This is a genomic window from Ralstonia psammae, from assembly GCF_958405935.1.
Lineage (GTDB): Bacteria > Pseudomonadota > Gammaproteobacteria > Burkholderiales > Burkholderiaceae > Ralstonia > Ralstonia psammae.
Window position 1 is genome coordinate 224,850 of sequence record NZ_CATZBU010000005.1, and the last position, 115,343, is coordinate 340,192.

The window sequence follows — 115,343 nt, forward strand, 5'->3', positions numbered from 1 at the left end:
AGGATGTAGTTGTAGTCGACATAACCGATGGCGCCGGGCGTGGCCTGCACCGCTTTGACCACTTCGCCGCTGCCCTTGGCGGCTGTGAAGCCGGCGGGCCAGTTGATGGTCGACTTGGTGCCGTAAGCGCTTTTCCAGTCGGCACTGATGGCGCTCAGGTAGTCGGTGAAGTGGTACGTCGTGCCTGAGCTGTCGGAGCGTACGACAGGATGGATCTTGAGCTTGGGCAACGTCATGCCCGGGTTCAGCGCGCGCAGCTCGGGCGCATCCCAACTCTCGACCTTGCCGAGGAAGATCTGGGCCAGTAGCTCGCCCGTCAGCTTGAGTTGACCGCGCGGCACACCCGGCACGTTCACAAACGGCACCGCACCCGTTACCACCGACGGCACGCAGACGAGGCCCGCCTTGGCTGCCTCCGCGCTGGAGAGCGGCACGTCGGACGCGCCAAAATCCACCGCGCCCGCGCGAATGCGCTTCAGGCCTTCCCCCGAACCCACCGCGTCATAGTTGAGCGCCACGCCCGACGACGCGGCGTACCCCGCTGACCAGACGCGATAGACCGGCGCAGCGGCGGTTGACCCTGCGCCGCGCACCTCCGCGCGAGCGAGAACCGGCAAGCCCGCGGCCGCAACGGCCAGGGCGAGAACAACGTGCTTGAACATGGGGAGACCTGCGGACTGCAGAAGACGCAAAGGGTGCGATTGTAGCGATGCGCCTATGACAGGACGGCGTGCGGCCCGGATTGAGCCCATCCACAACATGGGGATCTGTTGTAAGACGTTCCGCAAACGTTGGGCGGAGTAGGGGGTGGGATCGGCGGTTTTGTTTAGTGCCCGCCGATCCTTGAACACCGATCAGGCGACGGTGCTGGCCGCGTCGGCCTTGATCAACCCCTCCGCCATCAAAGCCGCCTGGACCTGCGGTCGCGCACCCACCCGTGCCATATACGCCTGCACATGCGAGTACGCCCCCATCGGCAGCGCCAGGAAGTTCGTCCAGTTCAGCACCGCAAAGGCATAGGCGTCGGCCACGCTGTAGGTGTCGGCCAGGTGCGGCTGTTTGGCGAGGCGGGCATCGAGTTCGGCAAAGCGCTTGGCGAGCTTGTCCTTGGCACCCTGGCGTGTGGCTTCGGGCGTTTCCTTGTACCAGAGCGGGCCGAAGCCCTTGTGCAGCTCGGTGCTGACGAAGGTGAGCCATTCGATCACGGCCATGCGGTGCGCGCTGCCGGGCTTGCCGATCAGCGCTTGCGTCGGGTCGAGGTCGGCCACGTATTGCAGCAGCGCGGCGGCTTCGGTGTGGCGCGAGCCGTCGGCCAGTTCCAGCAGCGGCACGTAACCGCGCGGCGAGATCGTGTAGAAATCCGTGCCGTCGGCGGTGATGTGCTTGGCAAGGTCGACGGCGGTCAGGTCAAACTGCGCACCCACCTCGCGCAAGGCGATATGCACGGCCAGCGAGCAGGCGCCGGCGGAGTAGTAGAGCTTCATGGTCGTAGTCTCGTGAACGGGTTGGGAAGCCGCCAACGGCGGCGGTGATGACACTGTAGGATTGCGTCAGTGCCAATGAAATAGGCAGGACAGCAAATCATGATTGCGCAGACGCAATACAAATTGAGCGCAGCAGACCTCGAGATCGTGCTGGCGATGGTGCGCACGGGCACGCTGGCGGCAGCGGGCGAACGGCTTGGCGTGGATGCCTCCACCGTGTTCCGGTCGTTGCAGCGCATCGAGCGGGGGCTCGGGGCAACCCTGTTTGCGCGCTCGCGTACAGGCTATCTGGCAGGGGACCTGGCGCAGGCCCTGGCGGAACAGGCCGAGCAGGTGGAGTCGGCGCTAGAGGCCGCGCGATCGGCGGTGCATGCGGCGCCGGATCAGGTGTCGGGCACGGTGCGCATCACGACCACCGACACAATTCTCGTCGGCCTGGTCGCGCCCGCGTTGAAGGTGCTGCACGCTCAGCATCCGAACCTGGACTACGACCTCCGTGTGAGCAACGAGCTGGCCAGCCTGACCCGGCGCGATGCCGACATTGCCGTGCGGGCCACGCGTCGTCCGCCGCAGCATCTGGTGGGCAAGCACATCGGGTCGATTCGCGTGGGGCTGTATGCCGGGCGCACGAGCGGCATCACCTACGCCGATGTCGAAGCCGGCCGCACGCCGTGGCTCGCAATTGATGATGCGATTCCGGAGCATCCGTCGGTCAGCTGGCGCAAACGGCATTTCCCCAAGGTCATGCCGACCTACTTCGTCAACAGCCTGCAGATCGCGGCCGAAATGGTGGGGATGGGCATGGGCGTCGGGATTCTGCCCGTGGTGATGGCGCAGGCGCGCAGCGATCTGGTGGCGCTGCGCGATCTGCAGGATGCCAATCCATCGGAGCTATGGTTGCTGACGCATCCGGAATCGCGCCATCTGCGGCGGATCGCGGTGGTGTATGGGCACTTGGCGCAGACGCTGCGTTTGCCGTAGTTTCAATGGGCAGCGACGGCCGGGGCGACCGGTTGCTTGTCGGGAATGAGCGCAGCACGGCGGCGCAAATCTTCGGTCGTTTCGCCATTGCCATCGGGCCGCCAGCCTGGCGGGCAGAACAGGTAACCCAAAACTTCGCCGGCCGAGCGGGCGGTCTTCAGGTCTTGCCACAGCCCGCGCCAATGCGCGAATTCAATCACCAGCAGGTTGTACGTGCGCATCGGGTGCACGAGGCCGTAGCGGCAGGGCACGTCTTTGCGTTCGGGGATGTAGGTGCCGAACAGCCGGTCGAACACGATCAGCACGCCGCCGTAGTTGCCGTCGAGGTATTCGAGGTTGGATGCGTGATGCACGCGGTGTGCCGAGGGCGTGTTCAGTACCCATTCCAGCGGGCCGAGGCGCGGGATCCACGTGGCGTGAATCCAGAACTGGTAGAGCAGATTGAGCGACAGCAGCATCAACACGATGCGCGGCGGCATGCCCAGCAGCGGCGCGAGGGCAAAGAAGGCGAGCGTGCCGGTCAACCGGCCCGTCCAGCCGAAGCGGTAGGCGGCCGAGAGGTTCAGGTCATTCGGGGAGTGATGGATGGCGTGCGTGCACCAGAACCAGCGTACGCGGTGCGCGGCGCGGTGGTACCAGTAATAGCAGAGCTCCTGACCCAGAAAGCACGCGGCCCAGCCCGTCCAGTGGTCCATCGGCAGGGTCCAGAGACGATGCTGGTAGACCCATTCGAGGCCCTGCGTCCAGAACGCCAGCGGCAGCAGCCAGCGTAGTGGGTACTCGCGTACCAGGAAATCCACCACCGACACGCCGGCGGCCTTCCAGTCGTAGTTGGCCCAACCGTGTCTTAGTGACAGCACGATCGCCTCGGCCAGTGACGACACCAGCACGAGCACGACCGCAATCTTCAGGATGGTGAACAGCACGGCCATGGCGCAGGGCTCCCGGCTCCGTAGGGAATGCCAGCGACGGTACTGCAAAGGGTGCCAGGGCGGCAATCGGGACCGACGCCGGGGCGTCTTACAACATGTTCAACGGCCCCAGGTGTTGTTGCGGTTGTGCAGAAAAATGTGCACGCCGCCGCTCTTGTCTTGCGCCACACCGGCACTGCCCCAGGGATAGCGCGTCAGGCCGCCCGGGTCTTTGCCAAGTTTGCTCGCCATCCAGCGGCGGTGATGCTGTTCCACGACATCGATGTCGTCGTACGAAACCGGCTGCGCCAGCTCGACGAATACGCTGACGAGCGCGTCGGCTTCAAACCGCAGGCTGACGGTCACGGGCGTGGTGCCGTCCAACGCAGCCACCGTTGCAAATTGGCAGGGGACGTCTTTGCCCTCGACGCTCACGGACCGCACAGGCCCGACTGCAAAGCGTGCCGGCAGCGCATCGGCTCTTGTTTGCGGCGTGATGCGGATGCCGGCGAACTGGATGTCGCCGGTAGCCGGGTCGATGTGAAGGGCGTCGCGCATGGGCTTGGGTTTCAAGGGAATGAATTGCCTGGGCAATCATATGAGGCATTTCCTTTTATATCAGCCATTCCTTCGTGGGGACGGGTTTTGCCGGCTCAAGTTCGTCCGTGAGGTGCCGTAGCTGCTTGGGTGGCCCCGACAGCCAGCGGTCGGTTCTGGAGGGCGCTGCGGCAAGCACTGTACGCAGTCAGATCCATGCAAAACGTTGGACCCAGAAGAATCATGATCTCCTCTCTCCGCACCCGAATTCTCCTCATCTCATCGGCCACCGTGATCGGTGCCCTGGCGCTGTCCGGCGCCGCCACGTATTCCATCGTCCGTTCCAACACGATGGAATCGATCGACCAGAACCTCGCCGCCGTTGCCAGCGGCAACACGCTCGCCATCGACAAGTGGGTCGCGGCCAAGGCACAGGCCGTGAAGGCCACCGCCGGCGTGATCGAGCACGGTGACCCGCAAGGCTTCGGCAAGCACATGGGCGACGCGAACGGCTTCCCCATCATCACGATCGGCTGGACAGACAAGAGCTTCATCTCGACCAGCGCCACCACGCCCAAGGATTACGACCCGACCGCGCGCCCCTGGTACAAGCAGGCCCTCGCCGCAGGCCAACTGCTCGTCACCAAGCCTTACGGCGATGTGTCGACCGGCGTGCCCTACGTGTCGTTTGCCGCGCCGCTCGTCAAGAACGGTGAAACCACCGGTGCGCTGTCCGGCGCCGTGCCGCTCGATGGCGTGCGCGAGGTGGTGGCAGCGGTCCACCCGACGCCGTCCAGCCTCGCCTTCGTGGTCGCCAAAGATGGCCAGGTGATTGCCCACCCGGACGCAAAACTGATGCTCAAGCCGGCCACCGACGTTGCGCCGTCGCTCACCGTCGATACGCTCGCCAATTTGGCCAAGGCCACGTCACCGCTGGAGGTCGAACTGGCCGGCGCGCCGAAGCTGCTCAAGGCGCAGGCCGTGCAGGGCACCGACTGGTATCTCGTCATCGCGCTGGACAAGGCCGAGGCAACCGCCGGTTTGCGCAACGTCGTGCGTGCGCTGGCCGTGGCCATGGTGCTGCTGACGCTGGCTGCCGTGGGCATCGCCGCGTTCTTCACCTCGCAATCGTTCCGCCGCCTGTCGCAGGTGCGCGATGCGATGGACACCATCGGCTCCGGCGGTGGTGACCTGACGCATCGTCTGCCCGTGGTCGGTAACGATGAAGTCGCGCAGATCAGCGCGTCGTTCAACACGTTCATCGACAAGATTGGCGAAGTGCTGCTGGAAGTGCGCGCCAGCGTCGACAGCATGAAGTCCGCCACCGGCGAGATCGAAGCGGGCAACCGCGATCTTTCCAACCGCACCGAGGTCTCGGCAAGCAACCTGCAGGAAACCTCCGCCGCGTTGACCGAGCTGACGACCAGCGTCAAGAATTCCGCCGATGCGGCGGTGCAGGCCACGCGCCTGGCCAGCGACGCCAGCAATGCCGCCACGCGCGGCGGCGAGGTGGTCTCGAGCGCTGTCAGCACGATGGACGAGATCGCCAAGTCGTCGGCGCGCATTACCGAGATCATCGGCGTGATCGACAGCATTGCGTTCCAGACCAACATCCTTGCGCTGAATGCAGCGGTGGAGGCCGCCCGCGCCGGCGAGAACGGCCGCGGCTTTGCCGTGGTGGCCGGCGAGGTGCGCACGTTGGCGCAACGCAGCGCCACGGCCGCGCGCGAGATCAAAGATCTGATCCAGGCATCGGAAGCCAGCGTGAAGACCGGCGCGCAGCGCGTGCAGGCTGCCGGCGCAACGATGCAGGAGATCGTGCAGGGCATCGAGCGTGTCGCGCGCATCATCGGCGAGATCGACGGCGCGATGCACGAGCAGAGCACCGGTATCAGCCAGATCGATCGCAGCGTCGCCGAGATGGACCAAGCCACGCAGCAGAACGCGGCGCTGGTGGAGCAGTCGACGGCCGCATCGTCGATGCTCAACGAGCAAGCGCACGGCCTGGCACGCACGGTTGGGCTGTTCAAGCTGCGCAACGTCTGACGCGCCGTACCCCTCTTCAACGCGCCCGGGCCGGGTGCTCCTTTGCCTAGAATGGAGCCCCGGCAACGTTCCCTGCGCCTCTCGCCTTCGGCGGACGTTGCCTGACCTCAACGCTCCGCCTGTATGCCCAATGTGCTGATCCTCGGTGGCCGCGCGCCGGTGGCGCTCGACCACGCCCGCCGCTTTGCCCACCAGGGGTGGACGGTCTGCATTGCCGACAGCATTCCGTGCCAGATCAGCGGCGCCTCCAAGGCGGTTGCGGCCACCTTTCGCATGGCATCGCCCCGCCATGCCCCGGCGCAGTTCGCGGCGGGGCTCGCACGCATCGTGCGTGAGCAGGCCATCGATCTGGTGGTGCCGACGTGCGAGGAAGTCTTCTTCGTATCGCGCTATCGGCATCATTTGCCGAGTCACGTGCGCGTACTGGCCGAAGACTTCGACAAGCTGCGCGCCGTGCACAGCAAATGGCAGTTCCTTGAACTTGCGCAGGCGTGCGGCGCCGATGTGCCGGTCTCTGCGCGGGTGCGCACCTTGGATGAAGCGCGCGCCTGGGCAGCAGGGCGGCCGGTGGTGCTCAAGCCGGAGTTCTCGCGCTTTGGCGTGCATGTGCGCCTGTATCGCAACGGCATCCCCGGCAATGCGCCGCCGCTGGCTGATCTGGGCATGTGGGTGGTACAGACCTGGGTGGCGGGGCAGGAGTTCTGCTCGTACAGCGTGGCCGATCGCGGCAGGCTTGTGGCGCACGCGCTGTATCGCCCGGACTGGCGCATGTCGACCAGCGCGAGCTTCTACTTCGCGCCCGCGCGCATCGATGCCGTGCGCAACTTCGTCGCCAACTTCGCGCGCAAGCTCGACTTTACGGGGCAGCTCTCGTTCGACTGGATCCAGCAGGCCGATGGCCGCGTGAGCCCGCTCGAATGCAACCCGCGCGCGACCAGCGGCTGCCACCTGTTTGGCCTCGACGATGCATTGCCCGCCGCCCTGGCCGGTACGCTCGACGGCTGCATCGAACCGTCGCCGGGTGTGCCGCGCATGGCGGCTGCGGTAATGGCATCGGCGGGGCTGTTCGATGCGGTGCGCCACGGCACGCTGCGCCAATGGCGCCAAGACTGGCGCGCCGCCACCGACGTCATCGCCACGCCGGGCGACCGCGGTCCGCTGTGGGGCGGCGTGCGCGATCTCGCGGCCTATGCGCGCATGGCGATCGCCCAGCGTTGCAACATGCGCGAAGCTGCCACGCAAGACATCGAGTGGGACGGCCAGGAGCTGCCCGAGGCATGAATGCCCCCGGCACGGTGCCGCGTGCGTGCTTTGCCGACAAGGCGAGCGCCTTCCTGCACGTGCATCGCGGGCAGGCGTCGCAGCCGTTCGTCGCCAATCTGGTGACGCAGGTCGACGTGGTGGAGGCCGGCGGTTTGCCGCTGCCGGTGACCATCAACGGCAGTGAGGATGGCGCCGGTCATGACGGGAACGCCTGGGTCTGCTCGCCCATCACCACGTATGGCCGCTATGCGGCGGAAGAATCCGAACGCCTGATGCCGCGCGTGCTGCGGCCGCTCCTGCGCGGCGCAATCGGCGTGGCCGATGCGTGGATGCGGCATGCGCAACTGGATCGCGCGGTGGCCGTCAACAACTGGCTGGTCAGTACGAACCTGTATCCGTCGGCAGCGGAGGTTGATCTTGATGCGCTGGTGCGCACGTGCCGCGAGCGTTGGCCTGATCGCGCGATCTGGCTGCGCTCGCTCAACACGACGCAGCACGCCGCGTGGTTGCGTGCGGCGCACGGCGCCGGCTTCGACCTGATTCCCACGCGGCAGGTGTATCTGTTCCAGCACCTGCAGCGTGCGTCGCGCATGTCGGAGCTGCGTCGTGATCTGCGGCGGGACCTCAAGCTGCTCGAAGCGACCCCGCTGACGTTCGTGCCGCACGACGCCTTTACCGATGCCGACTTTGCCCAGGCCGAGCGGCTGTATGCGCAGCTTTATCTCGACAAGTATTCCGCGCTGAACCCGCGCTATACGGCAGCGTTTGTTCGCGCGTGGCATGCGGCAGGGCTGCTCGAATGCGCGGGCTTTCGGGATGCGCAGGGCGTGCTGCGCGCGGTGGTCGGCGTGTTTGGGCAGGGGCCGTTGTTGACCGCGCCCCTCGTCGGATACGACACGACGTGGCCGCAGCAGGCGGCGCTGTATCGCCTGCTGATGGCGCACGTGTTGCGCCTGACGATCACGCGCGACGCCGAGCTGAACCTGAGCGCTGGCGCGGCACATTTCAAGCGCTTGCGCGGCGGCGTGCCCGCCATCGAGATGAGCGCCGTGTACTGCGGACATCTGCCGACCGCCACGCGCCGCGCCATGGCCGTGCTGCGCACCCTCACCACCCGGATCGGCGTGCCGATCATGCAACGCTTTCAGTTATGACTGCCTGGAACTCCACGCTGCTGCGCGGTTGGTACCCCGTCGCCGAGGCGCATCGCCTGTGCGACAAGCCGATGCGCGTGACCGTCTTTGGCCGCGCGGTGGTGCTGGCGCGCTTGCCCTCGGGCGGCCTGCTTGCGCTTGATGATCGCTGCCCGCATCGGCATGTGCCGTTGTCCGACGGCCAGCTTGTGGGCGAGACACTGCGGTGCAGGTACCACGGCTGGACGTTCGGCGCCGACGGCCGCTGCACTGCCATGCCGGGCATGTGCCCGAGCGCCGCTGTGCCCGCGGTGCAAGCGAACGTGTGGCAGGTCTTCGAACACGACGGGCTGATCTGGATGAGCGCACGGCCGCCAGGGGAAGCTGCCCCTGCCGCATTGCCCGAATTCCTGAATCGCTTGCCGGCCGGCAGCCGCCGTTTTCTGTGGAGCACGTTGTGGCAGGCCCGCCCGGCCGACGCGCTGGAGAATTTTCTCGACCCGCTGCACACGCATCTCGTCCACCCAGGCCTCGTGCGCAGCCATGGCGCACGCCAGCCGATGACGGTGATCGTCACCCAATCGGCAGATGGCTTGCAGGTGGACTACACCGGTCAGGCGCAGCAAAGCGGTTTGCTGTACCGCCTGTTCGAGTCGCCACGCACGATGGAGCGTGCGCATTTCGGTATCGCCACACCCGCGACCGCGCAGCTTGAATACCGCTACGCCAATGGCAGCGCGCTGTACTTCACGTTGCATTTCACGCCCGAAAACGACCTGCGCACGCGTCTGTTTGCGACGCTGCATGTGGAAAACCGCTGGGCGCCGGCCTGGGCTGTGCGGTGGTTCGTGTGGCCGTTCCTGCACCGCGTGGCAGAGCAGGACCGCCGCGTGGTTGAAGCGCAGGCCGCCAACAGCGCGCGCTTTGGCCGGCACGATGGCATTTCTACCGAACTCGATCTCGTGCGGCCGATGCTGGACGCGGTGTGGATGCCGAACGGAACGCCCGTGGAGCCAGGTGAGTGGGTGATGCAGATGTGGGTGTAGCGCTGCCCGCCGCCTGCGCCGTTACATCGACCGCCCGTCGAAGTGAGTGACCGGTACACCGGCCAGATCGATGTCTTCAAGGCAGCGGACGTTGACGGCAATCATCGGCGTGCCGTCGGGCATGACGCCCTCGGCATACGGGTGGATGCCGCAGGTCGGGCAGAAGCGGTGTTTGATCACATGCTTGCGGAAGAGATAGGTGCTGGCGTTGTCTTCCGGCGTGAGCAGCCGCACCTTGTCGCGCGCCACGAACCACAGCAGCGACCCCTTGCGTTGGCAGATCGAGCAGTTGCATGCCATCGCGCTTTCCGGATCGCCTTCGACTTCGAACGCGACCTTCCCGCAGTGGCAGCTTCCCTTGTGTGTCATGCCGGTCTCCTTGTGGCTTGTGTTGGTGGTGGGCTTGGCGCCGTCCACTATAGGCGAGCAGGTTCGCGCACGATGTCTCCTTTCTCAGCAATCGCCCTAGGTCTCCGCGTCCGCGCACCGATGCGACAATCGCCGCGAGTTCGCCAAACGCAAGGGATCAACGAACGCGCCACGGATCGCCGCACCTTGACGGCGGCCGCGTCATGAGGAGCCATCATGCATTGCCATCGTCCTGCTGCTGTGATCCGGGCGGTTTCTGCCGCCGCCATCCTTGCCGGCAGTGCCGGTGCATTTGCGCAAACGCCGGAACCGCCGGCTGCTCCGGCTTCGGCGCCGGCGCTCGCGGCGCAGATCATCAACATGGGCGGCATGACGCCGGACGAGATCGGCCCCGTGATCGCTGAGATGGGTACGCTGCGCACCAAGACCCTGGTGACGGCGGCCAACGGCACGGTGGGCGTCCAGGTGGGCACCGTGGCCAAGCACACGCATACCTACTCGGACGAGATCCAGTACGTGATGTCGGGCACGGCCACCGTTTGGCTCGACAACGCGTCGCGCGAGGTCAGGGCGGGCGATCTGATCGTGATTCCGCGTGGCGTGGTGCACGGAACGCTGACCACCAGCACGGATTTCAAGTCGATGGCGATCAAGCTGCCGCCGCAGCGCGCGGGCGATACGCACAAGGTGCCGTGATATCTGCGCCGTGATCTGCGGCATGTTGGCCTGGGTCAGGTCGGGATAAAAACACCATCCCTTACAATGGCGCCCTCCTAAAGAGTCCATCGCCATGTCCGCACCGCTCGCCAACGACACCTTCCTGCGCGCCCTGCGCCGCCAGCCCACCGACTACACGCCGCTGTGGCTGATGCGCCAGGCGGGCCGCTATCTGCCCGAGTACAACGCCACGCGCGCGCGGGCCGGCAGCTTTCTCGGCCTGGCCAAGTCGCCGGCATACGCGACGGAAGTGACGCTGCAGCCGCTGGACCGCTATCCGCTGGACGCGGCGATCCTGTTCTCCGACATCCTGACCGTGCCCGATGCCATGGGCCTGGGCCTGTCGTTCGCGCAGGGCGAGGGCCCGCGTTTTGCCAAGCCGGTGCGCACGGAAGCCGATGTGGCGGCGCTGTCGGTGCCGGACATGTCGTCGCTGCAATACGTGTTCGATGCCGTGGCGGAAATCCGCCGTGCGCTCGTGCAGGACGGCCGCCAGCGTGTGCCGCTCATCGGCTTCTCAGGCAGCCCCTGGACCCTGGCCTGCTACATGGTCGAAGGCAGCGGCTCGGACGACTTCCGCACCGTCAAGTCGATGCTCTACGCGCGCCCGGACCTGATGCACCGCATCCTGGAGATCAACGCGCAGGCCGTGATCGACTACCTGAATGCACAGATCGAGGCGGGCGCGCAGGCCGTGATGGTGTTCGACACCTGGGGCGGTGCACTGGCCGACGGCATTTACCACGCGTTCTCGCTGGCCTACATGGCACGTGTGGTGAAAGGCATTCGTGCCGGGGCCGATGGCCAGCGCGTGCCCGTCATCCTGTTCACCAAGGGCGGCGGCCTGTGGCTCGAAGCCATGGCCGAGACCGGTGCCGACGCGCTGGGCGTGGACTGGACCGTCAACTTGCAGCAGGCCCGTCTGCGAACGGCAGGCCGCGTTGCCCTGCAGGGCAACTTGGACCCGGCGGTGCTGTTTGCCGAACCCGATGCGATTCGCGCCCAGGTGCGCCGCGTGCTGGAAGATTACGCAGCCAGCGGCGATAGCGACGGCCACATCTTCAACCTTGGCCACGGCATCTCGCAATTCACGCCGCCCGAAGCCGTGTCGGTGCTGGTGGACGAGGTGCACAGCTTTAGCCGCGCGCTGCGCACGAAAGCGAAGTAAGGCGTACGAGATCAATGCTGCGGTGCGATAGCGTTTGAATCGGGCCGCAGTTGTGCGTGAAGCCGGGGGCACGGGTGGAATCTTCGCCGCTTTGGTGCAGTGGGGGTGAGTGACTACTCGCGTGCCGGTGGCCCCATCTGGCCCGAAAGAGGTGTCAAGCGATTTATTTCGCGTTTTCTGGTGCGTAAGTGGGCTGTCAAGACTTGACTTATGCACAAAGCTGTCACGGCTGGGTCTTTCCGCGGCGCAACAGGAAAAGCGGTGTGCATCCAACGCATAAGTGTTTGATTTTTCTGAAAGAAAGCCGCATGCGCCTAAATCGTGCAAGCTAGAAAAACGGCAGATCCATTGGCCTTCGCCGGCACGGCAGGCGACTTTTCAACAAAGTTATCCACAGGCTGTGTGGACAGCCCGGAAAACGGTCGCCGATCAGGGCGCCAAGGCACAAACCTCAAGTAATACTTGAACATTGAGCCGGCCACGGCAATGGCTGTGAAGGCAAGGTGAGATGGGCAAGACGCATTTCCCAGGTGCAGGATCCGCCGCTGCATCGCAACATTCCCTTTGCAATTCAACCGTTTGCGCTCCGCATGACCACCGCCCACGTCGACGCCGCGTTTTCTGATGCCCAGGTGTCGGGTGCCATTGTTCGCGTAGTGATCGATACGCCGCTCGATGCGGTGTTCGATTACCGGTGTGCGCAGCCCGTGCTGCCGGGGCAACTGGTGATCGTGCCGTTTGGCAACCGGCGCGTGGTGGCGTGGGCGATCGAAACCGCCGCGACCACCGATGTGCCGTACGAGAAGCTGCGCGATGTGGAGCGGGTGCTCGACTGGGTGCCGCCGCTCGACGTCGAATGGCGGGCGCTTGCCGAATTTGCTGCCGGTTATTACCACCGTGCGCTGGGCGAGGTGACGTTGCCGGCCCTGCCGCCGTTGTGGCGCACGCCCGGCAGCTGGGACAACCTCGCGCGCCAGGCCAACGAAACCGTCTACGTGATGTTTGAACCGGCACGGGCTGCGTTGCTGGAGAGCATTCCCAAACGTGCCTCTGGGGCCATGCGCCTGGCCGAAGCGCTGACCGGCGATGGCGAACTGTCCACCAGTGCTGCCGTCGAGCTGCACGGACAAGCCGTCGCCAAGCTGCGGGATTGGGCCGCCGTCGGCTGGCTGCGCGCAGAATTGCGGCCGAAGGCGCTGCTGCCGCAACCGCTCGAATTGCCGGCGCCTTCCGTTGCGCCCGCCCTGAACGACGAACAGGCCACTGCCGTGGCCGCCATTGCTCAAGCCGGGGCGGCCCGCACGTTCAGCCCGTTCCTGCTGTATGGCGTCACCGGCAGCGGCAAGACCGAGGTCTACCTGCACGCCATCGCCGATGCCCTGGCGCGCGACCCTGCCGCGCAGGTGCTGATGCTGGTGCCCGAGATCAACCTGACGCCGCAACTGGAAGCGCGCATCGCGGCGCGTTTTCCCGGCGTGCCCATGGCCGCGCTGCATAGCGGCCTGGCTGAACAGCCGCGTGCGCTGAACTGGTTGGCCGCGCATCGCGGCGAGGCGCGCATCGTGCTCGGCACGCGGCTGGCGATGCTGGCGTCGCTGCCCAACCTGGCGCTCATCCTCGTCGACGAGGAACACGACACCTCGTACAAGCAGCAGGAGGGGCTGCGCTATTCCGCACGCGACTTGGCCCTATGGCGTGCCAAGCAGCGCAACATCCCCGTCGTGCTGGGTTCGGCCACGCCGTCGCTGGAAACCTGGTGGCGCGCGGAGCACGGCGCCACGACACGCCTGACGCTCTCGCAACGCGCGCAGGCGGAAGCGGTGCTGCCGCGCGTGTCGCTCATCGACCTGAATCTGGAGCGCCGCGCCGGGCGCGAGATTCGCGATGGTCTGTCCAAACCGCTCGTCGATGCGATGGCCGATCGCCTGGCGCGTGGCGAACAGAGCCTGCTGTTCCTCAACCGCCGCGGCTACGCGCCGGTATTGTCATGCGATGCGTGCGGGTGGCTGTCGGGGTGCCCGCGGTGCTCGGCGTATCTGGTGCTGCACAAGCCCGAGCGGCGCCTGCGCTGCCACCACTGTGGGTACGAATCCCGCATCCCGCATCACTGCCCCGACTGCGGCAACGTCGACATCGCGCCGCTCGGGCGCGGCACACAGCGCATCGAAGAGACACTCGGCGAGCTGTTTCCGCAGGCGCGCGTGGCCCGCATCGACGCCGATTCCACCCGCCGCAAGGGCAGCGCCGAAGCGCTGTTCGACACCGTGCACGAAGGCAGCGTCGACATCCTGATCGGCACGCAGATGGTCGCCAAGGGGCATGACTTCCAGCGGGTGACGCTGGTGGGCGTGGTCGCGCCCGACCCCTCGCTGTTCTCACATGACTTCCGCGCTGGGGAGCATCTCTTTGCCTCGCTGATGCAGGTGGCGGGCCGCGCGGGCCGGGCCGGGTTGGCGGGAGAGGTGCTGATCCAGACGCGGTATCCAGACGCACCGGCGTTGCAGGCGCTGGTTCGGCACGACTACGACGGTTTTGCGCGCCAACTGCTGCGGGAGCGCAAGCAAGCGGGGCTGCCGCCGTTTGCCTATCAGGCGTTGTTGACCACCGAGCACAAGGAGGTGGCGCGGGCGCTGGAATTCCTCGCGGCTGCGCGGGCGTTGGGCGAGACGCTTGTCGCTGAATTGGGTGCGCCGGTCTTCCTGCACGATCCGGTGCCGATGACCATGGTGCGGCTGGCCAACCGCGAGCGCGCCCAACTGCTGGTGGAATCGGCTTCCCGCGCGGCGCTCCAAAAGCTGCTATCGGCCTGGACGGAGCGTTTTGCCGAGATTGGCAAGGCGGTGAAAGGCGTGCGGTGGCAACTGGAGATTGATCCGCTGCGGATTTGAGGTTTCGGGTTTTACTGGTTTGGCCCGACCGCCTGGGCCACGAGGCCCCAAAAGGCGATCCTCCATCACGTGCGGTTGCACCAAAATTACGCCCTTTGAACCAAGGGGTTTTACTAGGTTGCACCTCGATTCCCGCCAGGCGTATGATCCGCTCAATTTGCCGGCCACAAGCCAGGCAATGGCAGCTTTGGATAGGAACCCACATGGCTACAACCACCCTCGGGGTCAAGCTGGACGATGCTTCGCGTGAACGCCTCAAGCGCGTTGCGCAGTCTATTGACCGCACGCCGCACTGGCTGATCAAGCAGGCGATCTTCACGTATCTGGACCAAGTGGAGCGGGGGCAGCTGCCAAATGACGCAAACGGCACGGCGGCGGATGGCCTCCCGTCCGCCGCCGCAGCCGTCTCGGATGTGCACGAGGGAGACGAACCCGCGGTGCAACCGTTTCTCGAATTCGCACAGAGCGTGCAACCGCAATCGGTCTTGCGCGCCGCCATCACCGCCGCATACCGCCGGCCGGAAACCGAAGCCATTCCGATGTTGCTGGAGCAGGCCCGCTTGCCGGGCGCGCTCGCCTCGGAGGCCAAGCAACTCGCGCGGGACCTGGCCGGCAAGCTGCGCACGCAAAAGGTCGGTACCGGCCGTGAAGGCCTGGTGCAGGGCCTGATCCAGGAATTCTCCCTGTCGAGCCAGGAAGGCGTGGCGCTGATGTGCCTGGCCGAAGCGCTGCTGCGCATTCCCGACAAGGCCACGCGCGACGCGCTCATCCGCGACAAGATCAGCAACGGCAACTGGCATTCCCACCTGGGCCAGAGCCCGTCGCTGTTCGTGAATGCCGCCACCTGGGGCCTGCTGCTCACGGGCAAGCTGGTCGCCACGCACAACGAAGCCGGCCTGTCGAAAGCCCTCACGCGCATCATCGGCAAGAGCGGCGAACCGCTGATCCGCAAGGGCGTGGACATGGCGATGCGCCTGATGGGCGAGCAGTTCGTCACCGGCGAAACCATTTCCGAAGCGCTGGCCAACGCGCGCAAGTTCGAAGCCGAGGGCTTCCGTTATTCCTACGACATGCTCGGCGAGGCCGCCATGACGGAGGAAGACGCCCAGCGCTACCTCGCGTCGTACGAACAAGCCATCCGCGCGATCGGGCAGGCCTCGGGCGGGCGCGGCATCTACGAAGGGCCGGGCATCTCGATCAAGCTGTCGGCGCTGCACCCGCGCTACAGCCGCGCGCAATACGACCGCACCATCAACGAGCTGTACCCGCGCGTGAAGGCGCTGGCGATGCTGGCCCGCGAATACGACATCGGCATCAACATCGATGCGGAAGAAGCGGACCGCCTGGAGCTGTCGCTCGACCTGCTGGAGCGCCTGTGCTTCGCGCCCGAGCTTGCCGGCTGGAACGGCATCGGCTTCGTGGTGCAGGGCTACCAGAAGCGCTGCCCGTTCGTGCTGGACTACATCATCGATCTGGCGCGCCGCAGCAAGCACCGCCTGATGATCCGCCTGGTGAAGGGCGCTTACTGGGACAGCGAGGTCAAGCGCGCCCAGGTCGACGGCCTGGAGGGCTATCCGGTCTATACGCGCAAGGTCTACACGGATGTGTCGTACCTGGCCTGCGCACGCAAGCTGCTGGCTGCGCCGGAAGCAATCTTCCCGCAGTTCGCCACGCACAACGCCCACACGCTCGCCGCGATCTACCAGATGGCCGGCCAGAACTATTACCCCGGCCAGTACGAATTCCAGTGTCTGCATGGCATGGGCGAGCCGCTGTACGAGCAGGTCGTGGGCAACAAGCCGGGCAAGCTGAACCGTCCGTGCCGCATCTACGCGCCGGTCGGTACGCATGAAACGCTGCTGGCCTACCTCGTGCGCCGTCTGCTGGAAAACGGCGCCAACACCTCGTTCGTGAACCGCATTGCGGACGAGTCGATTCCTCTGGACGACCTCGTCGCCGATCCGGTGGCGGTGGTGGAGAAGATGCACGCCGATGAAGGGACGCTCGGCCTGCCGCATCCGAAGATTCCTCTGCCACGTCATCTCTACGGCGATGTGCGTGCCAATTCGTCGGGCATTGACCTGGCGAACGAGCAGCGCCTGGCGTCGTTGTCGTCCGCCCTTCTTGCCGGCACGAGCACCGTCTGGAACGCCGAGCCGACCATCGGCGATGCGCCCTACACGGGCGCCACGCCCCAGCCCGTGCGCAACCCGGCCGACCTGCGCGACGTGGTCGGCCACGTGACGGAAGCCACCGAAGCCGACGTCGATGCCGCGCTGACAGCCGCCGCCGCGGCCGCCCCGATCTGGCAAGCCACGCCGCCCGAGGCGCGCGCCGCGCTGCTCGATCGCGCCGCCGACCTGATGGAAGGCGAGATGCAGCACCTGATGGGGCTGATCATCCGCGAGGCGGGCAAGACGCTGTCCAACGCGATTGCCGAAGTGCGCGAGGCGGTCGATTTTCTGCGCTACTACGCGGCGCAGGTGCGTGGCGGGTTCTCCAACGACACGCACCGCCCGCTGGGCCCGGTGGTGTGTATCAGCCCGTGGAACTTCCCGCTGGCGATTTTCACCGGCCAGGTGAGCGCCGCGCTGGCCGCCGGCAACCCGGTGCTGGCCAAGCCCGCGGAACAGACCCCGCTGATCGCCGCCCAGGCCGTGCGCATCCTGCGCGAAGCCGGTGTGCCGGCCGGCGCCGTGCAACTGCTGCCGGGCCGCGGCGAGATCGTCGGCGCCGCGCTGGTGAAGGACACGCGTACCAAGGGCGTCATGTTTACCGGCTCGACCGAAGTCGCGCGCATTCTGCAGCGCACGCTGGCCGGCCGCCTGGATGCCAACGGCGCGCCGATCCCGCTGATCGCCGAAACCGGCGGCCAGAACGCGATGATCGTCGATTCGTCTGCGCTGGCCGAGCAGGTGGTGGCCGATGTGTTGTCGTCTGCGTTTGATTCGGCAGGCCAGCGTTGCTCGGCGCTGCGCGTGCTGTGCCTGCAGGACGACGTGGCTGACCGCGTGCTCGCGATGCTCAAGGGCGGCATGGCTGAACTGGCAATGGGCAATCCGGACCGCCTTGCCACGGATGTTGGCCCGGTGATCGACGCCGAGGCACGCAACAACATCGTCGGCCATATCGAAGGCATGCGCGCCAAGGGCCGCCGCGTGCATCAGGCGCCGGTGCCCGCAGCCTGCGCGCACGGCACGTTCGTACCACCGACGGTGATCGAACTCGACAGCCTGTCGGACCTGACGCGCGAGATCTTCGGTCCGGTGCTGCACGTGGTGCGTTGGAAGCGTACGGCCGACAACTCGGGCCTGACCAAGCTGATCGAGCAGATCAACGGCACGGGCTACGGCCTGACGCTGGGCATCCACACGCGCATCGACGAGACCATCGCGCACGTGGTCGACCGCGCGCACGTCGGCAACCTGTATGTGAACCGCAATATCGTCGGCGCCGTGGTGGGCGTGCAGCCGTTCGGCGGCGAAGGCCTGTCGGGCACCGGCCCGAAGGCGGGCGGCCCGCTGTATCTGCTGCGTTTGCTGTCGACGTGTCCGCAGGACGGCATGCGCACCGCGCTGCAGTTGACCGCAGGTGCCGGCACGGAAATCGACACCGATGCGCGTCGCGCGCTGCTGGCGCCGTTCGATGCGCTGACGGACTGGGCACGCAAGCAGGCGCCTGAACTGGCCGCGCTGTGCGAACGCCTGGCCGCGGCCTCGGCCACCGGCGCTACAGCCACGCTGCCGGGCCCGACGGGCGAGCGCAATACCTACACGCTGTTGCCGCGCGAAGCGGTGCTGTGCGTGGCGGCCGATCCGGCGGACTGGTTGCGGCAGTTGGCAGCTGTGCTGGCCGTCGGAAGCGTGGCCGTCGTGCAGGAAAACCCTGCCATCGAAGCGGTACTTCGGGGCTTGCCGGCGGCAGTACAATCGCGCGTCCGTGTGGTCGGGTCGACCGACGAAGCGGTTTTTGATGCGGTGCTGCACCACGGCGATTCGGACCATCTGCGCGCCATCAGTGAAGGATTGGCACGACGTGCCGGCCCCATCGTGGGCGTGCAAGGCCTGCCGCATGGCGGGGAAGGGCTGGCGCTGGAGCGCCTGCTGATCGAGCGTTCGCTGTCGGTCAATACGGCCGCGGCGGGTGGCAACGCCAGCCTGATGACCATCGGCTGACGGGGAGCACGAGCAGGATTCGCGGTTCCATTCGCACGACGGGTGCGGATGGAATGCGAAGCGGGAGGAGGGCGACGGTGATCCCGTCGCGCTATTGATCCAAATTGCGTTTGAACTAGGAGACGCACAAATGAAATTGAAGCAACTGTGGGTGGCCGCAGCACTGTGCGCGCTGGGTAGCGCCGCATCGGCCCAGGAAGTCATCAAGCTGGGCTTTGCTGCCCCGATGTCGGGTCCGCAAGCGCAATACGGCACGGACATGAAGAACGGCGCGACCCTGGCCATTGAAGAGTTCAATGCCACCAAGCCGAAGATCGCCGGCAAGGACGTCAAGTTCCAGCTCATGGCGGAAGATGACCAGGCTGACCCGAAGACCGGTACGGCAGTCGCGCAGAAGCTGGTGGACAGCGGCATCAAGGGCATGCTCGGCCACTTCAATTCGGGGACCAGCATCCCGGCGTCGCGCGTGTACAACCAGGCCGGCATCGCGCAGATCGCCATGGCGACCGCGCCGGAATACACCAAGCAAGGCTACAAGACGACGTTCCGCATGATGACGTCCGACACCCAGCAGGGTTCGGTGGTCGGCACGTTCGCCGTCAAGAAGCTGGGCTACAAGAACATCGCCATCGTGGATGACCGCACGGCCTATGGCCAAGGTCTGGCCGACGAGTTCGAGAAGGCTGCCAAGGCCGCCGGCGCCACCATCGTGCGTCGCGAATTCACCAACGACAAGGCCAGCGACTTCAAGGCCATCCTCACGCAGATCAAGAGCAAGAACCCGGACGCCGTGTTCTACGGTGGCGCCGAAGGCCAATCGGCGCCGCTGCTCAAGCAGATGCGCGAGCTGGGCATGAAGTCCACGCTGATGTCGGGCGAAATGTCCAAGACCGACGACTTCATCAAGCTGGCCGGCCCGCAAGCGGCGGAAGGCATGGTGGCATCGCTGGCCGGTCTGCCGCTGGAGCAGATGCCGGGCGGCGCTGGCTACAAGGCCCGCTATGAGAAGCGTTTCGGCACGCCGGTGCAGACGTACTCGCCGTACGCCTACGACGGTGCGATGGCCCTGATGAAGGCGATGGTGGCTGCGGGTTCGTCCGACCCGGCCAAGTATCTGCCGATCCTGGCTGCCACCAACACGCAAGGCGTGACCGCCAAGCACTACGCCTATGACGACAAGGGCGACCTGAAGGACGGCGGTATCACCGTCTACAAGGTCACCGGCGGCAAGTGGACGCCGCTGGAGAGCGTGGGCGGCAAGTAATCCGACCGGCTCTCAGCCATTTGCAGTATGAAAACCGCCCTCCGGGGCGGTTTTTCTTTGCCCGCGGCCGGCAACTCCAAACGCAGAGTTGTCGCCTTCTGCATCGAAAATCATCGATCTATTATTAAATATCGTGTAACGCGACTCTAACGCGTGTCAGTGCTTGGCTGACTTTCCCAAATGGGGGCTTCGGGTACCATGTCGCCCATGACAGGACTTCACGATCTCTTCCCTTCGTGGCCGCCCGCACCCGGCGGCCTTTTCTGGATCGGGCTGGCGCTGGTTGGCGCGGCGTTGTGCGGCGAGTTTGCGCGCGCGGCGCTCAAGCTGCCGCGCATCGTCGGCTATGCGGTAGCGGGGCTGGTGGCCGGCGTGCTTGGCCGCCCGCTCATCGACGCCGACATGCTCGAGCAGACCCACATCCTGATCGAGATGGCGCTGGCGTTGGCACTGTTCGAACTGGGGCATCGGCTCTCGTTCGAGTGGCTGCGTGCCAATCGTTGGCTGCTGCTCACAAGCGGCTTCGAGAGCCTGCTGACCTGGGGCTTGGTCACCTGGGTGTTGCAGCTGTTTGGCGTGGCGACGCCGGTGGCGGTGGCCGCAGGCGCCATCGCAGTGGCCACGTCCCCCACGGTGCTCCTGCAACTCAAGAACGAACTGCGCGCCGAAGGCCAGGTGACCGAACGGTTGCTATCGCTGGGCGCGCTCAACAGCATCTACGCAAGCGTACTGGTGCCGCTGACCGCTGGCTGGCTGCATAGCGAATACGGTCACTGGGCGGCGGCGCTGATCCACCCGCTGTATCTGCTGGCAGGCTCCGTGCTTCTGGCCTGGGTGGTCGGTAAGGTGGGCCATGCGCTGTATCACCGCATGGCGGGTGACGATCACTACGCGTTCCTGGTGCTGGTGGGCCTGGTGCTGTTCGCACTGGCGATGGCCAAGCTGCTCAAGCTGTCGGTGCCGCTCACGCTGCTGCTGGCAGGGGTGGTGTTCAAGCACCAGGACGATCATCCGCGTGTGTGGCCGTCGCACTTCGGCAGCGCGGGCAGCATCTTGATCGTGGTGATGATCGTATCGCTCGGCTTGCCGCTCAAGGCGTCGGACTGGGCGATCGGCGGTGTGGCGGCGGTGGCGCTGGTGCTGTCGCGCTTCATTGCCAAACTGGCGGCCACGACGGCGCTGGGTTCGTTCTCGGGCCTGTCGATGCGGCAGAGCATCGCGCTGGGCCTGGCGCTTGGGCCCATGTCCGGACTGTCATGGTTGCTGATGCACGATACGGCGGCGTTGTATCCGCAAACCGGCGGCCCGCTGGCGGCCATCATTTTATGCACGCTGGCGATCCAGCAGATTGCCGCTCCGATCCTGACCGCGCGCTCACTGCGCTGGGCAGGTGAGGTGCGACAAGACGAAGGGAGGCACTGAGCCCCATGTCCCTCGAACCATTCTCGAAATCCGAAGCCCTCACGTTTGGCGTCGAGCTGGAATTGCAGCTCGTCAATCGCCATGACTACGACCTTGCCTCGGCGTCGCCCGACTTGCTGCGTATGCTCAAGGGCAAGGAATACCCCGGCGACATCAAGCCGGAGATCACCGATTCGATGATCGAGATTTCCACCGGCATCTGCCACAGCCACGATGAAGCGCTCTGGCAGTTGCGCGAAATGCGCGACCGCATGGCTGACGCTGCCACGGCGCTGAACATCGGCATCTGCGGCGGCGGCACGCATCCGTTCCAGCAGTGGAGCCAGCGCCAGATTTCGCAATCGCCGCGCTATCAGTACATCTCGGATCTGTACGGTTACCTCGCCAAGCAGTTCACGGTATTCGGCCAACATGTGCACCTGGGCTGCCCGAATCCGGACGATGCGCTGTACCTGCTGCACGCCATGTCGCGCTACGTGCCGCACTTCATAGCGCTGGCCGCGTCATCGCCGTTTGTGCAGGGCGTGGATACGGGGTTTGCTTCCGCACGCATGAATTCGGTCAGCGCCTTCCCGCTGTCGGGCCGCGCGCCTTTCGTGCTCACGTGGGATGCCTTCATCGCGTATTTCAACAAGATGCACGCCACGGGCGTGATCGAAAGCATGAAGGACTTCTACTGGGACATCCGCCCCAAGCCCGAGTACGGCACGATCGAAGTCCGCGTGATGGACACCCCGCTGAGCGTCGAACGCGCGGCCGCCATCGCCGCTTATATCCAGGCGCTGGGACGCTGGCTGCTCCTCGATCGCCCGTTCGTCCCCGTGGAAGACGACTACCTCGTCTACACCTTCAATCGCTTCCAGGCATGCCGCTTCGGGCTGGCTGGCGAATACGTCGACCCGGCCACGGGCAACCGTGGTGCGCTGGTCGATCACATCCTGGAGACAACCAAAGTGCTGTCGGCACATGCCGACGCGCTGTCGTCCGAAGGCGCGCTCGAAATGGTGCGGGAAATGGTGCAAGCGCGCGACTCGGATGCCGAATGGATCCGCGCGGCACAACGTGAAACCCGCAACCTGCACGAAACGGTGCGACGCGGTTGCGGGCGCTGGACGCAGGCCGCAACGCAGCCTGCATAATCGACGGCCGCCGGGGAACGGTCAGTCTTTGCGTGCCGCTTCCGGTGCTTCCAGCCGGCGCTGCATGAACACGAGGTCGAGCCACTGGCCGTGCTTGATGGCGGCCTCGGGCATGCGGCCCACTTCCTTGAAGCCCAGCTTTTCGTGCATGCGGATCGAACCCGCATTGGCGCCGTCGATGGCGCCCACCATCAGATGCTTGCCCAGCGCTGCAGCACGCTCGCACAGCGCTTCGACCAGCGTGCTTCCCAGCCCCTTGCCGCGCCAGTCGCGGTGAATGTGTACCGAGTGCTCGACGGTGGTGCGGAAGCCCGGGTACGGCCGGAAATCCCCAAATGATGCGACGCCTGCGACTTGCCCGTCATCATCGGCCACCAGCACCGGATACCCCTGCGTGGCGCGCAACGCCAGCCACGCGGTGCGGTCTTCCAGCGTGACCGGTGTTTCGGTGTAGATCGCGTTGGAGGTGGCGATCACATCGTTGTAGATGGCGAGGATGGCCGGCAGGTCGGCTTGCGTTGCGTCGCGCAGCAGCATGGTCGGGCGTGGTTATCGAGCGTCAGTGAGTCGGGCGCACCGCCAGCACGCGGCGCGCAAACGCCCAGCATACCAAGGCGAATACGATTAGCCCAAGCCATTGCGCCGTGCCTTCAAACGAAGCGCCCACGATCGCCAGCGGGGCATCCTTGCCCGTGGCCCCGATGACGGCCGCCATCAGCACACCCACCAGGCTTTCGCCCACGATCAGGCCCGACGCCAACAGGACGCCGTGGCGGTTCGGCACCTCTGCATAGCGCTCGTACGGCACGCCGGCAGCCTGCGCACGCCTGGCGAGAATCTTCTCGATGATCCACGCCAGCACTGCACCGGTCACCAGTACCGTACTGATGGTCGGCGGCAGGTAGATGCCGATGCCCACCGCCAGCACCGGCAGCCGGGCGACGCCACCACGCTGCTTGAGCGCCCAGTCGACAGCGATCAGCAGCACGCCGATGACGACGCCGGCAATCACCATGTTCCATTCCAGCTGGTGCGTGAAGATGCCGGTGGCGATGGCCGTCATGAGCGTCGCCTGTGGCGCGGAAAGCGCCTGCGCTGCATCCATGCCGGCACGCGGCAGGGCGCCCGGAAAGCCATATGCGTTGTACAGCAGCTCCAGCACCGGCGAGATGACCGCGGCACCCGCCACGCAGCCGATCAGCAGCGCCACCTGCTGGCGCCACGGCGTGGCTCCGACCAGCCAGCCGGTCTTCAGATCCTGCAGGTTGTCGTTGGAGATGGTCGCCACGGCCACCACGGCCGACGTTGTGAAGATCGCCAGCGCAATGCCCAGCTTGCTCGCTTCCGGCGAACCGACGATGCCGTTGTCCGCGCCGATGGCCAACAGCAGCAGCGACACCAAGGTGATGGCGATGATGCCGATGCCCGAAATCGGACTCGACGACGAGCCGATCAGCCCGGCCATGTAGCCGCACGCCGCCGCCACCAGAAAGCCGAACACCACCGCAAAGATCACCGCGCAGGTGATCAACGTCCAGCGCGAGCCGGCCGACAGCATGGTCGGCGCCAGGAATGCAGCAAAGGTGATCACCAGCACCACGACCATAGCCAGCGTGACCAGCAGAATCCAGTGCGGCGCCATGTCTTGCTCAGTGCGCTGCGCGCCGTCGGCCTTCGGGCGCAGGCTGCCGAACGAGCGTTTCACGCCGTGCACCACCGGGCCGATCAGCGTGCCCAGCGTCCACACGGCCGCCACCGCAATGACGCCTGCACCGATAAAGCGCACCTGCGTGCGCCACACATCCGTGCCGAACGCCGAGAGTGCCTTGCCCGCCGGCATCGGCGTGATGGAGGTCAGATACGGCACGGCGATGCCCCAGGCGATGACCAGGCCCACCAGCATGGCCAGACCAGCCACCAGGCCGATCAGATAGCCCGCGCCCAGCAGTGCCGTTGAGAAGCCCAGAGGCAGGCGCACCACTGCGACACCCGCTGCGAACCACCAGCTCGCCCCTTCCCCCAGCAGGCGCAGGCCGCTGGTTGCAGACGCCACGATGGCCGCAACGATGCCGCCCGCGGTCAGATCGCGCATGCCGGTAGCAGCAGGCACCGCGTCGCCATCGGCGGCGGCTTCACCGTCCGCAGACTGGCCACTGCCCACGCGCAGGATTTCCGCCGCCGCCACGCCTTCGGGATAAGGCAGGTCACTCTGCACCACCATCGCGTGACGCAGCGGAATCGTGAACACCACGCCCAGCATGCCGCCCGCCATGCAGACACCAAACGTTTGCCAAAACGGGAAACCTTGCCAGTGTCCGATCATCACCAGGCCGGGCAGGATGAAGATGATGGACGACAGCGTCCCGGCCGCAGACGCCTGCGTCTGCACCATGTTGTTCTCGAGGATGTTCGTGCCACCGAGCATGCGCAGCACCGCCATCGAAATGACCGCTGCCGGAATCGCCGAAGAAAAGGTCAGGCCGACTTTCAGGCCGAGGTACACGTTTGAAGCGGTAAAGATCACGGTGATGAGGGCACCGAGGACCATGCCGCGTAGCGTTAACTCCGGCAGGTTGGCTGCCCGAATGTGCTTGGAAGGATGAGGGGATTGCATCCAGCGGGTCTCCAAAGAGGGTTCCTGTGGCGCGGATTATAGGAGTGGACGGGGGCGGGGGCTTGTGCGTTTTCTTTGGTGCGGCCTCTAGATTTGTTGTTTGTGGTGCATCCCTTGTTTCATCCCCGGCAGGGTACGAAAGGGGGGTGCCCCCCCCCCAACGCAAAAACCAAAAATCAGCACTCCACAATATTCACCGCCAACCCACCCCGCGCCGTTTCCTTGTACTTGGTCTTCATATCCGCCCCCGTCTCTCGCATCGTCTTGATGACGGAATCCAGCGAAACATAGTGCGTGCCGTCCCCACGCAACGCCATACGCGCCGCATTCACCGCCTTCACAGACGCCATCGCATTGCGCTCAATGCACGGAATCTGCACGAGCCCGCCAACCGGGTCGCACGTCAGGCCAAGGTTGTGCTCCATGCCGATTTCGGCGGCGTTCTCCACCTGCGCTGGGGTGCCACCCTGCACCGCTGCCAGTGCACCCGCTGCCATCGAACACGCCACGCCCACTTCTCCCTGGCAGCCGACTTCCGCACCCGAGATCGATGCATTCATCTTGTAGAGCATGCCGATTGCGCCGGCGGTCAGCAGGAAGTCCACCACGCCGTTGTCGTTCGCGCCGGGCACGAAGCGGTCGTAGTAATGCAGCACGGCCGGGATGATGCCCGCTGCGCCGTTGGTCGGGGCCGTGACGACGCGCCCGCCCGCAGCGTTTTCTTCGTTCACGGCAATCGCATACAGGTTCACCCAGTCGATCACCGACAGCGGATCGGACAGCGTGCGTTCGGCCTGCACCGTGAGCCGTGAATGCAACTCGGCCGCGCGGCGGCGCACGTGGAACGGGCCCGGCAGTTCGCCTTCGGTGCGGCAGCCGCGCGTCACGCACGCCTGCATCACGTGCCAGATGTTGAGCAGGCCGGCGCGCACCTCGGCTTCGGTACGCCACGTCAGTTCGTTTTCCAGCATCAACCGGGCGATGGATTTGCCCGTCGATGTGCACATCGCCAGCAGTTCCTTGCCGCTGCGGAACGGGTGCGGCAACTGATCATGCGCGGCGAGCACCTGCGTGTTGGGTGCACCGGCCGTGACGACAAAGCCGCCGCCCACCGACAGGTAGCGCGCCTCGCGCAGCCGTTCGCCGGCGGCGTCGAAGGCGTGGAACTTCATGCCGTTCGGGTGCTCGGCCATCGCCTCGCGGCGGTAGAAGGCGATGTGCTCCTTCTCGGTAAAGCGCACCGCGTGACGGCCCAGCAGCGACAGCGATTGCGATGCGCGCAACTCAGCGAGCTTGGCATCGATGGTGTCGGGGTCGATGGTGTCCGGCGCCTCGCCCATCAGGCCGAGGATGACGCCGCGGTCTGTGCCGTGGCCCTTGCCGGTGGCGCCAAGCGAGCCATACAGCTCGACGCGCACGCTGGCGACTTGCGGCATCAGCCCATCGGCTTCGAGGCCGGAGGCGAACATCAGCGCGGCGCGCATTGGCCCGACAGTGTGCGAGCTGGATGGACCGATGCCGATCTTGAAGAGGTCGAAAACAGAAACAGCCATGAGGTAAGGCTCCGGGGGCGTTTTGCAAAAGGAGGCGGGTCGGCTTGTGGCCGCCCGCGCACGGGGTGTTCAGATGCAAACGGCCGCCCCGTGGTGCGAGGCGGCCGCCTGAGGTGCAGCGCGACGGCAATCGCGCTTGGGTCGCCGGTTTTAGTCCTGCGCGTACTCGCTCATCGGCACGCAGGCGCAGAACAGGTTGCGGTCGCCGTAGACATTGTCGGCGCGGCCAACCGGAGGCCAGTACTTGCGCGCGCGCAGCGATGCGACGGGGTAGGCGGCCTGCTCACGCGTGTACTTGTGCGACCAGTCATCGGCCATCACCACAGCAGCGGTGTGCGGGGCGTGCTTGAGCGGGTTGTCCTCGCGGTCGAATTCGCCCGAGATCACCTTGTCGACTTCTGCGCGGATGGCGATCATCGCGTCGATGAAGCGGTCGAGTTCAACCTTCGGCTCGCTCTCGGTCGGCTCGATCATCAGCGTGCCCGGCACCGGGAAGCTCATCGTCGGTGCGTGGAAGCCGAAGTCCATCAGGCGCTTGGCGATGTCTTCGTTGCTGATGCCCGATTCCTTCTGCAGCGGACGGATGTCGAGAATGCACTCGTGTGCCACGAGGTCGTGCGCGCCCGTGTACAGCACCGGGTAGTACGGCGCAAGCCGCTTGGCCACGTAGTTGGCCGACAGGATGGCCGTCTCGGTGGCGGCGGTCAGGCCGGCCGCGCCCATCATGGCGATGTACATCCACGAAATCGGCAGGATCGACGCCGAGCCGAACGCCGCTGCGGAGACGTTGCCGATGTTCTGGCTGGCATCTTCACCCGAAGCCGCGCGGCCGGGCAGGAACGGTGCGAGGTGCGCACCCACGGCCACCGGACCGACGCCCGGGCCACCGCCGCCGTGCGGGATGCAGAACGTCTTGTGCAGGTTCAGGTGCGAGACGTCGCCGCCGAAGTGGCCCGGCGCGGCGGTGCCGACCATGGCGTTCATGTTCGCGCCATCCACGTACACCTGGCCGCCGTGGCTATGCACGATTTCGCAGACACGCTTGACGCCTTCCTCGAACACGCCATGCGTGGACGGGTAGGTGATCATGATGGCCGCGAGGTTCTTGCTGTGCTCGGCGGCCTTCTTTTCCAGGTCGGCCAGATCCACGTTGCCACGCTCATCGCAGGCCACGACGACGACCTGCATGCCGGCCATCTGTGCCGACGCGGGGTTCGTACCGTGCGCCGACGATGGGATCAGGCACACGTTGCGGTGCGCTTCGCCACGGCTGGCGTGGTACGCGTGGATGATCAGCAGGCCGGCGTATTCACCTTGCGAGCCGGCGTTCGGCTGCAGGCTGATGGCGGCGTAGCCGGTGGCTGCGCACAGCATCTGTTCGAGCTGGTCGATCATTTCGCGGTAGCCGACGGTCTGGTCGGCGGGGGCGAACGGGTGGATGTTCGCGAACTCGGGCCACGTCACCGGCAGCATTTCGGCGGTGGCGTTGAGCTTCATCGTGCACGAGCCCAGCGGGATCATCGTGCGGTCCAGCGCGAGGTCCTTGTCGGCGAGGCTGCGCAGGTAGCGCAGCATTTCGTGCTCGGAGTGGTGCGCGTTGAACACCGGGTGCGTCAGGTACGCGCTCTGGCGCACGAGCGAGGCCGGATACGCGTCGGCAACGCCCGCTTCGGTCTTGTCGAAGTCCGGTGCGGCAGCGTGGGCGGCGTGCGCGAAGACTTCCCACAGCGCAACGACATCCGCGCGCGTGACCGTCTCGTCCAGCGAGATGCCCAGGCGAGTCTCGTCGATCTGGCGCAGGTTGATGCCGTGCGCCTGCGCAGCGATGTGCAGGTTGGCGGTGCGCGGGCCGGTGGCGACCGTGAGCGTGTCGAAGAAGGCGTCGGCTTCCAACGTGTAGCCGATCGCGCGCAGGCCGGCGGCCAGCGTGGCGGTCAGGCGGTGTACGCGCTGGGCGATGCGCTTGAGGCCTTGCGGGCCGTGGTAGACGGCGTACATCGACGCCATCACGCCCAGCAGCACCTGCGCGGTACAGATGTTCGAGGTGGCCTTCTCGCGGCGGATGTGCTGCTCGCGCGTTTGCAGCGCGAGGCGGTAGGCGGGGTTGCCCTGCGCATCGACCGTCACGCCGACGAGGCGGCCCGGCATGGAACGCTTGAACGCATCGCGCACGGCCATGTAGCCGGCGTGCGGGCCGCCGAAACCGAAAGGCACGCCAAAGCGCTGCGTGTTGCCGATCACGACGTCGGCACCCCATTCGCCCGGCGCGGCCAGCAGCGTGAGCGCCAGCAGGTCAGCCGCCGCAACGACCAGACCGCCGGCAGCGTGCACGGCGTCGGTCAGCGCCTGGTACGTCGACAGATCACCCAGCAGTGCACCGTTGGCGCCCGGGTATTGCAGCAGCACACCGAACGCGTCGTGCTTGGCAGCGTCGGCCGCCGGCCCCGTCACCACTTGCACGCCGATCGGCTCAGCGCGCGTGCGCACGACTTCCAGCGTTTGCGGCAGCACGTCGTCCGCCACGAAAAACACGGTCGACTTCGACTTGCCAATGCGCTGCAGCAGCGTCATCGCTTCAGCGGCGGCGGTCGCTTCATCCAGCATCGATGCATTGGCGATGTCCATTGCCGTCAGGTCGATCACCATCTGCTGGAAATTCAGCATCGCTTCCAGGCGGCCCTGCGAGATCTCCGGCTGATACGGCGTGTAAGCCGTGTACCAGGCGGGATTTTCGAGGATGTTGCGCAGGATGACGCCCGGCGTGTGCGTGCCGTAGTAGCCCTGGCCGATCAGGCTCTTGGCCACGCGGTTCTGCCCCGCGATGCCGCGCAGCTTGGCGAGCGCCGCTTCTTCGGTCAGAGGCTGCGTGAATTCGCCCAGCGGCATGCCGTCCTGGCGGCGGATGGCCGGCGGGATCACGGCGTCGATCAGCGCGGCGCGGCTGGCGTAGCCGAGCGCGGCCAGCATCTGGGCCTGCTCGTCGGCCGATGGACCGATGTGGCGGTGCGCGAAGGCGTCGCGCGCCTCCAGGTCAGCCAGGGTGGGGCGTTCGGCGGCAAGCGCCGAGGAAGCGGGGTGCGGAGCGTTCATGGCAAGGGCTCGAAATTCAGGCAAAAGCCGATGCGCGGCGCAGGTCAGGGCACGCGCATCGGCCGGAGGACCGGCTTAGCCGATCTTGGCTTCGTAATCAGCGGCCGACATCAGGGCGTTCACGTCGTCGGCGTTGGTCGGCTTGATCTTGAACAGCCAAGCCTCGTAGGCGCCTTCGTTCACGGATTCCGGTGCGCCGGCGGCATCGGCGTTGTTGGCGACAATCTCGCCAGCCACCGGGGCGAAGATATCGGAAGCGGCTTTGACCGATTCCACCACTGCAATCGCTTCGTCCTTGGCGACGGCGCGGCCGGCTTCCGGCAGCTCCAGGAAGACGATGTCGCCGAGCTGCTCCTGTGCGAAGTCGGTAATGCCGATGGTCAGCGTGCCGTCGGCTTCAACGCGGATCCACTCGTCGTGTTCGGTGTACTTCAGATCGGCGGGGACGTTGCTCATGAAAGGTTTCTCCGGAAGATTGGTATTGGGGGATGCAGAATCGGGGTTCAGCTGACCAGCGCCTTGCCATTGCGCACGAACGGCAGTTTAACCACAGTCGCGGTCAACTTGCGGTCGCGAATTTCGACCTGTACGTCAGTGCCGATGGCCACGTCCTTGGGCAGGCGCGCAAGGGCAATGGAGAGCGACAGGCTTGGGCTGAAGGTGCCGCTGGTGATCTCGCCGTCACCGGCGGCAGTGATGACCTTCTGGTGGGCGCGCAGCACGCCGCCCTTGTCGCGCAGGATCAGGCCGACGAACTGGTCGCGCTGGCCGCCGGCTTGCAGCGCGGCCTTGCCGGTGAAGTCGCGTTCGCTTTGCAGGTCGACGGTCCAGGCGAGCCCGGCATCCAGCGGCGAAACGTGTTCGTCCATGTCCTGGCCGTAGAGGTTCATGCCGGCTTCCAGGCGCAGCGTGTCACGCGCGCCGAGGCCCGCCGGGCGCACGCCGGCGTGCAGCAGGCGCTCCCACACACCGGCAATCTGCGCGGCCGGCACGACCAGCTCGAAGCCGTCTTCACCGGTATAGCCGGTACGGGCCACCATGATCTCGCCCACGTTTTCCACGGCGACGAAGCCGGCGTTGAACGGCTTGAGCGCCTCGCCCACAGCCTGCGTGCCGGGCAGTGCGGCGTAGGTCTTGGCGCGCGCGTTCGGGCCTTGCACGGCCAGGATGCCCAGCGGCTCGGCGCCCGCGTTGTTGTCTGAGCGGCGCGGCGTGATGGTCACGTCGGTGCCGGCGGCTGCGTTCTGCGCGACGATCCATTCCAGGTCCGTCGGTGCGGTGCCGGCGTTGACCACCAGGCGGAACCAGTCTTCGCGGAAGAAATAGACGATCAGGTCGTCGATCACGCCGCCCTTGGGGTTGAGCATGCAGGTGTAGAGCGCCTTGCCCGGCGTCTGCAGCTTGTCGACGTTGTTGGCGATCAGCCCGCGCAGGAAGTCGCGCACGCGTGCACCGGTGAGGTCCACCACGCACATGTGCGAGACGTCGAAGACGCCGGCGTCTTGCCGCACGGCATGGTGTTCTTCGATCTGGGAGCCGTAGTTGACGGGCATGTCCCAGCCGCCAAAGTCGACCATGCGGGCGCCCAGCGAGCGGTGGATGGCATTGAGCGGCGTGTGTTGGAGCGTCATGGAATCTCTCGGCTGATGGCGCCGCCGTGGCCAGGCGCAGCGCATTGAACGGGGACCAGAAAAGCAAAAAGGCCACCCGCGCAGCCTGATCCCTCATGGTGACGCCATGAAGATCATCAGCTGCGCAGATGGCCCCTCTGTCCTTGGTACCTGAGAGATTGCGAAGCGGGGCGCATAGCGGTGCGCGCCGTTCGTGAGCCCCTTCGGTGGGCGCCCGCAGTGGTCGTGCGGCGCCAGCTCTCCAGAGTGCGGTCGGACGCATGTCCGCCGATCCGCCCGGTCCTGGATGCCTGAGAGTTTTCGGGTGCTACCCCTTCGGCGGTGCCTGGCCGTGTACGGCGGGCACGCTCTCCCGGATGGATGGGCGGAATTTACGGAAGGGGGGCTGGATTGTCAATTGGGGCCGGCCGGTGCGCCCCGCCGGGCGCAAAAGACGACGGCCACACCTCATGCCGGTGTGGCCGATGCGCGGGTTGCCGGAAAGCCGGTGCTTACTTGCCGATCTGGCGGCTCACCTGGTTTTCCTGCTGGTTCAGTGTGCGCTGTTCCTGCTTGGTGATGTGCCCACCGTTTTGTGAAGCCATGTCGCGCTCTTCCTGGCGAATCTGACGGTCTTCCTTGTGCAGCTGGCGGGCCTGGCCCTTGGTGATCTCGCCTTCCTTCACTTCATTGTGGATGCGCTTGTTCTGGTTGGCGAGGCGGTGGTTGACCTCGGCGCGGCGCGGGTGGTCCTTCTGCCATTGCGTCTGGGCAAAGGCGCCGGTGGTAGCAGACAGGGCGACGGCGCTGATGGCCAGGGCTTTGACGATGCGGTTCATGGTGCGTTCTCCGGTGGGCGGCCGACCGATTCAGCCGCTGTCCTGTCCATAACGGCCTGCCGCGCATGGTCGCTTACGGCGGTCGTGTAACGGCGCGTAAGCGGTGTAACGGCCCGGGGTAAAGCGAGGGGCGCAAACGAGTGCGCGTGACGCAACGAGTCTGGCGTGCCACGCGCAGTGGCACAGGACACGAGATCCAGGTGCTGTATCGACCACAAACAAGAAGGGGGCCTCGGCCAACCAAGCCCATGCGCCCTCAAGGCAACGCGAGGAACTAGCCGCTTACCAACCGTAGCCCGCTGCCACACCCACGTTGTATTCCGTGCCGCCGGCAGTGGAGCCGCCAATCGTCACGTTTGCGCGCGAGCCGATCTTGCGCTGGTAACCGATGGCCAGCGCGGTCTGGCCGCGATACAGCCCGGTGCCGATGGCCATACGGTTCTCAGTCTGCAGGCCGGCCACGCTGGCCACCATGGTCGACATGGCGGCGTTCATGGCACCCAGGCGGTTCATGCGGCTGTCCATCTGGTCGAAGCGCTGGTTGACCTGGCTTTGCAGGGTGTCGATCTGCCCCTGCACGCCCGCGACCTTGTCGTTCATCTGCTTGACGTTGACCGCGTCGGTGTCCTGCACGCCAGCCATGACGTTGGTGATCTGGCGCTCGCTGCCCTGCGAGCCGACCGACACCGTGTTGTCACGATCGGCCACCGAGTTGTTGCCCAGCGACACGCTGTTCGTGGCGTTGGCCTGCGCGTTCGCGCCCACCGCCGTGCTATTGGTGCCGCTGGCCACCGAGTTGCTGCCCGTGGCGGCGGCTTCGGTCTTCGTATCGGTGTCGTTTCCGTTGCCGTCGAGCATGTTCGCGCTCTGGTCGCCTTGCTCCAGGGTGTTCACGCGGGTGTCGAGGTTGGCCAGTGCGTCGCCCACGTTGTTGTACTGCTGGCCTCCGATGAAGTGGTACGACGGTGCGGTCCATACGCCATTGGTGAGGCTGGCGCCACCGCCCAGCGCGCCTGCCACGCGCTGGTAGCTGGCGTTGAGCTGGCTGCCCGTCACGGCGTCCTTGCTGCCGTCGGCGATGCTGCCGTCCGTCAGATTGGTCAGCTTGGTGCCGTTTGCGCCGCCCAGCGTGGCGGATTCCTTCGAGGCGTCGTCGTAGGTCACCACGCTGGCCACCGTGCCATCGGGGTTGACCATGCCGGCCTTCATCAGTTGGCGCAGATTGACGGCGTCGGTGTCGTCCGTGCCGTCGGCCACGTTCTTGATCTGCGTGGCGCTGCCGCCCTTGTTCAGCGTCAGCGTGCCCTTGGAGGCGTCGTCGTACTGAACGGCGCTGGATTGCAGTGCCGCCACCTTGTTGTCCACGCTCTTGAGCTGGCCAACGTTGGCCGCGTCCGTGTCGGCCGTGCCAGCCGTCACGTTGGTCAGCTTGCGGGTGATAGCGTTGCCGGAGGCATCCTTGCCGCCCAGGCTGATCTGCGTGCCGGCGCCGTCCCCGTCGATGGTCAGGTCGCCCGTTTCCGCATCCTTTTGCACCAGGCCCACCGAGCCGGAGTTCATCTGACCGGTCAGATTGCTGATGCTGTTCGCGTTGGCGACGGTGCGGGTGTCGAGGTTGCCCAGCGCGTCGCCCACGCTGTTGACGGTGGTCGCGCCGTTGTTGAGCGTGTAGGTGGGCGCGGTGATCTTGCCGTCGCTGCCCACGGTGGCGCCGCCACCCAGGGCATTGACCGTGGCGGTGGCATTGGCGCTGGCGATGGCGCTCAGCGTGTTGACGTCAGTCTGCACCGCCTTGACCTGGCCGACGTTGGCCGCATCGGTATCCGCCGCGCCAGCCTTCACCCCCGAGATCGTGCGATCGCCATCCGTGCCGGCCACATTGATGCTGGTGCCGCCCGTGCTGCCGGCCACGCTGATGGCCTTGGTGTCGGCATCCTGCTTGACCAGACCCACCGAGCCGGAGTTGATTTGGCCCGACAGCGTACTGATGTCGTTGGTGTTTTGCGTGACACGTGTGTCGATGCTGCTGACGGTGTTGGTCAGGTTGGTGACGTTGGTGTTAGTCGTACCGATGTCCGTCTTGGCCTGGGCGATGTCGGACGTGTTCTGTGTCACCCGCGTGTCGATGCCGCTGACGGTCGTCGAGAGGTTGTTGACGTTGGTTTGCACCGCGTTGACGGCGGTGTTCATTTGGCCGACGTTGGCCGCATCGGTATCCGCCGCGCCAGCCTTCACGCCCGAGATCGTGCGATCGCCATCCGTGCCGGCCACGTTGATGCTGGTGCCGCCCGTGCTGCCGGCCACGCTGATGGCCTTGGTGTCGGCATCCTGCCTGACCGGGCCCACCGTGCCGTCCTTCAGGCCGGCAATGTCGGTCGTGTTGGTCGTGGTGCGCGCGTCGAGGTTGTTCAATGCCGTGCCCACGCTGGTGAACGTCTTGCCGTTGTCCAGCGTGTAGGTCGGGCCGGTCAGCTTGCCGGTGGCGTCCACCGCCGCGTCGCCGCCCAGGGCGTCGGCGGATGCTTGGGCGTTATCGACGACCGTTTGTTTGACGGTGTTCAGCTGGCCCAGGTTGACCGCGTCAGTGGTCTGCTGGCCGTTGGCGACATTCACCAGGCGGCGGTTGTTGCCGTCCTTGTTGGCGAAGGAGATGTCCGCGCCGTCGGCATCCTTGCCGATGGTGACGGTCCGGGTGCTGGCGTTCTGCTGCACGATACCGAGCGAACCGCTGGCGAGCTGGTCGACGCGGTTGTTGGTGGTGAACAGTTGCTTGCCCGTGACGGCTTCGGTGCTGGTGTTGCTCAGGGTGCCGTCCTTCACGCCGGAGAGGGTGCGCGCGCCGGCCGTGCCCGCCACGCTGACGCTGGTGCCAGCGATGTCCTTGCCGATGGTCAGGTTGTTGGAGGCGTCCTTTTGCACCAAGCCGGCCGTGCCGTCGGTCAGGTTGGTGATGTGGGTGGTGTTGGCGTCGGTTGCCGTCTTGTTGGCCGTGACGCGCGTGTCGAGGTTGGTCAGCGCCGCGCCGACGGTGTTGACCGTCGTCTTGTTGCTGTCGAGTGCGTAGCTTGGCGCCGTGATCGTGCCGTCGGCATTGAGTTGGGCGCCGCCGCCCAATGCAGTGAACACACCCTTCAACTGCGAGACGTTCACGGCGTCGGTGTCTGCTGTACCTACGCCCAGATTCTTGATTTGCTGACCGGAAAACGAGGCATTGGAGTTAAACGTGGCGGCGCCCAGCAGAGAAATACCGGCGTCACCCTTCAGTTCGAGCAGCCCAGTTCGATAGCCGGTTACCCGGGCGGTAGAGGCGGAAAAGCCGGCGAGCCCGTTGGTATCCCCGTAGTTGTTGAGGCTGAATGAGGCGGAGGTTGAAGTGCAGCTGAGCTTCCCCGAGCCATTCGAGCCATAGCCTGTCGAGTTGGCAGGTGTGGTCGCGTCACACAGTTGCAGGCCGCCATTCGCAGTTTGGGCGTGGACGCTTGGAGCGGACATAAACCCGCCACCAAGAAGCGAGGCGGCCAACAGCATCGAGGCTGTACGCCCTTTTCCTCGACCGCAAGCGATCTCCGACGCCACCATCCACAGTCCCGTGGATTTATTCCGAATAACGCGATAAGTCTTGTTCATTTAACAACCCTCAAATGATCTTGAATTCGGCGCCGATTTAAACGATGTGTCGGCGGCCCGGCCGTTTGGTGGTAACGGAAAATGGTTTCTGATGCGTTTCGTTAAAAGAGTAATTTCTCGTTGTGCGCTGCAAAATGAGAAAACTCCGAAAGGCGGTGGATGGAATAAAGCCGTCCAGACGGCTCGGTGCGCCCACGAATACAGGCAGGAAGAAGGGAAGCGGGCGCGTCGGGTGCGCCCGGGAAGCCCCCGGCCGTGGCGGGCGCCTGCACGAAGAACGGGGAGTCCGTCGACACAACAAGTTACGTCTTCGTATGGCTTGATTCTGGGGATGCCGCTTGTACGAATGAATCAGAAAACTCCTATTCCGCTCCCTGTGGCCAGCGCGCCCGCAACCATCGGCCGATGGCACGCCCTCGCGGGGCCGGGCCCCCGGGGAGGGCGCCCGCGCGTGCTACCATCGCCCTCCGCTGTACGTTCCCGCCTGCTTTTTTCTTCCGCCGCTCCCCCATGTCTTCCGGTCTCGCCCACGGGCTCAACGCTGCCCAATCTGAAGGTGTGCATTACCTCGACGGCCCGTGTCTGGTGCTGGCCGGGGCCGGCTCCGGCAAGACGCGGGTGATCACGCAGAAGATCGCGCACCTGATCCTGGACAAGGGGTTCGAGCCGAAGCACATCGCTGCGGTGACCTTCACCAACAAGGCGGCCAAGGAAATGCAGGAGCGCGTCGCCAAGCTGATGGACGGCAAGACACGCGAAGACGGCAAGCGCATCCCCATCAAGCAGTTGACGGTGTGCACGTTCCACTCGCTGGGGGTGCAGATTCTGCGGGCCGAAGCCGAGCACGTCGGCCTGAAGCCACGCTTCTCGATCATGGATTCGGACGATTGCTTCGGGATGATCCAAGAGCAACTGGCGACCACCGACAAGCAGTTGATCCGCCGCGTGCAGAGCACGATCTCGCTGTGGAAGAACGGCCTCGTCGACCCGGACACCGCGATTGCCGAGGCGCTCGCCAACAACAACGTTGATGACCACCAGGCCGCGCTGGTCTACCGCAATTACGTCGCGACGCTGCACGCGTATCAGGCGGTGGACTTTGACGATCTGATCCGTATTCCCGCCGAGCTGTTCGCTCGCAATGAAGAGGTGCGCCTGAAGTGGCAGAACCGCCTGCGCTACTTCCTCGTCGATGAATACCAGGACACCAACGCCTGCCAGTACCAGCTGCTGAAGCTGCTGGCGGGCGGCTCGCACCTGCGTGCGCCGGCCTTCACGGCGGTGGGCGACGATGACCAAGCCATCTACGGCTGGCGCGGTGCCACGCTCGACAACCTCAAGCTGCTGCAAACGGATTTTCCGAACCTGAAGGTCATCAAGCTGGAGCAGAACTACCGCTCCACGGTGCGCATCCTGAACGCTGCCAACGCGGTCATCGCGCAGAACCCGAAGCTGTTCGAGAAGACGCTGTGGAGCGAACACGGCATGGGCGACGCCATCAACGTGACGAGCGCAAATGACGAAGAGCACGAAGCCGAGAGCGTGGTCTTCAAGCTTTCCGCCCACAAGTTCGAGCGTCGCGCACAGTTTCGGGATTACGCGATCCTGTATCGGGGCAACTTCCAGGCGCGCCTGTTTGAGCAGATCCTGCGCCGCGAGCGCATTCCGTATGTGCTCTCGGGCGGGCAGAGCTTTTTCGACAAGGCCGAGATCAAGGACCTGTGCGCCTATCTGCGGCTGATTGCCAATGCGGATGACGACCCTGCGTTCATTCGCGCCATCACCACGCCCAAGCGCGGCGTGGGCAACGCGACGCTGGAAGTGCTGGGTTCGTTCGCGGGGCAGGCCAAGGTGTCGCTGTTCGAGGCGGCGATGATGGGCGGCATCGAAGCGCAACTCGCGCCGCGTCAGCTGGAGCCGCTGCGGGTGTTCTGCGAATTCATCGTGAGGCTTTCAGACCGCGCCGCCAAGGAGCCCGCCGCCACGCTGCTCGACGAGATGATGGAGGGCATCCACTACGAGGCCTACCTGTACGACACCTACGACGAGCGCCAGGCCCAGAACAAATGGACCAACGTGCTGGAGTTCCTCGACTGGCTCAAGCGCAAGGGCACCAAGCCCGAAAAAGAAGACGGCGAAGAGGCCACCGGCTTCGACAATGCCGATGGCCTGGCGGACACCGGCAAGAACCTGCTGGAGCTGACGCAGACCATCGCGCTGATCAGCATGCTCGAAGGCAAGGAAGAAGACCCGGATGCGGTGCGCCTGTCCACGCTGCATGCGAGCAAGGGGCTGGAGTATCCGCACGTGTTTCTGGTGGGCGTGGAAGAGGGCATCCTGCCGCATTGCCGTGAAGATGACGATCTGACCGACGAGAAGATCGAAGAAGAGCGGCGTCTGATGTATGTGGGGATCACGCGGGCGCAGCGCAGCTTGCATATCAGTTGGTGCAAGAAGCGCAAGCGTGCGCGGGAGACGGTGGTGTGTGAGCCGTCGCGCTATATCGCGGAGATGAAGCTCGGGGAGGATGCCGGCCCGACGCCGGAGGACACGATGCCGGCGATGTCGCCGAAGGATCGGTTGGGGGCGTTGAAGGGGTTGTTGGCGGCTAAGAAACCAGTGGCTTCGTGATTGGGTTTTTGGTTTTGCCTTGGTGGTCCATCTCCTTTTCGTTCCCTGCCGGGACCGACTTACTTTTCTTTGTCTTGCCAAAGAAAAGTAAGCAAAAGAAAGGCGCGCCCGAGATGGCGACTTCCCCTTGGATTTGTGTCGCGGGGAGGGAGGGGAGGCAAACTCGCTGCGCTCAGACAGCCTCCCCTCTTTATCCTCCCCGCAACAAAAATCCAAGGCGCCATCTAGGGCTCAACGTCAAAAGAAAAAGGCCAACCCATCGCGCGGTTGGCCTTGTCGTTTGGGCGGGCGCCCCGAGGGTTCGGGTTTGGTTTTTGTCCTTTGACTTTCCTGCCCTAGATGGCGCCTTGAATTTCCGTAAGCGGGCGGAAACAAGACGGGAAACTGTTTGAGCGCAGCGAGTTTTTCCCGTCTCCGCCCGGTTATGGAAATTCAAGGAATCTTTCGCCATCTCGGGCGCGCCTTTCTTTGCTTACTTTCTTTGGGCAAGACCAAAGAAAGTGAGTCAGCCCCGGCAGGGGATGAAACAAGGGATGCACCAACAACCCAAAACCCCGAAAAGACCCGTCGAAGACCTGCACTGTTGTGCCGTTGTGCCAGCCCGCGTGCAGCTAGCAACGCTTTGGTCCAGGCATCGACCGACGTTGACACACATCAACGCGACGCCGGCACCGCAGTTTTAGGATGAACCATCGCCCCCACAACAATCGCCCCATGTTTCCGTTCGCCAAACGGGCCGACGCTCCGTCTGCCGCAAATGACACCGCCTTCCGCTGGTCGGCGCCGCAGGTGCGCGCGCTCGCACAGCGCTTTGATACGCACGGCCCGCGCTACACCTCGTATCCGACGGCCGACCGCTTTCACAACGGGTTCGGCAACACCCACTATCTCGACGCCTTGCACCGCCGCGCCGCGATCGCGCCGGCGCTGCATGCGCCGCTGTCGCTGTACATGCACCTGCCGTTCTGCGCGAACCTTTGCTATTACTGCGGGTGCAACAAGGTCATCACAAAGGATCGCTCGCGCAGCGCACGCTACGTTGAAACCCTTGCGCGCGAGATGGCGATGGTGGCCAACCAGATTGGCCCTCTGCGCCGCGTGACGCAGTTGCATTGGGGCGGTGGCACGCCCACGTTCCTTGCGCACGACGAGATGCGCGCCGTGATGGCCGCCACGCGGGAGCATTTCGATCTGGCCAGCGATGCCGAGATCTCCGTCGAACTCGATCCGCGCCATGCCGACGACGCCACGCTTGAAGTCCTGGCCGACATCGGCTTCAACCGCGCAAGCCTTGGCATTCAAGACTTTGACCCCGACGTCCAGCGCGCCGTCCACCGCATCCAAAGTGTGGAAGAGACGCGCCGCGTGGTCGACACCGCGCGCCGGCTTGGCTTCGAGTCGATCAGCTTCGACCTGATCTACGGCCTGCCGCATCAGCGCACGGACACCTTCAATGCCACGCTCGACCGCGTGCTGGAGATGGCGCCCGATCGGCTGTCCGTCTACAGCTATGCGCACCTGCCGCACCTGTTCAAGGCGCAGCGCCGGATCGACATGCTCGCGCTCCCCACCGCTGACGAAAAGCTCGACTTGCTCGCCATGACGGTGGAGCGCCTTGTCGCCGAGGGCTATGTCTACATCGGTATGGACCACTTTGCGCGGCCCGACGATGCACTCGCCATCGCGCAGCGTGAAGGCCGGCTGCAGCGCAATTTCCAGGGCTATTCCACCTACGCCGATTGCGACATGCTGGCATTTGGTGTGTCCGCCATCAGCCGCGTGGGCGATGTGTATGCGCAGAACGAAAAGGACCTCGACGCGTACTACGCGCGCGTCGACGCAGGGGAGCTGGCCGTGCTGCGCGGCATGTCGCTCACGCCCGACGACCACGTGCGCCGGGCGTTGATCGGCGAGCTGATGTGCGGGTTTGAATTGGACATGCGCGCATTCGGCGCACGCCACGGGCTGGACTTCAAGCGCAGCTTTGCGGACGAGCTTGCCGCGCTGGCGCCGCTGGAAGACGCCGGCCTGCTGAAAGTCGGCGACGAACGCATCGTCATCACGCCGCAAGGGCGGCTGCTGGTGCGGCGCATCGCCATGGTGTTCGATGCGCACCTGCGCGAGGCAGGCACGGAGCGCGCGGTAGAAGCCGAGGGCAAGCCCGTCACCTTCGTCCCGCGCTACTCCAAGGTGGTCTGATCGACCGACTGGCCCGAAGGCACGTTAGACCGTTGCCGGCTCGGGCTGCAGTGCAGTGGTTTCGGTTTGTGCGGTGACCAGCGTCTGCGGCCAGATCTCCGCCAGGCGCAGCAGGTTGGTCGAACCGGCCTGACCGAACGGCATGCCCGCCGTGATGGCGATCTGGTCGCCAGACACGGCAAAACCTTCGCGCGCGGCGGCACGGCAGGCTGCATCCACCATTTCATCGACGTTGTTCACGTCTGGGCTGACGGTGCTGTGCACACCCCAGGCAATCGCCAGCCGGCGCGCGGTGTCCAGCCGCGGCGTGATGCTCACGATGGGCGCAAGCGGCCGCTCGCGTGCGGCGCGCAGGCTGGTCTTGCCGCTGGACGTGTAGGTGACGGTGGCCACCGCGCCCAGGATGTGCGTGACGTCGCGCAGGGCCGCGCAGATGGCATCCTGGCGCGTGGGCAGGGGGGCCTGGTGCTGCGCATCGATCAGGTTGCGGTACAGCGGATCGCGCTCGGTCTCGGCAATGATGCGGTTCATGATGCTGACCGCCGCCACCGGGTGCTTGCCGCTGGCCGATTCGGCCGACAGCATCACGGCATCGGTACCGTCATACACGGCGCTGGCAACGTCGGAGGCTTCGGCGCGCGTCGGCACCGGCGCTTCGATCATCGATTCCAGCATCTGCGTGGCCACAACCACCGGCTTGCCGTGCTGGCGCGCCATGCGCAGGATGCGCTTCTGCACGCCGGGCACGCGCTCGGGCGGCAGTTCCACGCCCAGGTCGCCACGCGCCACCATCAGCGCATCGGAGGCCTGCACGATGTCTTCCAGATGCAGCAGCGCGGCGGGCTTCTCGATCTTGGAGAGCAGGCCGGCGCGGTCGCCGATGATCTCGCGCGCGGCGATCACGTCTTCGGCGCGCTGCACGAACGACAACGCAATCCAGTCCACCCCCAGCGAGAGCGCGAAGTCCAGATCGCGCAGGTCTTTCTCGGTGAGCGCGGGGATGGGGATCACGGCGTCGGGCACGTTCACGCCCTTGCGGTCCGACAGCGGGCCGCCATCGACCACGCGCGTGATGATGGCCGTCGGGTCGGCGGCTTCCACAGCCAGGCGGATCTTGCCGTCATCGAGCAACAGCGATTGCCCCGGCGCGGCAGCCGCGTACAGCTCCGGATGCGGCAGATGCACACGCGTGACATCGCCTGGCGTCGGATCGCGGTCGAGCACAAAGCGATCACCGTTCTTGAGCACGACGCGGCCTTCGGCGAACGTACCGATGCGCAGCTTCGGGCCTTGCATGTCAGCGAGGATGCCGATGGGGCGGCCGGTCTCAGCCTCCACCGCGCGTACGGTGTCGTAGCGCTTGCGGTGGTCTTCGTGCGAACCATGGCTGAAGTTCAGGCGGAAGACGTCCGCGCCCGCGTCGAAGAGCGCGCGGATGGTGTCTTTGTCGCTGCTGGCGGGGCCGAGGGTGGCTAGGATTTTGGTGTTGCGGAAGCGGCGCATCTTTGATGGCTCCGGTGGGCTGGCTATTGCTTGCTGCGTTTGCGGACCTTGGTGGTCCATCTCCCTTTCACCCCCTGCCGGGGGCGACTCACTTTCTTTGTCTTGCCAAAGAAAGTAAGCAAAGAAAGGCGCGCCGGAGATGGCGACCCCTTCCTTGAATTTGTGTAACCGGGCGGAGACGGGGAAAACTCGCTGCGCTCAAACAGTTCCCCGTCTTTGTTCCGCCCGCTTACACAAATTCAAGGCGCCATCTAGGGCAGGGTACGGCCACACAATCTGTGTGCTGTCCTAGTTGGCTCCGTTTGTTGCTGTGTTGCTCGCATTGCTTCGCGTTGTGTTGCTGGTTCCTGCTGCAGTCGTGGTCGATGGTTTGGCCGTTGACTTTGTTGCCCTAGATGGCGCCTTGAATTTCTGTTGCAGAGAGGAAAAAGAGTGCAGGCCTGTTTGAGCGAAGCGAGTTGCCTGCACTCCCTCTCTGCGACATAAATTCAAGGAGTGGGTCGCCATCTCGGGCGCGCCTTTCTTTGCTTACTTTCTTTGGCAAGACAAAGAAAGTGAGTCGCCCCCGGCAGGGGGTGAAACAAGGGATGAACCAAAAACATCAATCCATCCCCGCATCCAAATCACTCACCCGGTAATCAAGATCGCCCGAAAATCATTCACATTAGTCCGCGTAGGCCCAGTCACAATCAAATCGCCCAGCGCATCAAAAAAACCATACCCGTCGTTGTTGTCGAGCATCTGCTTGGGCCTCAACCCAGCCGCTTCGGCACGCACAAGGCTATCTGGCGTCAGCATCGCGCCCGCGTTGTCTTCCGACCCATCGATGCCGTCGGTGTCGCAAGCAATCGCATGCACACCCGGCAGACCCTCCAACGCCACGCCCAGCGCGAGCAGGAACTCGGCATTGCGGCCACCGCGGCCGTTACCGCGCACCGTCACCGTCGTCTCGCCACCCGACAGAATCACGCACGGCTTGGTGAACGGCTGATTGCGGGCCACGATCTGCCGCACGATGCCGGCGTGCACTTCCGCCACATCGCGCGCCTCGCCTTCAATGCTGTCCGACAGGATGTGCGCCTCATAACCGAGTGCGCGCGCCTGTGCGGCCGCCGCTTCCAGCGCGTGCTGGGCCGTCGCGATGACGTGGCTGCGATGGCCATCGAAACGTGCATCGCCGGGCTTGGGGGTTTCGCCCGCGCCGGTTTCCAGATGCCGGCGCACCGCTTCAGGCACGTCGATGCCGTATTTGCTGATCACGGCCAGCGCGTCCGCGCAGGTGGTGGCGTCGGGCAGCGTCGGACCGCTGGCGATGAGCGTCGGGTCATCGCCAGGAATATCGGAGATGAGCAGTGTCTCGACGCGCGCCGGTGCGCACGCCAGCGCCAGGCGCCCGCCCTTGATTGACGACAGGTGCTTGCGCACGCAGTTCATCTCGCCGATGCTCGCGCCGCTCTTGAGCAGCGCACGGTTGACGGTCTGCTTGTCGCCCAGCGTCAGGCCTTCGGCCGGGGCGGCCAGCAAAGCCGAGCCCCCGCCCGAGATCAGGCAGAGGACAAGGTCGTCTTCCGTCAAACCGTCGAGCAGGCCGACCATGCGTTGCGCTGCACGTTGGCCCGCCGCATCGGGCACGGGGTGCGACGCCTCGACGATTTCGATGCGACCGTTCGTGCCGGGCGCACGGCCGTGCCCGTAACGCGTGACGACCAGCCCAGACAGCTCACCCTTCCAGTGTTGCTCCACCGCCTCGGCCATCGCCGCTGCACCCTTGCCCGCGCCGATGACGATCGTGCGGCCACGCGGCGGTTCGGGCAGGAATGCCGGCAAGCATTGCGCCGCGCTGACCGCAGCCACTGCGGTATCAAACAGACCGTGCAGCAACGCGCGCGGCGACGGATTGGGCAAGGCAGCGCGCAAGGCGGCCTGGGCAGACTGGTCGTGGTGCATGGCAGAAGGCGTGGAGGCAACAAAAAGAACTGCCGCCGCCCGAAGGCTGCGACAGTGCACACAACTTAGACGCGCATTTAGGCAATATCGTGGTTGGACATGATCTCGATCGCGCGGCACAGCGCCGAGTGGTCTTGCTTGCCCATGCCGTTGGCGGCGCAGGTGTTGAACAGCTCCTGTGCGGTGGCCGTGTTCGGCAGGGCCACGCCCAGCACCTTGGCGCCTTGCAGTGCCAGGTTCAGATCCTTCTGGTGCAGTTCGATGCGGAAGCCCGGCTCGAACGTACGCTTGACCATGCGCTCGCCGTGCACTTCGAGAATGCGCGAGGCGGCAAAGCCGCCCATCAGCGCCTGGCGCACCTTTGCGGGGTCAGCACCTGCCTTCGACGCAAACAGAAGCGCTTCCGACACGGCCTGAATGTTCAGCGCCACGATGATCTGATTCGCCACCTTGGTGGTCTGGCCATCGCCGTTGCCGCCCACCAGCGTGATGTTCTTGCCCATCAGTTGGAACAGCGGGGCCACGCGATCGAATGCGACTTGCTCACCGCCCACCATGATCGTCAGCGATGCAGCCTTCGCACCCACTTCGCCACCCGACACCGGAGCGTCCAGGTATTGCGCGCCGGTCTTGTTGATGCGGGCAGCAAAGTCCTTCGTCGCGATCGGCGAGATCGAACTCATATCGACGACGATCTTGCCGGCAGCAGCGTCCTTGCCTGCGTCCTTCAGCGCCCTGGCCACGCCCTTCTCGCTGAACAGCACAGCCTCGACGTGCGGGGTGTCCGGCACCATGATGAAGATGATGTCGGCACGTTTGGCGACTTCTTCCGCGCTCGTGCAGACCGTCACGCCGGCTTCCACCAGCGCTGCCGGTGCCGGGTTCACGTCGTGCACGAACAGCGTGTGGCCGGCAGCGCGCAGGTGGCCAGCCATGGGGGCGCCCATGATGCCGAGGCCGATGAAACCGAGATTGAGCGTGGTTGCCATGGTGAGGGATCTCCTTGGTTTGAATGTTGGTGGTTTGCTTGTTTGAACCTTGGTGGTTCATCCCGCTTTTCGTCCCCTGCCGGGGCCGACTGGCTTTCTTTGTCTTGCCAAAGAAAGTCAGCAAAGAAAGGTGCGCCCGAGATGGCGACACCCTCCTTGAATTTGTGTAACCGGGCGGAGAAGGAGGCAAACTCGCTGCGCTCAAACAGCCTCCTTCCGTTTTCCGCCCGCTTACACAAATTCAAGGCGCCATCTAGGGCAGAAACTTCCACACAATCTGTGTGCTGCCCAAGGTGGCTCTTGTTTGTTGCTGCTGTTGCTGCTGTAAAAGTGAGTCAGCCCCGGCAGGGGATGAAACAAAGGATGAAACCTTCCCGCCGGAACAAGGCAAAAAAGCAAATCAAGCCACCTTGTGATCAGCCCGCCAGCCCAGACCTTCCACAGTCCCAGCCTTAGGCTTGTACTCACACCCAACCCAGCCGTTGTAGCCAATCTCATCCAGCCAACGGAACAAGAACTGGTAGTTGATCTCGCCCGTACCCGGCTCATTGCGCCCGGGGTTGTCAGCCAGCTGCACATGCTTGATCTTGTCCAGGTGGCGTCGCAGCGTGTTCGCCACTTCGCCCTCCATCCGTTGCATGTGATAGATGTCGTACTGCACGTACAGGTTGGACGCGTCCACGTCGGCAATCAGGTCCAGCGCCTGCTGCGTACGGTTCAGGTAGAAGCCCGGAATGTCGAACGTATTGATCGGCTCGATCAGCAGATCGATCTTCTCTGCGGCCAACGCCTTCGCTGCAAACTTCAGGTTGTCCACCAGCGTCTTGCGCGCAACGTCTTCGCTCAGGCCTTCGGGGCGAATGCCCACCAGACAGTTAAGCTGGCGCGCGCCGAGCACCTTGGCGTACTTGATGGCTTCGCCCACGCCTTCCTGGAACTCACCCACGCGATCCGGCAGGATGGCGATGCCGCGCTCACCGCCGTCCCAGTTGCCGGCCGGCAGGTTGTGCAGGACCAGGTCGAGCTGGAAGCGGTTCAGACGATCGGCAATCTGGTCGGCGTGGAACGCGTACGGGAACAGGAACTCCACACCGCGGAATCCCGCACGTGCGGCGGCTTCGAAGCGGTCAAGGAAGGCCTGCTCGTTGAAGAGCATGGTCAGGTTGGCTGCCAGCTTTGTCATGTTTTCTCCTTATCGGACGGTGAGGGGCGAGGCGCGTCGTCTTTACGCGGTGGCGCCTTCGGCTTCGGTGAGGGTGTCTTCCAGATCAAGCACCTCTTCAAACTCGACCACGTTGTCGATTTCCGTGCCCATCGCGATGTTGGTCACGCGCTCGAGAATCACTTCCACCATCACCGGCACCGAGAACTCGGCCATCAGCAGGCGGGCCTGCGCGAAGGCCGGTTCGATGTCTTCCGGCTTGAACACGCGGATCGCCTTGCAGCCCAGGCCTTCCACCACCTTCACGTGGTCGACGCCGTAGCCGTTCAGCTCCGGCGCGTTGACGTTGTCGAAGGCGAGCTGGACGCAGTAGTCCATGTCGAAGTTGCGCTGTGCCTGGCGGATCAGGCCCAGGTACGAGTTGTTCACCACCACGTGGATGTACGGCACCTTGAACTGCGCGGCCACCGCCATCTCTTCGATCATGAACTGGAAGTCGTAGTCACCCGAGATGGCCACCACGTCGCTGTTGGGCGAGGCCACCTTCACGCCGATCGCGGCGGGAATCGTCCAGCCCAGCGGGCCGGCCTGGCCGCAGTTGACCCAGTGGCGCGGCTGGTTGACCGACAGGAACTGCGCAGCGGCAATCTGCGACAGGCCGATCGTGCTCACGTAACGCACGTCGCGCGGGAAGTACTGGTTCATCTCGCGGTACACGCGCTGCGGCTTGATGGGCACGTTGTCGAAGTCCGAGCGGCGCTGCATCGTGCGCTTGCGCTTCTGCACGTCGGCGTTCCAGCTCTTGCGGCACGGCAGCCTGCCGGCGGCCTTCAGCTCGCGGGCCACTTCAATGAACTTCTCCAGTGCCGCCTTGGCGTCCGACACGATGCCCAGGTCCGGACCGAACACCCGGCCGATCTGCGTCGGTTCGATATCGACGTGCACGAACTTGCGGCCCTTCGTGTAGACGTCGACGCTGCCCGTGTGACGGTTGGCCCAGCGGTTGCCGATGCCGAACACGAAGTCCGAAGCCAGCAGCGTGGCGTTGCCGTAGCGGTGCGACGTTTGCAGACCGACCATGCCGGCGTTGAGCGGGTGGTCATCGGCCAGGACGCCCCAGCCCATCAGGGTCGGGACCACGGGCACGTTCACCAGCTCGGCAAACTCGACCATCAGCTTGGCGGCATCGGCGTTGATGACACCGCCGCCGCACACCAGCAGCGGGCGCTCGGCTTGACACAGCATCTCGATGGCGCGCTCGGCCTGGGCACGCGTTGCCGCGGGCTTGTAGACCGGCAGCGGGCTGTACGTGTCTGGGTCGAATTCGATTTCCGCGACCTGCACGTCGAACGGCAGGTCGATCAGCACCGGACCCGGGCGGCCCGAGCGCATCAGGTGGAACGCCTGCTGGAACACGCGCGGCACCAGCGCCGGCTCACGCACGGTGACGGCCCATTTCGTGACCGGCTTGGCGATCGACTCGATGTCGACGGCTTGGAAGTCTTCCTTGTACAGACGGGCGCGGGGCGCTTGGCCCGTGATGCAGAGGATGGGAATCGAGTCTGCCCAGGCCGAGTACAGGCCGGTGATCATGTCCGTGCCTGCAGGGCCCGACGTGCCGATACACACACCGATGTTGCCGGCTTCGGCGCGGGTGTAGCCTTCGGCCATGTGCGAGGCGCCTTCAACGTGGCGGGCCAGCACGTGATCAATGTTGCCGGCCTTACGCAGGGCCGAGTACAACGGGTTGATGGCGGCACCAGGCACGCCGAAGGCCGTAGTGATGCCTTCTTTTTCCATCACCGCAACTGCGGCATCAATCGCTCTCATCTTCGGCATGGGGTGTCTCCAGGAAGGGGAAGGTGGGAATCAGTTGGAGTTGATCCTATTCCCGCATGCCGATATGGATAAACGCAGCTTTCGTCAGTTGATTGCTAACTCCAGATATCGATTTATTTTGCGTGCCGCACCAATCCTAGGTCAGGCAAGGTGCTGAAAAGCCTTGCGGTAAAGCCATTTGGCTCTTTTTTGTGCGATGCAAAAAATCGGCCTGGCGCGAACGCATCGATCACATCGTCCGTCGTCATTTTGTCCATTCGTCACAGGTGATATGCGTCAGAAAGTGGCAATCCAGGTACGGAATGCTCCATAAAATGGTCAGACATTGCGAACTGGGATGATGGAATGGACAAGCTCAAGCAGATCGAAGCGTTCATCGCCGTGGTGGAACACGGCAGCATGGCCGCCGCCGCACTCACGCAGGACGTGACGCCCGTCATGATCGGCCGCCGCATCAACGCGCTGGAAGCCCGCCTGGGCGTGAAGCTGCTGCACCGGTCCACCCGCCGCATTGCGGTCACGGAGCAGGGCGCGGTGTTCATGGAACAGTGCAAGAAGGCGCTGGGTGAGCTGGACCGCGCGGAGCTGCTCGTTGCCGAAGGCCGCCACAAGGCCACCGGGCACCTGATCGTCTCGGCGCCCGCCGCCTTCGGTCGCAAGCACGTCGCGCCGCATGCGCCGGACTTCCTGCGTGCCAACCCGGACGTGCGCATCTCGTTCAACCTGACCGACCGCGTGGTCGACCTCGTACGCGAAGGCTACGACGTGGGCATCCGCATTGGCGGCGCCATCGACCCGAACTTCGTGGCGATCCGCCTGGCGTCGAACAAGCGCGTGGTGTGCGGCACGCCGGCGTACTTCGCCAAGCACGGTGTGCCCCGCACGCTGGATGATCTCGAGCGCCACAACTGCCTCGCCTTCAACCTGCAGGGCGGTCAGCAGCGCGGCTGGTATTTCCAGCAGAACGGCAAGGCCGTCACCGTGAAGGTGAACGGCAACCTCGACTGCAACGACGGTGAGCTGCTGCACCGCTGGATGGGCGAAGGCCTCGGCCTCGGCTGGCGCTCAACGTGGGAGATCCAGCCCGAGCTGGAATCCGGCGCGCTGATGACGGTGCTGGACGACTACGCGCTGCCCGACTACGACATCCTCGCCGTGTACCCGCAGCAGCGGCCGGTGCCGGCGAAGATCCGCTTCTTCATCGAACACCTGAAGTCGGTGTATGGGCAGGCGGGGTACTGGTCGCGCGGCAAATAACGCGCCGATCAATCCGAGATGACGACGCGTCCTTGCGTTAAATCCCGCAAGGCGTCTCTGGCCGAGGCTTCCGCCGAGACCGGCAGGCGCACCGCCAGCTTGACACCCGCATCGTAGCCAGCATCGACGAGCACGTAACCGCCTTCGTCGATCCAACGACGGATGCGCGCCTCATCGGCGTAATCGGTGGCGAGGGTGAGGGTGGTGCTTGCGATGCGCTCGACGCGTTCGGCCTGCATGAGGGCGGTGGCGATGGCATCCGTGTAGGCGCGCACGAGCCCGCCGGCGCCGAGTTTCACGCCCCCGAAGTAACGCACCACGGCGCCCAGCGTGCCGTCCAGGTCGTGATGGCGCAGCACTTCCAGGATGGGGCGACCCGCCGTGCCGGAGGGCTCTCCGTCATCGGACATGCCGGACTGGCCGCCCGCCAGGAGCGCCCAGCAGACGTGGGTGGCAGCGGGGTGCTCTGCGCGCAGGCGTGCGATCACGTCCATGGCGGCAGCCCGGTCTTCAACCGGCACGGCCAACCCGATAAAGCGGCTCTTCTTGATTTCCAGCTCGGCAGAAACCGGCGCGCGCAGCGTGTAGGTCGGCACGCGCGGTCAGGCGAGGAGGGCGGCTACGAGATCCGTCGCCCGGCCACCCGGCGATTCGAACTTGAGCGACGCCTCGGTGTGCGCCATGTGCTCTTCCATCAGGGCGATGGCGCCTTCCACATCGCCGCGCTTGGCGGCGTCCAGGAAGGCCGTGTGCTCGTCGGAAGAGCGCACGGCATCGTAGGTGGACTGATACAGCATCGTAATGACCGAGCTGCGCGCGGACAGCTCGCGCAGCATTTCCTTCAGCACGCTGTTGCCGACCACATCCGCCATCAGCAGGTGGAAGTCGGCCATCAGGCGGTTGCGGCGCGGCACGTCCGTACTGGCCGCAACACGATGCTCCTCGGCCAGGTGCTTCTCCAGCCGCTTGTAGTCGGCGGGCGTGGCTTTCGCGATGAATTCGCGCGCCAGCGCCACCTCGAGTACGCGGCGCACCGCGAAAACTTCGCGCGCCTCGGTCTCGTCCGGCTTTGCGACGAACGCACCGCGATCCGGCTCCATGCGGATCAGCTTGTCCTTGGCGAGCATCAACAGCGCTGCGCGAATCTTCGTGCGGCTGACGTGGTAGACCCGCGCCAGTGCCTCTTCGCGCAGCTTGGTGCCTGGCGGCAGCCGATGCGCGACGATCGCCTGGGCGATGTCGTCGGCAATGCCTTCGGAAGAGATGTCGGCGGCGGTGGTTTCAGTCATGGGGCCGATTTTACCGCCGTCCGACAGGAGGGCCGCTTCAGGCATGCGGCAGCGTGTGCACCGCAGCGGCCGGCGCGCCATGGCCGTGCGGAATCGCCTCACCCTCCTCGGTGATGTCGATCTTGCCGTCCAGCACTGCGTTGGCCCGCACGCGGTCGATGTCTTTCTCCCACGCGGCGATGACGACCGTGGCGACGCAGTTGCCGATCAGGTTGCCCAGCGCGCGGGCAATCCCGATGAACCAGTCGACGGAGAGCACCAGCACCAGGCCAATCGCCGGAATGGCGGGAATGACCGATAGCGTGGCTGCCAGAATCACGATGGCCGAACCCGGAATGCCGTGTGCGCCCTTGGAGGTGACGAGCGCCACGCCCAAAATCAGCAGCAGATCTTGCAGTGCCAGCGGCGTGTTGGTCGCCTGTGCGATGAACACGGCGGCCAGCGTCAGGTAGATCGAAAACGCATCGAGGTTGAACGAGTAGCCGGTCGGGATGACCAGACCCACCACCGAGCGCTTGATGCCCATCTTCTCCAGCTTGTTCATGATGGACGGCAGCACCGCGTCGGACGACGCCGTGCCCAGCACCACCAGCAGTTCAGCGCGCAGGAATCGGATCAGCTTGAAGATGTTGAAGCCTGCCAGACGCAGGATGCCGCCAAGCACCACCACCACGAAGATCGTCACCGCTGCGTAGAACAGCAGCACCAGGAAGCCGAGCTGCTTGAGCGAGCCCGCACCGTACTTGCCGACAGTAAAGGCCACCGCGCCCAGCACGCCCAGCGGTGCCAGACGGATGATCACGGCCATCATGCGGAACAGCACATGTGAGAGCTGATCGATCAGGTTGACCAGCGGCTTGGTCCGCTCACCCAGCAGCGACAGCGAGCAGCCGAACAGGATCGACACCAGCAGCACCTGCAGGATGTCGCCCTTTACAAAGCCGCTGACAAACGTATCGGGAATCAGCTTGAGGAAGAACGCGGCCACGCCGGTCGATTCCACCTGCTTGGCGGTCGTCATGTACGACGCCATGGCCGCCGGATCGAGCGATTTCGGATCCACATTCATGCCGTGGCCCGGCCCGAACAGATAGGCCAGCGCGATGCCCAGCGCCAGTGCAATCGTCGTGACGATCTCGAAGTAGATGATCGCCTTGCCGCCCACGCGCCCAACCTTCTTCAGCTCGCCGGCACCGCAGATCCCCACCACCACGACAGAGAACACGATCGGCGCGATCAGCATCTTGATCAGCTTCAGAAAGCCATCACCGAGGGGCTGCAGTTTCTGCGCAAATTCCGGCGCCCAGATGCCTAGCGCGATGCCTACCGCCAAGGCAATCAAAACCTGCCCGAACAACGGGCGCGTAAAGCGTTGCATGGTGAATCCTCCTTTGGATTACTGGTGTCTCAAGCCCCGCGCAATCGTCTAGTTCGGTCTGCTGCGATTGTCGTCACGGCTTTGTTTCGCTCAGTGCATTGCAACAAATTGTTGCCTCGAATTGTTGAGCGTTGACGGCATCATAGGCGATCCAATTTTTGTATGCAATTTTTGAATTCACATGCTAGGATCGGCTCACGCAGTCCCGCGAAGCCTTGTGGTTCCGCCATCTACGCTGCACTTCCGGCGTTCCCATCGCCACAGTTTCGAGTGTTTTTACTCGCCGTTTTAGTTCGATGGGCCGGCCGTATAACATCCAGAGACAAACACCAAGGAGTTCCATATGGCGATGCCTACGCTCGATCCGAACGCGCCGGATTTCACGCGCCGATATCCCAACCTGGCGGACCCCCGCCTTGGCGCAGAGGCCACGTTCGCGACCGACGAATTTTTTGCGCCGAAAGACCGCATGCTCAACCCCGAGCCGGCGGTTTTCATTCCCGGCAAGTACGACGACCACGGCAAGTGGATGGATGGCTGGGAAACGCGCCGTCGCCGCAATGGGGGTTATGACCACTGCATCGTCCGCCTGGCGCGCCCGGGCGTCGTGAAGGGTGTGGATATCGACACCAGCCACTTCACCGGCAACTTTCCGCCGGCCGCTTCCATTGAAGCCGCCTATCTGCCGGAGGGCGAGCCGACCGAGGCCACGCAGTGGACTGAAATCGTTCCGTCGACCACGCTGCAAGGCAACAGCCACGCCTACGTGGCCGTGACCAGCACGCAAGCCTTCACGCACCTGCGCGTGAACATCTTCCCGGACGGCGGCATCGCGCGCTTGCGCGTGTACGGCCAGCCGCAAGTCGACTGGAAGGGCGCCGACCGCACCCAACTGTTCGACCTGGCCGCCATGGAAAACGGTGCCTATGTGGTCGAAGCCAACAACGAACACTTCGGGCCGGCTTCGCGCATGCTGATGCCGGGCCGTGGCGTGAACATGGGTGACGGCTGGGAAACGCGCCGCCGCCGCGAGCCCGGCAACGACTGGTGCGTGATCGCCCTGGCCAACCCGGGCCGCATCCGCAAAATCGAAGTCGACACCGCGCACTTCAAGGGCAACTTCGCTGATCGCGTGTCCATCCAGGCCGCACGTGTGGTGGGCGGCACAGACAGCTCGCTCAAGACGCAGGCGATGTTCTGGCAAACGCTGCTGCCCGAGCAGAAGCTGCAGATGGATCTACAGCACTACTACGAAGCGGAAATCGCGGATCTGGGCATCGTGACGCACGTGCGCTTCAACATGTTCCCGGATGGCGGCGTGTCGCGCCTGCGCCTGTGGGGGGTGCTCGAATGAGTCAAGAGACCGCCGCACGCATTGAGCTGACCATCGAGCCGCTGACGCGCGAAGCCTTCGCGCCGTTTGGCGACGTGATCGAGCTGGAAGGGGCCAAGCAATTCCCCATCAACCAGGGCACGACCATCCGCTTTCATGACCTCGCCAACGTGGACGTGGGCGAGGGCGGCCGCGCGCTGATCAGCCTGTTCCGTGGCCAGCCGCGTACGCTGCCGTTCGAGGTCAAGATGCTGGAGCGCCACCCGCGCGGCAGCCAGGCCTTCATCCCGCAGAACGACAAGCCGTATCTGGTGGTTGTCGCTCCGGCGGGCGAGCTGGATCCGTCCAAGTTGCGCGCGTTCGTCTCGCGCGGCTGGCAAGGCGTGAACTACGCGCGCGGCGTGTGGCATCACCCGTTGCTGGCCCTGGGCGAGGTGAGCGATTTCCTCGTCGTCGACCGTGGCGGCGAAGGTCACAACTGCGACGAGCAAGACCTGGCCGAATCGGTGTGGTTGACCGCCGAAGCCATGCAGGCCGCGCAGTAAGCATCGCGCCATCGGTGCCAATCCTGAGCCCCCGCACGACGGGGGCTCAGTCACTTTGAATCCCCGTCCCACCCCAATCACGGAGACATCGACATGACCCAGGCTCAACTCGCCACCCCCGGCATCGATGCGGACATCCGCGCGTTTGTCGAGGCCGCGCACGCGCAGCAGATCGACTTCCTGCGCGAGCTGGTGAAGGTGCCGTCGGACAATCCGTCCGGGGACTGCGCCCCGCACGCGGCGCGCGCCAAGGCGCTGCTGGAAGCGCTGGGCTTGACGGTCGAGGCACATGCCGTGCCGCAGGCGCAGGTGCGCGCCGCCGGCATGGTCAGCGCCACCAACCTGATCGTGCGCCACACGTTCGGCAGCGGCGGCCCCACCGTTGCCATGAACGCACACGGCGACGTCGTCCCGCCCGGTCTGGGCTGGACGCACGACCCGTACGGCGGCGAGATCGTCGAGACCGAACACGGCCCCACCATGTTCGGCCGCGGCGTGGCGGTGTCCAAATCGGACTTCGCCACGTACACGTGGGCGCTGCTCGCGCTGATCGAGGCTGAAAAGCGCGGCGCAAAGCTCAACGGCACGGTCGAACTGCATTTCACGTACGACGAAGAAACTGGCGGCGACATCGGCCCGAAGTGGCTGCTGGACCAAGGCCTGAGCAAGCCCGACTACGCGATCTCGGCCGGCTTTGCGTATGGCATCACCTCGGCGCACAACGGCTGCCTGCACGTGCAGGTGACCGTGCGCGGCAAGCAGGCGCACGCTGCCATGCCGCAGACGGGCATCGATGCCATCGAAGCGGCCACGCACATCCTGCACGCCGTGTATGGCTATCGCGCAGAACTCGCAACGCGCCAATCCGCCGTGCCGGGTATCGATCACGCAACGCTCAACGTCGGGTTGATCCAGGGGGGCATCAACACCAACGTGGTGCCCGATCTGGTGACGTTCCGCGTTGACCGCCGGATGATTCCCGAAGAAGCCGGGCGCGATGCAGAAGGCGAACTGCGTGCCGTGATCGAGCGTGCTGCAGCGGAACGGCCAGGGATCGAGGTTTCAGTCGAACGCATTCTGCTGGCGGAGCCTCTTGCTGAGCTGCCGGGCGTGGAAGCGCTGATTGGCGCGCTGCGGCGTAATGCGTTGGTCGTGTTCGGTGGTGATGTGCCGGTGCATGGCGTGCCGCTGTATACCGATGCCCGGCATTACACGGCGCATGGCGTGCCCACGGTGCTCTATGGCGCGGGCCCACGTACGTTGATGGAGGCGCGAGGGCACAACACGGATGAGAATCTGCGGTTGAATGATCTGCGGGGCGCGACTGTGGTGGTTGGTTGCGCAGTGGCGGAGTTGTTGGGCGGGTGATTGCTGCTGCTTGATGGTCTTCGTTTAGGGTCGACTTGTGTCGGCCCTTTTTGCTTGTGCCGTTTGGATTTTGGGTTGCGGTTGGAAAATCCACGAATCCCCCCACAACCAACCACGAAACCATCCAGCATCGCGGCTGCGCTTAAGATGGCGGCACGTTTCATCAAGCCAACGCCAGAGCCCATGCAGATCTACCACAACCCCCGCTGCTCCAAATCCCGCACCGCTCTCGAACAAGCCCAATCCTTCGCAGAAAAAAAAGGCGAGCAACTCGACGTCATCGAGTACCTGGTCACCCCGCCCACACTGGCGGACCTCAAAAAGCTCGCGGCGCAACTCGACACCCCGCTGCGCACCCTCGTCCGCGAGAACGAAGACGAATACGCCCAACTCAATCTGGCCGATGCATCGGATGACGCGCTGCTCAAAGCCATCGCGGCACACCCGAAGCTGCTGCAGCGCCCGGTGCTCGTTCGCAACGGCCGCGCCACCATCGGCCGCACGCCCGAAGCGCTCGACGCGTTCCTGAAGTAATTCGCCATGCCCCACAAAGTTGAACGGCCTGCCGATTTCCATCGGACAGGCCGTTCAGGGGTGGCCGTATCTCGCCTTGCGCGAGGGCCGGGGCTGCGTCCGTCAAGACGCGCAAGGGCACCGGTTTATTCCAGGCCCATCCATCGGGCCATTTCTGACCCGAAACCAACTGCCAGCAGGGCAGCAAGCACCACTGCCAGCGCCGCCGCGGTCGACACCATGGCGACTTTCATGACTTCTGCGTCGTGGTGCACGTTGCTGCGCGTGTGATGCAGATGCTCCGCACGCATGCTCAACGGGACCGCCTTCGCAGATGATTTGCGATGCCAATGCAAGCGCTCCGTCATCGCTCGCAAGTGTTGCGTGTCAAACGCGTCACGGGAAAATCGCATCGCGGCACCTCCCGTTGTTGACTGATAGCCGACGCCGGCACGCACCGGCGTCGGGGGTACGTGCGGCCCGAAAACGATACGGCAAGCAAATGGCGTATGCGAGTGGCTTTGCTTGTCGGCGCCGGGTGGCGCAGTCGTCTGGTCGCCTCGCACAAGCCCAGCGTAGACGGGGGTTTGCAAGGCCGCAAGTTGCGTTGCGGCATGGTGTGCGCGTCACGCGGGCAAGAGGCAAACCGTGTGCGGGTTTTCGCGAAATGCGTGATGCGGCCGGCGCTCAATCCTGAGCAGATGGGTGGGTCACTTGTGCGGCGGCGCGCTCGGCCTCTCGCTTGCGCAGTTCGGCGAGCATGTTGCAGAAGAGCGCGCCTTGCTCTTTTGCGTCATCCAGCGCGATATGCGTGTGCGGCAGTGGGTCGTGCCAGTGCTCGGGAAAGGCCGCTTTGACGTTGCGCCGATACGGCATGCCGGTGAGCGCAAAGGCCAGCGTCTTGATGTCGAGGGCCGCCCAGCCAAACGGCGAGCGCCCGGCAAAACGCATCATGTACCAGAACATGTACGTGAAATCGAAGCCCGCCGGAAACGCCACGAACACGGGCTTGCCGGGCAGGCTCTCCACCCATTCCACGTAGCGCGGCAGCGCCACCTCGGGCGCTTCGAGGTTGGCGCGGCATGCAGCCCACGCCTCAGGCTGCGTTTGCCACCATTGCATCTGGATCGGGTGGCCTTCTGCGCCGGGCAGCGTTTCCAGGTTTGCTTCAAACGTGCCGACGAGTGTCTTGTCGGCCAGGTACGCCGCGCTGGCAAAGCTCAGCATCGAATGCGGGCCAGGGATGGGGCCATCGGCTTCGATGTCGGTGCTGACGTAGATTTCAGGCCGCGTGTCGGGGGGCTGGTTGCCCCGCTTGCGGCGGGGTTTGTCGGCAGGCGCAGCGGGCGCGGTGTCGGCGAACGGGTCGTCGCTCTCGTTGGTGTTTTCGGTGGCGTTCTCGCTCATGCTGAGCCTTCGTTGGCAAACAGGCGATCAGCGACGTACGGGTTGCTGGCGCGCTCATCGCCAAAGGTCGAGACCGGCCCATGGCCCGGCACAAAGGTCACGTCGTCGCCGAGCGGCCAGAGCTTGGTGCGGATCGCGTGGATCAGGTCGGCATGGTTGCCGCGCGGGAAATCCGTGCGGCCGATCGACCCCGCGAACAGCACGTCCCCGACGATGGCGATGCGGTCTTCCGCGCTGAAGAACACCACGTGACCGGGTGTGTGGCCCGGACAGTGGAAGACCTGCAGCGTGCGGCCGGCGGCTTCCACGGTGTCGCCGTCTTCCAGCCAGCGGTCGGGCACGAATGCCTTGGCGGGCGGAAAACCGAAGCGCTGGCTTTGCGCTGGCAGTTGATCGATCCAGAACGCTTCATCCTTCTGCGGCCCTTCGATGGGCACGCCAAGCTGGGTGCGCAGGGCATCGGCGGCGGCGCAGTGGTCGACATGGCCGTGCGTGAGCAGGATTTTTTCGATGCGCGCGCCGTGTTGCTTGGCGGCGGCCAGGATGCGCTCGATATCGCCGCCCGGGTCGGTGACCGCAGCAGCACCATCGTCGCCAATCAGCAGCGTGCAGTTCTGTTCAAACGGCGTAACGGGGACGACAACGACTTTCATGTGATCTTGTGTGCGCATTCGCACGTGGGAGGGATAACCCGATTGTATCGGGCCGAGCCCGCGCCAGCACTGGGCTCGCGGGGTGCGCTGTTACATCAGAAAGAAAAAATTACAAAATTGATGTGAGATGACAGCATGATGCGAGCCTTTTAATAGGAAATGTAAATAATCGATCAAGGCATGCATGTTAGACTCGCGCCCATGCTCAAGTTGACCCTCCCGACTTCCAGCCTTTCGGCGGGCCGCACGCTGCGTGCCTGGCTGACGCATGGCACCGCGCTGCTGGTGCTGGCGGGCTGCGCTGCCGTTCCTGGCGAACCGCCCACGGGTGGGCAATCCGCTCTTCAGGCCAGCAAGCCCGCTGCGCCCGCATTGAAGCTGGCCGACCCGCGCGACAACCCCGATGCCTGGGGCACGCTGTCGTTCCGTGGCGTGCCGGATTCGAGCAGCCTCAAGCTCGACGAGAACACCGATACGAGCCCCGGCCTGCGCGCCGACCTTGGTACGTTCGAACAGCGCGGCCTGGCCTCGTGGTACGGCCGCGGCTTCCACGGCCGCCGCACCGCCAGTGGCGAGCGTTTCGATATGAACGCCTTCACGGTGGCGCATCCGTCGCTGCCCCTGCAGAGCTGGGTGCTGGTGCGCAACCTCGCCAACGACCGCGTGGTCGTGGCCAAGGTGACGGATCGCGGCCCGTACTACGGCAAGCGCATCCTCGACATGTCGTATGCCGCTGCCAAGCGGCTGGACTTCGTCAAGCGCGGTTCGACGCAGGTGGAAATCCGCCGCCTGTCGCGCGCTGAAGTCGAAGCGCTGCGCCCCGAGCTGACGCAGACCGACGTCGCCAGCAACGATGGCGATGCCGATGTGGGCGGTGACGAATCCGCACCCGTGAAGAAGAAGGCGATCAAGCGTCGCGCCAAGCGCCGCTGAGCCACTGAGCCGCTGAGCCACGGGTTCAGCCGCCCTCCTGCCTCATCAGTCCTTTCCCTCGTTTTTCAACGCCAGCGCGCTCTGATACAGCGTGTCTACCGGCGCCCCCGTGATCGCTCCGGCCAGCTTGGCTGCGCGCTTGGCCGGAAGTTCGGCCAATAGCAGACGCAAGACCTGATCGGCTGCCATCGCGGTCGGTGCCGCGTCCTGCGCGCCTGCGCCTTCCACCACCACGACGAATTCGCCCTTGCCGTGCGAGGCATCGGCGGCAAGCCATGCGGGTGCGTCCGCAGCGGGCAGCACGACGATCTGCTCGAACAGCTTGGTCAGCTCGCGGCCGATGAGGATGCGTCGTGCGGGCACGTGTTCTGCCAGCGCGGCGAGCGTAGCTTCGATGCGATGCGGCGCCTCATACAGAACCCATGCCGGCCCGTGCGCCGCCCATTGGCGGATGGCGGCCTCGCGCTGCCCGGCCTTGGGCGGCAGGAAGCCGACGAAGGTGAATTGCCCATTCGACGTGTCGAGCAATTCCCCTGCGGCGGAAAGCGCCGTCACCACTGCGCTGGCGCCCGGCAGCGGAATCACGCGCTGGCCCGCCGCGCGCACCGCCTCGACAATGCGCGAGCCCGGGTCCGACACGCCCGGCGTGCCCGCATCGGACACATAAGCGACGCGTTCACCCTGCGCCAGCCGCGCGACGATGCGCGCAGCGGCTTCGCGCTCGTTGTGCTCGTGTGCCGCAAGCATCGGTCGCGACAGGCCCAGCCGATTGAGCAATTGCCCGGTGTTGCGCGTGTCTTCGCAGGCCACCGCGTCGACGAGGCCGAGCACGTAGCGCGCCCGCAGCGACACGTCGGCAGCGTTCCCGATGGGGGTGGCCACCACATATAATGCGCCGGCGGGATAGTGCTGGTCGTGCGCCAGCAGGGTCCAGTCAGGATCACTCACGAGAACTTCTCTCAGTCACTTGGTTCAAACCGCAAATGCATGCGCCGCAGTCCATCACAGCCGCCACCGGTGAAGCCGGTGAGGACCGCGCGCTGCGCTACTTGCAGGCGCGCGGGTTGGCGGTGGTCACCCGCAATTATCGCTGCAAGGGCGGCGAGATCGATCTGGTGATGCGCGATGCAGCTGGCGCCCTGGTGTTCGTTGAGGTGCGCGCCCGCGTGGCGCGCTCCACGCAGCGCTTTGGCGGGGCGGCCGCGAGTGTCACGCCCGCCAAGCAGCGTCGCCTGATTGCCGCGGCCGAAGATTTTCTTGCGCGGTGCGCTGAAGAGGTGCCCGCCTGCCGTTTTGACGTCATCGCCATTGATGGCGCGCGTATCGAATGGATGCGCGATGCCTTCGCTGCTGATGCGTAAGCCACGCATGAACCTCGCTCATCTTTCTTCCGGACTTCATTCAAGGACAGCATGAAACTCTCGTCGCCTACGTTTGCCCGCTTCCGTCGCACGGTCAAGCGCACCGCCGTGCTGGCCGCTCTGGCCGGCATTACCGCAACGCAGTTGACCGCCTGCTTCCCGCTGTTCGCCGGCGCCGTGGCCGGCGGCGTGGCGCTCGCCACTGACCGTCGCCCGACTGCCACCCAGACCATCGACCGTGGCCTGCAGATGGAAGCCGAGAACACACTGATCTCGCGCTACGACAGCCGTGCCCACGTGAACGTGACGGTCTACAACCGCAAGGTCCTGCTGACCGGAGAAGCCGGCACCGAGCAGACCAAGCAGGAGATCGGCCAATACGCGCAGAAGCTGCAGAACGCACGCGAGGTCGTCAACGAGATCGTGGTGACGCCGGTGTCGAGCACGTTCGGCTCGCGCACCAACGATACGTACATCACCACCAAGGTGAAGAGCGTGCTGGCCGGCACGGAAGGCGTGCCCTGGAACTCCATCAAGGTGACGACCGAAGCGCAGACCGTCTTCCTGCTGGGTGTCGTCACCGAGGCCGAAGGCAACCGGGCCACAGAAGCCGTGCGCACCGTGGGCGGCGTCAACAAGGTCGTGAAGGTGTTCGACTACGTGAGCGAAGAGGAGCGCAAGCGCCTGGACACCAATGCCACGTCGACCAACCCGTCGACGGCGCCCGATGCGTCGCAAGGCACGCCGGCGCCCGCGCAAGGTACGCCGACGGCCACGCAGGCACCGGCACCGGTGATATCGGCCGCGCCGGGCGTGACCGTGTCGCCGACCAGCTCGCCGACGCTGCCGCCGGGCAAGCAATTGCCGTAAGCAACATCGGCCACATCGCTTCGCAAGGAACGCAGCCACCGCGCTGCGTTTTTTGTTGGCTGCGCGCATCACAGGGCACATGGCCGGCCGTGCGTGTTAGCGTATGACGCTTCCGCGACTTCGCAGCCCCCCGATGCCCGTCGTCCACCGCCTTGCCGCCGCAGCGTTGCTTGCGGTGCTGTCCACGGCCCATGCGGCCGATCGTCCGCCAACCAATCTGCAGGCCCGCACCTGGGCCGCCACGTGCGCAAGCTGCCATCACGCCGATACCGCGCCCGGTGCCAAAGCCCCTGCGCAGACGCTGCTGCCACTGGCGGGCCGCTCCCAAGCCGAGTTGATCGACGCCATGCAGGCGTTCCGCAACGGCACGCGCCCGTCCACGGTGATGGGCCAGATTGCGCGCGGTTATGACGATGCGCAGATCGCCGCCATTGCCGGCTGGCTGTCGCGCCAATCGCAGGAGGCGCCATGAGTGACATGCGTGAATCGCTGCGCAAGGATCGACGCGCACTGTTGCGCGCGCTTGGGGCAACCGCACTCGCCGGGCCGCTGGCCGCATGCGCATCGCTGTCGGGCGTGCGCAATGCGCGCGTGGTGGTGGTTGGCGGCGGGTATGGCGGCGCGACGGCGGCCAAGTATGTGCGCGTGTTCTCCGGGGGCCATGTCGACGTGACGCTGGTTGAGCCCAACGCCGCGTTTGTCTCGTGCCCGCTGTCGAATCTCGTGCTGTCGGGCGACCGCGACATAGCGTCGATCACGGTGCCGTATGACGCGCTGGTCGAGCGCCATGGTGTGCGCTGGGTGCGCGACCGCGCATCGGCCCTCGACCTTGACGCAAGGCAGGTGCGGCTGGCCGGCGGCGGCACGCTCGATTACGACCGGCTGATCCTCTCGCCTGGCATCGATTTCGTGCCGGGGGCCATTCCCGGTTTGGCCAATGCGGCCACCGCGGCACAGGCCCCGCATGCATGGAAGGCCGGCATGCAGACGCTGGCGTTGCGCCATCGGCTCGAAGCCATGCCCAACGGCGGCACGGTGGCGATCAGCATTCCGCTGGCGCCGTACCGTTGCCCGCCCGCGCCGTACGAGCGCGCCTGCCTGATCGCCCATTGGCTGCAGCGCGCCAAGCCGGAATCGCGCGTGCTCATCCTCGATGCCAATGATGACGTGACCTCCAAGGGCGCGCTGTTCAAGCGGGTCTGGGCGGAGCGCTACCCACAGCACATTGAATATCGCCCGCAATACAACGCCGTTGACATCGATGCCAAGGGCCGCGTGCTCAAGTTTGATGTGCAGGACGACGTGCAGGCGGATGTCGTCAACCTGATCCCGCCGCAGCGCGCCGGGGCGATTGCCGTGTCGGCTGGGTTGGCGACGGCCAACGGGCGCTGGTGCGAGGTGGATTTCCTCTCGTTCGAATCGAAGGTGGCGCCTGGCGTGCATGTGATTGGGGATGCCATCCAGACCGCGCCGCTGATGCCCAAGTCGGGCCACATGGCCAATCAGCACGGCAAGGTGGCCGCCGCGGCCGTGGTGGCGATGCTCGCCGGGCATGCGCCCGATGCGTCGCCGCTGTACACCAACACCTGCTACAGCTTTGCCACGCCGGACGAGGCGATGCACGTGGCGACCGTGCACCGCTACGACGCGGCCGAGCACACCATGGTGACGGTGCCCGGCGCGGGCGGGCTCTCCGATGTGCCTTCCGCAACCGAGGGCAAGCTGGCGCAGGGCTGGAGCCGCGCCATCTGGTCGGACATGCTGAGTTAGGGCTGGGGCGCCGGGCACAAACAATGCGCAAGATTGTGCAAGTCGTGTAAGCGGCCCATGCCTACAGTGCGTCATGTGGCCGCGCGGGCGGCCGTCTGAACCTTCCGATCATCATGTCTCCCAAGGATCTGCTGCTGGCCCTGACTGTTGTGCTCGTGTGGGGCGTCAACTTCGTCGTCATCAAGGTGGGCCTGCACGGCGTGCCGCCCATGCTGCTGGGTGCGCTGCGCTTTGCCCTGGTCGCATTCCCGGCCGTGCTGTTCGTGCCGCGCCCCAGGATTGCGCTCAAGTGGCTGCTGGCGTATGGCGCCACGATCAGCTTCGGGCAGTTCGCGTTCCTGTTCTCGGCCATGTATGTGGGCATGCCGGCGGGGCTGGCCTCGCTGGTGCTGCAATCGCAGGCGTTCTTTACGCTGACGATTGCGGCCATCGTGCTGCGCGAGCCGATCCGCTGGTTCCATCTGGCAGGCATGGCGGTGGCGGCGGGCGGGCTGGCGGTCATCGGCATGGCGGGTGGCGGCACGGTCACGGGCATGACCACCGCCGGCTTCCTGCTGACGCTGTGCGCAGCGTTCTCGTGGGCCAGCGGCAACATCGTCACCAAGCGCATCGGCCCGGTAAACGTCGTGAGCCTGGTGGTGTGGGGCGCCGTCATCCCGCCGATTCCGTTCTTCCTGCTGTCGTACTGGCTGGAGGGGCCGGAGCAGATCGCGCACAGCCTGGCGAACATCAGCGCATCGAGCATCGGCGCGATCGTCTACCTGTCCTTCGGCGCCACGATCTTCGGCTACAGCCTGTGGAGCCGTCTGCTGGCGCGCTATGCGGCCAGCCAGGTCGCGCCGCTCACGCTGCTGGTACCGGTGGTGGGGCTGCTGTCGGCCGCCGTACTGCTCGGCGAGCGCCTGGTGCCAGCGCAATGGCTGGGCGGCGCCGTGGTGATGGCGGGGCTGCTGCTCAACGTATTTGGCGGACGACTGGCGGCACGGCGGGCAATGGCCTAACAGCCGCACCCCCCCAAACAAGCGCCCGGGCCGAAAGGTTCCGGGCGCTTTGCTATGGGGGCGGCATAGGATTTGGCCTACTTCGGGCACAATATCGCGTCCGATTCCGACCATTGGCCCGCACACGCATGCGGGCAGCCTCGTCCTCTGGAGACCACATGAAGTTCGCCCCCACGCTCGCTGCCGCGGCGGTGCTGGCAGGCCTGGCGCTGTCCGCCACGCCCGCGCTGGCTGCCGTTGATGGTGCCCGCGCGCAATCCATCGCCAATCAGAACGCCTGCATGGGCTGCCACGCCGTAGACCGCAAGCTCGTCGGCCCGGCCTACAAGGACGTCGCCGCCAAGTACAAGGGCGATGCCGGCGCGCAAGCCAAGCTCGTCAAGAAGGTGCGCGAAGGCGGCATGGGCAACTGGGGCCAGATCCCGATGCCGGCCAATCCGAAGATCGCCGATGCCGATCTGAACGCCGTGATCGAATGGGTGCTCGCGGGCGCCCCGGCCAAGTGAGGAACGGACGATGAATGATGCGATCAACCTGAGCCGCCGCGACGTGCTGCGCGCCGGTGCCATGATGGCGCTGCTGGTGTCTGCCGGCATCGCCACGCCGGCACAGGCGGCCGAGTGGAACAAGGCCGCGTTTGCCGTCAAGGGCGTGAACGACGTGCTCAAGCAACTGGGTGGCGGCGCGGTCGACAAGGGCGGCGCCGGCATCCAGCTCACCGCCCCGGACATTGCAGAGAACGGCGCCGTGGTGCCGCTGGTCGTGACCAGCACGCTGCCGGGCACCGACCTCATCGCCATCCTGGTCGAAAAGAACCCGAACACGCTGGCCGCGACGTTCGCCATTCCTGCCGGCACCGACCCGTTTGTGAGCACGCGCGTGAAGATGGGGGAGACCTCGATGGTCTACGCCGCCGTGCGTGCCAACGGCAAGTGGGTGCTCGCGAGCAAGGAAGTGAAGGTCACCCTGGGTGGCTGCGGCGGTTAAACATCAGGAGAAACACACCATGGCAGACCCGATGCGCATTCGCGCAATGGAAAACGGCGGCACGACCGACGTAAAGATCCTGATGAAGCACGACATGGAAACCGGCCAGCGCAAGGACGCGTCCGGCAAGGTTGTGCCGGCCTGGCACATCACCAACGTGACGGTGCTGCACAGCGGCAAGACGGTGCTCGACGCACAGTTCGGCCCCGCTGTCTCGAAGGATCCGTTCCTCAATTTCAAGTTCAAGGGCGGCGCCAAGGGCGACAAGGTGACGGTGACGTGGGTCGACAACCATGGCGACAAGCGCACCGACGAGACGTCGATCCAGTAATCGCCGGCCAGCAAGCACAGGAGTCCGAGATGCGACGCAGCTTCTTTCGTGTGACCGCCGCGCTGGCGGCCTTGGGTGTGGCCGGCAAGGCCGCTGCCCAGAATGCACCACGCGCCGGCGGCGCCGGTGCCCGTTACAAGGTGGTCTACCAGTTGAGCGAAGGCATCGACCAGGCCGTGCGCGCCATCGGCAACCTGCGCAACCACCTGAACGGCGCACCCGGCACGAAGATCGTGGTGGTGGCGCTCGGGCATGGCATCGAGTTCCTGGTTGAAGGTGCCAAGGATGCGCAAGGCCGCCCGTTCGACGCGCCCGTGGCCGCGCTGGCCAGCATGGGCGTGGAGTTTCGCGTGTGCCACAACTCGCTGATGGCTTTCAAGGTGCCGGAAGACAAGTTGCTGCTCGAAGCCAAGGTGGTGCCTGCCGGCGTGGTGGAAATCACCCGCTTGCAGCAGGAAGAAGGTTTCGCCTATATCAAACCGTAGGCGACCCGCGGAGGGGACCGTGAAACGTAAGACATGGATGATGGCGCTGGGAACGGCGCTGAGCGTGGCAGTGGCTGGTGGGCTTGCCCTCACGGCCAACGCGCAGGACGCCAAGGACAGCACCGCCGCCGGCATCGCGCAGTACCGCGAAATGCTGGCCGACGGTAATCCGGCCGAGCTGTGGGAAGCCGCCGGCGAAGAACTCTGGAAAAAGCCCGCCGGCCCCAAACAGGCCTCGCTCGAAGCGTGCGACCTGGGCCTTGGCCCGGGCGTGGTGAAGGGCGCATACGCCAAGCTGCCGCGCTTCTTCAAAGACACCGGCCGCGTGATGGACGCCGAACAGCGCCTCATGTATTGCCGCATGACCCTGCAGGGGCTGACCAAGGAAGAGGCTTCGGCACGGCCGTTCTCGTCGCCGGGCAAGGCGTCGGACATCGAACGGCTGATGGCCTACGTTGCCTCGGAATCGCGCGGTGCGGCCATCGACATTGCGCTCGCCCATCCTGAAGAAAAGCGCGTGTACGAACTCGGCCGCCGCATGTTCTTCTATCGCGGCGGCGCGTATGACTTTGCTTGCGCCACGTGCCATGCCCAGCCGGGTTTGCGCATCCGCCTGCAGGACCTGCCCGATCTGCTGACGGCCGACGGCGCGCGCTTTGCGTATTCCACATGGCCGGGCTATCGCGTTTCGCAAGGTGAAGTGCGCACCATGCAGCACCGCCTGTACGACTGCCTGCGCCAGCAACGCTTTCCGGAACCGCTCTACGGCAGCGAGGTGATCACCGCGCTCGAACTGTTCCTCGCCCGCAACGCCAACGGCGGCAAGATGGACGCGCCGTCCATCAAACGATGAGGCCACGCATGATTCGACTGACCCCCATCGTTCTGACGGCCCTGACGTTGGCACTGGCTGCCGGCACCGCTCACGCAGCGGACGCAACGTCCAAGGCCGTCACCCCGCCCAAGCCCGAGGCAAAGGCCGACGCCGCCCTTGCCAAGGTCATCCACGACAGCTTTGTCTCCAAGGGCCCGGCCACCGTGGAAGGCGTGACCGAGCGCGACGACGTGCAGAAGATCTGCAGCCAGTTTGCCGACCGCAACGCCGTGCCCGCCGCCGTTGCCAAGACACTGGAAGACGCGCAACTCAAGACCATCCATTACCCGGCTGACAACAAGTGGCTGGGCGACTGGAAGGAAGGCGAGAAGACCGCGCAGAGCGGCCGCGGCATGCAGTTTTCCGACCCGGCCGGCACCGTGAATGGCGCCAACTGCTACGCATGCCACCGCCTGTCGAAAGACGAAGTGTCGTACGGCACCATCGGCCCGTCGCTGTACCAATACGGCAAGCTGCGCGGCGATTCCGAGGCCATCCTGCGCTACACGTGGGGCAAGATCTACAACTCCAACGCCTACGCCGCGTGCTCCAACATGCCGCGCTTCGGGCACAAGGGCATCCTGACCGAACAGCAGATCCGCGATGTGATGGCGCTGTTGTTCGACCCGGCCTCGCCAGTGAATCAATAACGCCATGCACACCATTCGACGGTTCCTGATGTGGGTGGCAGCGGCGGTGGTGTTTGCCGCCACGCAGTTTGCCAATCATGCACAGGCCGTCGAAGTGGGCGATGTGGTTGCGCTGCCCGACCTGCAAATGCTCGACGGCACACGCGTGCCGGGCGACGCATGGCGCGGGCACCCGGTCATCATCGCCACGTGGGCATCGTGGTGCCCGTTCTGCGCGCTGCAGAACCCGCGTCTGCAGAAGCTGTACGACGCCACGCGCGGCACCGACCTGCGCATCCTCACCATCAGCATCGACGCCAACCCGCAGCTCGCGAAGGATTACGTCGCCAAGCGCAACTTCACCTTTCCGGTGACGATGGAAACCGACGCGCTGTGCGCCGCCACCGGCCCGCGCAAGGGCCTGCCTGAACTGCTCGTGCTCGACGCACGCGGGCGCGTGGTGCGCAAGGAAGTGGGCGAGATGCTCGAAGACGACGTGGCGGACCTCGCGCGCTACGCCCATCCTGCCAAGGCCCCTGCCCAATGAATCGCCGAGAATTCGTCCAGGCGCTGGCCATGGCTGCCGCCGCCGGACTGCGCCTGACCGACGCCCACGCTGACACGCTCAGCTACGACCTGCCGCGCTTCGGCAACGTCCACCTGCTGCACTTCACCGATTGCCACGCGCAGTTGCTGCCCATCGAATACCGCGAGCCCAGCGTCAACCTGGGCGTGGCGCAATGGGCCGGGCAGCCGCCGCATCTGGTCGGGCACGCGCTGCTCAAGCGTTACGGCATTGCGGCGGGCTCGCGCGCCGCGCACGCACTCACCTCGCTCGACTTTACCGAGGCCGCACGGCGCTACGGCCGCATGGGCGGCTTCGCGCATCTGGCCACGCTCATCAAGCGCCTGCGCGCCACGCGCCCAAATGCGCTGCTGCTGGACGGCGGCGACACCTGGCAGGGCTCCGCCACCGCGTTGTGGACCAACGGCCAAGACATGGTCGACGCGGCCCTCGCGCTGGGCGTGGACGTCATGACCCCGCACTGGGAGATGACCTACGGCGCAGACCGCGTACGCCACGTGGTCGATCATGACTTCAAGAACAAGGTTGCCTTTGTCGCGCAGAACATCCAGACCGCCGACTTTGGTGATCCGGTATTCGACCCCTACGTGGTGCGCGAGCTGAACGGCGTGCCAGTGGCCATCATCGGCCAGGCGTTTCCGTACACCCCCATCGCGCACCCGGCTGACTTCACGCCCGACTGGACCTTCGGCATCCAGGAAGCGCGCCTGCAGAAGATGATTGACGAGGCGCGCGGCAAGGGCGCCAAGGTGGTCGTCCTGCTGTCGCACAACGGCATGGATGTGGACTTGAAGCTCGCCTCGCGTGTGCGCGGGTTGGATGTGATCCTCGGCGGGCACACGCACGATGCGGTGCCGGCGCCGGTCAAGGTCAGCAACCCGGGCGGCGTGACGCTCGTCACCAACGCGGGCGCCAATGGCAAGTTTGTCGGCGTGCTCGACCTGGACGTGCGCGGCGGTGCGGTGCGCGACATCCGCTACACGCTGCTGCCGGTGTTCTCCGATCTGCTGCCGCCCGATCCGGCCATGACCGCGCTGATCGAGCGCGTGCGTGCACCGTACCAAGACAAGCTCGGCGAAACGCTCGCCGTCAATCGCGGCCTGCTGTACCGGCGCGGCAACTTCAACGGCACGTTCGACCAGCTCATCGTTGATGGCCTGATGCACGCGCAGGGTGCCGAGATTGCCTTCTCGCCCGGCTTCCGCTGGGGCACCACGCTGCTGCCCGGCGAAGCGCTGACCATGGAAGCGCTGATGGCGCAGACCGCCATCACGTACCCGGCCACCACACTCACCGAGATGACGGGCGCCACCATCAAGACCGTGCTCGAAGATGTGGCCGACAACCTGTTCAACCCCGACCCGTACTACCAGCAGGGCGGCGACATGGTGCGCACCGGCGGCCTGCGCTACACCATCGACCCGATGAAGCCGATGGGCCAGCGCATTACCGACATGCGCCTCGGCCCAGGTGAGGGCAAGCCCATCGACGCCGACCGCCGCTACAAGGTGGCCGGCTGGGCCGCCGTGTCGCCCGATGCCCGCAAGGCAGGCGGGCGCCCCGTATGGGACGTGCTGGCCGACTGGCTGCGCGACCAGCGCGAAGTGACCGCGAGGCCGCTGAACACGCCACGCATTGTCGGCATGGAAGGCAATCCGGGCATGGAAAACGCGGGTTGACCCGCGATTGAAAGGGCGCCGGAAGTTCGGGTAGACTCATTTTCCACGGGCCGATAGCTCAGCTGGGAGAGCGCCGCGTTCGCAATGCGGAGGTCGGGAGTTCGATCCTCCTTCGGTCCACCAAATACAACTTCAGTAGATTCCAGAGAAAAGCCGGAAATCCTTACGAAACAAGGGTTTCTGGTTTTTTTTCGTCCAAGACTATCCGGCGCGTTTGTTCTCCTCTGGGCCGGTGGTCTCAGGCACTCCCGTTGAGAGCACTCTTAATCCTGTCGCACTGAATGATGAGCGTGATGGGGGCCCATCACTGTTAGAGCTGAGACGTACGAATGACGGCAAACGGCGCGTATAAGCTGAACCAAATTATTCAAGACGCCGCAAAGCACGGCGAGCTTGTCATCTTCGTCGGTGCAGGCGCGTCCATGCTGTGTGGCAGTCCTGACTGGCGCGGCTTTGCGAACCAAGTGGTAAATGCGCTGGCGAAGGCGAGCAAGCTTACCTTTCTTGAGGCAGAGCAACTGCGAGGACTGGGAGATGCGCGACGCACCTTGTCAATTGCATTGACTCTTGCGAAAGAGCATGGGGTATTCATTGACTACGACAAAATCCTTCACCCGCCAAAACCAGACGCGGCTGGCGCTGAACTTTACGAACTCCTTTCCAGCTTCCGGCCAGTTTTCGTAACCACCAACTACGACAAGTGGCTCGACGATGCAGGAGTTGACGAACTTGCGACAGAGCCAGCAGCGGAAAGTGAATCAACACCGGTAGAAGGGCCAAAAAGGCGGCCTAAGTATTATCTTCGTGAACACCTGACCCCTGACCGGCTGACGGAGCGAGGCGCTGTAATCCATCTTCACGGCTCCTACTTGGAACCAAGCTCGATGGTGGTGTCCCTGAAGGATTACATCTCCCACTACGCAGACGAGAGAGTGCAATCGTTTCTCTCGAACATGTTCCGGAACTACACAGTTTTGTTTGTTGGGTATGGCCTCGCCGAGCTGGAAGTGCTGGACCACATTGTTCGCTCGAACGAATCGCTGACAAAGGGAGCGGCGAAAGAGCGCCACTTCCTTCTGTACGCTCATCGCACGACCGAGTCTGTGCAGACCGAATTCATGGAGCATTTTTTCCGGGACCAGTGCGGCGTGCAGGTCATTCCGTACTGCATCGATTCGAAAGGCTATCAGGAACTTGTCGAAGTCTTTAAGGCTTGGAGCACAGAGCTAGATGTCCGCGACCCCACCATTCTGGATATTCAGGCCCACCTGGACAGATGCGTTACGAAGCCAACTCCGGATAACCGGGGGGCTGCGATGCGTCTTGTACAAAAGCATCCCGAACTTGCGGCCTATCTCATTAACTCGTTGAAGGAGGTTGCGTGGTTCAATGACCTGGACACCGCCGGATACTTCAACGCTGAACACAGCCCTGGCGTGAGGGTCTTTGAGACTGATCAGGGCACGATGTACCAAGCTGATGGATGGCCGGCATTGCGCTACCTAGAGGTCATTGCTGGGCATGTCTCTGGCGAGTACGCCACGCGCGTGGCTGACATTGTCCGCAGCGTTTCTGCCGAAACACAAATTCGCGGATTGGATAACTGGAGAACTTGGTGGTCCTTAGCAACTATCTTGTCTCAGTTGCCGCTTGAGGTAATTACCGAATCCGACATCACGATGACGCGGTCTTGGTTGACTGGAAGGTTTGACACCAACATGGTGGGGATGGACCTGGGCCAAAAGCTCCTGCCTCGCCTTCTGGATAGTTCTGAGCCCGACCATTGGAGGCTCGCACTATTGTTGGCTGATGCGCTGTTGACGCTGAAACTACCGGAGGGAAAGGCATGACGGACAAGACAGGAGTCCTCGACAGTTTCCACCTGGGTGAGGTGCTTAAAGGGTCCGCGCGCAAGCTTGGTGAGCGGTGCGGACCTGCAGCCGTTGAAATGCTCTCGCGGCGCTTTGCTGACTGCATCGGCCAGCCTGACGAAGACCGGTATTCATATCTATGGCGGTCTGCAATTGAAGAGCATCCGCAGGATGCTCATAAAGATGGCTTCCGGGCGGTGCTAGTCGACGCAATCCGGGACGCAACGCTCGGAGCACTGAGCACGAACTGGGCCGAATCCCTCAAGGCGGTTAGGGGGCTCCTTGAGTCGCCGTACTCGACCCTAGTACGTATCGGTATCTACTCGTGCGGCGAGGACTATGGCCACACCGGAGTACTTTTCTGGGAGTGTGCCAAGCCCGACTGGTTTCTCAATCTCGCCTATTGGCATGAACTTTTCTGGCTCATTAAGAAAGCCTTCACCAGGTTTTCGACCTCCGAAAGGTCTCAATATCTGGCCATAGTGGACAACTTGCACGGCGACTGGAGCGACCCATCACGACAGGAGGAATGGGATGAAACTCATCGCCGTGACCTACTGCATCCGGCGTATGGGTTGGGAGACCCGGAGGTCGATAAAAAATACTCGGCATTGGTAGAACGTTGGGGCCCTGTTCGAGAACATCCGGACTTTCATTCCTACACCACAACTGGCTGGGTGGGCGACCGCAGCCCGGTCGAGTCCGACGCGCTGGTTGGAATGTCGAATGATGAGCTGCTGAAGGTGCTTCGAGAGTTTGTGCCGGAAGGCCGCAGGTTAGAAGGCTCAACATATCGCGGTCTCGCGTCGGCGCTGTCAGCGGCTGTACGGGCTAGCGAGGATGGATTTGCCAGCCGAATCCCGCTGTTTACGGATGTAGGGCGGCCCTACCAACACGGTCTATTGAGGGGGCTGATAGAACGATTGACCAACGACAAACGGCAGATCGATTGGGCTGCTACGTTGTCTCTTGTCCAATCCATCACGTCCTCTCCGTCATTCAAGATCGATATGGAAGCCGAGCAACCGGAAGCGTGGGAGCCCTCGGTGAAATGGGTTGTGGGGGATATTGCTGACCTCATTAAGGCCGCATCCAACAAAGAGCGTCGAATCGCTCCGGGGCTACGCAATCAGTGCGTTGAAATTCTCAGAAAGGTTTTGGCGGTCACCAGCCCAAAAGAGCCAGCAGATTCGAGCGATGCGGTTTCGCAAGCGATAAATTCACCGCGAGGCCGCACCTTGGAAGCACTCATTCTTACGGCACTTGCGATGCGGCGTGACGAAGCCGTACATGGGCAAGCGTCCGGAGCGACCTGGGCAAAGATCGAACCGTTGCTTGATACTGAACTCGTTAGCAGCAACGCCGGTCGGAATGCCGAATTTGCCACGCTGTGCGGGATGTATTGCGCAAACTTGCACTACCTGAACCCGGAGTGGACAACAAAGAACTTTGATCGCATTTTTTCGCTTTCAAGCGATACGGCATGGCGTTGCACAGCGCAAGGATTCGCGTACCAGCATTACCTATATGACTGGCTGTTCGCGAAACTCGTTGATGGTGGCCATTTAAGAAGGATGGTCTACATGGAGGGACTACCTGATCAAGTCGCTGACCGGGCGCTCCAGTTTTTGGGGCTTGCCTATCTGGAAAGCAAAGATGAATTCAACGATGGCGGCTTGCTTGCAGAACTCATCACCAACTTGAAGGTCAAGGAGCTGTCGAAACTGTGCTGGTTCTTCTGGACAATGAGATCAACGGAGGGCACGCCCCAGTATTCGTCGAAGGTATTGGTGTTCTGGAAAAGAATCGCTGAACAAATCGCACAGAGTGGAACGACAGCACCCGACCTTCAGTCAGCGCTCAACCAGTTGGCTCCGTTCATCGATGACCTGACGCAGCCACTAACCGAAGTTTGGGCCGCCGCCGCAGCGCATGCTCATGTCAAATATAACGGTCCCGTGCTAGTTGAGAACTTGGCAAGATTGGCGGACAGAAATCCGCAAGAAGTTACGGCCGTTTTCCGAGCAGCTCTCTCCAGCTTCGTACCAGATTTTCCCCCACAGGATGTAATTCGATGCGTTACCAAATTGGCCGATGCGGGACGGCATGACGACGCTGAGCAGATATGCAACATCTATTCGGAACGCGGCTCCCAGTTATTGAAGGAGACGTATCACGAGTTGCGTGAGCAACAGCGTGCGCTGGACGCTGATAAGCCATGCTCTAGCTGATCTCCCGGTACGCCCAGAGAGTTTCGCGGAACGTAGGAGCGTCATAGGCGTAAGCTCGTCGCCCAAAATCAACCGGTGCTTCAACGGGGATATCTCAAATAGGGAACGAGAAAACACCCCGGGGCACGTTGCGCGTTTCTTCAACAATTCGCTGGGTCTTCGCGATTCAAGTTGGCGGGTCAGTTTGCCAAGCACTGCCCAACAAAAAAAAGCCCGCGAGCCTTTCAGCATCGCGGGCTTCTTAACATCTAGACCACCATCAGCAGCCCCTCACCTCACTCCCCTGCCACCTCCTCCACCTGCTTGCGCGGCCCCCGGCTAAACCGCGCCGACAACGTCCGTCGCGCCGATTCCAACCCTTCGCCCTTACCCGCAACCTTCAGGTACGTGTAGCCCTCCAGCGCGGCCGTCATCAGGTCACTGCCCATCGCCAGTTGCGAATCCTGCATCCGTTCCAGCAACTTCTCCACGCGGGCGAGGCGAGGGCGCAGGGTGTCGAAGCCCACCAAGTCACGTCGCATTTCCTGCAGGTTGAAATTGGCAGGAAGCACGCTGGGGTTGTTGCTCAGCAGTTCCACGGCCTGGCGGCAGAACGCTTCGGACTTGTCGCCCATCTTCATGAGCGTGCTGCGCTGCTCGACTGACAGGCCGATCAGGCCGACGAGCTTTTCTTCCAGTGTCTTCAGCGCACCGTCAATGGCGGTCAGGTCGGTGGCGCTGGGTTGAAACGAGATCAAGTTCTGAGACATTGCGTTCCTTCTAAAACGGATATCAACGTCATGCCGATCGGCACAACCCGGTGAGGTTCGCTACCGCCGCGGCGGATCGCAATGCTGTACACAACATTTGACGGAAACCGCTCGCACATGGGGCGGGCAAGCCCGCGCACGCCGTTCGAGTGTTGGAGCGTGAAGCGCGAGCCTCGGACAGTCGAATTCGACTCTCTGAGACTGACACTCGACCCTCAGACAGTGGCGCGCGACCCTCAAACAGTGACGTTCGAGTGTTTGAGGCTCAAACGCGACCCTCAAACACTCGAGTTCGACCCTTTGACCCTGACGCTCGACCCTCAGACAGTCGAACGCCAGTGTTTGACCCTGACGTTCGACTCTCAGAGAGTGAAGCGCGAGTGTTTGAAGGTATAGCGTGACCCTCCGACAGTCGCCGCCGACGGACTAAGAATCAGACTTTCCCCGCCGCCCCCATCGCTATAATCCATCCCGCTGCTGCACCAACGGCAGCCGGGTTTGGCGACCTGTACTGGTGGCTCTGGAGAGACGATGCTTCGCGCATCGGCTCTGCACACCCACGCACGCACTACGGCGGGCCGGGTGGGGAGACCGCAAGGTCTGCCGGTGCTCCAGAGAACCGGTTCGCCAGCCCCGCCGTCAGGCCCGCCACCTCGTCTGGCGATGAGTTGCCGGGCCTCCAACCATCTCTGGAGGCTTCATGCCAAGTTCTCAAAGCGGGCACCGCCCCGCGTCCTACCCATCTCCACCAGCAGCACCACCCAGCCCAGCGCCCACGTCATCCGACACAGGCAGGCTCACCAAGAACCGCACCTACCTGAACGGCGCAATCGCGGCGCAGGCGTATCTCAAGCGCACGCGCACCGCCATGTGCACGCACGGCCAATGCCGGCCGGGCATGCTGCGCGAGCAGCTTCAGCAGTTCTCGGTGCACGACTTCCCGCCGGCATTCATTAAAGGCTTTGTCGATGCGATTGATGCGTACGTATCGATGTCGCTCGGGGGCCGCGATGTTGATCCGCAAACGTGGGACGTATTAGCCGCCATCGAGCGGCGGGGCTACAGCCAATAACAACAGATTGACGCGTTCCCGTGACGGGCGGGAATGCTGATGCATGTGGGTACGTGGGGGCCAGTGGGCACCGAGTTACTCAGATGGCGAACCTTCCGTGGCGTAGCTTGCGAGCAGGGCGATGCAGCGTTCCCGCAGGAAGGCACTCAGCGCTTTGATGGCGGGTGTCAGTTGCGCACGGTGGGCGCAAATCAAATGCAGTGGGGCAGGCTCGCCATATTCCTGCGGAAAGATCTCGACCAAGCGTCCGGCCTTCAAATCGTGGATGAGATCCAATCGCGATTTATAGATCAGACCTTCGCCGGCGACCGCCCAGCGGCGCACCGCATCGGCATCGTCGCTCACGCGATTTCCTGTGACTGCCACGGTGCGCTCGCCGCCGGGCAGGGTAAAGCGCCAGCGTTCATGGACTTGCTCGCTCCAGATATACCGAAGGCAGTTGTGTCGCCGCAGGTCATCGACCTTGGCCGGTGCGCCGTGTTGTTCGATGTACGACGGCGCTGCGCACAAGGCACGCCGGTTGTTGTCGAGCAACTTGATGGCCAGAAGAGATGAATCCGGCAGCGCCCCGTAGCGCACGGCAAAGTCCAGCGGCTGGCGGATGAGGTCGGCCGCCCGGTCGCTCAATTTCAGGTGCACCGATACACCGGGGTGCTGGTGCTGAAAAGCGTCGAGCCACGGCAGCAGCAGGTTTCTCCCGAAATCGGACGGCGCAGAGAGCCGCAGCGGGCCGGACAGTGTTTCCCGGCCACCGGCCAGCGCCTGTTCGCCTTGCTCCCGCGCGCCCAGCATGACGCGCGCATGCGGCAGGTAGCGCTCTCCAGCCTCGGACAGTTGCATGCTGCGCGTGGACCGTGTGAACAGCCGCGCGTCCAGCGCTTTCTCCAGCCGCTGCACGGAGGCACTTGCCTGCCCAGGCGCGATGTTCAATTGGCGTGCCGCCTCCGAGAAGCTGCCGGCGTCGGCCGTGTGCACGAAGATTTGCACGTCATCGAGGCGGATGATTTTCATTGAAATGCCGAAAGTGTTTGGGCGTACCGCCCGTTTATCCGCATATCGCTGAAAGATAGCATGGCCCTCATTCACTCTCTGGAGAACGTGCATGAAAGCCATCGGTTTCTATCAGAACCACCCCATCAGCCATCCGCAGGCACTGCAAGACATCGAGCTGCCGACGCCTGAACTTCGCGACCACGACGTGCTGGTGGAAGTCAAAGCGGTGTCCGTCAACCCGGTCGATACCAAAATCCGGCGGGGCGGCGACATTCCGGAGGGGCAGGCGCGCATTGCCGGGTGGGACGCAGCGGGCATCGTCCGCGCGACCGGCCCGTTGGCCACGCGCTTCAAGCCGGGTGACCGTGTCTGGTACGCCGGCGACATTACGCGGCCCGGCACCAACAGTGAACTGCATGCCGTGGACGAACGCATCGTCGGGCCCATGCCGGCATCGCTGGATTTTGCGCAGGCCGCGTCGCTGCCGCTGACGGCAATCACTGCGTGGGAATTGCTGTTTGATCGTCTGCGCGTGCAGGCGGCCGATCCGACCGAGAACAACGTGCTGCTGGTCACCGGAGCAGCGGGCGGCGTCGGCTCCATCCTGACCCAGCTGGCGCGCGCGCTGACGGGGATGACCGTGATCGGCACGGCGTCGCGGCCGGAAACCCGTGAATGGGTGCTGGCGCATGGCGCACACCACGTCATCGATCACCGTCAACCGTGGGCGCCCCAGTTGGCAGCGCTTGGCATTGAACACGTCACGCATGTGGCTGGGCTGAACCAAAGCGCCGCACACGTGCCGCAGATCGCCGCTGTGCTGCGCCCAGAGGGGCAATTCGCCCTCATCGACGACCCGGTGGACCTGAACATCGGCCCGTTCAAGGGGAAGTCCATTTCGATTCATTGGGAACTGATGTTCACCCGCGCCATGTTCACCACCGACACCATTGCCCGACAACACGCGTTGCTGCGCCGTGTGGCCGAGCTGGTCGATCGCGGAGACATCAAGCACACCCTGACGCACCGCATTGATGGCATCAACGCCGCGAGCTTGATCGAGGCGCATGCGCTGGTCGAAGCCGGCAACATGATCGGCAAGGTCGTCGTCGCGAATCCCTGAAATTCCTGAACCATATTTGTAAGGAGCCTCACCATGACATCACCTATCGTCACCACGGCAACGATCAGCCTGGAAGCCGCGCAAGCCTTGCTGGCGGAGGCGCGCCGCGCCTGTGCCGCGCGCGGGTTTGCCGCCACCATTGCCATTACCGATGCAGGCGGACACCTGCGCGCGTTCGAGCGTGCGGATGCCGCGCCTTTCCTGACCGTTGACGTCGCCATCAACAAGGCATGGACGGCAGCCTCGTTTGGCATGTCCACGCATCAATGGAACCAGTACATGGCCGAGCCCGCTGTGGCCCCGCTGGCGCACCATCCGCGCCTGATGCCGGTGGGCGGCGGCGTGCCGATTTTTCACGAAGGGCGTCTGGTGGGTGGCATCGGTATCTCTGGGGGCACCTCTGCCCAGGACCACGAGGCCGCCGAGGAGGCATTGCGGCAAGCAGGGTTTCTGTCTTGAGCTGTGAGCCCGCCAGTTTTGCGCGGGTTATCGGTTGGAGCGTCGTTGGCGCGGAGAACCCAAGACGCCGGATGCGAACTGGGAAGATGCCCTCATCGCCAGCCCCGTCGTCGGGCCCGCCACTTCGTGTGACGACGAGACAGCGGACGTCCAGTCAACACGCACGAAGGTCGTCCGCTCGGCGATTCACCGAGGTCACACCGCTGGCACCGGGTCACACGAAAGCCAACTCCGGGTCAGGCGCGATTGCGTTTGGCACGCCGCTACTGGGCTTGCAAGAACGCAGCAACCGCTTTCGCCTGGTCGTCCGTCAGCGTGTGTGCAACGGCGCTCATCACGGGAGCGTTGGCGCGCGTGCCGTTCTTGAACACGGAAATCTGCCGTAAGAGATAGGCGTCATGCTGGCCCGCCAGCCTCGGGAAGGTTCCGTTGCCCTGTGCTTGAGCCCCATGACAGGACGCGCACGCCGGTACGCCTTCCGCAGGCAGACCGTGCTCGAAAATCTCTTTACCACGCGCCATCAGTGCCGGGTCACCCGCAGGGCCGGCAGGGGCAGGCTGCCGCGCATAGTATTCGGCCAGAGACGCAATGGTTGTGTCGTCGAGCTGCGATGCAATACCCCACATAAAGGCCTGTGCATCGGTCTCACCGCGGCCACGGTTGCGGAAGCCTTTCAACTGCGCTTCCAGGTACTGCGGCACCTGCGCATCCAGGCGCGGGAACATCGGTGCTTCGCTCTTGCCGTGCGCACCGTGGCACGAAGAACACAGCTGCGCGGCAAGCCTCTCACCATCTTGCGCACCCACCATGTCCGACCAGCCGATCATCGCCAGCGCAGCCAACCCGGCCAGCCAGATTCGCCTGGGCTGATGGAATCCATTCATGGCCTTATCCCCCTCGCATCGTCGCGCGTGACCTACGGCTAGAACATGAACCAGCCCAGCAGGTAAATCGTGTTGTTGTCGACCGCATTTCTGCCGTTGCCGTCGTAATTGGTATGGGCGCCGTTGAACTTCAGGAACCACGTGTACTGCAACGCGAGCCTGATCTGCGGATGCGGTAAATAGTCCAACTCCAGGATCACGCCTTGGGTGTCTGGTCGCCCGTTGGCGCTGCCCGTCACAGGCGCTGGGGCGTAAAGGCCGGGGTCTGCGTTGCCGGTTGTTGAAAAGTACGCGACCGACCCCCCGTACTTGCGCTGGTAGTAGTACGACGCCTTGGCTTTGAAGGTGTCGAGATGATCGGTTGGGTTGGCCGGAGTGGGGCCCGCGCCGATGCCACCACTCGGGAAGCTGGCGCGCCAGTTCTGTTGCTCGTGTATCCATGCCGTCTGTGCCGTGAACGCATGGGTCATGGTCAAGTACTGATACTGCGCGTCGAGCGCATAGTCTCGGAAGCGATCGGTTGGTGTGCCCGGCATGGTGTTGTCGGGATACCGGTTGGCCAGCAACCCGAACGTGCCAAACATGACCGAATGGGAGCCCCACTCCTGGTTGTATGCCAGCCGCCAGTAGGGATTCGCGCCGCTCAAACGTGCCACGCCGCCCGGGGTTGCGGTGTCCTGCCCTGCACGGAACACGGAGAAGGCCTGATCGGCAGTTCGGTAGGCGCCCAGTTCTGCATAGACATGGCGCTGCCAGAACGCGTATGCGCTTGCGCCGACCACCTGCTGCGCCAAGCCGCCGTCGATGAGGGTGCCCGCCAATGGGGGCACGCCGATGCTGGGAGCGGCATACGGATACCCGAATGCCGGACTGCTGTTCCAAACGTCGGACACCGTTGGGTTGTTGTTGACCGTGACGCCGTAGATGAACTCGACGTCCTCACGCGTCAGGTGCCATGCGGCGCGTATATCGGTGTTGTCCAGTGCGCTGTGGTGGGCAATGCCGTCGTACGTCCACTGAGCAAAGGCACCCACGGGGCCCGCGATGCGTCCGGCGTAGAACAGGCTGACCTGCTGCGGCACGGTGTCCCCGTTGCGCACGAAGTCGAAGTTGTCCTGATCGATGGTCCGCGTGTTGGTGCGCGAAATCTGCACCATGCCCGAGAGCGGAATCGTCTTGTTGTTCGCCAGCGTGTAGCCAGTCATCTTGAAGAACCGGCCGAACGGGGTCAGTTCAGGAAAGCTGACATGGCAAGCCATGCACGCCATCCCGGTCTGACGCGCGAAAGCCGGTACCGCACCGGCTTGCCCGGGCCACGCCATCAGGCTGCCCATCAACAGCCCCGCGAGCGCATAGAGCGCAGCAATAAAACGTCGCATGGTGCTCCTCCCCAAATTCTTTTTCGGTTTTTTCACCAGCACGCTTAACCATGAAAGGCGCCTCGGCCGAAACTGTCAAACCTTCCACCGCGATCAGCCTGATACGGATCAACATTTAGCAGCGCCGCGAAGAAAGGAGGGCATGCAAAGAAAGGCGAGGTTTCCTGTCGCGACGCCTGTTGTACGTTTGCGCGCTGTGCATCGAAGAGCGGCGAGCCAGAGACTGCCGATTACGGGCGTTCGTCGCCCGAACGTGGGCGCCAATGTTCGGCGTCGATCCTGTCAGGCTGCACTGACAGCGCTTGCGGCATTTACCTACAGAACGAAAGGCACGCCCGGACAACACAATGAGCGTCCCCTGATAGCGGGAGTCGGGCGTCCCGCCGATACTCAAGTCAGTGACATCCGGCTCTCGATAAAGGTCATGGTCATGGACGACTATTGCACGCTGTGCGGACGACGCGGGCATTCTGCGTCGCACTGTCCATGGGGTTCGTATATGCGAATCCGTCGCTGTTCTCCGGCCCCGTTGAAGCGCGACCGCTCGTATGTCGCGGCCTTGATCACAGAACGACGCGCGCCGACGGTGCGCACCATGACTCTCACTCCTGCTTACGCGCTTTGATGCCGGGTCGCGTCGGTCGCATCATCACGCGATTGGCGGAAAAGCCCGAGTTACACTGCCGCGCCCAAGAAGCAGAAAGAGGACACACCACGGTCTGTTCTGTTGGCGGATGACGCCTACTAGCCCGGCGGCAAATCGAGTTCAATCGCTCTTCGCGGAATCGAAATCTGGATGCGGTACCCGCCCTGCGCAAGGGGCCCCGCTGCGAACGTTCCGCCCAGGCGCCGCACGCGTTCACGGATGCCTGCGATGCCCGATGACGGCGGCTGCCCGGCTGCAGGTTCGGCCGAGCGCGTTACGACGGCACCGTTGTTGCGAATCGTCAGCTCGCAATTCGACGGGTCGCATCGGAGATCGATCACCACTTCCGTTGCCGACGGTGCATGTCGGGCAACATTGGTCAGACCTTCTTGCACGATCCTGAACAGCGCAGTGGAGGCGGTGTCATTGAACGCCACCGTATGCGTGTTGCAGTTCAGCACGACCCGCAGTCCGGTATGTCGGCTGAAATCGGTGACGAGCCAGTCGAGTGCGGGTAGCAGCCCCAGGTCGTCGAGCATTGTCGGCCGCAGGCCGGCGGCAAGACGCCGGACCGACGCCAGCGCGTGGTCGACGGCATGGCTCATCGTCTGTGTTCTTTCGCGCGCATATGCCTGGGCTTCTGGCGTTGTGCTGTCTTCGGCAAGCAGGCCGGTGATGATCATCTTCAACGCAGTCAATTGCTGCCCCAGGTCATCATGAAGCTCGCGCGCAATACGCTTCTTTTCTTCTTCACGCGTGGCCTCGACGCGGGATGCCAGTTCACTCGCGTACTCCAGTTGCTTGAGTCGCTCGCGTTCGGTCAGGTCCCGGGTGACTTTGGCAAAGCCGATCAGGTCGCCGTCATCATCGTGCAGGGCGGTGATCACCACGTTGGCCCAGAAACGCGAGCCGCCTTTGCGTATGCGCCACCCCTCGTCTTCCCAGCGGCCAAGCGCGCGGGCGCGCCGGAGTTCTTCGTTCGGATAGTCCTGCGCAATTGCGTCGGCAGGATAGAAGACCGAGAAGTGCTGGCCGATGATTTCGTTGGCGTGATAGCCCTTGATGCGTTCGGCACCGGCATTCCAACTGGCAATGTGACCTGTGGGATCCAGCAGGAAAATTGCATAGTCCTGTATCGCGTCGACCAGGGTGCGATAACGCTCCTCCACGGGCACGCGAGCGATGGCTGCATCGCTTCCCAGTCTTCGCAATCTGTCTGCGTTGGTATCCATGCCAGGCCCTCATCGCAGCGGGTTCAGGCGCCAAAGGCAAGCCTGGGGGACATTGCAGCCCGTGCATGTGCTTAAGAATATGCCCCCGATCGACAGCAAGCAAAGCGCGCCTGGCCGATGCGACGATGCGCCAGATGTGCTGCTTGGCCAAGCTTCGATGCCCGCGCATGGGAGGCTGTTCAGCGGCTTGCGCCGCTGAAGATGGGTCGCCGCTGTCGACCAAGCCCCCTCAAACCTGAGCCATCCCGCCGTCGACGAACAACTCGATGCCGTTGATAAAGCTGGCAGCATCGGAGGCAAGAAAGGCGACGGCCTTGCCCACTTCCGACGGCTCCCCCAGACGACCCAGCGGCACCTGGGCGGCGAGGAAGTCGAACAGGCCCTGGCGCGTTTCATCGGATGCCAGCCCGCCCAGGCCCGGCGTGCGAATGGGGCCGGGGCTCACGACATTCACGCGAATACCGCGATCCTTCAGATCCATCACCCAGGATCGGGCGAAATTGCGCACCGCCGCCTTGCTGGCGCTGTAGACGCTGAAGTTGGCCGTGCCTTGAACAGAGACCGTGGACGACGTCAGGATGATCGATGCGCCGTCGGTCAGCAGCGGCAGCGCTTTCTGCACCGTGAACAGCACGCCGCGCACATTGGTGCCGAAGATCCGGTCGAAATGTTCTTCGGTGATGGCGCCCAGGGGCATCATGTCGCCGCCGCCGGCATTGGCGAACAGAATGTCCAGCTTGCCGGCCACCTTGGCAATCTGGGCATAGACGGCGTCGAGGTCGGATAGCACCGACGCATCGGCCCGCAATGCGGTCGTCCCGGGGCCGATCTCTGCGACGGCGGCATCCAGTTCAGCCTGACGACGTCCGGTGATAAACACCCGCGCGCCCTGGGCTGCGAGTTCCTTGGCGGCGCCAAGGCCGATGCCGCTGCTACCCCCCGTGACGAGGGCGATCTTGCCTTCGAGTTGCTTGTTCATGATGTGCTCCATGTCGTGATTTCAGGTTTGGATGCATGACCTCGCGGCGGGATACGTCTTGCTCTGTGTTGCCCCGTCGCGTTGGGCATGGAGGCACTGTAGGGCGCTCTCAGTTTCTGAAAAAGCTTGGCAAATGGAATTACTATCCACCACCATAGATAATTCAGGGCTGCGAGGGCGGCAGGAACATTCGAATGGATCAACTACTGGCAATGCGCTCCTTTGCGCGGGTGGTGGAGGCGGGCAGCTTCACGCGGGCGGCGGATTCGCTGGACATGCCCATTGCCACGGTCAGCAAGCAGGTGCAGGAGTTGGAAGCCCATCTGGGTGTACGCCTGCTGCAGCGGACGACGCGGCGCGTCACGGTGACACCGGAAGGTCAGGAGTACTACGCCAAGAGCACGCGAATCCTGCGCGACCTGGAAGACATCGACGCCTCGTTCAGCCTCGCACGCGGGCGGCCGCGGGGGGCTTTGCGCATCGATGTCGGTGGCTCGACAGCGCGCGATGTGCTCATTCCTCTGCTGCCCGAGTTCGTTGCCCACTACCCCGAGATCAGGATCGACCTGGGCGTGTCAGACCGCTCGGTGGATCTGATTGCGGACAACGTCGACTGTGTCATTCGTGGTGGCCCCCTGGACAACTCGTCCCTGGTCGCACGTCGCCTGGGCGACGCACCGCTGATCACGTGCGCCACCCCGGGATACCTCAAGCAGTTCGGCACGCCGGCCTACCCTGAAGAATTGAAGAATGGCCACCGGCTGGTGAGCTACGTGTTCAGCCAGACAGGCCGAGCGGTTCCATTCCGCTTCGAGCGCGACGGCGAAAAGACCGAGATCAAGGTCGAGCAGCGCTTCGGCGTCAACGAGAGCAATGCCCACCTGGCCGCCTGTCTGGCGGGCCTGGGGATCGTGCAGACCTTTGGCTATGCGGCCGAAGCCGCGATCAACGACGGTTCTCTGGTGGAAATCCTGAAGCCGTGGCGGCCGGCGCCTTACCCGTTCCACGTCGTCTATCCGCAGGCGCGCCATGTCACGCATCGCCTGAGAGTCTTCATTGATTGGCTGGTGGAGGCTTTCCCGGCGCGGCTTGAGCGGGGCCGCTGACGTCACCCGCTGCATTGGCGGGAGTGTCGCTGTGGATATGTGGATAAGGACGTGAAGAACTTCAGGGACAACTGTGTTGGTTGTCCGGGGTCAGGTTGTCCACAGCACAGGAATAACTTTGGCGTAGGTCGACAGGGTGGTGCACGCTCTGCACGAGTCATCCACGCAACGGCACATGCTGTCCGATGGGTTGTGCACGTTGCAAATCGTTGACGCGAAAGTGTTTTCTGCAGCTATCCACAGAAACGCTCCACCGTTATCTACTACTACTATTTTTATATACAAAAGAAATAAAGAAGACAGCAAAGACGGGCGAGACAAACGCTCTGCGGTGCTTGATCGTTTGACGTGCGTTACGTGAGCGCAGCCGGCACGCGCTGCGCGCTCATCACCAGATTGCGTCCGGCTGCCTTGGCCCGGTACAGCGCGGCATCGGCGGTTTCGACCAGCGTGTCGATGGAGAGGGCGCCCGCGCCCGGCACGGAGGTGGCGCAACCGGCGCTGACGGTCACATAGCGCGACGGCGCGGTGGCTTCGATGCGCAGGCGCAGCACGGCTTCACGCGCGCGTTCGGCCAGCGCCTGGGCCTCGTCGGCATCGGTGTCGGGCAGGACGACGATGAATTCCTCGCCGCCGTAGCGGGCGATGAAGTCTGCCGGGCGGAGCACCGCGCCGGCCAGTGCGTGGGCCACGGCTGCAAGGCAGGCATCGCCCTTGAGGTGGCCGAAGGCGTCGTTGTAGCGCTTGAAGTGGTCGACATCGACCATCACCAGCGAGAGCGGCTGCCCGCTGCGCTGGGCAGCGCTGATCTGCATGCCGATCTGCTCGTTGAAGTAGGTGCGGTTGTACAGGCCGGTCAACGCATCGCGCACGGATGCCTGCCGCAGCGACACATGCGCCTCGAACAGCCGCCGGTACAGCGCCGTCACTTCCCACACCAGCACGCAGACCAGGACGCCGGGCGCGAACATGCTGAACAGGCGTGCCACGTACCAGCCCACGGTAAAGCGGTCGGTGCTCAGCAGGTTGAGGGTGGTGTCGGTCAGGCAGGCCAGTGCGGCAATCGCCAGCCACACGTCGAGCACCGCGCGCAGGCGGCCGCTGGCCACCACCGTGAGCACGGCAATGGCGTTGATGGCCCACAGGACGACCGCGACCGGGTTGTCGCCATTGGTGGCGTGCAGCGGCGGCGGCAGCTTGGTCAGCACGGCAAAGCTGCACAGCAGCACAGCCACCACCACCGGCCCGCCGATCAGCAGCCAGGCCCACCGGCCGACGCGCCCGGCAGCAATGGCCTTGCGCGAGAACCGGTCGCGCATGAGCACCGCCAGGATCACGAACAGCGGAAAGCCGCCGTGCCAGAACACCCACATCCACGCAGCACTGGTGGGGCTGGCGCCAAACAGGCCCGTGGGCGAGAACACGCCGGGGAACATCAGCAACTGCAACGCCACGGCCAGCGCGGTAAAGGCATAGGCACCGCCCAGTGCGCCCAGCATGGGCTGCCGCGTGACGGTGAACTGCGCGCCGAGCAGAAATGCGGCGATGCTCGCCGTGGTGAACACCGTCAAGGCGCACATTGGCATGAACGGGTTGATCGGCGGCCATGGCTGGCCTGCGCGCGGTGCGGCCACGGCCAGCGTCAACAGGATCAGCAACGCAATCGCGCCGGCAAACATCGCTTGCCGGTGTGTGGCCCGCTGAATCAGAAAACTTTCCATCCGCCCCCCGCGGTTCGAGAGTGTGCGCGCCCGACCTGCTCGCGTGTCGGTGTGCCTACATGATAGGCAGCGGCCAGCGGTGGGAAAAGCCTAGGCAGTGATCGGGGCATGGCTACGACTGGCCTAAGTCTGGCGGGCTAGCCTTCTTGTCCACAGGCTTGCTCCAAGGGAATTGAAGGGAATGTTCCGTAGTGTGGGCCGGGCATCTCACCGTTGTTGAATCACTCGGGCCCCTTGGCCAACGCTGTATGGAATCACTCAATCACACGCTGTTTCTTTGGATCAATGCGCCGGCCGACGCTTCGGCCACCACCGTCTGGCTGGCGATGGCCTTTGCCGAATACGCCATCTGGCTGGTGCCGCTCACGCTCGTGGCCGGCTGGCTATGGGGCGAGCCGACCACGCGCCGCCAGGCGTTGCAGACGGGCGTGGCCGCGGCGCTGGCGTTGCTGATCAATGTCGGCTTTGGCCTGGCGTGGTATCACCCGCGGCCGTTTGCGATTGAACTGGGCACCAATCTGCTGCCGCACGCGCCGGATTCGTCGTTCCCGAGCGACCACCTGACCGCGCTGTGGACCGTGGCGTTCAGCCTGATGTGGAACGCACGTCTGCGCCGCGTGGGGGTGTTGCTGGCGCTACTGGGCTTGCCGATGGCGTGGGCGCGCATTTATCTGGGGGTGCACTATCCGTTCGACATGCTGGGCGCGGCGGCTGTGTCGGCCCTGAGCGCATGGCTGTGCAGCGGGCGCGTGGCGCATACGCTGTCGGAGCCGCTGCACCGCTTGGGGCTGGCATTGCATCGCATCGTGCTGGCACCCTGCGTGCGGCGCGGCTGGGTGCGCAAGTAAGCCCGGCATAAAAGCTCCGTTTAAGCGTGCCGGCGCCACGCGCGCCAGAACAGCACGAAGGCGAGCACCGTCGCGCCCACGTTGTAGAGCGTGGCCAGCGCGAATGCGTGGCCGTAGTGGGCAGCGTGCGTGGCGGCGTTCGCGGCAACCGTGCCGTCCGTGCCATCCACTTGGCCGAGCAGCGAGAACAGCAGCACGCCCACCACCGTCACGCCCACCGCGTTGCCGACGGCCTGCATGGTCGTCACCGTGCCGGCGCCCATGCCGGCCTGGGCGGTTTCCACGCCGCTGAGAATGGTGTTGAGCGACAGCGGAATCACCATGCCTTGCCCAAAGCCGTTGAGCATCAGCGGCAGGATCAGCCAGGCCGTGCCTGCGCCCAGCTGCGCCATGCCAGCCAGCACCACCATGCCCACGGCGAAGATCGCCACGCCCAGCAGCAAGGCACGCTGCCCGATGCGTTCAGCCAGGCGGGGCGCTGTCAGCGAGCCCGTAAAGAACGCCATGGCCGCCGGTGTGAACACCAGCCCCGCTGCCAACGCCGACAAGCCGCGCCCGAACTGCAGCAAGATCGTCAGCGCCAGGAAGTACGAGCTGATGGCCGTGTAGAACAGGAAGATGGCCAGCACGCCCAGCACAAAGCTGCGGTTGCGGAACAGCGCCATTTCGATGATGGGGACGCGGCCCGCTGCCGACAGTGCCCGTTCCACCCGCACAAAGTGGCGGAACACCAGCAGCGACGCCAGCGGCACTGCCCACGACCACCACGGCCAGCCGGACTCGCGGCCCTGCATGATCGGCACCAGCAGCATCGCCAGTGCCACCGCGCCAGCCACAGCGCCATGCACGTCCAACCGCGCTGCCACCGGCGCCCGCGATTCCGCCACGAAGGTGCGCGCTGCCAGGAGCGCGGCAATGCCGATCGGCACATTCACCAGAAACACCGCGCGCCAGCCCGACACGTCGGCCGCCAGCGGATGCGCAATCAACCAGCCGCCGATGATCTGCGAGACGGATGCGGCCACGCCCTGCACCGCGCCCATGGTGCCGAATGCACGGCGCCGTGCATCGCCGTCAAACAGCACACGCAGCGACGCCATCACCTGCGGCATCAGAATGGCCGCCCCCAAGCCCTGGCCGACACGCATGGCGATGAGCATCCACGGCGTGGTCGCCAGCCCGCAGAGTGCGGATGCGAGCGTGAACAGCGCCATGCCGGCCAGGAACATGCGCTTGCGCCCGAACAGGTCGCCCAGGCGCGCGCCGTTGAGCAGGAACACCGCATAGGCCGCGCTGTACCCGACCATCACGAGCTGAATTTCGGCAAAACTGGCGTGCAGACCGGCACGGATGTCCGGAATCGCCACATTGACGATGAACAGGTCGAGAATGGTGACGAAGTTGCCGGTCAGCAGCGCCGCCAGCGCGGGCCAGTGCCGTTTTGCAGCCAATTTTGCGGCCGAGCTGGCAACGCCACCGGCAGGAAGGGATTCCGTTGACATGGGGGATCTCGGGTTATTAATATACGGTCGTACGTATACTAGAGAGCGATCGACCTACGTCAAGCGCCGATTGCGTTGACCCCACTCGTCGATAGGGCATTGCCATGAACGAAACCGACGGCCGCCGCCAGCGTGGTGAACGTGCGCGCGCACAGGTGCTGGAGCACGCCACCGCCATCGCCTCCACCGATGGGCTGGAGGGCCTGACCATCGGCCGCGTGGCCACCGACGCGGGCGTGGGCAAGGGCAACATCCAGGTGCTCTTCGGCGACAAGGAAACGCTGCAGCTCGCCACGCTGGACGCGGGCGTCGTGCAATACCGCGAGCGGGTGGTCGAGCCAGCGCTGGCGCTGGAAAGCCCGCTTGCCCGCCTGCGTGCGCTGACCGAGGGCTGGTTCGACTACGTGGCCGGCGGGGCGTCGCCGGGCGGGTGTTTTGTCTGTGCGGCCAGCTACGAATACCGCGCGCGCCCGGGCGTCATCCAGGATCGCGTGCGCGCACATCGCGAGTCGGTGCGCGCACGCTTTCGCGAGACGATTACCGCAGCACAGGCCGCCGGTGAATTGCGCGCCGATGTCGACGTCGACCAGCTCGTCTTCGAAATCGAATCGTTCCGCTCCAACGCCAACGTGGCGTTTTTGATGGACGACATGGCGGTGTTCGAGCGCGCGCGCCGCAGCACGCAGGCGCGCATCGATGCGGCCGTCGCCTGAGCGGATTCCCCAGCGCTCGCCGCGCGCAAGCAACGTCCGCGCGGCGGGGCTGTCTTCCCTCGCGCCACGTTTGGTTACACTTGTGCGCAGTTGCACAAAGACACCAAACGAAAGAGTCCCGGGGGAAAAGGGTATGACGAGCCGAACGATTGCTGCGGCCATTGGAATCGGGGGCGCACTGTGGCTGACCGGCTGCGCGGCGCCTTATACGGAGCCGCCTGCCGGTGCCAACACCGCCACGGTGGATTTCATCCGCCCGCTGGCCAGCACCAACGCCACCATTCTCACGTTTGACGACGCCAAGCATTGCGGCAACCCGCGCACCGCGCTCAAGCCGGCCGATGCGACGCGGCCAATCCGCGTGCTGGCCGGTGTGCCGACCGCGCTCGGCGCCAGCTTCATCCGCACCGCGGGCACGCTCATTTACCGCTGCGGTGTATCGGCGACGTTCGTGCCACAGGCAGGCAAGCAGTACAAGATGACGGCCAGCTACCCGACCAACGCTCATGTGTGCCGCGCCGGCGTGGTCGAGTCTGACGACGGCCGGTCGTGGCACGCCATCAACGCGCGCTACCGTACCTATCGGATCAACCCGTCCTGGGGCACGGGAAGCTGCCCCGACCTGACGGACGCGGACGTCGCCTTCCTGCGCGACAAGACGCGTTCCGAAGACGGCTCCACTACGCTGAGCGACCTTTCCGACCTGCTGACGCCGCAATGACCCGCCGCACCGCCCTCATGATCCGCACGTTGCTAGCCACTGCATCGGCACTGGCCGCCTTGCCGGCTGCTGCGCTGGAGCCGGCCGAAGTGTTCGCCAAGGTCGCGCCCAGCATCTGGGAAGTGCGCGTGTCCAACGCCGCCGGCCAGCCGCTGGCCATCGGCAGCGCCGTGGTGATCGGCGACGGGCTGGCCGTGACCAACTGCCACGTGCTGCGCGGCGGCAAGCAGGTCAGCCTCAAGCGCGGCAACGCCAGCTTTGGCGCGCGCCTGCTGTATCCCGACGTACAGCGCGACCTGTGCCAGCTGCGCGTTGCCGATTTCCACTACCCCGCTGTCACCATCGTCCCGAGCAGCATGCTGGTGACGGGGCAGAAGGTCTACGCGATCGGCAATCCGCTGGGGTTTGACCTGACGATCAGCGAGGGGTTGATCTCGTCGCTGCGGCACGACGACAGCGGCCAGCTCAAGGCCATCCAGACTTCGGCTGCGATCTCGCAGGGCTCTAGTGGCGGCGGCCTGTTCGACAGCAACGCGCGGCTGGTCGGCATCACGTCGCGCATGGTGTCCGCCGTCTACGGGCAGAACCTGAACTTTGCCGCGCCGGCCGAGTGGATCAACGATGTGCCCGCACGCGCGCAAAAGGCGCTGGCCGAGCGTGCCGCTGCCGCGTCGGCGGTGGTGGCGAACACGACGACTGCAACGGCAACCGTGGCCGCGGGTGCGCCGGAGCCGCGCAAGCCCGGTGAACTGGGCCCGAAGTCGCAAGCCGCGTTTGGTGTGTATTTGCGCAAGCCGTGGCCGAAAATCTTCGTGGCTGCCGACGGCGATCAATTCGTCTACGAGTGGGGCCAGAACGCTGAATTCCGCGCGGTGTCGTCGTGCAAGGAGCACTATCAAAACTGTTCGATCTATGCCCGCGACGACACGGTTGTCGAGGCCAAATAAAGACCCTCGCAACGCTCGGCATCCATTCAGCGCGGTTCAGGTCAGGTCGTGAAGACATTAATATGTGACCCGTTTGGCCGTGCGATGCGCATGCAAGCGCGCCTGTGCAGTCACTCAAAACAAGCCGAGAGGAACCTGCCAACATGAATTGGACCGCGACCCGACCGATCCGCGTGGTCGTGCTCGATGACCATGCGGTCGTCCGCCATGGTCTGGCTGCGCGCCTGAAGCAGGAGGCCGACATCGAGGTCTGCGGCATGTTCGCGTCGGGCCGCGAAATCGTGCGGGCACTCAAGGACAACACCCTCGAGGTGGATGTCCTGCTGATGGATTACTCGCTGGGGCCCACAGAGATCGACGGGCTGAACCTGATCCGCCTGATTCGCGTGCGCTATCCGGAGTTGAAGATCCTGGTGGCTTCGGCGCATCACAACAAGGCGACGGTTGGCATGGTCATGCATGCCGGCGCACGCGGGTTTGTCGGCAAGGAAGAGGAGCTTTCGGAACTGGTGCGCGCCATCCGCACCGTGGCTGCGGGCGGCAAGCGCCTGAATGCTGCGCTGGCTGCCGAGATGGAGCGCGATGCCCTCTCTGCCGATGCGCCCGCGCCCACCGCCAATGGCACCAACAAGCTCTCTGCCCTGCTAGACCGCTCCGAACTCAGTCCGCGTGAGCGCGAAGTGCTGCGCTGCTGCCTCGACGGCATGTCGGTCACGGACGTTGCCGAGAAGTTCGCGCGCAGCATCAAGACCATCAGCTCGCAAAAGCAGTCCGCCTATCGCAAGCTGGGTATCCGCACCGATACCGAGCTGTTCAAGATCAAGCACGAGCTTGAGGGGCAGTGAGCGCTGAGCGGTGCGCGCGTGCCCTGCATGCCGGCAGCACCGCCGGCCGAGACTGCCTAACTGCGAACGCCTGAACCGGTCAGGCGTTATGCAGCACGCGCAGCAGCAGGTTCTCCAACTGCTTGACCTCGCTCTGCGAAAACCCGCGCAGCAGGTGGTTCAGCACGTCGATGATCAGCGGCCGGATTTCCGGATACAGCGCGCGGCCTTGCTCGGTGAGCGAGACCACCACCGAGCGGCGATCCGCATCACTGGGCGCGCGCTTGACGATGTTCTTCTTCTCCAGCCGATCGATCAGCCGCGTCATCGCGCCCGGATCGTAGTGCAGCAGCCGCGAGAGTTCGGCCGGCGTGGTGGCCAGGTCTTCGGCCAGGTAGATGACGACCGTCCACTGCGCGGCGGTCAGGTCCAGCGATGCCAGGGCACTGTCGATGTGCGTCACCAACGCGTGTCGGACCCGATGCACGAGCCGACCGATGTTGGTATCGCGGTCCATGGTGTCAAGCTGGTAGGCGCCTTCACTGGTGCTGGTGTCGGCCGCCTCAGGTGTTTGTACGTCGATGCTCATGGTGGTGCTCCCCGTTCTGCCGGTGATCCGGCTTGTAAGGCGCGCCGCATTCCCGTAACGCTGGCGTGCTTCATTGCACACTAATCGTCGCTTGCCCAGGCCGTCAAGCCGGGATCGACACCAACGCTGATCGTCAAATCTCGTTGGATATCGCTGCAAAACGATTGCGGCTGCCAAGAGGCGGGGTGGTTCGTATCATGGTTGAAACGTTGCCTCCGCACCATGTGGTGCGCCGTGCTCGTCCTCCTCCATATTCCTTTTTCGAACGCCATGAACCTCCACCTTCAGAACAAGCTCGCTCTCGTGAGCGGCTCCACCAAGGGCATCGGTCATGCCATTGCTGTAGCACTGGCCGCCGAAGGCGCCCGCGTGATCGTCAACGGCCGCACCGAAGCGTCGGTAGACGACGCGATTGCACGCCTGCGCACCGAGGTGCCCGACGCCCAGGTTGAGGGCTTTGCCGGTGATCTGTCCAACCCGATCCAGGTCGACGCGTTGCTTGGTCGCTTTCCCAAGGTCGACATCCTCATCAACAACCTGGGCATCTTCGACCCCAAGCCGTTCGAGGAAATCGATGACGCCGAGTGGCTGCACTTCTTCAACGTGAACGTGTTGAGCGGCGCACGTCTGTCCCGCAAGTACCTGCCCGGCATGCGTGCGCAGAACTGGGGCCGCATCGTGTTCATCAGCAGCGAGAGCGGCGTGCAGATCCCTGTGGAGATGATCCACTACGGTGTAACGAAGACCGCGCTGCTGGGCCTTTCGCGTGGGTTGGCCGAGTTGACCGCGGGCACGGCCATCACCGTGAACGCCGTGCTGCCGGGGCCGACGCGTTCCGAAGGCGTGGATGCGTTTGTCGAGAAGCTCTCCGGCGGCCAGAGTTTCGAAGCGTTCGAGAAGACCTTCTTCGAGACGGCGCGGCCGACCTCGCTCATCAAGCGCTTTGCCAGCACGCAGGAGGTGGCCAACCTGGTTGCCTATGTGGCGAGCCCGCTGTCGTCGGCCACGACCGGCGCTGCGCTGCGTGTGGACGGCGGGGTCGTGAAGTCGGCGTTCTAGAACGTCAGCCCTGACGAATGCACCATTCCGGCGCGCGGCCCCGGCTTTTACGCTGGCCTTGTCGCTGGTGCATGCCGGCGGGACAAGCCGGCAGCGCGTCTGTTCGCCCGTATCGTTGAGAACGCAGGCCAGCCAGACCGAGTGTGTCCTCGCCCGTGCGTTGGCGGCATTCCTTCCACATCTTCGGAGTGATTGCCATGTCCAACTGCAAAGTCTACGGAACCAAACCGGATAACGGCCCCGGCCAACTGGCGGCCCAGGCCGCCCGCGACCGCGTCAACCAGGCACACGCCGCCTGGGCGGTCACGCTGGCTTACAACAGCGGCACCACAACGGCTGTCTACACCTCCGCGGTCGCCAGCGCCGATGACCTGGAAAAGGCGTTCGAGGCTGAATTCCCGCAGTACACGGTGGTCGGTTACTGAGCCACGTCCCCGCCATGTGCCCCCAGGCATCCTGGTGGGCACGCCCCGGCCCCAAACATTGCAACGGACGGCTGCCGACACGGGGACACCCGGCAACGGCCCGACCTGCAACCGTGACGTCTGGAATCACAGACGCCATGTCTGGTTTGCCAGACAAAGCAGGTTGTAAAACGTTTGCGCTCAAGCTTTTCCCGGTTGATCCGTTGTTAACCCGACTGACGACCCCCAGGAAAAAAAGCATGAGAGCGTCTGCGCCCCTTTCTGAAGTTTCACAACCTCCGACGAGCCTCGGTACGCGGCTGGCCATGATTGGCCTGATCGCCCTGGTGCTGGTGTTCGGCATGTTTGCACTGGCGAACTCGCAATCGAGCCTGCGCATGCTGGAGGCCAATACGCAATCGGCCATGCATAACCAGGAGGCCGCCATGCGCGACATGATCGGCCTGTTCGACGGCTCCATGCGCACCGAGGCCGACCGCTTCCTCACCGCCTTTGCCGACGCCGCGCCCGGCCCCTACAGCGTGGACCCGGCGCAGATCGTGCAAGTGGCCGGCAAGCCCACGCCCACCTTCAAGAGCGGCGACACGGTGCTGAACCTCAACTTCACCGTGCCGGACAAGTTTTTCGCGCGCACCGGCGGCACGATCGCCACCGTGTTCGCCCGCACCGGTGACGACTTCGTGCGTGTGACCACCTCGCTCAAGAAGGAAAACGGCGAACGCGCGATCGGCACGCTGCTCGATCGCGCCCACCCGAGCTACAAGGCGCTGATGGCCGGCGAGCCGTTCCGCGGCCTGGCGTGGCTGTTTGGCGTGCCCTACATGAGCAAGTACGAACCCGTGCGCGATGCGTCGGGCAAGGTGATCGGCGCGCTGTACGTGGGTGTGGACGTGCGCTCGGAACTGGCGCTGCTCAAGGACAAGATCCGCTCACACGGCATCGGCCAGACGGGCGGCTATTTCGTCATCGACGGCAAGCCCGGCGCGGACCAGGGCAAGGTTCTGATCGACCACGCGCAAGACCGTGAAGGCAAGAACCTGCTCGACGCCAAAGACGCCGGCGGCCAAGCCTGGGTGCGCGAGATGATCGCCCGCAAGGACGGCACGCTGCGTCATACGCTGGCCGACACGGAAGGCGGCACCGCGCGTGAGCGCCTGACCGTCTTCACGCACTACCCGGATTGGCAGCTGGTGATTGCCGGCACGGCCTACGTGGATGAACTCGACGCCGATCTGGTTGCCGCCCGCAACCGCTTCCTGCTGCTGGGTCTAGCACTCGGCGCGCTGCTGGCCGGCGGGCTGTACTGGATGCTGCGCCGTGCCGTGAGCGCGCCGCTGGCGGAGGTGGTGAACGTTGCCCAGCGCGTGGCCGCAGGTGATCTCACGCACCGCCTGCCCACCACCCGACGCGATGAAATCGGCCAGGTGATGCGCGCCGTGAATGGCGTCGGCGACGGCCTCTCGGGCATCGTCGACAAGGTCCGCGCCAGCGCCTCCACCATTGCGTCGAGCACCGGCCAGATCGCGGCGGGCAACGCGGATCTTTCCGCACGCACCGAAGCGCAGGCCGGTAACCTGGAGCGCACCGCATCGAGCATCGAACAACTGGCCGCCACCGTGCGCCAGAACGCCGAGAGCGCTCACCACGCGCACGACATGGTGCAATCCGCCAGCGAGGCGGCCAACGCCGGCGGGCAGACTGTCGAGCGGCTGGTCGGCACCATGTCGGGCATCCACGCCACGGCGCAGAAGATCGCCGACATCACCGGCATCATCGACGGCATCGCGTTCCAGACCAACATCCTGGCGCTGAACGCCGCCGTTGAAGCCGCACGCGCGGGCGAACAGGGCCGCGGCTTCGCCGTCGTGGCCGGCGAAGTGCGCAGCCTCGCCCAGCGTAGCGCGGCCGCCGCCAAGGAGATCAAGGAATTGATCAATCGCTCGGTCGAGGAGGTGCAGGCCGGCAACGAGGCCGCACGCGGTGCCGGTGATGCCATGGAGGACATCGTGACGCGCGTGGAACGCATCGCCGGTCTGATGGGTGAGATCAGCCACGCCTCGCGCGAGCAGTCGCAAGGCATTGAAGAGGTCAACCACGCGGTCACGTCGATGGACGAGGTGACGCAGCAGAATGCCGCGCTGGTCGAAGAAGCGGCGGCCGCCGCCGAAAGCCTGCGCCAACAAGCCCAGGAACTGCACGGCGCGGTAGGCGTGTTCCGGCTCGCCTGAGCCGGCAAGATGTCATGAATTGATGGCGTGGCGTTGCAATCGGTACAAGGTTTGGCGTGCAATCGTGCAAACCTGTACCGAGCGGAACCTGATCCGCACGGCGGACTCGCAATATGTCCCCCGCTCAGGCACCGCCCCCATGTCCCCCGCAGATCCAGCCTTCCATTCTGTCGTCGCGATTGACGACCACCCGATCGTTCTCGAATCCATTCAGGCGCTGCTCGCTGGCTCGCCGCGTTTGCAGCTTGTTGCCACGGCGGCCGATGGCGCGCAGGGGCTGCAGCTGATCCGCTCGGCGCGCCCGAAGCTCGCCATCGTTGATATCAATCTGCCGAGCCTGGACGGCCTGGAACTCGTGCGCCGCGTGCGCGCACAGCGCCACGACATCGGCCTGGTCGTCACGTCTGCCCAGACCACCGGCAACGAGGCACGGCTCGCATTCCTGGCCGGCGCCAACGCCTACGTGCCGAAATCGGAAGCGACATCCGTGCTGACGGCGGCACTGTTGCTGGCGGCACGCGGCTACCTCTCGTTTCCGGCCTCCGCGATGGGGCCGTCGGAAGGTGCTGGCGTTGCCACGCTCACCCAGCGTGAAATGCGTGTGAACCAACTGCTGGCCGAAGGCCACCGGAACACCGAGATCGCCAAGCGCCTCGGGATCTCACCCAAGACGGTGTCCACCTTCAAGCATCGCATCTCCAGGAAGATCGGCGCCCCGGCAGACTGATCGGCGCAGGTCACGGGCAAAAAAAGAGACCGCTTTTTAGGGCGGTCTCTTAAAGTCGATATGAAGCTGTGAAACTGTCATTCAAGCTTCGGGCCGAATAATAATCGAAAAGCAACGCGTGCCAATACTTTAATTTCTATCATCGCTTGGATGATTTTGTAAGTTAAATGGATTACGCCGTGTAAGGCGTTGGATTTCCTTCTTGTAAGCCGTTCTTACGCCCATCTAGATGTTGGTGCAAGGCATTGATTGATATGATGAATTTCGCCATAAATACTTAGGTTTCATATTTACCACAGCCGGTTTTTCAAATTGTTGAATGTGCGGCGTCGGAACACATAATGGCCGCCGATCGCAAATTCCCGCGATAGTTTTTTCAAGGAAAACGATATGAAGATCAAGCTGTTTGCGGCCGCTGCTGCCGCCCTGGTTTCGGCTGGTGCATTTGCTCAATCGAGCGTGACGATGTACGGCGTGGTCGATGCTGGCGTTGAGTGGGTGAACAAGGCGCCGGGTAACGGCGGTTCTCGTGGTGCCCTGCAGTCGGGCGGTATGTCCGGTTCGCGCTGGGGCCTGCGCGGCGCTGAAGACCTGGGCGGCGGCCTGAAGGGCATCTTCAACCTGGAAAGCGGTTTCAGTATTGATGACGGCAAGATGGGCCAAGGTGATCGTCTGTTCGGCCGTAACGCCTACGTCGGTCTGGAGGGCCAGTGGGGCCGTCTGACCCTAGGCCGCCAGCAGAACTTGCTGTATGACTTCGGTCTGCAGTACGACCCGATGGCGGTTTCGCGCTATTCGCTGGTTTCGCAGGACGCCGCCATGGCGGGCCGCGCAGACAACGCGGTGAAGTACGTGGGTACGTTCGCTGGCCTGACGGCTTCGGCGCTGTACTCGACGCGCAACGATGGTCAGGAGATTGCCGGTGCGAGCAAGCTGGGTCGCGAGTGGAGCCTTGGACTGAACTACGCGAACGGCCCGTTTGCCGTGGGTGCCGTGTATGACCAAATGAACGGGAACACGAACGTGCCCGCGGCCTACGGCATTGCATCCGACCTCAAGGTGCAACGCGCGACGATCGGCGGTACGTATGTCTACGGCCCGGCCAAGCTGTACGCGGGTTATCGCTGGCTCAACATGACCCACCCGCTGGCAACCGACTCGGTGCTGCGTTCCAACCTGTACTGGCTGGGCGCCGGCTACCAGGCGACGCCGGCTCTGACGTTGACGGGTACGGCTTACTACCAGAACTTCAAGACCACCGGCGCAGGCAATCCTTGGCTGTTTGTCCTGAGCGGCGACTACGCGCTGTCCAAGCGCACCGACGCTTACCTGAACCTGGCTTACGCCAAGAACAGCAGCAATGCAGCGTTGCCGCTGGGCGTGGCTGGCATTGGCGACGTCTTCACGAGCACGGACGGCAGCAGCAACAACCAAATGGGTGCCATGGTTGGCATTCGCCACAAGTTCTAATCGACATTCCGTCGGTCAGATAGGAGAAACCCGGGCTTCGGCCCGGGTTTTTTCGTTGGCGCATCCGTCGTGCGCTGCGACCTAGTGCAGGATCACCCGCCGCACCACGGCCACCAAGGGCGGCCGGATCGAGCGCTCGAACCCTGGGCGCAGGCGCAGCGGCTTGAGCAGCATCTTGGCCGCCATGTCGATCGGCAGATAAGAGCGCACCAGCGCACTGACGCGCGAGTTCAGCGCGCGGACATCGGCTTCGGGCACATCTTCCTGGCCGCGCTCGATGCGCAGCACATTGCGCAGGGCGATCATCGAATCTTCGTTCTTGATTTCACGCAGGCGCGAGGCGAGCGCCTTGAGCACGCGCGTGCGGCCCACGCCCTCGTGCGCGTTGCACTCGTTGAAAAAACGGAAGAAATGCTTGTAATGCCGCACCTCATCGGCGGAGATGCGGCTGGCGAGGTCTCGCAGCACCGGCTCGTCGGCATCGGCGGCGGCCTGCGCGATGGCGCGGTAGAAGGTCGCCGTCCCGGTCTCGACGACGCAGCGCGCGACCATTTCCAGCGCCTGCGTGGGCTCGAACTGGTCGACCGAACAGGTGACCGAGTATTCGTCGAAGAAGCGGGCGTAACCGCGCTCCCAATCGAACTCCGGCCAGACGGTTTCAACGTAGCGGCGCAATGCACGGCCGTGCTGCAGTTCTTCGCGTTCCCAATGGTGGATCAGCCAGTGTGCGGTTTCGGGGTGGTCGGCGTAGTACTGCGCGAGGTTGCCGGCATAGAGGTCGGAGCCGCTCTCGACAAACGAGGCACTGGCAACGAGGTAGAACAGCGTGCCGTTTTCGCGCACGCGTGCGACGTCGATGCGGTCGTAGGCGATCTCTTGGATCGACCACGGCATGCGCTCGCTCGCAGATGATGTTTCCAGATGAACCGGTGACACGGCGCTTCCTCCGTTGGCAATCTCGCAAAAGCGGGCCGCCTCTGCTATGAGAATGAAACATCACGTCTCATGTTTCAAGACAGATGTGCGCTTGCAAAGGTTCCGAAAAGCAATTTTCTGCGTGCAAAGTGCTGAATACGTCATGACGATTGCGTCACCTCGGTACGCGACGCCGGGGCAGGCACCGGGTGTTTTCGCGCGTGCCGCAAGCCATAAACGAAGGCTGCGAGCGCGACGAGGGCGGCCACAACCATCGTCCATTCGACTGCCGCATAGCCGCCGGTGGCCCGCCAGAGCAGTGCGCCCAGCCATGGCGCGCTGGCCTGCGCCAGCAGCACGGGCGTCATCATCAGCCCGTTGAGCGTAGCGTACTGGTTGCGCGAAACCAGTTCCGGCATCGCAATCGCGCGGACCATGGTGTTGATGCCGTTTGCGGCGCCGTAGACGAGCGCAAACACGATCAGCAGTGGCCCGCTGGAGAGCGCGAGCAAGACGAGCGCTGCTGCCATGGCGCCGTACGTCCACGGTGCAATGCGCACCGGGTGGGCCGGGCGCGAACGCATCATCGCTAGCCGGCCAAGCACCTGGGCCGGGCCGATGAGCGCGGCGATGAGCAACTGGCGGCTGGTCGGCACGCCTTTCTCGGTGAGCAGGGGAATCAGGTGCGCGCCCAGCACGGTGGCGACCAGGCTGGTGGCCACGAAGGCCAACACCACGGCCCAGAACACCGGCAAGCGCAGCACCATGCGCCATGCCGCGGCATGCACCGGCGCCGTCGGGTCCAGCGCTTCGGCAGGCGCGTGCACAGGCGGCCGCACACGCAGCCGCGCATGGATCGGCAGGCAGATCAGCACATGCGCCAGCGCAAAGAGTTGCAGCGTGTGCCGCCAGCCGAGGTGTTCCACGCCCCATTGCGCGAGCGGAATGCACAGCGTGCTGGAGAATCCCGCAATCAACGTAAGGCCGATGATGGGGCGTTGATACGCCTCCCCAAACGCCTGGCGCAGCACCACGAACGCCGGGTCGTAGAGCGTGGTGGACATCGCCAGGCCCATCGGCAGCCAGAGCAGCAGGAAGGCCGCCTCGTTGGCGACGAGGGACCACGCCAGCAGGCCCGCCGCCGCCAGCACGGTGCCCGCACCCATCACGCGGCGCGCCGGCCAGCGGTCCAGCGCGCGCCCGACCCAGAACGAGCACAGTGCCCACACCAGCAGCCCGAGTGAGAACCCGCCGGCCAGAAACGGCCGCGCCCAGCCGAGCGTGTCGTGCATTGGCGCCAGAAACACGGTGAAGGTGAAGTACAACGTGCCCCACGAGACCATTTGCGCGAGGCCGAGCAGCAACACAAGGCGCCGGCCCTCGGGCGAGCCCGGCGAGAACATGGGGGTCATGGAGGTGGGAGCGGTGGAGGCGGGCGGCGGGCAGATCTGCGCGGCAAAAATCCATTCTATCGGCGCAGGTTGTGGCGCGCGTGCCCCATGCGCGGGGCGCGCTCAGCGAGCGTGGCCGTCGATCAGCATCCGCAAAGCTGCCGTATCGACGATCTCGACCGTCCGGTAGTGGCAGCGTACCCAGCCGGCGCGCTGCCAGGCTTGCAGGTACTTGGAGATCGTCTGCCGCGAGCGTGCCAGCATGCGGCCCAGCTCTTCATTGCTGGCGGCCACGGTGCGGCCGTCGCCGGCGCGGGCGAGCTGCAGCAGTCGCTGGGCGAGGCGCGCATCGGCGGGCATCTCGCTGGCGTGCTCGAACTCGTCGAAGATCAGGCGGATGCGCTGGCAGAGCTGCTGCATCAGCGCCCACATGCCGGCCGGGTAGGCCGACACCACACGCGCAAACGCGGCGCTGCCCAGCAGGATCAGCGTGGTCGGCCCCTGCGCGTGGGCACTGTGCGTGCGGCCGCCGCCGTCGATGAGCGCGATCTCGCCAAACCATTCGCCCGCACGCAATACGCCATAGACGAGTTCGCTGCCGCCATCGGTCGTCCGGCTGATGCGCACGCGGCCGCGCACGATCAGGAACATACCCTGCGCGGGACCGCCGTGCGAGTGGATGCATTCGCCGTCGGGGTAGGTGATCAGGCGTGCGGTGGGCGCGATCTCGGCCAGCAGGTCGGCGGGGGCTTCCAGCAGCCAGCCTTGCGCGAGTTGCGCGGGCGTGGGAGCGGGGGCGGCGTGGGAGGTGTCTGCGGGCATGGCGGCAGGATGCGGCGAAGGCAGTCCGATCATTGTCAAACGCTTGACAGTCTGCATCCAAGCGCAGGGCAGAGAATGGTCCGCTAGCCGCGCAGCCAGCCATTGAAAACGACGCGGCACCGACGCGACCATTCTGGCGACGAAGGAGACACCCCATGACGCACCACACCACCCCGCGCGCAACGTTTTCCCACATGGAGCACGGCACCCGCGAAGACTGGGCCGCCATCTCGGCCGAGTTCATGCCCTATGCCCGTGCATTGCCCGACCGCGTGCTCGCGCACCTGAAGCTGCTCGACGGCGATTGCGGCGGTTTCCCGATCGATCGTCTCGCGCACTCTTTGCAAACCGCCACGCTCGCCTACCGTGATGGCCGCGACGAGGAATACGTGGTCTGCGCGCTGCTGCACGACATTGGTGACACGCTGGGCAGCTTCAACCACCCGGACATCGCCGCAGCCATCCTCAAGCCGTTCGTCAGCCCCGAAAACCTGTGGATGGTCGAGAAGCACGGCATCTTCCAGGGCTACTACTTCTTCCACCATCTCGGGCTCGACCGCAACCTGCGCGAGCAGTACCGCAGCCAGCCCGAACTGTTCGAGCGCACCGCCGAGTTCTGCGCCAAGTACGACGCCGCCGCCTTCATGGCCGATTACGACAACCTGCCGCTCTCGTTTTTCGAGCCGATGGTGCGACGCGTGCTGGCCAAGCCGCGCAACTCGATCTACGTAAAGGAAGGCGAAACCGAGCTGTCCCAGCCGAAAGCCGAGGCGGCTTAATGTGCCGGCCTAAGCCTTCACCACATTGACGGGTGCGCCTGCCGCCCACGCCGCCACGTTGGCGAGCGTGGTGTCGGCAATGCCCGCGAGCGCCTCGCGCGTGAAGAACGCCTGATGCGCGGTGACGATGACGTTGGGAAAGCTCAGCAGCCGCGCCAGCACATCATCCTGCAGCACATCGGCGGAACGGTCTTCGAAGAACAGATCGGCCTCTTCTTCGTACACGTCCAGCCCGAGGTGGCCGAGCTGGCCGCTCTTGAGGGCGTCGATCAGCGCGGGGCTGTCGACCAGGCCGCCGCGGCTCGTGTTGATGAGCATCGCGCCGGTCTTCATGCTGGCGAGAGCGCCGGCGTTGATCAGGTGGTGTGTGTCAGCGTTGAGCGGACAGTGCAGGCTGACGATGTCGGCTCGCGCCAGCAATTCCGGCAGCGGCACGTAGTGCACGCCCTGCGCCGCCAGCGCGCTTTGCGGAAACGGATCGAATGCCAGCAACTGGCAGCCGAAGCCCGCCATGATGCGCGCGAACACCTGCCCGATCTGCCCGGTGCCGATTACGCCGACGGTCTTGCCCGCCAGGTCGAAGCCCAGCAATCCATCCAGTGAGAAATCGCCTTCGCGCGTGCGATTGCAGGCACGGTGCAGTCGCCGGTTGAGTGTGAGGATCATGCCGACCGCGTGCTCGGCCACGGCGTGTGGCGAATACGCGGGCACGCGCACCACCGTCAGCCCCAGCCGCTGCGCGGCGGGCAGATCGACGTGGTTGAAGCCCGCCGAGCGTAGCGCGATCAACCGCGTGCCGCCCGCGGCCAGCGCTTCGAGCACGTCCGCACTGAGCGTGTCGTTCACGAACGGACACACCACTTCAAAGCCCGCTGCGAGGGAGGCCGTTTGTGCGTCAAGGTGCGCGCGCTGGAAGACGAGGTCGAAGCTGTGGCCGCCGCGCGCGCGTGAGGCACGGAAGCTGTCTTCGTCATAACGGTGGCTGCTGAAGAAGAGAATGCGCATGGTGGTGGCTCGGGCGCTTCGGCCAGCTGGAGGGGGTGGGCAACCGCGCTAGCTTACTCCCGCGCCCTGTCGGTTTGCGCGCCCTGGGCGGCCGGGCTGTTAGCATGCCGGCATCTTCAGTCTTTTCCAGCGAGTCACGCCGTGCCCCCGTCACCCGTGAGCCAGACCTTTCTCTGGCACGACTACGAAACCTTTGGCGCCGTGCCGCGCCGTGATCGTCCGGCGCAGTTTGCGGGCATCCGCACCGATGCCGAACTGAACGAGATCGGCGAGCCGGTCGAACTGTTCTGCCAGCCGTCCAACGATTGTCTGCCCGATCCGGTGTCGTGCCTCATCACCGGCATCACGCCGCAGCAGTGTGCTAAGCAAGGCATTCCGGAATACCGCTTCGCGCAGGCCATCGAGCGCGAACTGGGTACGCCCGGCACGATTGGCGTCGGCTACAACACCATCCGCTTCGATGACGAGGTCACGCGCCACCTGTTCTGGCGCAACCTGATCGACCCGTACGCACGCGAATGGCAGAACGAATGCGGACGCTGGGATCTGCTCGACGTCGTGCGCACGACCTGGGCACTGCGCCCCGACGGCATCCAATGGCCGACACACGAGGACGGCAAGCCGAGCTTCAAGCTTGAGCATCTGTCCAAGGCCAACGGGCTGGTGCACGAGGCGGCGCACGATGCGGTGTCCGATGTGCGCGCGACGATTGCGCTGGCGCGCCTGATTCGCAACGCGCAGCCGCGCCTGTTCGATTTTTGTCTTGCGCTGCGCAAGAAGGACCGCGTGGTGGCCGAGATCGGTGATGCGCCACGGCCGCTGCTGCACATCTCCGGCATGTACGGCGTGGAGCGCGGCTGCATGGCCGTAGTGTGGCCGCTGGGCGGGCATCCGACCAACAAGAACGAACTGATCGTGTGGGATTTGGCGTTCGACCCGTCCGAACTGTTCCACATGGATGTCGCCACCATCCGCGAGCGCATGTTCACGCGCACGGCCGATCTGGCCGAAGGCACCACGCGACTGCCGATCAAGTCGATCCACATCAACAAGTCGCCCATCGTGATCAGCAACATGAAGACGTTGCAGCCAGCGCAGGCAGAACGCTGGGGCATCGATTTCGCCACCATCGAGCGCCACGCCGCCATCGCCCAGGGTGCGCCGGACATGCGCGACACCTGGCGCCAGGTTTACGCCCGCGAGCTGGAGCCGATCGAAGACGTTGACCAGAACCTCTACGGCGGATTCGTCGGCAACGACGACCGCCGCCTGCTCAACGAGCTGCGCACGCTCAGCGGCGAACAGCTCGCGCGCCTGCATGCGGATTTTGCCGATGCGCGCCTGCCTGAACTGCTGTTCCACTACCGCGCGCGTAACTTCCCCGATACGTTGAGCGAGGCGGAATACGAGCAGTGGGAGCAACTGCGCGCCGAGCGCTTGTTTGAAGGCCGCGATGGCTATCTGACCTTCGAGATCTTCGGCGAACGGCTTCAGCAACTGGGCGCGGAAGCCGCGGAGAAAGGCGACGCGCGTGCCCAGACCATCCTGCAGGATCTGTACGACTACGCACAGCAGATCGTGCCGGGCTGAGCAGCCGGGCAGACGAAGCGGACGCGCGCAAAGAAAAAGCGGAGGCCGAAGCCTCCGTTTTTCATGGCGATGCTAAACGCCGATCAGGCGGCTTTCTGCGCCGCTGCCGGATCGCGCCACTGCGTCAGCAGCTTGTTCCAGCGGATGCGCGCCGCCGCCAGGTTGGCGTCCTTCACATGGCCGAAGCCGCGGATGTCCTCCGGCAGGCGGGCCAGTTCGACAGCCTGCCCCAGCTTCTGCGCCGTCAGCCCCTTCACGAGTTCATCGACCAGTGCACGGTACTCGCCGATCAGCGCGCGCTCGGTGCGGCGCTCTTCGGTCTTGCCGAAGATGTCGAACGCCGTGCCGCGCAGGCCCTTGAGCTTGGCCAGCAGCTTGAAGATGCGCATCGTGCTCGGACCGAAGCGCTGCTTGATCAGGTGGCCCTTCTCGTCGCGCTTGGCCATCATGGGCGGTGCGAGCCAGAAGTTGAGCTGGTAGTCGCGGCCGGGTTCGCCTTCGAACTGCGCGCGCAGCTTGTCGAGGAATGCCGGATCGGTGTACAGGCGGGCGACTTCGTATTCGTCCTTGTACGCCATCAGCTTCGACAGGTTGCGCACCACGGCTTCCGTGAGCGCCAGCGGCTGGCCAGCGCCAACCACGGTGGCCTCGGCGGCACGCACGCGCTCGACCACTGCGCGGAACTCAGCGGCATACGCGGCGTTCTGGTACGCGGTCAGCAGATCGACACGGCGGGCGATCAGCGCATCCAGCGAGGGCAGGGCGATGACATCGGCCTTGGCGCGTGGGGCATCGTCGGCAAGCTTGAGCACCGCATCGCGGTCTTGCGCGAGGTGGCGGCCCCATTCGAACGCGGTCTTGTTCTTCTCGACGGCCACGCCGTTGAGTTCGATGGCGCGGATGAGCGCGTCGTGCGTGAGCGGAATCCAGCCCTTCTGCCAAGCAAAGCCGAGCACCAGCGGGTTGGTGTAGATCGCATCGCCCAGCAGCCGTACGGCCAGACCAGCGGCGTCTTCAAAGGCGCAGGCGTCGCCCACGGCGGCGCGGATGTCGGCTTCTGCCGAGCTGCCCGGGAAGCGCCAGTTTGGGTTCTTGATGAAGTCGGCGGTCGGCGTCGCTGCGCTGTTGACGATGGCGCGCGTCTGGCCATACTGCACCTTCGACAGTACTTCGTCCGACGCCGAGACAATCGCATCGCAGCCGATCACGAGGTCCGCCTCGCCCATGGCGATGCGCGTGGCGTGGATCGAATCCGGACGTTCGCCGATCTGCACGTGCGAGAGCACGGCGCCGCCTTTCTGCGCGAGGCCGGCCATGTCGAGCACGGTCACGCCCTTGCCTTCGATGTGCGCGGCCATGCCGAGCAGGCCGCCGATCGTCACCACACCCGTGCCGCCCACGCCGGTCACCAGCACGCCATACGCGCGCTGGATGGCGGGCAGCTCAGGGTGCGGCAGCAGCGGCAAGCCCTCCATCGATACGCCATGCGATTCCGGCTTGCGCACCTGCGCGCCTTCGGCCGTCACGAAGCTCGGGCAGAAGCCGTTCACGCACGAGAAATCCTTGTTGCACGACGACTGGTTGATCTTGCGCTTGGTACCCAGGTCCGTTTCCAGCGGCTCGACAGACAGACAGTTCGACTTGACCGAGCAATCGCCGCAGCCTTCGCACACCGCGTCATTGATGAATGCGCGGCGTGCCGGATCCACCATCGTGCCGCGCTTGCGGCGGCGGCGCTTCTCCGTCGCGCAGGTCTGGTCGTAGATCAGCACGCTGGTGCCTTGCACTTCGCGCAACTCGCGTTGAATCGCGTCGAGCCGGTCGCGGTGATGCACGGTCACGCCTTCGGGCAGTTTGATGGCGGCGTTGTACTTCTCCGGCTCGTCCGTGACGATGACGATGCGCGACGTGCCTTCCGCATGCACCTGCGCGGCAATCTGCGGCACCGAGAGCGGACCATCCACCGGTTGGCCGCCCGTCATGGCCACGGCATCGTTGTAGAGGATCTTGTAGGTAATGTTCACCTGGGCCGCAATCGACGCGCGAATCGCCAGCAGGCCCGAGTGGTAGTACGTGCCGTCGCCGAGGTTGGCGAACACGTGCTGGTCGCTCGAGAACGGCATCTGGCCGATCCACGCCACGCCTTCGCCGCCCATCTGGCTGAAGGTGTCGGTGCGGCGGTCCATCCACACGGTCATGTAGTGGCAGCCGATGCCGGCCAGCGCGCGCGAGCCTTCCGGCACGTTGGTCGACGTGTTGTGCGGGCAGCCGGAGCAGAACCACGGCTTGCGCTCGGCGGTGATGCGCGGCTTGGCCAGCGCTTTCTCTTTGGCGTCGATGATGGCGATGCGCGAGGCAATGCGTGCGCGCACGTCCGACGGCAGCTCGAACTTCTCCAGCCGCGTGGCGATGGCGCGGGCGATCAGCGCTGGCGACAGTTCGTAGTGCGCCGGCAGTAGCCAGTTGGCCATCGGCACCGACCATTCCCCGCCGGCGTTGTCCTTTTCGTCAAACTTGCCGTACACGCGCGGGCGCACGTCGTCGCGGTAGTTGTACAGCTCTTCCTTGAGCTGGTATTCGAGGATCTGGCGCTTCTCTTCCACCACCAGGATCTCTTGCAGCCCCTCGGCGAAGGCACGCGCGCCGTGTGCTTCCAGCGGCCACACGCAGCCGACCTTGTACAGGCGGATGCCGATGCGGCGGCAGGTGTCTTCATCGAGGCCGAGATCGACCAGCGCCTGACGCACGTCCAGGTAGGCCTTGCCGGCAGTCATGATGCCGAAGCGCGCCTGCGGCGAATCGAGCACCACGCGGTCCAGCTTGTTGGCACGCACGTACGACAGGCCGGCGTACCACTTGTAGTCGAGCAGGCGGGCTTCCTGCACCAGCGGCGGATCGGGCCAGCGGATGTTCAAGCCGCCCTGCGGGATGGCGAAATCTTCAGGCAGGATGATCTGCGCGCGATGCGGATCGACGTCCACCGACGCCGACGATTCCACCACGTCCGTCACGCACTTCATCGACACCCACAGGCCAGAGTAGCGGCTCATCGCCCAGCCGTGCAGGCCGTAGTCGAGGTACTCCTGCACGTTGGACGGATACAGCACCGGGATGCCGGCCGCCTTGAAGACGTGCTCCGACTGGTGCGCCAGCGTGGACGACTTGGCGGCGTGGTCATCGCCCGCCAGCACCAGCACCCCGCCATGTGCGGACGAGCCGGCCGAGTTGGCGTGCTTGAACACGTCGATGGTGCGGTCAACGCCCGGGCCCTTGCCGTACCACATGCCGAACACGCCGCTGAACTTGGCCGACGGATACAGGTTGACCTGCTGCGAGCCCCAGACCGCCGTCGCGGCCAGATCTTCATTGAGCCCCGCCTGGAAGACGATGTTGTGCCCAGCCAGATGCTTCTTGGCCTTCCACAGAGCCTGGTCCAGCGCACCCAGCGGCGAGCCGCGATAGCCGGAGATGAAGCCTGCCGTGTTGAGCCCAGCGGCGCGGTCGCGCTCTTGCTGCAGCATCGGCAGACGCACCAGTGCCTGCGTGCCGCTGATGTAGATGCGGCCACGCTCGAGCGTGTACTTGTCGTCCAGGGAAACGGTTTCGAGCGCGCGGCGTAGCGCGTCGTTCAGGGGGGCATTCATGCGTGCTCCGTGTGGGTGTGCCGGGATCGCCGACAGCAGGTCTCTTTTGGTGCCGTCCGCGCCGCTTCTTGTGGAAACTGGCAGACAGCCGTGGGTCGAGGCATCGTAGCATCGCGTGACATTCGGAACACCGTGCAACGCAGCAAGAATGGGGGTGGGTTTTCCCTGGGTTGTGGTGCCCGGTGCACGCATGCACGGCGTTGGAAGGCGGGGTTGCACCGGTTGTGCGGTGCGTGCAACGTTTGCGGAAAAATCAGCGAACTTCGGCGAAGAAGCGGCCGCCTCGTCACGCAACGCCGCCATCCTGCGCCGTTTTCGACAACTTCGGCCCGACCCACGCAGCGCGCGAAGCCGACGATATCAAAGCCGATCAGCCAGCGACGCTCTCGATCACGTCGCGCATGCGCAGGACCAACCCATCCATCGCTTCGGCCGGCACGTTGCCGTAGCCGAGCACGAGGCCGTTGTATTGCGCAGTCAGCGTGCCGGGCAGGCAGAAGCGCGACAGCGGCCGCAGCACCATGCCGCGCTCGCGGGCCACGCGGCTGACTTCGGTGTCCGAGACCGGCGCATCGAGCCGCGTGGAAAGATGCATGCCGCCTGCGCCGCCCGAGACGGTGACGATGCCGTCCAGGTGCCGTTCGATCGCGGCTTGCAGCGCATCGCGGCGCTCGCCGTATAGACGACGCATGCGCCGCAGGTGCCGCGTGAAATGTCCTGCCTCGATGAACTCGGCCAGTGCGAGTTGCTCGGCTACGCGCCCGCGCAGCATCAGCGCACCCGCCGTCTTCTTCAACGCGGGCGCCAGCGCCGGCGGCACCACCATGTAGCCCAGGCGCAACGCCGGGAACAGCATCTTGCTGAACGTGCCGAGATAGATGACCGGCGCATCCTCGGTCAGACCCTGCACTGCGGATAGCGGCGCACCCGTGTGGCGGAACTCGCTGTCGTAGTCGTCTTCGATGATCCACGCGCCGGCTGCCCGTGCGTGCTGGATGAGCGCGAGACGGCGCTCCAGACTCATCACCGCACCCAGCGGGTATTGGTGCGACGGCGTGATGTAGATCAGTTTGGGCGGCTTGTCGCGCCAGTCTTCTTCGCGCGGGGCGAGGCCATCGGCATCCACGCTGATCGGTACCAGCCGCATGTCGGCGGCCTGCAAGGCCGCACGCGCGCCGTAGTAGCCGGGGTTCTCGATCCAGGCGGTGTCGCCCGCATCGGCCAGCGTGCGGGCACACATGTCGAGGCTGTTCTGCGTGCCATCGGTGATGAACACCTGCGCCGCGTCGCAGCGCACACCGCGCGAAACGCGAAGGTATTCGGCCACGGCTTGACGCAAGGCGACGTTGCCTTCGACCGGGCCGTAGCCCATCTGCGCGGGACCGATGCGGCGCCATCCGCGTTCCATGCAGCGGCGCCATTGCGTCAATGGGAATGCATCCAGCGCGGGCGCGCCAGGCAGGAAGGGCAGCAAGTCATCCATGCCGCCGCGCGGGCGTTCGAGGTCTTTCACGCGGCGCGATAGCGCGGGCGGGACGTCCGGCGCCTGCGCGGGCGTCTGCTGCAGGCCAACGCGCGCCACCACCGTGCCTTGCCGTCGGCTGAGTACGAAGCCCTCCGTGGCGAGCTGCTCGTAGGCGTAGAGCACCGAGTTGCGCGCGATGCCCAGCTCTTCGGCCAGCGAGCGCGAAGGCGCCAGGCGCGTGCCTTCCTCGATCTGTCCGCTCAGGATGGCGGCACGCAGGCAGGCATACAGCCGATGTTGTTGCGAGGCGCGTGCCACGCCTTCTCCGTGCATCGCGGTTCGTTCGTAATTCGACAGCAGCACGCCGTAATCCATCGTGGCTCCAAGACTCTGCATTTGGGTGGGTCTATGCATGGTGCCACGGTTTTTTTATCGTCGGCACATCGATTCACGTTTCGGAGCCTTGCATGTCGACCACAGCACCCACCGCGCGTACCCGCGTGCGCCGCGTCGCGCACCGCGGCCATTACGACCGCACCACGCTGCACGCCATCCTGGACGCAGCCTACGTCTGCCACATCGCCTTCGCCGACGAGCACGGCGTGCACTGCATCCCGACCGCGTGCTGGCGCGAGGGCGACCACCTCTACATCCACGGGTCCAACGGCAGCCGCATGCTCAAGCTGGCCGGCAGAGGCGCGCAGGTCTGCGTGACCATCACGCACATCGACGGCCTGGTGCTGGCCCGCTCGGCGTTCAACCATTCGATGAACTACCGCTCGGCTGTCATCTACGGCGCGTTTGAAGTCGTGCCCGACGCGCAGAAGCCTGCCGTGCTCGATACCTTCATGGAAGTCCTCGCGCCCGGCCGTTCGCAACAGGTACGGCCTGGCAATGCCAAGGAACTCGCCGCCACGACAGTGCTGCGCATTCCGCTGGATGAGGCCGCCTGCAAAGTCCGCACAGGTGGCCCGAAGGATGATGCTGAAGACCTTGACCTGCCCGTGTGGGCCGGTGTGCTGCCGATGGCCCTGCTGCCGCTGCCGCCCGTGGTGGATGCGGCGCCTGCGGGTACGCCCGACTACGTGCAGGAGTGGAAGGACAGTGCACGTGCGCCTGCTGCGGATGCGGTGATGTCGTGACGGCTGCTGTCGGTATGGCCGAGGGTTGATTGTTGGGGGTAAGGGGTTTTGTTTTGGCCCTAGTGGCCCATCTTCCTTTCGTACCCTGCCGGGCACGACCTACTTTTCTTTGTCTTGCCAAAGAAAAGTAGGCAAACAAGAAATCAGTGCACCAGTTGGTTGATCTCAATAATTGGCATCAACACCGCCAACACGATCAACAACACCACCACACCCATCGTCAAAATCAGCGCCGGCTCCAGCAGCCCAGTCAGGAACAAAGTCCGACGTTCAAGCTCTTGAGCTTCCCCTTGCGCCGCGCGCTCAAGCATCGCGGGTAGGTTGCCCGTCGCCTCGCCCGAGCGGATCAAATGCACCAGCACAGGTGGAAACTGATTCTGCGCCGCCAACGCCCGCGCCAGCGAAGTCCCTTCCCGCACCCGCGTGGATGCATCCTCCACGTTGGTCTTGAGCGCAACGTTATTCAGCGTTTCACCCGCGGCCTGCAAGCCACGCAAAATCGGCACACCGGCACTGGTCAGAATGGCCAGCGTGCTCGCAAACCGCGCGGTGTTGTAGCCGCGAACAAGTTTGCCGAACAGCGGCGCCGTCAGCAGCCACTTGTGCCACGACAACCGCAATGCCGGTTGCTTGAGCAGATTGCGGACCAGCACGCCGATCGCCACCAGCACGATCGCTGCCAGCCAGCCCCAGTTCCGCACAAAATCGGACAGCCACAGCATGATGATCGTGAGCGTCGGCAGCTTCTGCTTGGTGTTGGCAAACACGCTCACCACCTGCGGCACCACGTATGAAAGCAGGAAGATCACGATGGCAAACGCCACCACCGTGACGATGGCCGGATACGTGAACGCCAGCTTGATCTTCGAGGTGAGCGCGTTGCGGCTCTCGATGTAATCGGCCAGGCGCGAGAGCACGAGGCCGAGGTTGCCCGAGTGCTCGCCCGCCGAAACCAGCGCGCGGTAGATGTCCGGAAAATCCTTCGGATGCTGCGCCAGCGCGACTGACAACGAGCTGCCGCCCACCACTTCCGCACGGATGGCCGCGAGCAGCTCGCCGACGTACGCACGTTCGGCCTGATCGGCCAGCGCGGCCAGCGCTTCATCGAGCGGCAGGCCCGCCACCAGCAGACTGGCGAGCTGGCGCGTGACGAGCGCGTTTTCCTGCGCCGAGAGCCGCTTGCCGAAGCTCGAGCCGCCGCGCTTGGTGGCCTGCGCGCCCAGCGCGTCGACCACCAGCGGCGTCAGCCCGCGTGCGCGCAGCAGCGTGCGCGCCTGACGCGCGCTGTCGGCTTCGATGACACCCTTGTCGGTCTTGCCGGCGGCGTCGGCGGCTTCGTAGCGGAAGGCTGGCATGCGCTATTCGTGTAATCGCGCCTTAGTCGCGTGTAACGCGCAGCACTTCTTCCAGCGACGTGGCGCCCGTGTCGATCCAGCGCTGTGCATCCATGCGCATGGTCTGCATGCCCTGGCCGATGGCGAACGCCTTGATCTCGGATTCTGCAGCCTGGCGGTGGATCATGGTCTGGATCTCGGGCGTGACGGTTAGCAGTTCGTACACGCCGGTGCGGCCCTGGTAGCCGGAGTTGCTGCAACGGTCACAGCCGACGTGATGCCACACCGATTTGCGTGCCGGTGCGGCCGGTGCCACGCCGTCCGCAACCGGGGTGCCGGCCACGGCTTCCACTTCCGCTGGCGTGAGTTCGAGCACTTCTTCGCGGCGGCAATGCACACACAGGCGGCGTACCAGCCGCTGCGCCAGCACACCCAGCAACGACGACGACAGCAGGAACGGCTCGATCCCCATGTCGATCAGGCGCGTCACGGCTGAAGCGGAATCGTTCGTGTGCAGCGTCGCCAGCACCAGGTGGCCGGTGAGCGACGCCTGCACGGCAATCTGCGCGGTTTCCAGGTCGCGGATTTCCCCGATCATCACCACGTCCGGGTCCTGGCGCAGGATGGCGCGCAGGGCCTTGGCGAACGTCATGTCGATCTTCGGGTTGACCTGCGTCTGGCCAATGCCGTCGAGGTCGTATTCGATCGGGTCTTCCACCGTCATGATGTTGGTGGACGCCGCATCGAGCCGCGACAGCGCCGCATACAGCGTGGTCGTCTTGCCCGAGCCCGTGGGGCCGGTGACCAGCACGATGCCGTGCGGCTGGTTGATGAGGTGATCGAAGCGCGCGAGCGTGCCGGCGCCCATGCCGAGCTTGCCGAGGTCGAGCCGGCCGGCTTCCTTGTCGAGCAGACGGAGCACCGCGCGCTCGCCGTGCCCGGTGGGCAGGGTGCTCACACGCACGTCCACTGGGCGACCGCCCACGCGCAGCGTGATGCGGCCGTCTTGCGGCAGGCGCTTCTCTGCGATATCGAGCTGCGCCATGATCTTGATGCGCGAAATGAGCGCACCGTGCAGCGCCTTCTTGGGGCGCACCACATCGCGCAGCGTGCCATCGACGCGGAAGCGCACGACGGATGCATTCTCGAACGGCTCGATGTGGATATCCGAGGCACCTTCGCGCGCGGCCTGCGTGAGCAGCGCGTTGATCATGCGGATGATCGGCGCGTCGTCTTCGGATTCGAGCAGGTCTTCCACGGCCGGAATGTCCTGCATCAGGCGCGAGAGATCGACTTCGCCCTCCACCTCACCCACCACCTGGGCCGCGCTGCCGTCCTGCGCGTTGTAGGCCGTCTGCGTGGCAGTGGACAGCGTCGCCCTGTCGAGCGTCACCAGGTGCAGGGCGCCGAACACCCGGCCGAGTTCGGCCAGCGCCGTGCGCGAGGTTTCCGGGCAGACCCACACCTCCAGCGTGTCGACGTCCTGGCGGGCGACGAGCAACTTGGCGTCGCGCGCAAACGCATACGGCACCAGCCGCACGGCTGACTGCGAGGGCGGCTCGAGCGTGCTGACGTCGGCGGTAGGAGCTTGCGTTGCCATGGTTCGTCGTCCGTTGTCAGCCACCGTTGCGCGGTGCGTTGCCGTCGTAGCCGCCCGACGTGGGCGCCGCGAAGTTCTGCAGGCGTGGCTGGCTGCGCGTGGTGCCTTGCGGCAGGGGCATCGGTGCGCCCGGGGGCACCTGCGTGCCGGCAGGGCCCTTCGGCACGATCGACACATCACCGTAGTTGTCGGCCGGGCGCATGGCGTCGGGCGCGGGCAGCACCGGCGTGTCCTTGTCGGAGGTGGTCGGCAGCATGTTGGGCGAGACAAAGCCCTGCTGCGTGTCACGCATGTAGTTGTAGCGGTTGTCCGAGAGCGCGCCGGTGGCATCGGCCGTGCGCAGGATGATCGGGCGCAGGAACACCAGCAGGTTGGTCTTCACACGCGTCTTGTTCTCCGAGCGGAACAGCGCGCCAAGCAGCGGGATGTCGCCCAGGCCCGGCACTTTCTGTTCGCCGTCCTGGTAGTTGTCTTCCAGCAGGCCGCCCAGCACGACGACCTGGCCGTCGTTGGCCAGCACGTTGGTCTCGATCGAGCGCACGTTGGTGGTCGGGCCCTGCGTTGCATTCTGCGTGCCCGGCACCACGGCCGACGACTCCTGGAAGATCTGCATCTTCACCAGCCCGCCGTCGGTGATCTGCGGCTTGACACGCAGCGTGATGCCGACGTCCTTGCGGTCGAACGTCTGGAACGGCGTCACCGAAGCCGACGTGCCCGTCTGCGCATATGAGCCCGTGGTGATCGGCACGTTCTGGCCGATCAGGATCTTGGCTTCTTCGTTGTCGAGCGTGATCAGGTTCGGGGTGGACAGCACGTTGACCGAGCCATCCGAGCCCAGCGCCGAGAGCAGCACGCCCAAGCCGCTGCCCCTGTTGAACACGCCGAAGTTACCGCCGTTGAGTTGGCCAACGTTGAGGCTGCCCAGCGCCGTCTGTGCCGCCGTGCTGCCGATGCCACCCGAGCCGATGGCGGCGATCGTACCGGCCAGACTGATCAAGTTGCCCGAACCGGTGCCGTAGTTGGTGCCACCGCCAATGAACGTGCCCGGCCCGCCTCCGCCCACCAGCCACTGGATGCCGAGCTGCGACGCCTTGGTGGCCGTCACTTCCACGATCATCGATTCGATATAGACCTGTGCACGGCGCGCGTCGAGGTCGTCGATCACGGCGCGCAGGTTGCGATAGACCGGCTCGCTGGCGGTGATGATGAGCGCGTTGGTGGCCGGATCGGCCTGGATGATGCCGCCGGTGGTCGGCGTGTTGTTCTGCCCGAACGAGGCGCGGAACGAAGAGCTGCCGCTCCCCGAGCCACTGCCCGAACCCGAGCCGCTGCCGTAGTTGGTGTTCTGTGTGTTCTGGTTCTGCGAGTTGCTCACGCCGCCGGCCGGCTGGGAGGTCGCGCCTTGCGCGGCGCTCTGGCCGCCCGGGCCGGTGGATGCCGATGCCGACAGCGTGGCATCGGCCGCCACAATCGCGCGCAGCGTGGTGGCCAGCTGCACCGCGTTGGCGTTCTTGAGCGGCACCACCCAGATGTTGCCGGGGCGCGCGTTCGGCACGTCCAGCTTGGCGATCAATTGTTTGGCTTGCGCAAGGCGTGCGGCACTCGACGCACGCACCATCACGCTGTTCGAACGCGGCTCAGCCACGACTGACGTGCGCAGGCTCGGGTCCGACAGCGCCGCGCCGGCACCGGCACCCCCTGCGCCGCCGGCCGACGGGTCCAGCAGCTTCTGCAGCGTGGCCGCCACGTCGATGGCCACGGCA

At 64.7% G+C, this 115,343-nt stretch carries 95 protein-coding genes, 1 tRNA gene, 1 pseudogene and 2 riboswitches (2 of these 99 cut by a window edge); of the genes and pseudogenes, 53 read left to right on the forward strand and 44 right to left on the reverse strand.

Features of this window, described 5'->3' with window-relative positions:
- Positions 1-662, reverse strand: the 5' portion of a protein-coding gene (gene pstS, locus R2N16_RS13200; protein ID WP_316666173.1) for a phosphate ABC transporter substrate-binding protein PstS. Its footprint begins 400 nt before the window's first position; the window shows 662 of its 1,062 coding nt (coding positions 1-662); its start codon is at positions 660-662; the stop codon falls past the left edge of the window.
- Between the two features lie 192 nt (positions 663-854).
- Entirely contained in the window at positions 855-1,484 is a 630-nt protein-coding gene (gene gstA, locus R2N16_RS13205; RefSeq protein ID WP_316666175.1) for a glutathione transferase GstA, read from the reverse strand.
- Between the two features lie 99 nt (positions 1,485-1,583).
- Between gstA and R2N16_RS13210 the strand changes: the two genes are divergently transcribed.
- The gene (locus R2N16_RS13210; protein WP_316666176.1) at positions 1,584-2,465 is read left to right on the forward strand and encodes a LysR family transcriptional regulator; all 882 of its coding nucleotides are present in this window, start codon (positions 1,584-1,586) and stop codon (positions 2,463-2,465) included.
- A gap of 2 nt (positions 2,466-2,467) precedes the next feature.
- Here the strand turns inward: R2N16_RS13210 and R2N16_RS13215 are convergent, their stop codons facing one another.
- Together R2N16_RS13215 and R2N16_RS13220 are read right to left on the reverse strand one after the other, a co-directional pair.
- Positions 2,468-3,397 (reverse strand): sterol desaturase family protein, encoded by a 930-nt coding sequence (locus R2N16_RS13215; RefSeq protein WP_316666177.1) that lies wholly within the window; start codon positions 3,395-3,397, stop codon positions 2,468-2,470.
- A 99-nt stretch (positions 3,398-3,496) separates the two neighbouring features.
- On the reverse strand, positions 3,497-3,934 hold the full coding sequence (locus R2N16_RS13220; RefSeq protein WP_316666178.1) for a hypothetical protein: 438 nt from the start codon (positions 3,932-3,934) through the stop codon (positions 3,497-3,499).
- Between the two features lie 222 nt (positions 3,935-4,156).
- On the opposite strand from R2N16_RS13220, the gene R2N16_RS13225 reads away from it, so the two are divergent.
- From R2N16_RS13225 to R2N16_RS13240, 4 genes are all read left to right on the forward strand, one after another.
- Complete coding sequence (locus R2N16_RS13225) at positions 4,157-5,959, forward strand: methyl-accepting chemotaxis protein (protein WP_316666179.1); 1,803 nt, start codon at positions 4,157-4,159, stop codon at positions 5,957-5,959.
- 123 nt (positions 5,960-6,082) lie between these two features.
- Positions 6,083-7,240, forward strand: a complete 1,158-nt coding sequence (locus tag R2N16_RS13230; RefSeq protein ID WP_316666180.1) for an ATP-grasp domain-containing protein — start codon at positions 6,083-6,085, stop codon at positions 7,238-7,240.
- Complete coding sequence (locus R2N16_RS13235; protein WP_316666181.1) at positions 7,237-8,376, forward strand: GNAT family N-acetyltransferase; 1,140 nt, start codon at positions 7,237-7,239, stop codon at positions 8,374-8,376. Before R2N16_RS13230 ends, R2N16_RS13235 begins: the two co-directional genes overlap by 4 nt.
- Positions 8,373-9,401 carry a Rieske 2Fe-2S domain-containing protein gene (locus R2N16_RS13240; RefSeq protein WP_316666182.1) on the forward strand — a complete coding sequence of 343 codons (1,029 nt, stop codon included), beginning with the start codon at positions 8,373-8,375 and terminating at the stop codon, positions 9,399-9,401. Before R2N16_RS13235 ends, R2N16_RS13240 begins: the two co-directional genes overlap by 4 nt.
- A 21-nt stretch (positions 9,402-9,422) precedes the next feature.
- On the opposite strand, the gene R2N16_RS13245 is transcribed toward R2N16_RS13240, so the two are convergent.
- On the reverse strand, positions 9,423-9,770 hold the full coding sequence (locus tag R2N16_RS13245) for a GFA family protein (RefSeq protein ID WP_316666183.1): 348 nt from the start codon (positions 9,768-9,770) through the stop codon (positions 9,423-9,425).
- 216 nt (positions 9,771-9,986) lie between these two features.
- On the opposite strand from R2N16_RS13245, the gene R2N16_RS13250 reads away from it, so the two are divergent.
- From R2N16_RS13250 to R2N16_RS13280, 7 genes are all read left to right on the forward strand, one after another.
- Complete coding sequence (locus R2N16_RS13250; protein ID WP_316666184.1) at positions 9,987-10,466, forward strand: cupin domain-containing protein; 480 nt, start codon at positions 9,987-9,989, stop codon at positions 10,464-10,466.
- A gap of 94 nt (positions 10,467-10,560) precedes the next feature.
- Entirely contained in the window at positions 10,561-11,655 is a 1,095-nt protein-coding gene (hemE, locus tag R2N16_RS13255; protein WP_316666185.1) for a uroporphyrinogen decarboxylase, read from the forward strand.
- 590 nt (positions 11,656-12,245) lie between these two features.
- Positions 12,246-14,543, forward strand: coding sequence for a primosomal protein N' (locus R2N16_RS13260; protein WP_316666186.1), 2,298 nt, complete (start codon positions 12,246-12,248; stop codon positions 14,541-14,543).
- A gap of 203 nt (positions 14,544-14,746) precedes the next feature.
- Positions 14,747-18,718 (forward strand): trifunctional transcriptional regulator/proline dehydrogenase/L-glutamate gamma-semialdehyde dehydrogenase, encoded by a 3,972-nt coding sequence (putA, locus tag R2N16_RS13265; protein WP_316666187.1) that lies wholly within the window; start codon positions 14,747-14,749, stop codon positions 18,716-18,718.
- Positions 18,719-18,848: 130 nt separating this feature from the next.
- Positions 18,849-19,982, forward strand: coding sequence for a branched-chain amino acid ABC transporter substrate-binding protein (locus R2N16_RS13270; RefSeq protein ID WP_316666188.1), 1,134 nt, complete (start codon positions 18,849-18,851; stop codon positions 19,980-19,982).
- Positions 19,983-20,180: 198 nt separating this feature from the next.
- Positions 20,181-21,404, forward strand: coding sequence for a cation:proton antiporter (locus R2N16_RS13275; protein ID WP_316666189.1), 1,224 nt, complete (start codon positions 20,181-20,183; stop codon positions 21,402-21,404).
- 5 nt (positions 21,405-21,409) lie between these two features.
- Entirely contained in the window at positions 21,410-22,543 is a 1,134-nt protein-coding gene (locus R2N16_RS13280) for a YbdK family carboxylate-amine ligase (RefSeq protein WP_316666190.1), read from the forward strand.
- A 21-nt stretch (positions 22,544-22,564) separates the two neighbouring features.
- Here the strand turns inward: R2N16_RS13280 and R2N16_RS13285 are convergent, their stop codons facing one another.
- From R2N16_RS13285 to R2N16_RS25520, 9 genes and pseudogenes are all read right to left on the reverse strand, one after another.
- Positions 22,565-23,080 (reverse strand): GNAT family N-acetyltransferase, encoded by a 516-nt coding sequence (locus tag R2N16_RS13285; protein WP_316666191.1) that lies wholly within the window; start codon positions 23,078-23,080, stop codon positions 22,565-22,567.
- A 22-nt stretch (positions 23,081-23,102) separates the two neighbouring features.
- A complete protein-coding gene (locus R2N16_RS13290) occupies positions 23,103-25,157 on the reverse strand; it encodes an OPT family oligopeptide transporter (RefSeq protein WP_316666192.1) in 2,055 nt (684 codons plus the stop codon).
- A 176-nt stretch (positions 25,158-25,333) separates the two neighbouring features.
- Entirely contained in the window at positions 25,334-26,710 is a 1,377-nt protein-coding gene (locus R2N16_RS13295) for an L-serine ammonia-lyase (protein WP_316666193.1), read from the reverse strand.
- A 150-nt stretch (positions 26,711-26,860) separates the two neighbouring features.
- A complete protein-coding gene (gcvP, locus tag R2N16_RS13300; protein ID WP_316666195.1) occupies positions 26,861-29,800 on the reverse strand; it encodes an aminomethyl-transferring glycine dehydrogenase in 2,940 nt (979 codons plus the stop codon).
- Between the two features lie 75 nt (positions 29,801-29,875).
- Positions 29,876-30,256, reverse strand: coding sequence for a glycine cleavage system protein GcvH (gcvH, locus tag R2N16_RS13305; RefSeq protein WP_316666196.1), 381 nt, complete (start codon positions 30,254-30,256; stop codon positions 29,876-29,878).
- A 47-nt stretch (positions 30,257-30,303) separates the two neighbouring features.
- Entirely contained in the window at positions 30,304-31,431 is a 1,128-nt protein-coding gene (gene gcvT / locus R2N16_RS13310; protein ID WP_316666198.1) for a glycine cleavage system aminomethyltransferase GcvT, read from the reverse strand.
- A gap of 127 nt (positions 31,432-31,558) precedes the next feature.
- A riboswitch (glycine riboswitch) is annotated at positions 31,559-31,686 on the reverse strand.
- Between the two features lie 12 nt (positions 31,687-31,698).
- A riboswitch (glycine riboswitch) is annotated at positions 31,699-31,796 on the reverse strand.
- A 126-nt stretch (positions 31,797-31,922) separates the two neighbouring features.
- On the reverse strand, positions 31,923-32,249 hold the full coding sequence (locus R2N16_RS13315; RefSeq protein WP_316666199.1) for a hypothetical protein: 327 nt from the start codon (positions 32,247-32,249) through the stop codon (positions 31,923-31,925).
- Positions 32,250-32,531: 282 nt separating this feature from the next.
- Positions 32,532-35,741: a YadA-like family protein gene (locus R2N16_RS13320; protein ID WP_316666201.1), complete on the reverse strand. Its 3,210-nt coding sequence runs from the start codon at positions 35,739-35,741 to the stop codon at positions 32,532-32,534.
- A gap of 15 nt (positions 35,742-35,756) precedes the next feature.
- Positions 35,757-35,876, reverse strand: a pseudogene (locus tag R2N16_RS25520) (ESPR domain-containing protein); the annotation flags it as partial.
- A gap of 510 nt (positions 35,877-36,386) precedes the next feature.
- Between R2N16_RS25520 and R2N16_RS13325 the strand changes: the two are divergent.
- The gene (locus R2N16_RS13325) at positions 36,387-38,507 is read left to right on the forward strand and encodes a UvrD-helicase domain-containing protein (RefSeq protein WP_316666202.1); all 2,121 of its coding nucleotides are present in this window, start codon (positions 36,387-36,389) and stop codon (positions 38,505-38,507) included.
- Positions 38,508-39,221: 714 nt separating this feature from the next.
- Positions 39,222-40,706, forward strand: a complete 1,485-nt coding sequence (gene hemN, locus R2N16_RS13330) for an oxygen-independent coproporphyrinogen III oxidase (protein WP_316666331.1) — start codon at positions 39,222-39,224, stop codon at positions 40,704-40,706.
- Positions 40,707-40,730: 24 nt separating this feature from the next.
- Here hemN and pyk read toward each other — a convergent pair whose 3' ends face one another.
- The 5 genes from pyk to gcl form a co-directional block, all read right to left on the reverse strand.
- Positions 40,731-42,209 carry a pyruvate kinase gene (gene pyk, locus R2N16_RS13335; protein ID WP_316666203.1) on the reverse strand — a complete coding sequence of 493 codons (1,479 nt, stop codon included), beginning with the start codon at positions 42,207-42,209 and terminating at the stop codon, positions 40,731-40,733.
- A gap of 627 nt (positions 42,210-42,836) precedes the next feature.
- Positions 42,837-44,156 carry a glycerate kinase type-2 family protein gene (locus R2N16_RS13340; protein WP_316666204.1) on the reverse strand — a complete coding sequence of 440 codons (1,320 nt, stop codon included), beginning with the start codon at positions 44,154-44,156 and terminating at the stop codon, positions 42,837-42,839.
- 77 nt (positions 44,157-44,233) lie between these two features.
- A complete protein-coding gene (gene glxR / locus R2N16_RS13345) occupies positions 44,234-45,145 on the reverse strand; it encodes a 2-hydroxy-3-oxopropionate reductase (protein WP_316666205.1) in 912 nt (303 codons plus the stop codon).
- A gap of 400 nt (positions 45,146-45,545) precedes the next feature.
- Complete coding sequence (gene hyi, locus R2N16_RS13350; protein WP_316666207.1) at positions 45,546-46,328, reverse strand: hydroxypyruvate isomerase; 783 nt, start codon at positions 46,326-46,328, stop codon at positions 45,546-45,548.
- Between the two features lie 42 nt (positions 46,329-46,370).
- Positions 46,371-48,146, reverse strand: a complete 1,776-nt coding sequence (gene gcl / locus R2N16_RS13355; RefSeq protein ID WP_316666208.1) for a glyoxylate carboligase — start codon at positions 48,144-48,146, stop codon at positions 46,371-46,373.
- A gap of 345 nt (positions 48,147-48,491) precedes the next feature.
- On the opposite strand from gcl, the gene R2N16_RS13360 reads away from it, so the two are divergent.
- The gene (locus R2N16_RS13360; RefSeq protein ID WP_316666209.1) at positions 48,492-49,403 is read left to right on the forward strand and encodes a LysR family transcriptional regulator; all 912 of its coding nucleotides are present in this window, start codon (positions 48,492-48,494) and stop codon (positions 49,401-49,403) included.
- Between the two features lie 8 nt (positions 49,404-49,411).
- Here R2N16_RS13360 and R2N16_RS13365 read toward each other — a convergent pair whose 3' ends face one another.
- Genes R2N16_RS13365 through R2N16_RS13375 form a run of 3 tightly spaced genes read right to left on the reverse strand, consistent with a single transcriptional unit; the run spans position 49,412 to position 52,070 of the window.
- Complete coding sequence (locus tag R2N16_RS13365; protein WP_316666210.1) at positions 49,412-49,999, reverse strand: IMPACT family protein; 588 nt, start codon at positions 49,997-49,999, stop codon at positions 49,412-49,414.
- A 6-nt stretch (positions 50,000-50,005) separates the two neighbouring features.
- On the reverse strand, positions 50,006-50,692 hold the full coding sequence (locus R2N16_RS13370; RefSeq protein WP_316666212.1) for a GntR family transcriptional regulator: 687 nt from the start codon (positions 50,690-50,692) through the stop codon (positions 50,006-50,008).
- 37 nt (positions 50,693-50,729) lie between these two features.
- Positions 50,730-52,070, reverse strand: coding sequence for a C4-dicarboxylate transporter DctA (locus R2N16_RS13375; RefSeq protein ID WP_316666213.1), 1,341 nt, complete (start codon positions 52,068-52,070; stop codon positions 50,730-50,732).
- Positions 52,071-52,413: 343 nt separating this feature from the next.
- On the opposite strand from R2N16_RS13375, the gene alc reads away from it, so the two are divergent.
- From alc to arsC, 4 genes are all read left to right on the forward strand, one after another.
- Positions 52,414-53,424, forward strand: a complete 1,011-nt coding sequence (alc, locus tag R2N16_RS13380) for an allantoicase (protein ID WP_316666214.1) — start codon at positions 52,414-52,416, stop codon at positions 53,422-53,424.
- Positions 53,421-53,948 (forward strand): ureidoglycolate lyase, encoded by a 528-nt coding sequence (locus tag R2N16_RS13385; protein WP_316666215.1) that lies wholly within the window; start codon positions 53,421-53,423, stop codon positions 53,946-53,948. Before alc ends, R2N16_RS13385 begins: the two co-directional genes overlap by 4 nt.
- A 93-nt stretch (positions 53,949-54,041) precedes the next feature.
- Positions 54,042-55,316, forward strand: a complete 1,275-nt coding sequence (locus tag R2N16_RS13390) for a M20/M25/M40 family metallo-hydrolase (RefSeq protein WP_316666216.1) — start codon at positions 54,042-54,044, stop codon at positions 55,314-55,316.
- Between the two features lie 183 nt (positions 55,317-55,499).
- Positions 55,500-55,850 (forward strand): arsenate reductase (glutaredoxin), encoded by a 351-nt coding sequence (arsC, locus tag R2N16_RS13395; protein ID WP_316666332.1) that lies wholly within the window; start codon positions 55,500-55,502, stop codon positions 55,848-55,850.
- Positions 55,851-55,975: 125 nt separating this feature from the next.
- Here arsC and R2N16_RS13400 read toward each other — a convergent pair whose 3' ends face one another.
- From R2N16_RS13400 to R2N16_RS13410, 3 genes are all read right to left on the reverse strand, one after another.
- Positions 55,976-56,242 carry a hypothetical protein gene (locus R2N16_RS13400; protein WP_316666218.1) on the reverse strand — a complete coding sequence of 89 codons (267 nt, stop codon included), beginning with the start codon at positions 56,240-56,242 and terminating at the stop codon, positions 55,976-55,978.
- 274 nt (positions 56,243-56,516) lie between these two features.
- A complete protein-coding gene (locus R2N16_RS13405; protein WP_316666220.1) occupies positions 56,517-57,236 on the reverse strand; it encodes a PolC-type DNA polymerase III domain-containing protein in 720 nt (239 codons plus the stop codon).
- Positions 57,233-57,889, reverse strand: coding sequence for an MBL fold metallo-hydrolase (locus R2N16_RS13410; RefSeq protein WP_316666221.1), 657 nt, complete (start codon positions 57,887-57,889; stop codon positions 57,233-57,235). The genes R2N16_RS13405 and R2N16_RS13410 overlap by 4 nt, the downstream gene beginning before the upstream one ends.
- Positions 57,890-58,090: 201 nt before the next feature.
- Between R2N16_RS13410 and R2N16_RS13415 the strand changes: the two genes are divergently transcribed.
- A complete protein-coding gene (locus R2N16_RS13415; protein WP_316666223.1) occupies positions 58,091-58,822 on the forward strand; it encodes a septal ring lytic transglycosylase RlpA family protein in 732 nt (243 codons plus the stop codon).
- A 45-nt stretch (positions 58,823-58,867) separates the two neighbouring features.
- Here R2N16_RS13415 and rsmI read toward each other — a convergent pair whose 3' ends face one another.
- Positions 58,868-59,770 carry a 16S rRNA (cytidine(1402)-2'-O)-methyltransferase gene (gene rsmI / locus R2N16_RS13420; protein ID WP_316666225.1) on the reverse strand — a complete coding sequence of 301 codons (903 nt, stop codon included), beginning with the start codon at positions 59,768-59,770 and terminating at the stop codon, positions 58,868-58,870.
- Positions 59,771-59,805: 35 nt separating this feature from the next.
- On the opposite strand from rsmI, the gene R2N16_RS13425 reads away from it, so the two are divergent.
- From R2N16_RS13425 to R2N16_RS13500, 16 genes are all read left to right on the forward strand, one after another.
- Complete coding sequence (locus R2N16_RS13425) at positions 59,806-60,183, forward strand: YraN family protein (RefSeq protein WP_316666227.1); 378 nt, start codon at positions 59,806-59,808, stop codon at positions 60,181-60,183.
- Positions 60,184-60,234: 51 nt separating this feature from the next.
- A complete protein-coding gene (locus tag R2N16_RS13430; protein ID WP_316666228.1) occupies positions 60,235-61,053 on the forward strand; it encodes a BON domain-containing protein in 819 nt (272 codons plus the stop codon).
- Positions 61,054-61,186: 133 nt separating this feature from the next.
- Positions 61,187-61,525 (forward strand): c-type cytochrome, encoded by a 339-nt coding sequence (locus tag R2N16_RS13435; protein ID WP_316666230.1) that lies wholly within the window; start codon positions 61,187-61,189, stop codon positions 61,523-61,525.
- A gap of 5 nt (positions 61,526-61,530) precedes the next feature.
- Positions 61,531-62,823 carry an NAD(P)/FAD-dependent oxidoreductase gene (locus R2N16_RS13440; protein ID WP_316666333.1) on the forward strand — a complete coding sequence of 431 codons (1,293 nt, stop codon included), beginning with the start codon at positions 61,531-61,533 and terminating at the stop codon, positions 62,821-62,823.
- A 113-nt stretch (positions 62,824-62,936) separates the two neighbouring features.
- Positions 62,937-63,824 (forward strand): EamA family transporter, encoded by an 888-nt coding sequence (locus R2N16_RS13445; RefSeq protein WP_316666231.1) that lies wholly within the window; start codon positions 62,937-62,939, stop codon positions 63,822-63,824.
- Between the two features lie 158 nt (positions 63,825-63,982).
- Positions 63,983-64,330: a c-type cytochrome gene (locus R2N16_RS13450; RefSeq protein ID WP_316666232.1), complete on the forward strand. Its 348-nt coding sequence runs from the start codon at positions 63,983-63,985 to the stop codon at positions 64,328-64,330.
- A 10-nt stretch (positions 64,331-64,340) separates the two neighbouring features.
- Positions 64,341-64,811 (forward strand): thiosulfate oxidation carrier protein SoxY, encoded by a 471-nt coding sequence (gene soxY, locus R2N16_RS13455; RefSeq protein WP_147216616.1) that lies wholly within the window; start codon positions 64,341-64,343, stop codon positions 64,809-64,811.
- Between the two features lie 19 nt (positions 64,812-64,830).
- Entirely contained in the window at positions 64,831-65,142 is a 312-nt protein-coding gene (soxZ, locus tag R2N16_RS13460) for a thiosulfate oxidation carrier complex protein SoxZ (RefSeq protein ID WP_024977295.1), read from the forward strand.
- 29 nt (positions 65,143-65,171) lie between these two features.
- The gene (locus R2N16_RS13465; protein ID WP_316666236.1) at positions 65,172-65,627 is read left to right on the forward strand and encodes a DsrE family protein; all 456 of its coding nucleotides are present in this window, start codon (positions 65,172-65,174) and stop codon (positions 65,625-65,627) included.
- Between the two features lie 37 nt (positions 65,628-65,664).
- A complete protein-coding gene (gene soxA, locus R2N16_RS13470; protein ID WP_316666334.1) occupies positions 65,665-66,480 on the forward strand; it encodes a sulfur oxidation c-type cytochrome SoxA in 816 nt (271 codons plus the stop codon).
- On the forward strand, positions 66,477-67,151 hold the full coding sequence (gene soxX / locus R2N16_RS13475; protein ID WP_316666238.1) for a sulfur oxidation c-type cytochrome SoxX: 675 nt from the start codon (positions 66,477-66,479) through the stop codon (positions 67,149-67,151). Before soxA ends, soxX begins: the two co-directional genes overlap by 4 nt.
- 4 nt (positions 67,152-67,155) lie before the next feature.
- Positions 67,156-67,677 (forward strand): TlpA disulfide reductase family protein, encoded by a 522-nt coding sequence (locus R2N16_RS13480; RefSeq protein ID WP_316666240.1) that lies wholly within the window; start codon positions 67,156-67,158, stop codon positions 67,675-67,677.
- On the forward strand, positions 67,674-69,395 hold the full coding sequence (gene soxB / locus R2N16_RS13485; protein ID WP_316666243.1) for a thiosulfohydrolase SoxB: 1,722 nt from the start codon (positions 67,674-67,676) through the stop codon (positions 69,393-69,395). The genes R2N16_RS13480 and soxB overlap by 4 nt, the downstream gene beginning before the upstream one ends.
- A 47-nt stretch (positions 69,396-69,442) precedes the next feature.
- A tRNA-Ala gene (locus R2N16_RS13490) sits at positions 69,443-69,518 on the forward strand.
- Between the two features lie 206 nt (positions 69,519-69,724).
- Positions 69,725-71,245, forward strand: coding sequence for an SIR2 family protein (locus R2N16_RS13495; protein WP_316666245.1), 1,521 nt, complete (start codon positions 69,725-69,727; stop codon positions 71,243-71,245).
- Positions 71,242-73,497 carry a hypothetical protein gene (locus R2N16_RS13500; protein ID WP_316666246.1) on the forward strand — a complete coding sequence of 752 codons (2,256 nt, stop codon included), beginning with the start codon at positions 71,242-71,244 and terminating at the stop codon, positions 73,495-73,497. The genes R2N16_RS13495 and R2N16_RS13500 overlap by 4 nt, the downstream gene beginning before the upstream one ends.
- 275 nt (positions 73,498-73,772) lie before the next feature.
- Here R2N16_RS13500 and R2N16_RS13505 read toward each other — a convergent pair whose 3' ends face one another.
- Positions 73,773-74,246, reverse strand: a complete 474-nt coding sequence (locus tag R2N16_RS13505) for a hypothetical protein (protein ID WP_316666247.1) — start codon at positions 74,244-74,246, stop codon at positions 73,773-73,775.
- A gap of 700 nt (positions 74,247-74,946) precedes the next feature.
- Between R2N16_RS13505 and R2N16_RS13510 the strand changes: the two genes are divergently transcribed.
- A complete protein-coding gene (locus R2N16_RS13510) occupies positions 74,947-75,318 on the forward strand; it encodes a hypothetical protein (protein ID WP_316666248.1) in 372 nt (123 codons plus the stop codon).
- Positions 75,319-75,393: 75 nt separating this feature from the next.
- Here R2N16_RS13510 and R2N16_RS13515 read toward each other — a convergent pair whose 3' ends face one another.
- The gene (locus tag R2N16_RS13515; RefSeq protein WP_316666335.1) at positions 75,394-76,323 is read right to left on the reverse strand and encodes a LysR family transcriptional regulator; all 930 of its coding nucleotides are present in this window, start codon (positions 76,321-76,323) and stop codon (positions 75,394-75,396) included.
- Positions 76,324-76,420: 97 nt separating this feature from the next.
- Between R2N16_RS13515 and R2N16_RS13520 the strand changes: the two genes are divergently transcribed.
- Both R2N16_RS13520 and R2N16_RS13525 read left to right on the forward strand, forming a co-directional pair.
- The gene (locus R2N16_RS13520) at positions 76,421-77,434 is read left to right on the forward strand and encodes a zinc-binding alcohol dehydrogenase family protein (RefSeq protein WP_316666249.1); all 1,014 of its coding nucleotides are present in this window, start codon (positions 76,421-76,423) and stop codon (positions 77,432-77,434) included.
- A 33-nt stretch (positions 77,435-77,467) separates the two neighbouring features.
- A complete protein-coding gene (locus R2N16_RS13525) occupies positions 77,468-77,893 on the forward strand; it encodes a GlcG/HbpS family heme-binding protein (protein ID WP_316666250.1) in 426 nt (141 codons plus the stop codon).
- 263 nt (positions 77,894-78,156) lie between these two features.
- Here R2N16_RS13525 and R2N16_RS13530 read toward each other — a convergent pair whose 3' ends face one another.
- The 4 genes from R2N16_RS13530 to R2N16_RS13545 form a co-directional block, all read right to left on the reverse strand.
- The gene (locus tag R2N16_RS13530; RefSeq protein WP_316666251.1) at positions 78,157-78,777 is read right to left on the reverse strand and encodes a c-type cytochrome; all 621 of its coding nucleotides are present in this window, start codon (positions 78,775-78,777) and stop codon (positions 78,157-78,159) included.
- 38 nt (positions 78,778-78,815) lie between these two features.
- On the reverse strand, positions 78,816-80,156 hold the full coding sequence (locus R2N16_RS13535) for a cytochrome C (RefSeq protein ID WP_316666252.1): 1,341 nt from the start codon (positions 80,154-80,156) through the stop codon (positions 78,816-78,818).
- 744 nt (positions 80,157-80,900) lie between these two features.
- Positions 80,901-82,034 (reverse strand): PAS domain-containing sensor histidine kinase, encoded by a 1,134-nt coding sequence (locus R2N16_RS13540; RefSeq protein ID WP_316666253.1) that lies wholly within the window; start codon positions 82,032-82,034, stop codon positions 80,901-80,903.
- Between the two features lie 229 nt (positions 82,035-82,263).
- Entirely contained in the window at positions 82,264-83,013 is a 750-nt protein-coding gene (locus R2N16_RS13545) for an SDR family oxidoreductase (protein ID WP_316666254.1), read from the reverse strand.
- Positions 83,014-83,207: 194 nt separating this feature from the next.
- Between R2N16_RS13545 and R2N16_RS13550 the strand changes: the two genes are divergently transcribed.
- Complete coding sequence (locus tag R2N16_RS13550) at positions 83,208-84,119, forward strand: LysR family transcriptional regulator (protein ID WP_316666255.1); 912 nt, start codon at positions 83,208-83,210, stop codon at positions 84,117-84,119.
- Between the two features lie 353 nt (positions 84,120-84,472).
- Here R2N16_RS13550 and R2N16_RS13555 read toward each other — a convergent pair whose 3' ends face one another.
- The gene (locus tag R2N16_RS13555; RefSeq protein WP_316666256.1) at positions 84,473-85,840 is read right to left on the reverse strand and encodes a sensor domain-containing diguanylate cyclase; all 1,368 of its coding nucleotides are present in this window, start codon (positions 85,838-85,840) and stop codon (positions 84,473-84,475) included.
- A 248-nt stretch (positions 85,841-86,088) separates the two neighbouring features.
- Between R2N16_RS13555 and R2N16_RS13560 the strand changes: the two genes are divergently transcribed.
- Positions 86,089-86,688 (forward strand): undecaprenyl-diphosphatase, encoded by a 600-nt coding sequence (locus tag R2N16_RS13560; protein ID WP_316666257.1) that lies wholly within the window; start codon positions 86,089-86,091, stop codon positions 86,686-86,688.
- A gap of 20 nt (positions 86,689-86,708) precedes the next feature.
- Here R2N16_RS13560 and R2N16_RS13565 read toward each other — a convergent pair whose 3' ends face one another.
- A complete protein-coding gene (locus R2N16_RS13565; protein ID WP_316666258.1) occupies positions 86,709-88,190 on the reverse strand; it encodes an MFS transporter in 1,482 nt (493 codons plus the stop codon).
- Positions 88,191-88,294: 104 nt separating this feature from the next.
- Here R2N16_RS13565 and R2N16_RS13570 point away from each other — a divergent pair, with 104 nt between their 5' ends.
- The 4 genes from R2N16_RS13570 (at position 88,295) to R2N16_RS13585 (ending at position 91,416) form a co-directional block, all read left to right on the forward strand.
- Entirely contained in the window at positions 88,295-88,903 is a 609-nt protein-coding gene (locus R2N16_RS13570) for a TetR/AcrR family transcriptional regulator (protein ID WP_316666259.1), read from the forward strand.
- A 133-nt stretch (positions 88,904-89,036) separates the two neighbouring features.
- On the forward strand, positions 89,037-89,624 hold the full coding sequence (locus tag R2N16_RS13575) for a hypothetical protein (protein WP_316666260.1): 588 nt from the start codon (positions 89,037-89,039) through the stop codon (positions 89,622-89,624).
- Positions 89,621-90,571 (forward strand): S1C family serine protease, encoded by a 951-nt coding sequence (locus R2N16_RS13580; RefSeq protein ID WP_428984128.1) that lies wholly within the window; start codon positions 89,621-89,623, stop codon positions 90,569-90,571. The genes R2N16_RS13575 and R2N16_RS13580 overlap by 4 nt, the downstream gene beginning before the upstream one ends.
- Positions 90,572-90,714: 143 nt before the next feature.
- Positions 90,715-91,416 (forward strand): response regulator, encoded by a 702-nt coding sequence (locus R2N16_RS13585; protein WP_316666261.1) that lies wholly within the window; start codon positions 90,715-90,717, stop codon positions 91,414-91,416.
- Between the two features lie 79 nt (positions 91,417-91,495).
- Here the strand turns inward: R2N16_RS13585 and R2N16_RS13590 are convergent, their stop codons facing one another.
- On the reverse strand, positions 91,496-91,984 hold the full coding sequence (locus tag R2N16_RS13590; protein WP_316666262.1) for a MarR family winged helix-turn-helix transcriptional regulator: 489 nt from the start codon (positions 91,982-91,984) through the stop codon (positions 91,496-91,498).
- 270 nt (positions 91,985-92,254) lie between these two features.
- Between R2N16_RS13590 and R2N16_RS13595 the strand changes: the two genes are divergently transcribed.
- The 5 genes from R2N16_RS13595 to R2N16_RS13615 all read left to right on the forward strand — a co-directional run bounded on the left by R2N16_RS13595 (position 92,255) and on the right by R2N16_RS13615 (position 97,893).
- Positions 92,255-93,043, forward strand: a complete 789-nt coding sequence (locus R2N16_RS13595) for an SDR family NAD(P)-dependent oxidoreductase (protein ID WP_316666263.1) — start codon at positions 92,255-92,257, stop codon at positions 93,041-93,043.
- A gap of 197 nt (positions 93,044-93,240) precedes the next feature.
- Positions 93,241-93,468, forward strand: a complete 228-nt coding sequence (locus tag R2N16_RS13600) for a hypothetical protein (protein WP_316666264.1) — start codon at positions 93,241-93,243, stop codon at positions 93,466-93,468.
- A 239-nt stretch (positions 93,469-93,707) separates the two neighbouring features.
- On the forward strand, positions 93,708-95,696 hold the full coding sequence (locus R2N16_RS13605; protein ID WP_316666265.1) for a methyl-accepting chemotaxis protein: 1,989 nt from the start codon (positions 93,708-93,710) through the stop codon (positions 95,694-95,696).
- Between the two features lie 139 nt (positions 95,697-95,835).
- Positions 95,836-96,423, forward strand: a complete 588-nt coding sequence (locus R2N16_RS13610; protein ID WP_316666267.1) for a response regulator — start codon at positions 95,836-95,838, stop codon at positions 96,421-96,423.
- Between the two features lie 390 nt (positions 96,424-96,813).
- Positions 96,814-97,893, forward strand: coding sequence for a porin (locus R2N16_RS13615; protein WP_316666268.1), 1,080 nt, complete (start codon positions 96,814-96,816; stop codon positions 97,891-97,893).
- 81 nt (positions 97,894-97,974) lie between these two features.
- Here R2N16_RS13615 and R2N16_RS13620 read toward each other — a convergent pair whose 3' ends face one another.
- From R2N16_RS13620 to R2N16_RS13630, 3 genes are all read right to left on the reverse strand, one after another.
- Positions 97,975-98,787, reverse strand: a complete 813-nt coding sequence (locus tag R2N16_RS13620; RefSeq protein ID WP_316666269.1) for a ferritin-like domain-containing protein — start codon at positions 98,785-98,787, stop codon at positions 97,975-97,977.
- A gap of 182 nt (positions 98,788-98,969) precedes the next feature.
- Positions 98,970-100,220 carry an MFS transporter gene (locus R2N16_RS13625; protein WP_316666270.1) on the reverse strand — a complete coding sequence of 417 codons (1,251 nt, stop codon included), beginning with the start codon at positions 100,218-100,220 and terminating at the stop codon, positions 98,970-98,972.
- 102 nt (positions 100,221-100,322) lie between these two features.
- The gene (locus R2N16_RS13630; protein ID WP_316666271.1) at positions 100,323-101,054 is read right to left on the reverse strand and encodes a Crp/Fnr family transcriptional regulator; all 732 of its coding nucleotides are present in this window, start codon (positions 101,052-101,054) and stop codon (positions 100,323-100,325) included.
- A 122-nt stretch (positions 101,055-101,176) separates the two neighbouring features.
- Here R2N16_RS13630 and R2N16_RS13635 point away from each other — a divergent pair, with 122 nt between their 5' ends.
- A complete protein-coding gene (locus R2N16_RS13635) occupies positions 101,177-101,800 on the forward strand; it encodes an HD domain-containing protein (RefSeq protein ID WP_316666272.1) in 624 nt (207 codons plus the stop codon).
- A gap of 9 nt (positions 101,801-101,809) precedes the next feature.
- Here the strand turns inward: R2N16_RS13635 and R2N16_RS13640 are convergent, their stop codons facing one another.
- Positions 101,810-102,805, reverse strand: a complete 996-nt coding sequence (locus tag R2N16_RS13640) for a 2-hydroxyacid dehydrogenase (RefSeq protein WP_316666273.1) — start codon at positions 102,803-102,805, stop codon at positions 101,810-101,812.
- A 141-nt stretch (positions 102,806-102,946) separates the two neighbouring features.
- On the opposite strand from R2N16_RS13640, the gene sbcB reads away from it, so the two are divergent.
- The gene (gene sbcB / locus R2N16_RS13645) at positions 102,947-104,395 is read left to right on the forward strand and encodes an exodeoxyribonuclease I (RefSeq protein WP_316666274.1); all 1,449 of its coding nucleotides are present in this window, start codon (positions 102,947-102,949) and stop codon (positions 104,393-104,395) included.
- A gap of 83 nt (positions 104,396-104,478) precedes the next feature.
- Here the strand turns inward: sbcB and R2N16_RS13650 are convergent, their stop codons facing one another.
- Both R2N16_RS13650 and pdxR read right to left on the reverse strand, forming a co-directional pair.
- Entirely contained in the window at positions 104,479-108,039 is a 3,561-nt protein-coding gene (locus R2N16_RS13650) for an indolepyruvate ferredoxin oxidoreductase family protein (protein WP_316666275.1), read from the reverse strand.
- A gap of 370 nt (positions 108,040-108,409) precedes the next feature.
- A complete protein-coding gene (gene pdxR, locus R2N16_RS13655) occupies positions 108,410-109,879 on the reverse strand; it encodes a MocR-like pyridoxine biosynthesis transcription factor PdxR (protein ID WP_316666276.1) in 1,470 nt (489 codons plus the stop codon).
- Between the two features lie 92 nt (positions 109,880-109,971).
- On the opposite strand from pdxR, the gene R2N16_RS13660 reads away from it, so the two are divergent.
- Positions 109,972-110,646: a pyridoxamine 5'-phosphate oxidase family protein gene (locus R2N16_RS13660; RefSeq protein WP_316666277.1), complete on the forward strand. Its 675-nt coding sequence runs from the start codon at positions 109,972-109,974 to the stop codon at positions 110,644-110,646.
- 143 nt (positions 110,647-110,789) lie between these two features.
- Here the strand turns inward: R2N16_RS13660 and gspF are convergent, their stop codons facing one another.
- The 3 genes in view from gspF to gspD are tightly spaced (at most 22 nt apart) and all read right to left on the reverse strand, a layout consistent with a single transcriptional unit that may run on beyond the window.
- A complete protein-coding gene (gspF, locus tag R2N16_RS13665; RefSeq protein ID WP_316666278.1) occupies positions 110,790-112,001 on the reverse strand; it encodes a type II secretion system inner membrane protein GspF in 1,212 nt (403 codons plus the stop codon).
- A 22-nt stretch (positions 112,002-112,023) separates the two neighbouring features.
- Positions 112,024-113,580, reverse strand: a complete 1,557-nt coding sequence (gene gspE / locus R2N16_RS13670) for a type II secretion system ATPase GspE (protein ID WP_316666279.1) — start codon at positions 113,578-113,580, stop codon at positions 112,024-112,026.
- Between the two features lie 16 nt (positions 113,581-113,596).
- Positions 113,597-115,343 carry the 3' portion of a type II secretion system secretin GspD gene (gene gspD, locus R2N16_RS13675; RefSeq protein WP_316666280.1) on the reverse strand. The gene runs 668 nt beyond the window's last position, so the window shows 1,747 of its 2,415 coding nt (coding positions 669-2,415); its start codon lies beyond the right edge, outside the window; the stop codon is at positions 113,597-113,599.

What these genes read in the sequence shown, in the direction of transcription:
- R2N16_RS13510 (WP_316666248.1), top strand. Translation starts at nt 74,947, where the DNA reads ATGCCAAGTTCTCAAAGCGGGCACCGCCCCGCGTCCTACCCATCTCCA.
- R2N16_RS13320 (WP_316666201.1), bottom strand. Translation starts at nt 35,741, where the DNA reads ATGTCCGCTCCAAGCGTCCACGCCCAAACTGCGAATGGCGGCCTGCAA.
- R2N16_RS13275 (WP_316666189.1), top strand. Translation starts at nt 20,181, where the DNA reads ATGTCGCCCATGACAGGACTTCACGATCTCTTCCCTTCGTGGCCGCCC.
- R2N16_RS13560 (WP_316666257.1), top strand. Translation starts at nt 86,089, where the DNA reads ATGGAATCACTCAATCACACGCTGTTTCTTTGGATCAATGCGCCGGCC.
- R2N16_RS13385 (WP_316666215.1), top strand. Translation starts at nt 53,421, where the DNA reads ATGAGTCAAGAGACCGCCGCACGCATTGAGCTGACCATCGAGCCGCTG.
- R2N16_RS13500 (WP_316666246.1), top strand. Translation starts at nt 71,242, where the DNA reads ATGACGGACAAGACAGGAGTCCTCGACAGTTTCCACCTGGGTGAGGTG.
- R2N16_RS13605 (WP_316666265.1), top strand. Translation starts at nt 93,708, where the DNA reads ATGAGAGCGTCTGCGCCCCTTTCTGAAGTTTCACAACCTCCGACGAGC.
- putA (WP_316666187.1), top strand. Translation starts at nt 14,747, where the DNA reads ATGGCTACAACCACCCTCGGGGTCAAGCTGGACGATGCTTCGCGTGAA.
- soxZ (WP_024977295.1), top strand. Translation starts at nt 64,831, where the DNA reads ATGGCAGACCCGATGCGCATTCGCGCAATGGAAAACGGCGGCACGACC.
- R2N16_RS13290 (WP_316666192.1), bottom strand. Translation starts at nt 25,157, where the DNA reads ATGCAATCCCCTCATCCTTCCAAGCACATTCGGGCAGCCAACCTGCCG.
- R2N16_RS13525 (WP_316666250.1), top strand. Translation starts at nt 77,468, where the DNA reads ATGACATCACCTATCGTCACCACGGCAACGATCAGCCTGGAAGCCGCG.
- R2N16_RS13260 (WP_316666186.1), top strand. Translation starts at nt 12,246, where the DNA reads ATGACCACCGCCCACGTCGACGCCGCGTTTTCTGATGCCCAGGTGTCG.
- pdxR (WP_316666276.1), bottom strand. Translation starts at nt 109,879, where the DNA reads ATGGATTACGGCGTGCTGCTGTCGAATTACGAACGAACCGCGATGCAC.
- R2N16_RS13550 (WP_316666255.1), top strand. Translation starts at nt 83,208, where the DNA reads ATGGATCAACTACTGGCAATGCGCTCCTTTGCGCGGGTGGTGGAGGCG.
- R2N16_RS13375 (WP_316666213.1), bottom strand. Translation starts at nt 52,070, where the DNA reads ATGCAACGCTTTACGCGCCCGTTGTTCGGGCAGGTTTTGATTGCCTTG.
- R2N16_RS13610 (WP_316666267.1), top strand. Translation starts at nt 95,836, where the DNA reads ATGTCCCCCGCAGATCCAGCCTTCCATTCTGTCGTCGCGATTGACGAC.
- gspF (WP_316666278.1), bottom strand. Translation starts at nt 112,001, where the DNA reads ATGCCAGCCTTCCGCTACGAAGCCGCCGACGCCGCCGGCAAGACCGAC.
- alc (WP_316666214.1), top strand. Translation starts at nt 52,414, where the DNA reads ATGGCGATGCCTACGCTCGATCCGAACGCGCCGGATTTCACGCGCCGA.
- soxB (WP_316666243.1), top strand. Translation starts at nt 67,674, where the DNA reads ATGAATCGCCGAGAATTCGTCCAGGCGCTGGCCATGGCTGCCGCCGCC.
- R2N16_RS13495 (WP_316666245.1), top strand. Translation starts at nt 69,725, where the DNA reads ATGACGGCAAACGGCGCGTATAAGCTGAACCAAATTATTCAAGACGCC.
- soxA (WP_316666334.1), top strand. Translation starts at nt 65,665, where the DNA reads ATGATGGCGCTGGGAACGGCGCTGAGCGTGGCAGTGGCTGGTGGGCTT.
- R2N16_RS13590 (WP_316666262.1), bottom strand. Translation starts at nt 91,984, where the DNA reads ATGAGCATCGACGTACAAACACCTGAGGCGGCCGACACCAGCACCAGT.
- R2N16_RS13430 (WP_316666228.1), top strand. Translation starts at nt 60,235, where the DNA reads ATGAAACTCTCGTCGCCTACGTTTGCCCGCTTCCGTCGCACGGTCAAG.
- R2N16_RS13405 (WP_316666220.1), bottom strand. Translation starts at nt 57,236, where the DNA reads ATGAGCGAGAACGCCACCGAAAACACCAACGAGAGCGACGACCCGTTC.
- gspE (WP_316666279.1), bottom strand. Translation starts at nt 113,580, where the DNA reads ATGGCAACGCAAGCTCCTACCGCCGACGTCAGCACGCTCGAGCCGCCC.
- R2N16_RS13240 (WP_316666182.1), top strand. Translation starts at nt 8,373, where the DNA reads ATGACTGCCTGGAACTCCACGCTGCTGCGCGGTTGGTACCCCGTCGCC.
- R2N16_RS13410 (WP_316666221.1), bottom strand. Translation starts at nt 57,889, where the DNA reads ATGAAAGTCGTTGTCGTCCCCGTTACGCCGTTTGAACAGAACTGCACG.
- R2N16_RS13570 (WP_316666259.1), top strand. Translation starts at nt 88,295, where the DNA reads ATGAACGAAACCGACGGCCGCCGCCAGCGTGGTGAACGTGCGCGCGCA.
- R2N16_RS13435 (WP_316666230.1), top strand. Translation starts at nt 61,187, where the DNA reads ATGCCCGTCGTCCACCGCCTTGCCGCCGCAGCGTTGCTTGCGGTGCTG.
- R2N16_RS13585 (WP_316666261.1), top strand. Translation starts at nt 90,715, where the DNA reads ATGAATTGGACCGCGACCCGACCGATCCGCGTGGTCGTGCTCGATGAC.
- R2N16_RS13370 (WP_316666212.1), bottom strand. Translation starts at nt 50,692, where the DNA reads ATGACTGAAACCACCGCCGCCGACATCTCTTCCGAAGGCATTGCCGAC.
- R2N16_RS13505 (WP_316666247.1), bottom strand. Translation starts at nt 74,246, where the DNA reads ATGTCTCAGAACTTGATCTCGTTTCAACCCAGCGCCACCGACCTGACC.
- R2N16_RS13225 (WP_316666179.1), top strand. Translation starts at nt 4,157, where the DNA reads ATGATCTCCTCTCTCCGCACCCGAATTCTCCTCATCTCATCGGCCACC.
- gcvH (WP_316666196.1), bottom strand. Translation starts at nt 30,256, where the DNA reads ATGAGCAACGTCCCCGCCGATCTGAAGTACACCGAACACGACGAGTGG.
- glxR (WP_316666205.1), bottom strand. Translation starts at nt 45,145, where the DNA reads ATGGCAACCACGCTCAATCTCGGTTTCATCGGCCTCGGCATCATGGGC.
- R2N16_RS13445 (WP_316666231.1), top strand. Translation starts at nt 62,937, where the DNA reads ATGTCTCCCAAGGATCTGCTGCTGGCCCTGACTGTTGTGCTCGTGTGG.
- R2N16_RS13325 (WP_316666202.1), top strand. Translation starts at nt 36,387, where the DNA reads ATGTCTTCCGGTCTCGCCCACGGGCTCAACGCTGCCCAATCTGAAGGT.
- hemE (WP_316666185.1), top strand. Translation starts at nt 10,561, where the DNA reads ATGTCCGCACCGCTCGCCAACGACACCTTCCTGCGCGCCCTGCGCCGC.
- R2N16_RS13450 (WP_316666232.1), top strand. Translation starts at nt 63,983, where the DNA reads ATGAAGTTCGCCCCCACGCTCGCTGCCGCGGCGGTGCTGGCAGGCCTG.
- gcvT (WP_316666198.1), bottom strand. Translation starts at nt 31,431, where the DNA reads ATGACGCTCCAACACACGCCGCTCAATGCCATCCACCGCTCGCTGGGC.
- R2N16_RS13230 (WP_316666180.1), top strand. Translation starts at nt 6,083, where the DNA reads ATGCCCAATGTGCTGATCCTCGGTGGCCGCGCGCCGGTGGCGCTCGAC.
- R2N16_RS13565 (WP_316666258.1), bottom strand. Translation starts at nt 88,190, where the DNA reads ATGTCAACGGAATCCCTTCCTGCCGGTGGCGTTGCCAGCTCGGCCGCA.
- R2N16_RS13400 (WP_316666218.1), bottom strand. Translation starts at nt 56,242, where the DNA reads ATGCGATTTTCCCGTGACGCGTTTGACACGCAACACTTGCGAGCGATG.
- R2N16_RS13520 (WP_316666249.1), top strand. Translation starts at nt 76,421, where the DNA reads ATGAAAGCCATCGGTTTCTATCAGAACCACCCCATCAGCCATCCGCAG.
- R2N16_RS13595 (WP_316666263.1), top strand. Translation starts at nt 92,255, where the DNA reads ATGAACCTCCACCTTCAGAACAAGCTCGCTCTCGTGAGCGGCTCCACC.
- R2N16_RS13640 (WP_316666273.1), bottom strand. Translation starts at nt 102,805, where the DNA reads ATGCGCATTCTCTTCTTCAGCAGCCACCGTTATGACGAAGACAGCTTC.
- R2N16_RS13465 (WP_316666236.1), top strand. Translation starts at nt 65,172, where the DNA reads ATGCGACGCAGCTTCTTTCGTGTGACCGCCGCGCTGGCGGCCTTGGGT.
- R2N16_RS13635 (WP_316666272.1), top strand. Translation starts at nt 101,177, where the DNA reads ATGACGCACCACACCACCCCGCGCGCAACGTTTTCCCACATGGAGCAC.
- R2N16_RS13440 (WP_316666333.1), top strand. Translation starts at nt 61,531, where the DNA reads ATGCGTGAATCGCTGCGCAAGGATCGACGCGCACTGTTGCGCGCGCTT.
- R2N16_RS13620 (WP_316666269.1), bottom strand. Translation starts at nt 98,787, where the DNA reads ATGCCGTGGTCGATCCAAGAGATCGCCTACGACCGCATCGACGTCGCA.
- R2N16_RS13245 (WP_316666183.1), bottom strand. Translation starts at nt 9,770, where the DNA reads ATGACACACAAGGGAAGCTGCCACTGCGGGAAGGTCGCGTTCGAAGTC.
- R2N16_RS13650 (WP_316666275.1), bottom strand. Translation starts at nt 108,039, where the DNA reads ATGAATGCCCCCCTGAACGACGCGCTACGCCGCGCGCTCGAAACCGTT.
- R2N16_RS13210 (WP_316666176.1), top strand. Translation starts at nt 1,584, where the DNA reads ATGATTGCGCAGACGCAATACAAATTGAGCGCAGCAGACCTCGAGATC.
- gstA (WP_316666175.1), bottom strand. Translation starts at nt 1,484, where the DNA reads ATGAAGCTCTACTACTCCGCCGGCGCCTGCTCGCTGGCCGTGCATATC.
- hyi (WP_316666207.1), bottom strand. Translation starts at nt 46,328, where the DNA reads ATGACAAAGCTGGCAGCCAACCTGACCATGCTCTTCAACGAGCAGGCC.
- R2N16_RS13280 (WP_316666190.1), top strand. Translation starts at nt 21,410, where the DNA reads ATGTCCCTCGAACCATTCTCGAAATCCGAAGCCCTCACGTTTGGCGTC.
- R2N16_RS13630 (WP_316666271.1), bottom strand. Translation starts at nt 101,054, where the DNA reads ATGATCGGACTGCCTTCGCCGCATCCTGCCGCCATGCCCGCAGACACC.
- arsC (WP_316666332.1), top strand. Translation starts at nt 55,500, where the DNA reads ATGCAGATCTACCACAACCCCCGCTGCTCCAAATCCCGCACCGCTCTC.
- R2N16_RS13315 (WP_316666199.1), bottom strand. Translation starts at nt 32,249, where the DNA reads ATGAACCGCATCGTCAAAGCCCTGGCCATCAGCGCCGTCGCCCTGTCT.
- R2N16_RS13340 (WP_316666204.1), bottom strand. Translation starts at nt 44,156, where the DNA reads ATGCACCACGACCAGTCTGCCCAGGCCGCCTTGCGCGCTGCCTTGCCC.
- R2N16_RS13250 (WP_316666184.1), top strand. Translation starts at nt 9,987, where the DNA reads ATGCATTGCCATCGTCCTGCTGCTGTGATCCGGGCGGTTTCTGCCGCC.
- R2N16_RS13615 (WP_316666268.1), top strand. Translation starts at nt 96,814, where the DNA reads ATGAAGATCAAGCTGTTTGCGGCCGCTGCTGCCGCCCTGGTTTCGGCT.
- R2N16_RS13480 (WP_316666240.1), top strand. Translation starts at nt 67,156, where the DNA reads ATGCACACCATTCGACGGTTCCTGATGTGGGTGGCAGCGGCGGTGGTG.
- gcvP (WP_316666195.1), bottom strand. Translation starts at nt 29,800, where the DNA reads ATGAACGCTCCGCACCCCGCTTCCTCGGCGCTTGCCGCCGAACGCCCC.
- R2N16_RS13580 (WP_428984128.1), top strand. Translation starts at nt 89,621, where the DNA reads ATGACCCGCCGCACCGCCCTCATGATCCGCACGTTGCTAGCCACTGCA.
- R2N16_RS13295 (WP_316666193.1), bottom strand. Translation starts at nt 26,710, where the DNA reads ATGGCTGTTTCTGTTTTCGACCTCTTCAAGATCGGCATCGGTCCATCC.
- R2N16_RS13390 (WP_316666216.1), top strand. Translation starts at nt 54,042, where the DNA reads ATGACCCAGGCTCAACTCGCCACCCCCGGCATCGATGCGGACATCCGC.
- R2N16_RS13530 (WP_316666251.1), bottom strand. Translation starts at nt 78,777, where the DNA reads ATGAATGGATTCCATCAGCCCAGGCGAATCTGGCTGGCCGGGTTGGCT.
- R2N16_RS13285 (WP_316666191.1), bottom strand. Translation starts at nt 23,080, where the DNA reads ATGCTGCTGCGCGACGCAACGCAAGCCGACCTGCCGGCCATCCTCGCC.
- R2N16_RS13235 (WP_316666181.1), top strand. Translation starts at nt 7,237, where the DNA reads ATGAATGCCCCCGGCACGGTGCCGCGTGCGTGCTTTGCCGACAAGGCG.
- R2N16_RS13660 (WP_316666277.1), top strand. Translation starts at nt 109,972, where the DNA reads ATGTCGACCACAGCACCCACCGCGCGTACCCGCGTGCGCCGCGTCGCG.
- gcl (WP_316666208.1), bottom strand. Translation starts at nt 48,146, where the DNA reads ATGCCGAAGATGAGAGCGATTGATGCCGCAGTTGCGGTGATGGAAAAA.
- R2N16_RS13415 (WP_316666223.1), top strand. Translation starts at nt 58,091, where the DNA reads ATGCTCAAGTTGACCCTCCCGACTTCCAGCCTTTCGGCGGGCCGCACG.
- R2N16_RS13535 (WP_316666252.1), bottom strand. Translation starts at nt 80,156, where the DNA reads ATGCGACGTTTTATTGCTGCGCTCTATGCGCTCGCGGGGCTGTTGATG.
- R2N16_RS13270 (WP_316666188.1), top strand. Translation starts at nt 18,849, where the DNA reads ATGAAATTGAAGCAACTGTGGGTGGCCGCAGCACTGTGCGCGCTGGGT.
- R2N16_RS13360 (WP_316666209.1), top strand. Translation starts at nt 48,492, where the DNA reads ATGGACAAGCTCAAGCAGATCGAAGCGTTCATCGCCGTGGTGGAACAC.
- R2N16_RS13540 (WP_316666253.1), bottom strand. Translation starts at nt 82,034, where the DNA reads ATGGATACCAACGCAGACAGATTGCGAAGACTGGGAAGCGATGCAGCC.
- hemN (WP_316666331.1), top strand. Translation starts at nt 39,222, where the DNA reads ATGTTTCCGTTCGCCAAACGGGCCGACGCTCCGTCTGCCGCAAATGAC.
- R2N16_RS13425 (WP_316666227.1), top strand. Translation starts at nt 59,806, where the DNA reads ATGCATGCGCCGCAGTCCATCACAGCCGCCACCGGTGAAGCCGGTGAG.
- pyk (WP_316666203.1), bottom strand. Translation starts at nt 42,209, where the DNA reads ATGCGCCGCTTCCGCAACACCAAAATCCTAGCCACCCTCGGCCCCGCC.
- R2N16_RS13555 (WP_316666256.1), bottom strand. Translation starts at nt 85,840, where the DNA reads ATGGAAAGTTTTCTGATTCAGCGGGCCACACACCGGCAAGCGATGTTT.
- R2N16_RS13625 (WP_316666270.1), bottom strand. Translation starts at nt 100,220, where the DNA reads ATGACCCCCATGTTCTCGCCGGGCTCGCCCGAGGGCCGGCGCCTTGTG.
- R2N16_RS13575 (WP_316666260.1), top strand. Translation starts at nt 89,037, where the DNA reads ATGACGAGCCGAACGATTGCTGCGGCCATTGGAATCGGGGGCGCACTG.
- R2N16_RS13600 (WP_316666264.1), top strand. Translation starts at nt 93,241, where the DNA reads ATGTCCAACTGCAAAGTCTACGGAACCAAACCGGATAACGGCCCCGGC.
- R2N16_RS13220 (WP_316666178.1), bottom strand. Translation starts at nt 3,934, where the DNA reads ATGCGCGACGCCCTTCACATCGACCCGGCTACCGGCGACATCCAGTTC.
- soxY (WP_147216616.1), top strand. Translation starts at nt 64,341, where the DNA reads ATGAATGATGCGATCAACCTGAGCCGCCGCGACGTGCTGCGCGCCGGT.
- R2N16_RS13545 (WP_316666254.1), bottom strand. Translation starts at nt 83,013, where the DNA reads ATGAACAAGCAACTCGAAGGCAAGATCGCCCTCGTCACGGGGGGTAGC.
- soxX (WP_316666238.1), top strand. Translation starts at nt 66,477, where the DNA reads ATGAGGCCACGCATGATTCGACTGACCCCCATCGTTCTGACGGCCCTG.
- R2N16_RS13215 (WP_316666177.1), bottom strand. Translation starts at nt 3,397, where the DNA reads ATGGCCGTGCTGTTCACCATCCTGAAGATTGCGGTCGTGCTCGTGCTG.